The 92,902-nt window shown below is 59.7% G+C and carries 90 protein-coding genes and 1 pseudogene (1 of these 91 running past the window's edge); 21 read left to right on the forward strand and 70 right to left on the reverse strand.

Annotated elements, in window-relative coordinates:
- The 3 genes in view from sufD to HMPREF2734_RS08050 are tightly spaced (each overlapping or abutting the next) and all read right to left on the reverse strand, a layout consistent with a single transcriptional unit that may run on beyond the window.
- Positions 1 to 129 carry the 5' portion of a Fe-S cluster assembly protein SufD gene (sufD, locus tag HMPREF2734_RS08040; protein ID WP_070570360.1) on the reverse strand. Its footprint begins 1,035 nt before the window's first position, so only the first 129 of its 1,164 coding nucleotides appear in the window; it begins with the start codon at positions 127 to 129; the stop codon falls past the left edge of the window.
- Positions 130 to 1,575, reverse strand: coding sequence for a Fe-S cluster assembly protein SufB (gene sufB, locus HMPREF2734_RS08045; protein ID WP_070570362.1), 1,446 nt, complete (start codon positions 1,573 to 1,575; stop codon positions 130 to 132).
- Positions 1,568 to 2,272 (reverse strand): helix-turn-helix transcriptional regulator, encoded by a 705-nt coding sequence (locus HMPREF2734_RS08050; protein ID WP_070423137.1) that lies wholly within the window; start codon positions 2,270 to 2,272, stop codon positions 1,568 to 1,570. Before HMPREF2734_RS08050 ends, sufB begins: the two co-directional genes overlap by 8 nt.
- Positions 2,273 to 2,466: 194 nt before the next feature.
- Between HMPREF2734_RS08050 and mptB the strand changes: the two genes are divergently transcribed.
- The 5 genes from mptB to HMPREF2734_RS08075 are packed head-to-tail and all read left to right on the forward strand — an operon-like array spanning position 2,467 to position 7,775.
- Complete coding sequence (mptB, locus tag HMPREF2734_RS08055) at positions 2,467 to 4,071, forward strand: polyprenol phosphomannose-dependent alpha 1,6 mannosyltransferase MptB (protein WP_070570364.1); 1,605 nt, start codon at positions 2,467 to 2,469, stop codon at positions 4,069 to 4,071.
- A 6-nt stretch (positions 4,072 to 4,077) separates the two neighbouring features.
- The gene (locus HMPREF2734_RS08060; RefSeq protein ID WP_070570366.1) at positions 4,078 to 5,004 is read left to right on the forward strand and encodes an ABC transporter ATP-binding protein; all 927 of its coding nucleotides are present in this window, start codon (positions 4,078 to 4,080) and stop codon (positions 5,002 to 5,004) included.
- Positions 5,005 to 5,008: 4 nt separating this feature from the next.
- Positions 5,009 to 5,797 (forward strand): ABC transporter permease, encoded by a 789-nt coding sequence (locus tag HMPREF2734_RS08065; protein ID WP_070570368.1) that lies wholly within the window; start codon positions 5,009 to 5,011, stop codon positions 5,795 to 5,797.
- A gap of 45 nt (positions 5,798 to 5,842) precedes the next feature.
- On the forward strand, positions 5,843 to 6,796 hold the full coding sequence (locus HMPREF2734_RS08070) for a COX15/CtaA family protein (RefSeq protein WP_070451424.1): 954 nt from the start codon (positions 5,843 to 5,845) through the stop codon (positions 6,794 to 6,796).
- 1 nt (position 6,797) lies between these two features.
- Complete coding sequence (locus HMPREF2734_RS08075; RefSeq protein ID WP_070423132.1) at positions 6,798 to 7,775, forward strand: quinone oxidoreductase family protein; 978 nt, start codon at positions 6,798 to 6,800, stop codon at positions 7,773 to 7,775.
- 10 nt (positions 7,776 to 7,785) lie between these two features.
- On the opposite strand, the gene HMPREF2734_RS08080 is transcribed toward HMPREF2734_RS08075, so the two are convergent.
- Complete coding sequence (locus tag HMPREF2734_RS08080; protein WP_305764338.1) at positions 7,786 to 8,703, reverse strand: heme o synthase; 918 nt, start codon at positions 8,701 to 8,703, stop codon at positions 7,786 to 7,788.
- A 182-nt stretch (positions 8,704 to 8,885) separates the two neighbouring features.
- Here HMPREF2734_RS08080 and tkt point away from each other — a divergent pair, with 182 nt between their 5' ends.
- The 5 genes from tkt to pgl are packed head-to-tail and all read left to right on the forward strand — an operon-like array spanning position 8,886 to position 15,285.
- On the forward strand, positions 8,886 to 11,030 hold the full coding sequence (gene tkt, locus HMPREF2734_RS08085; protein ID WP_083308131.1) for a transketolase: 2,145 nt from the start codon (positions 8,886 to 8,888) through the stop codon (positions 11,028 to 11,030).
- Positions 11,031 to 11,036: 6 nt separating this feature from the next.
- Positions 11,037 to 12,128, forward strand: a complete 1,092-nt coding sequence (gene tal, locus HMPREF2734_RS08090; RefSeq protein WP_070570370.1) for a transaldolase — start codon at positions 11,037 to 11,039, stop codon at positions 12,126 to 12,128.
- Position 12,129: 1 nt separating this feature from the next.
- Positions 12,130 to 13,647, forward strand: a complete 1,518-nt coding sequence (zwf, locus tag HMPREF2734_RS08095) for a glucose-6-phosphate dehydrogenase (RefSeq protein WP_070423129.1) — start codon at positions 12,130 to 12,132, stop codon at positions 13,645 to 13,647.
- 22 nt (positions 13,648 to 13,669) lie between these two features.
- Positions 13,670 to 14,590, forward strand: coding sequence for a glucose-6-phosphate dehydrogenase assembly protein OpcA (locus HMPREF2734_RS08100; RefSeq protein WP_070570372.1), 921 nt, complete (start codon positions 13,670 to 13,672; stop codon positions 14,588 to 14,590).
- On the forward strand, positions 14,587 to 15,285 hold the full coding sequence (pgl, locus tag HMPREF2734_RS08105) for a 6-phosphogluconolactonase (RefSeq protein WP_070570374.1): 699 nt from the start codon (positions 14,587 to 14,589) through the stop codon (positions 15,283 to 15,285). Before HMPREF2734_RS08100 ends, pgl begins: the two co-directional genes overlap by 4 nt.
- A gap of 7 nt (positions 15,286 to 15,292) precedes the next feature.
- On the opposite strand, the gene secG is transcribed toward pgl, so the two are convergent.
- From secG to HMPREF2734_RS08195, 18 genes are all read right to left on the reverse strand, one after another.
- Entirely contained in the window at positions 15,293 to 15,529 is a 237-nt protein-coding gene (gene secG, locus HMPREF2734_RS08110) for a preprotein translocase subunit SecG (RefSeq protein ID WP_070423126.1), read from the reverse strand.
- A gap of 67 nt (positions 15,530 to 15,596) precedes the next feature.
- Entirely contained in the window at positions 15,597 to 16,370 is a 774-nt protein-coding gene (gene tpiA / locus HMPREF2734_RS08115; protein ID WP_070484828.1) for a triose-phosphate isomerase, read from the reverse strand.
- Positions 16,371 to 16,382: 12 nt separating this feature from the next.
- Positions 16,383 to 17,594 (reverse strand): phosphoglycerate kinase, encoded by a 1,212-nt coding sequence (pgk, locus tag HMPREF2734_RS08120; RefSeq protein WP_070770984.1) that lies wholly within the window; start codon positions 17,592 to 17,594, stop codon positions 16,383 to 16,385.
- A gap of 93 nt (positions 17,595 to 17,687) precedes the next feature.
- A complete protein-coding gene (gene gap / locus HMPREF2734_RS08125; RefSeq protein WP_070570376.1) occupies positions 17,688 to 18,698 on the reverse strand; it encodes a type I glyceraldehyde-3-phosphate dehydrogenase in 1,011 nt (336 codons plus the stop codon).
- 260 nt (positions 18,699 to 18,958) lie between these two features.
- Positions 18,959 to 19,948 carry a DNA-binding protein WhiA gene (whiA, locus tag HMPREF2734_RS08130; protein WP_070570378.1) on the reverse strand — a complete coding sequence of 330 codons (990 nt, stop codon included), beginning with the start codon at positions 19,946 to 19,948 and terminating at the stop codon, positions 18,959 to 18,961.
- Positions 19,949 to 20,002: 54 nt separating this feature from the next.
- Complete coding sequence (gene yvcK / locus HMPREF2734_RS08135) at positions 20,003 to 20,983, reverse strand: gluconeogenesis factor YvcK family protein (protein WP_070451408.1); 981 nt, start codon at positions 20,981 to 20,983, stop codon at positions 20,003 to 20,005.
- Positions 20,983 to 21,891, reverse strand: coding sequence for an RNase adapter RapZ (gene rapZ / locus HMPREF2734_RS08140; RefSeq protein WP_070423120.1), 909 nt, complete (start codon positions 21,889 to 21,891; stop codon positions 20,983 to 20,985). Before rapZ ends, yvcK begins: the two co-directional genes overlap by 1 nt.
- A gap of 89 nt (positions 21,892 to 21,980) precedes the next feature.
- Positions 21,981 to 24,041, reverse strand: coding sequence for an excinuclease ABC subunit UvrC (gene uvrC / locus HMPREF2734_RS08145; protein WP_070423119.1), 2,061 nt, complete (start codon positions 24,039 to 24,041; stop codon positions 21,981 to 21,983).
- Positions 24,042 to 24,044: 3 nt separating this feature from the next.
- Entirely contained in the window at positions 24,045 to 24,578 is a 534-nt protein-coding gene (locus HMPREF2734_RS08150) for a PH domain-containing protein (RefSeq protein ID WP_246816805.1), read from the reverse strand.
- A gap of 72 nt (positions 24,579 to 24,650) precedes the next feature.
- Entirely contained in the window at positions 24,651 to 25,136 is a 486-nt protein-coding gene (ribH, locus tag HMPREF2734_RS08155; RefSeq protein ID WP_070423117.1) for a 6,7-dimethyl-8-ribityllumazine synthase, read from the reverse strand.
- A gap of 19 nt (positions 25,137 to 25,155) precedes the next feature.
- Positions 25,156 to 26,472 carry a bifunctional 3,4-dihydroxy-2-butanone-4-phosphate synthase/GTP cyclohydrolase II gene (locus HMPREF2734_RS08160; RefSeq protein ID WP_070423116.1) on the reverse strand — a complete coding sequence of 439 codons (1,317 nt, stop codon included), beginning with the start codon at positions 26,470 to 26,472 and terminating at the stop codon, positions 25,156 to 25,158.
- Between the two features lie 11 nt (positions 26,473 to 26,483).
- Entirely contained in the window at positions 26,484 to 27,071 is a 588-nt protein-coding gene (locus HMPREF2734_RS08165) for a riboflavin synthase (protein WP_070570380.1), read from the reverse strand.
- Between the two features lie 3 nt (positions 27,072 to 27,074).
- Entirely contained in the window at positions 27,075 to 28,070 is a 996-nt protein-coding gene (gene ribD, locus HMPREF2734_RS08170; protein ID WP_070570382.1) for a bifunctional diaminohydroxyphosphoribosylaminopyrimidine deaminase/5-amino-6-(5-phosphoribosylamino)uracil reductase RibD, read from the reverse strand.
- On the reverse strand, positions 28,067 to 28,729 hold the full coding sequence (gene rpe, locus HMPREF2734_RS08175) for a ribulose-phosphate 3-epimerase (RefSeq protein ID WP_070423113.1): 663 nt from the start codon (positions 28,727 to 28,729) through the stop codon (positions 28,067 to 28,069). The genes ribD and rpe overlap by 4 nt, the downstream gene beginning before the upstream one ends.
- Before the next feature lie 9 nt (positions 28,730 to 28,738).
- On the reverse strand, positions 28,739 to 30,217 hold the full coding sequence (locus HMPREF2734_RS08180) for an RsmB/NOP family class I SAM-dependent RNA methyltransferase (RefSeq protein WP_070570384.1): 1,479 nt from the start codon (positions 30,215 to 30,217) through the stop codon (positions 28,739 to 28,741).
- Positions 30,214 to 31,140, reverse strand: coding sequence for a methionyl-tRNA formyltransferase (gene fmt, locus HMPREF2734_RS08185; RefSeq protein WP_070423111.1), 927 nt, complete (start codon positions 31,138 to 31,140; stop codon positions 30,214 to 30,216). The genes HMPREF2734_RS08180 and fmt overlap by 4 nt, the downstream gene beginning before the upstream one ends.
- A gap of 2 nt (positions 31,141 to 31,142) precedes the next feature.
- A complete protein-coding gene (gene def / locus HMPREF2734_RS08190; RefSeq protein WP_070423242.1) occupies positions 31,143 to 31,643 on the reverse strand; it encodes a peptide deformylase in 501 nt (166 codons plus the stop codon).
- Between the two features lie 39 nt (positions 31,644 to 31,682).
- Positions 31,683 to 33,692 (reverse strand): primosomal protein N', encoded by a 2,010-nt coding sequence (locus HMPREF2734_RS08195; RefSeq protein ID WP_070570385.1) that lies wholly within the window; start codon positions 33,690 to 33,692, stop codon positions 31,683 to 31,685.
- 187 nt (positions 33,693 to 33,879) lie between these two features.
- Here HMPREF2734_RS08195 and HMPREF2734_RS08200 point away from each other — a divergent pair, with 187 nt between their 5' ends.
- The 3 genes from HMPREF2734_RS08200 to HMPREF2734_RS08210 are packed head-to-tail and all read left to right on the forward strand — an operon-like array spanning position 33,880 to position 36,084.
- Complete coding sequence (locus tag HMPREF2734_RS08200; protein ID WP_070570387.1) at positions 33,880 to 34,809, forward strand: polysaccharide deacetylase family protein; 930 nt, start codon at positions 33,880 to 33,882, stop codon at positions 34,807 to 34,809.
- Between the two features lie 18 nt (positions 34,810 to 34,827).
- Positions 34,828 to 35,232 (forward strand): hypothetical protein, encoded by a 405-nt coding sequence (locus HMPREF2734_RS08205; RefSeq protein WP_070570389.1) that lies wholly within the window; start codon positions 34,828 to 34,830, stop codon positions 35,230 to 35,232.
- 3 nt (positions 35,233 to 35,235) lie between these two features.
- Positions 35,236 to 36,084, forward strand: coding sequence for a hypothetical protein (locus HMPREF2734_RS08210; RefSeq protein ID WP_070451389.1), 849 nt, complete (start codon positions 35,236 to 35,238; stop codon positions 36,082 to 36,084).
- Here the strand turns inward: HMPREF2734_RS08210 and metK are convergent.
- The 11 genes from metK to pyrR all read right to left on the reverse strand — a co-directional run bounded on the left by metK (position 36,081) and on the right by pyrR (position 47,607).
- Complete coding sequence (gene metK, locus HMPREF2734_RS08215; RefSeq protein ID WP_070423106.1) at positions 36,081 to 37,298, reverse strand: methionine adenosyltransferase; 1,218 nt, start codon at positions 37,296 to 37,298, stop codon at positions 36,081 to 36,083. The genes HMPREF2734_RS08210 and metK overlap by 4 nt on opposite strands.
- A 72-nt stretch (positions 37,299 to 37,370) precedes the next feature.
- Positions 37,371 to 38,600: a bifunctional phosphopantothenoylcysteine decarboxylase/phosphopantothenate--cysteine ligase CoaBC gene (coaBC, locus tag HMPREF2734_RS08220; RefSeq protein WP_141750457.1), complete on the reverse strand. Its 1,230-nt coding sequence runs from the start codon at positions 38,598 to 38,600 to the stop codon at positions 37,371 to 37,373.
- Between the two features lie 73 nt (positions 38,601 to 38,673).
- Positions 38,674 to 38,988 (reverse strand): DNA-directed RNA polymerase subunit omega, encoded by a 315-nt coding sequence (gene rpoZ / locus HMPREF2734_RS08225; RefSeq protein WP_371325710.1) that lies wholly within the window; start codon positions 38,986 to 38,988, stop codon positions 38,674 to 38,676.
- Positions 38,989 to 39,001: 13 nt separating this feature from the next.
- On the reverse strand, positions 39,002 to 39,589 hold the full coding sequence (gmk, locus tag HMPREF2734_RS08230) for a guanylate kinase (RefSeq protein ID WP_070423104.1): 588 nt from the start codon (positions 39,587 to 39,589) through the stop codon (positions 39,002 to 39,004).
- Positions 39,590 to 39,591: 2 nt separating this feature from the next.
- Positions 39,592 to 39,915, reverse strand: coding sequence for an integration host factor, actinobacterial type (gene mihF / locus HMPREF2734_RS08235; protein WP_070423240.1), 324 nt, complete (start codon positions 39,913 to 39,915; stop codon positions 39,592 to 39,594).
- 231 nt (positions 39,916 to 40,146) lie between these two features.
- The gene (pyrF, locus tag HMPREF2734_RS08240; RefSeq protein ID WP_070570393.1) at positions 40,147 to 40,965 is read right to left on the reverse strand and encodes an orotidine-5'-phosphate decarboxylase; all 819 of its coding nucleotides are present in this window, start codon (positions 40,963 to 40,965) and stop codon (positions 40,147 to 40,149) included.
- The gene (gene carB, locus HMPREF2734_RS08245; RefSeq protein WP_224212669.1) at positions 40,965 to 44,339 is read right to left on the reverse strand and encodes a carbamoyl-phosphate synthase large subunit; all 3,375 of its coding nucleotides are present in this window, start codon (positions 44,337 to 44,339) and stop codon (positions 40,965 to 40,967) included. The genes pyrF and carB overlap by 1 nt, the downstream gene beginning before the upstream one ends.
- A gap of 22 nt (positions 44,340 to 44,361) precedes the next feature.
- Positions 44,362 to 44,823: a carbamoyl-phosphate synthase domain-containing protein gene (locus HMPREF2734_RS08250; protein ID WP_070451382.1), complete on the reverse strand. Its 462-nt coding sequence runs from the start codon at positions 44,821 to 44,823 to the stop codon at positions 44,362 to 44,364.
- A 4-nt stretch (positions 44,824 to 44,827) separates the two neighbouring features.
- The gene (locus tag HMPREF2734_RS08255) at positions 44,828 to 46,111 is read right to left on the reverse strand and encodes a dihydroorotase (protein WP_070570397.1); all 1,284 of its coding nucleotides are present in this window, start codon (positions 46,109 to 46,111) and stop codon (positions 44,828 to 44,830) included.
- A complete protein-coding gene (locus HMPREF2734_RS08260; RefSeq protein ID WP_070570399.1) occupies positions 46,108 to 47,046 on the reverse strand; it encodes an aspartate carbamoyltransferase catalytic subunit in 939 nt (312 codons plus the stop codon). The genes HMPREF2734_RS08255 and HMPREF2734_RS08260 overlap by 4 nt, the downstream gene beginning before the upstream one ends.
- Complete coding sequence (gene pyrR / locus HMPREF2734_RS08265) at positions 47,047 to 47,607, reverse strand: bifunctional pyr operon transcriptional regulator/uracil phosphoribosyltransferase PyrR (RefSeq protein ID WP_070570401.1); 561 nt, start codon at positions 47,605 to 47,607, stop codon at positions 47,047 to 47,049.
- A gap of 157 nt (positions 47,608 to 47,764) precedes the next feature.
- Between pyrR and HMPREF2734_RS08270 the strand changes: the two genes are divergently transcribed.
- The gene (locus tag HMPREF2734_RS08270; protein WP_224212667.1) at positions 47,765 to 48,247 is read left to right on the forward strand and encodes a YbjN domain-containing protein; all 483 of its coding nucleotides are present in this window, start codon (positions 47,765 to 47,767) and stop codon (positions 48,245 to 48,247) included.
- Entirely contained in the window at positions 48,244 to 48,723 is a 480-nt protein-coding gene (locus HMPREF2734_RS08275; protein WP_070570403.1) for a YbjN domain-containing protein, read from the forward strand. Before HMPREF2734_RS08270 ends, HMPREF2734_RS08275 begins: the two co-directional genes overlap by 4 nt.
- Here the strand turns inward: HMPREF2734_RS08275 and HMPREF2734_RS08280 are convergent.
- From HMPREF2734_RS08280 to aspS, 16 genes are all read right to left on the reverse strand, one after another.
- The gene (locus HMPREF2734_RS08280; protein WP_070570405.1) at positions 48,720 to 49,562 is read right to left on the reverse strand and encodes a PPK2 family polyphosphate kinase; all 843 of its coding nucleotides are present in this window, start codon (positions 49,560 to 49,562) and stop codon (positions 48,720 to 48,722) included. The genes HMPREF2734_RS08275 and HMPREF2734_RS08280 overlap by 4 nt on opposite strands.
- 129 nt (positions 49,563 to 49,691) lie before the next feature.
- Entirely contained in the window at positions 49,692 to 50,225 is a 534-nt protein-coding gene (gene nusB / locus HMPREF2734_RS08285) for a transcription antitermination factor NusB (protein WP_070570407.1), read from the reverse strand.
- Positions 50,225 to 50,788 carry an elongation factor P gene (gene efp, locus HMPREF2734_RS08290; RefSeq protein ID WP_070451369.1) on the reverse strand — a complete coding sequence of 188 codons (564 nt, stop codon included), beginning with the start codon at positions 50,786 to 50,788 and terminating at the stop codon, positions 50,225 to 50,227. The genes nusB and efp overlap by 1 nt, the downstream gene beginning before the upstream one ends.
- A gap of 51 nt (positions 50,789 to 50,839) precedes the next feature.
- On the reverse strand, positions 50,840 to 51,931 hold the full coding sequence (locus HMPREF2734_RS08295) for an aminopeptidase P family protein (RefSeq protein WP_070451367.1): 1,092 nt from the start codon (positions 51,929 to 51,931) through the stop codon (positions 50,840 to 50,842).
- Positions 51,931 to 52,365: a type II 3-dehydroquinate dehydratase gene (gene aroQ / locus HMPREF2734_RS08300; protein WP_070423092.1), complete on the reverse strand. Its 435-nt coding sequence runs from the start codon at positions 52,363 to 52,365 to the stop codon at positions 51,931 to 51,933. The genes HMPREF2734_RS08295 and aroQ overlap by 1 nt, the downstream gene beginning before the upstream one ends.
- 3 nt (positions 52,366 to 52,368) lie before the next feature.
- Positions 52,369 to 53,421 carry a 3-dehydroquinate synthase gene (gene aroB / locus HMPREF2734_RS08305; RefSeq protein ID WP_070451365.1) on the reverse strand — a complete coding sequence of 351 codons (1,053 nt, stop codon included), beginning with the start codon at positions 53,419 to 53,421 and terminating at the stop codon, positions 52,369 to 52,371.
- A gap of 41 nt (positions 53,422 to 53,462) precedes the next feature.
- Positions 53,463 to 54,047: a shikimate kinase gene (locus tag HMPREF2734_RS08310; RefSeq protein ID WP_083284804.1), complete on the reverse strand. Its 585-nt coding sequence runs from the start codon at positions 54,045 to 54,047 to the stop codon at positions 53,463 to 53,465.
- On the reverse strand, positions 54,040 to 55,266 hold the full coding sequence (aroC, locus tag HMPREF2734_RS08315; RefSeq protein ID WP_070570409.1) for a chorismate synthase: 1,227 nt from the start codon (positions 55,264 to 55,266) through the stop codon (positions 54,040 to 54,042). The genes HMPREF2734_RS08310 and aroC overlap by 8 nt, the downstream gene beginning before the upstream one ends.
- Positions 55,267 to 55,303: 37 nt before the next feature.
- Complete coding sequence (locus HMPREF2734_RS08320; protein WP_070451359.1) at positions 55,304 to 55,723, reverse strand: prepilin peptidase; 420 nt, start codon at positions 55,721 to 55,723, stop codon at positions 55,304 to 55,306.
- Between the two features lie 56 nt (positions 55,724 to 55,779).
- Positions 55,780 to 56,619: a shikimate dehydrogenase gene (locus tag HMPREF2734_RS08325; RefSeq protein WP_070570467.1), complete on the reverse strand. Its 840-nt coding sequence runs from the start codon at positions 56,617 to 56,619 to the stop codon at positions 55,780 to 55,782.
- A gap of 20 nt (positions 56,620 to 56,639) precedes the next feature.
- Entirely contained in the window at positions 56,640 to 57,791 is a 1,152-nt protein-coding gene (gene mltG / locus HMPREF2734_RS08330; protein ID WP_070570411.1) for an endolytic transglycosylase MltG, read from the reverse strand.
- A 2-nt stretch (positions 57,792 to 57,793) separates the two neighbouring features.
- Positions 57,794 to 58,282 carry a Holliday junction resolvase RuvX gene (ruvX, locus tag HMPREF2734_RS08335; RefSeq protein ID WP_070423088.1) on the reverse strand — a complete coding sequence of 163 codons (489 nt, stop codon included), beginning with the start codon at positions 58,280 to 58,282 and terminating at the stop codon, positions 57,794 to 57,796.
- Positions 58,283 to 58,393: 111 nt separating this feature from the next.
- A complete protein-coding gene (alaS, locus tag HMPREF2734_RS08340) occupies positions 58,394 to 61,063 on the reverse strand; it encodes an alanine--tRNA ligase (protein ID WP_070570412.1) in 2,670 nt (889 codons plus the stop codon).
- A gap of 71 nt (positions 61,064 to 61,134) precedes the next feature.
- The gene (locus HMPREF2734_RS08345) at positions 61,135 to 62,499 is read right to left on the reverse strand and encodes a replication-associated recombination protein A (protein WP_070570414.1); all 1,365 of its coding nucleotides are present in this window, start codon (positions 62,497 to 62,499) and stop codon (positions 61,135 to 61,137) included.
- A gap of 4 nt (positions 62,500 to 62,503) precedes the next feature.
- Positions 62,504 to 63,844, reverse strand: a complete 1,341-nt coding sequence (locus HMPREF2734_RS08350) for a phosphotransferase (protein WP_070423085.1) — start codon at positions 63,842 to 63,844, stop codon at positions 62,504 to 62,506.
- 8 nt (positions 63,845 to 63,852) lie between these two features.
- A complete protein-coding gene (gene aspS / locus HMPREF2734_RS08355) occupies positions 63,853 to 65,664 on the reverse strand; it encodes an aspartate--tRNA ligase (RefSeq protein ID WP_070570469.1) in 1,812 nt (603 codons plus the stop codon).
- Between the two features lie 169 nt (positions 65,665 to 65,833).
- Here aspS and HMPREF2734_RS08360 point away from each other — a divergent pair, with 169 nt between their 5' ends.
- From HMPREF2734_RS08360 to HMPREF2734_RS08370, 3 genes are read left to right on the forward strand one after another with little or no spacing between them, the layout of a single operon-like run.
- On the forward strand, positions 65,834 to 66,754 hold the full coding sequence (locus tag HMPREF2734_RS08360; RefSeq protein WP_070451349.1) for a KPN_02809 family neutral zinc metallopeptidase: 921 nt from the start codon (positions 65,834 to 65,836) through the stop codon (positions 66,752 to 66,754).
- Positions 66,755 to 66,770: 16 nt separating this feature from the next.
- Positions 66,771 to 67,493 (forward strand): CBS domain-containing protein, encoded by a 723-nt coding sequence (locus HMPREF2734_RS08365; protein WP_070570416.1) that lies wholly within the window; start codon positions 66,771 to 66,773, stop codon positions 67,491 to 67,493.
- A gap of 53 nt (positions 67,494 to 67,546) precedes the next feature.
- Entirely contained in the window at positions 67,547 to 68,941 is a 1,395-nt protein-coding gene (locus HMPREF2734_RS08370) for an L-serine ammonia-lyase (RefSeq protein WP_070484848.1), read from the forward strand.
- Here HMPREF2734_RS08370 and hisS read toward each other — a convergent pair.
- Positions 68,928 to 70,214 carry a histidine--tRNA ligase gene (gene hisS, locus HMPREF2734_RS08375; protein ID WP_070570418.1) on the reverse strand — a complete coding sequence of 429 codons (1,287 nt, stop codon included), beginning with the start codon at positions 70,212 to 70,214 and terminating at the stop codon, positions 68,928 to 68,930. The genes HMPREF2734_RS08370 and hisS overlap by 14 nt on opposite strands.
- A gap of 169 nt (positions 70,215 to 70,383) precedes the next feature.
- Here hisS and HMPREF2734_RS08380 point away from each other — a divergent pair, with 169 nt between their 5' ends.
- Positions 70,384 to 71,334, forward strand: coding sequence for a peptidylprolyl isomerase (locus tag HMPREF2734_RS08380; protein ID WP_070570420.1), 951 nt, complete (start codon positions 70,384 to 70,386; stop codon positions 71,332 to 71,334).
- Positions 71,335 to 71,424: 90 nt separating this feature from the next.
- The gene (locus tag HMPREF2734_RS08385) at positions 71,425 to 71,688 is read left to right on the forward strand and encodes a hypothetical protein (RefSeq protein WP_070570422.1); all 264 of its coding nucleotides are present in this window, start codon (positions 71,425 to 71,427) and stop codon (positions 71,686 to 71,688) included.
- 60 nt (positions 71,689 to 71,748) lie between these two features.
- On the opposite strand, the gene HMPREF2734_RS08390 is transcribed toward HMPREF2734_RS08385, so the two are convergent.
- From HMPREF2734_RS08390 to HMPREF2734_RS08485, 20 genes are all read right to left on the reverse strand, one after another.
- Positions 71,749 to 72,639: a serine hydrolase domain-containing protein gene (locus HMPREF2734_RS08390; RefSeq protein WP_168163611.1), complete on the reverse strand. Its 891-nt coding sequence runs from the start codon at positions 72,637 to 72,639 to the stop codon at positions 71,749 to 71,751.
- A 128-nt stretch (positions 72,640 to 72,767) separates the two neighbouring features.
- Entirely contained in the window at positions 72,768 to 75,044 is a 2,277-nt protein-coding gene (locus tag HMPREF2734_RS08395; protein ID WP_070570426.1) for a RelA/SpoT family protein, read from the reverse strand.
- Positions 75,045 to 75,094: 50 nt separating this feature from the next.
- Positions 75,095 to 75,673, reverse strand: coding sequence for an adenine phosphoribosyltransferase (locus tag HMPREF2734_RS08400; RefSeq protein ID WP_070423077.1), 579 nt, complete (start codon positions 75,671 to 75,673; stop codon positions 75,095 to 75,097).
- Positions 75,674 to 75,733: 60 nt separating this feature from the next.
- Complete coding sequence (locus tag HMPREF2734_RS08405) at positions 75,734 to 77,329, reverse strand: ABC transporter substrate-binding protein (protein ID WP_246816806.1); 1,596 nt, start codon at positions 77,327 to 77,329, stop codon at positions 75,734 to 75,736.
- A 33-nt stretch (positions 77,330 to 77,362) separates the two neighbouring features.
- The gene (gene secF / locus HMPREF2734_RS08410) at positions 77,363 to 78,526 is read right to left on the reverse strand and encodes a protein translocase subunit SecF (RefSeq protein ID WP_371325716.1); all 1,164 of its coding nucleotides are present in this window, start codon (positions 78,524 to 78,526) and stop codon (positions 77,363 to 77,365) included.
- Positions 78,526 to 80,469, reverse strand: coding sequence for a protein translocase subunit SecD (gene secD, locus HMPREF2734_RS08415; protein WP_070570428.1), 1,944 nt, complete (start codon positions 80,467 to 80,469; stop codon positions 78,526 to 78,528). Before secD ends, secF begins: the two co-directional genes overlap by 1 nt.
- 155 nt (positions 80,470 to 80,624) lie before the next feature.
- On the reverse strand, positions 80,625 to 80,915 hold the full coding sequence (yajC, locus tag HMPREF2734_RS08420) for a preprotein translocase subunit YajC (RefSeq protein WP_070451334.1): 291 nt from the start codon (positions 80,913 to 80,915) through the stop codon (positions 80,625 to 80,627).
- Between the two features lie 33 nt (positions 80,916 to 80,948).
- Entirely contained in the window at positions 80,949 to 82,025 is a 1,077-nt protein-coding gene (gene ruvB / locus HMPREF2734_RS08425; RefSeq protein WP_070423072.1) for a Holliday junction branch migration DNA helicase RuvB, read from the reverse strand.
- 11 nt (positions 82,026 to 82,036) lie between these two features.
- Positions 82,037 to 82,651: a Holliday junction branch migration protein RuvA gene (ruvA, locus tag HMPREF2734_RS08430; RefSeq protein WP_070570430.1), complete on the reverse strand. Its 615-nt coding sequence runs from the start codon at positions 82,649 to 82,651 to the stop codon at positions 82,037 to 82,039.
- Complete coding sequence (ruvC, locus tag HMPREF2734_RS08435; protein WP_070820288.1) at positions 82,648 to 83,199, reverse strand: crossover junction endodeoxyribonuclease RuvC; 552 nt, start codon at positions 83,197 to 83,199, stop codon at positions 82,648 to 82,650. The genes ruvA and ruvC overlap by 4 nt, the downstream gene beginning before the upstream one ends.
- 94 nt (positions 83,200 to 83,293) lie before the next feature.
- Positions 83,294 to 84,046, reverse strand: a complete 753-nt coding sequence (locus HMPREF2734_RS08440) for a YebC/PmpR family DNA-binding transcriptional regulator (protein ID WP_070423069.1) — start codon at positions 84,044 to 84,046, stop codon at positions 83,294 to 83,296.
- A 70-nt stretch (positions 84,047 to 84,116) separates the two neighbouring features.
- Entirely contained in the window at positions 84,117 to 84,584 is a 468-nt protein-coding gene (locus HMPREF2734_RS08445) for a LemA family protein (RefSeq protein WP_224212653.1), read from the reverse strand.
- On the reverse strand, positions 84,581 to 85,660 hold the full coding sequence (locus HMPREF2734_RS08450; RefSeq protein ID WP_070570434.1) for a glycosyltransferase family 4 protein: 1,080 nt from the start codon (positions 85,658 to 85,660) through the stop codon (positions 84,581 to 84,583). The genes HMPREF2734_RS08445 and HMPREF2734_RS08450 overlap by 4 nt, the downstream gene beginning before the upstream one ends.
- A gap of 3 nt (positions 85,661 to 85,663) precedes the next feature.
- Complete coding sequence (locus tag HMPREF2734_RS11820) at positions 85,664 to 86,602, reverse strand: phosphatidylinositol mannoside acyltransferase (RefSeq protein ID WP_070570437.1); 939 nt, start codon at positions 86,600 to 86,602, stop codon at positions 85,664 to 85,666.
- Positions 86,603 to 87,238 (reverse strand): phosphatidylinositol phosphate synthase, encoded by a 636-nt coding sequence (gene pgsA, locus HMPREF2734_RS11825; protein ID WP_070570439.1) that lies wholly within the window; start codon positions 87,236 to 87,238, stop codon positions 86,603 to 86,605.
- Positions 87,231 to 87,830: an ATP adenylyltransferase gene (locus HMPREF2734_RS08465; RefSeq protein ID WP_246816807.1), complete on the reverse strand. Its 600-nt coding sequence runs from the start codon at positions 87,828 to 87,830 to the stop codon at positions 87,231 to 87,233. The genes pgsA and HMPREF2734_RS08465 overlap by 8 nt, the downstream gene beginning before the upstream one ends.
- Positions 87,799 to 89,856: a threonine--tRNA ligase gene (gene thrS, locus HMPREF2734_RS08470; protein WP_070570441.1), complete on the reverse strand. Its 2,058-nt coding sequence runs from the start codon at positions 89,854 to 89,856 to the stop codon at positions 87,799 to 87,801. The genes HMPREF2734_RS08465 and thrS overlap by 32 nt, the downstream gene beginning before the upstream one ends.
- Positions 89,857 to 89,966: 110 nt before the next feature.
- Positions 89,967 to 91,202 (reverse strand): Dyp-type peroxidase, encoded by a 1,236-nt coding sequence (locus tag HMPREF2734_RS08475; RefSeq protein WP_070484858.1) that lies wholly within the window; start codon positions 91,200 to 91,202, stop codon positions 89,967 to 89,969.
- A gap of 14 nt (positions 91,203 to 91,216) precedes the next feature.
- On the reverse strand, positions 91,217 to 91,873 hold the full coding sequence (locus HMPREF2734_RS08480; protein ID WP_070484859.1) for a copper chaperone PCu(A)C: 657 nt from the start codon (positions 91,871 to 91,873) through the stop codon (positions 91,217 to 91,219).
- Between the two features lie 9 nt (positions 91,874 to 91,882).
- On the reverse strand, positions 91,883 to 92,482 hold the full coding sequence (locus tag HMPREF2734_RS08485) for a copper resistance CopC family protein (RefSeq protein ID WP_070570443.1): 600 nt from the start codon (positions 92,480 to 92,482) through the stop codon (positions 91,883 to 91,885).
- Positions 92,483 to 92,771: 289 nt separating this feature from the next.
- On the opposite strand from HMPREF2734_RS08485, the pseudogene HMPREF2734_RS11830 reads away from it, so the two are divergent.
- Positions 92,772 to 92,902, forward strand: a pseudogene (locus tag HMPREF2734_RS11830) (IS256 family transposase); the annotation flags it as partial.

The raw sequence follows: 92,902 nt of genomic DNA on the forward strand, positions 1-92,902 counted from the left end.
GCGACGTAGGGAGACGAAGCGCCAGACCTCGTCGCGGCCGCCGGGGATGTCGAAATCTTCAACGTTGAAGGAGGAGTACAGGTCGCCCTTGTTGTTGTGTGTGGTGGCGTTCTTGACGGTTTCAGCCATTTAGCCCACCGATCCTTCCATTTGCAGCTCAATGAGACGGTTCAGCTCGAGGGCGTACTCCATTGGCAGCTCCTTGGCGATCGGTTCGACGAAGCCGCGCACGATCATTGCCATCGCCTCTTCCTCGGCAATGCCGCGGGACATGAGGTAGAACAGCTGGTCCTCGGAAACCTTGGACACCTTCGCCTCGTGGCCGAGCGTGACGCGGTCGTTGCGGATGTCGTTGTATGGGTACGTGTCCGAGCGGGAAATGTTGTCGACCAGAAGCGCGTCGCATTCAACGTTGGATGCGGAGTCGTTCGCATTGGCATTGACCTGAACCAAGCCACGGTATGCGGCACGGCCACCGCCGCGGGCGACGGACTTGGACACGATCGACGACGACGTGTGCGGAGCCATGTGCGTCATCTTCGCACCGGTGTCCTGGAACTGGCCCTCACCTGCGAAGGCGACGGAGAGCACCTCGCCACGGGCGTGCTCACCGGTCATCCAGACGGCCGGGTACTTCATGGTCACCTTGGAGCCAATGTTGCCATCGACCCACTCCATGGTCGCGCCCTCTTCAGCCTTGGCACGCTTGGTGACCAGGTTGTAGACGTTGTTCGACCAGTTCTGAATGGTGGTGTAGCGGCAGCGGCCGCCCTTCTTCACGATGATTTCCACCACCGCGGAGTGCAGGGAGTCCGACTTGTAGATCGGGGCGGTGCAGCCCTCGACGTAGTGCACGTACGCGTCCTCGTCGACAATGATCAATGTGCGCTCGAACTGGCCCATGTTCTCGGTGTTGATGCGGAAGTAGGCCTGCAGCGGGATGTCCACGTGGACCCCCGGCGGGACGTAGATGAAGGAGCCACCAGACCACACTGCGGTGTTCAGCGCGGAGAACTTGTTGTCGCCGGCCGGAATGACGGAGCCGAAGTACTCCTTGAATAGGTCCTCGTGCTCACGCAGCGCGGTGTCAGTATCGACGAAGATGACGCCCTTTTCCTCCAGGTCCTCGCGGATCTGGTGGTAGACAACCTCGGACTCGTACTGTGCTGCAACGCCTGCAACGAGGCGCTGCTTCTCTGCCTCGGGGATGCCCAGCTTGTCGTAGGTGTTCTTGATGTCCTCCGGCAGATCTTCCCAGGAGGTCGCCTGCTTCTCGGTGGAGCGGACGTAGTACTTGATGTTGTCAAAGTCGATGCCGGAGAGGTCTGCGCCCCAGGTCGGCATCGGCTTCTTTTCAAAGATCTCGAGCGCCTTGAGACGCTGGTTCAGCATCCATTCCGGCTCTTCCTTGATGCCGGAAATGTCGCGGACAACGTCCTCGTTGAGGCCGCGTCGCGCGGATGCGCCGGCAACATCGGAGTCGTGCCAGCCGTAGTTGTAAGCGCCGATGGACTCGATGATCTCGTCGTCGTTCATCGGCTTCTCAAGACCTGGCGTTGGCTTCGCTTCAGTCATTGTCAGCCGCTCCTTTCGTTTCGTTTCCCGCCTTTGGGGCGAGAGGGATGTTAGTCGTGCAGATGCCGTGTCCGTCCACAATAAGGGCGAGCGGTTGCACATGCGTATCGACGATGCGCGCAATGGCCTCGTGTTCCGCCTCGCACAATTCTGGATGCTCAGCCGCTACCGCGGAGACTGGACAGTGGTGTTGGCACAGTTGGATACCTGCTGGCGTACGCCTGACGGTGGGCTCGTATCCGTGGGCTTCGAGCGCGGCAGCAACAGCTTGCACTGCTGCTTCCGGGTCGTCACTGTCAGCACCAGTCTGGACATCTGCGAAGATGCGTTCGGCCCTCCTGCGAGCGAATTCACGCACCGCTTCCTCGCCGCCGATAGATTCGATCACATCAACGGCCTCAAGCGCGATGGTGTCGTAGCTCGTACCGAACTCTTCCCTGCCCTTGACGGTGAGCTGGAAGTGTTTTGCGGGACGGCCGCGGGATGCCTGATCCCCTGCTACCGCACGCGGCGGGCAGGTTTCTGCCATCCCTTCTTCAACGAGTTTGTCCAGATGGCGTCGTACGCCGGCGGGCGAAAGTCCAAGCTCGGTGCCGATTTCGGCCGCCGCAACGGGCCCTTGTTTGAGCAGGATAGACATCACCTGCGAACGGGTTGTTCCGTTCGCGCGGTATGCAGTGTCTTTCTCTGCCACCATGCAACCCCTTTCCTTGGCTCTCTGCTCGCCTTTACACAACACTAGTGTGTCGTAATTATTCCCGCCGAAGCGGGTCTCCTTGGCGTGGCGTGCACCAAGTAAGCTCTAGCGACGTGACTGCCCAGCCTCCCCGCTCGCCGAGATTGCCGCGTCTGCGGCGCCCTGGTCGTGCGGTCCTTGCGGAGTTTCCCCACATGGGGCGGCCCGGTTCGCGTTCCTCGGAACTGCACAATCCGTCGCCCGGGTTTGATGGTGGTTCGTCCATTCCACAACCGTCTTACCGGGAGCGGGACCGGTTTTTCATTTTGCGCTGGCTCGGAGCCCTGGGCGCGTGTCTCATCGCGCTAGGTGGTTTAGGTGGCGGGGCGCTCCCAGTCGTCGATAATCCGTGGTTCGCCTTCCCCTTTGGGGCCACCATGAGCCGAATGATGCTGGCTTCTAACGCCATCGTGCTCATCGGCGTGGGCATGCTTGTCGCGTCATGGCTGATTATGGCGCCGTTTGTCGGTGCAGGTGGGCACGCACCACGCATCGGAGCACCGGCGCTGCAGCGCACGTTCGTCGCATGGGTGCTGCCATTAATGTTGACCGCGCCCCTGTTCACTCAGGACATTTATTCTTATTTGGCTAACGGCGCGATTGTGCGCATGGGCCTTGACCCGTACGCCGCCGGGCCAGTAGAGATCCTCGGCGTCGACCACCCACTGGCCAGGTCCGTGCCGTTCATTTGGGCGCACTCTCCAAGCCCGTACGGGCCGGTTGCACTCGGCATCGCGGCGTTAATTTCCATTGTTACCGCCGATGCAGTGTTTTGGGGGGTCTTCCTGCACCGTGTGCTTTCTGTCGCGGGATTGCTCGCAGCATCGTGGGGGTTGCGTGCCCTTGCGCAACGGTGTGGCGTCAACGCCTCGGCTGCGCTGTGGCTCGGCCTGCTCAACCCACTGACCATCCTGCACCTGGTCGGAGGTATTCACAACGAGGCGTTACTGGTCGGCTTCGTCCTCGTCGGCCTCGAGCTCGGGCTCAGAGCAGTCGATCCGATCCGAACTGGCGATGCAACCTTCCGTACTTGGATCATCCTGATAGCATCGGGCGCCCTCCTCTCCTGTGCGGGGTTGGTGAAGGTGACCGGGTTCATCCCGCTGGGGTTTATTGGCATGGCGCTCGCGCGCAGTTTTCACCTCAGGGGAGTCTCTACGGTGCGCTCCATTGCGCGGGCAGTCGCCGTGCAAACGCTTATTTTCTTAGCGACGATCACACTCGTCTCCCTCGGTACCGGCATCGGGTTCGGGTGGGTGACGGGACAGGGCGGTGCTGCGTCGATACGCAGTTGGCTCTCGCTGACCACCGACATCGGCGTCATCAGTGGATTCATTGGGATGCTGCTGGGACTCGGCGATCAGACCGAGGCGATACTCGTCGTTACGCGTGGCGCAGGGCTCGCCGTCGCGGCGGCGTTCGCGGTGCGAATGTTGTGGGCAACGTTTAAAGGCACGATCCACCCCGTTGGCGGGCTCGGCGTATCCATGCTGGTGCTCGTGATCCTGTTCCCGGTGGTGCACCCCTGGTATCCGCTCTGGGCGATCTTGCCGCTAGCGGCCTGGGCGAACCGGTTCTTTTTCCGGGTGATTGTGGCGTCTTATAGCGCGGTTTTTAGCTTCCTCGTGCTCCCGCGCGGGCTGGCACTGCCGCCGTTTGCTGTGGTGACAATCTACGGGTCAGCCGCTGTTGCGTTCACTGCGTTAGTGCTTGTTGCCTGGTTGGGTTTCCGGTACTGGCGGGGCCGCGGGCTAGACTGATCGGCCATGAGTGATCTTGCTCTTGAAGTCGACAATGTCGTCAAGGAGTACGGCGAAAAGCGGGCTGTCGACGGACTGACGTTTACCGCGCGACGTGGTCAACTTTTGGCACTGCTCGGCCCGAATGGTGCCGGCAAAACGACGACGATTGAGATGTGCGAGGGGTTTACCACACCAACCTCCGGGTCTATCCGGGTGCTTGGCATCGACCCTGTTACGCAACCGCAGAAGGTCCGTGACCGCATCGGCATCATGCTGCAAGGGGGCGGATCCTATGCGTCGTTGAAGGTTCGCGAGATCCTGCAGCTCGCTGCGCGGTACAACACCAATCCTCACGACCCGGACTGGCTTATAGAGCTGCTCGGGCTTGAAGGCGTAGCGAAGACCACGTACCGCCGCCTGTCGGGCGGCCAACAGCAGCGACTGTCGCTCGCGCTCGCGATGATTGGTCGCCCAGAACTAATCTTCCTCGACGAACCCACTGCAGGCATGGATGCCCAGTCGCGCCTCGCAGTATGGGACATCATCCAGGCGATGAAGCGTGACGGCACCACTGTGCTCCTTACCACCCACTTGATGGACGAAGCGGAAACGCTCGCCGACGACGTTGCGATCATTGACCATGGCAAACTCGTCGCCCAAGGCTCCCCAGCGGAGTTGACCAGTCATGAGGAGTACCCGGTTGTTGCTGTCCGCACGGACCGTAAGCTCGATGTGCACCTGCTTAACGACGAACTCCGAGCGCTCGACATTACCGCCGAGGCAGTCAGCCCTCAGCGCTACCGAATTCTTGGCGCCGGTTCCCCGGCCGTCATCGAAGCGCTTGCGCGAAGTGCTGCCCAGCAAAACGTGCTGATCCGGGATTTGTCGATGTCGCACCGCGACCTTGAGGACGTCTTTTTGGATATCACCGGACGAGAGTTGAGGAGCTAACGCAATGACCACGCAAGCCCAGACCACCGACCGAGCTCTTACCCCTGGTATTTTCACGCCGAACCCGCAACGTGCATCACTTGCACAGATGGCACTGGCACAAGGCCGCGTTGAAGCAAGGCTGATGCTGCGCCACGGCGAACAGCTCCTCGTCAACCTCATCATCCCTGCTGCGGTGCTCATCGCAGCCACGCACATACCGATGTTTGGCGACGACACCGACTTCAACGCACTCGTTCCGATGGTGTTTGCTGTTGCTGCTACCTCGGCTGGCTTCACGGGCCAGGCGATTGCCCTTGCGTTTGATCGTCGATACGGAGCGCTCAAGCGCGTGGGCGCCTCGGGCGTGCCACCATGGACCATTGTCGCCGGGAAAATCTTCGGTGTTCTCGCCACCGTTTTGGTACAGATCGTCGTCCTCGGCGCGATTGCCCTATACCTGGGCTGGCGAGTTTCGGTCGCAGGCGCTGGATTCGGCCTGATTACCCTGCTGTTCGGCGTGGCGGCGTTTACCGCCATGGGACTACTGATGGGCGGCACGTTGCGCTCCGAGCTAGTCCTTGCGCTGGCAAACCTGATCTGGATTGCGTTCATGGGCATCGTTGGATGGGTGGTCTATTCCGGGGACCTTTCTAGTGCCGGTGTATGGAATGCTGTGCCCACGGTCGCGCTAGCCGGTGCTTTGGAAGATGCTGTTGACCTGCGTTTTAACGTGTCGGCTTGGGTCTCGCTCGCAGTATGGACTGTCCTAGCGATCATCGGGGCGGTGCGCCTGTTCCGCTTTGACGACTAACCGCGATACACTCAAGCCGTTATTCATCCGAAAGTTGGAGAAGTTTTGTCGACCGCCACTGCCCAACCAAAGTCCCAAAGCCGGTTCAAAGAGGCCTGGGAAGATCCCTCGCTTCACCTGCAGCGTGTTCTCAGCATGGTGCTGCTCATCTGCCAAGGTGGCATTACGGTCACCGGCTCGCTTGTCCGCGTGACCGGTTCCGGTCTCGGTTGCGACACCTGGCCGCTGTGCCACGAGGGCTCACTCGTGCCGGTTGCGGGCGCTGCACCTTGGATTCACCAGACAATCGAGTTTGGTAACCGCCTGCTCGCCTTCGTCGTCGCTGCTGCCGCAGTCCTTGTCCTAATTGCGGTATACAAAGCGAAGCGCAGCGACGCAATCAAGACGATGGCTTGGGTTTCCTTCCTCGGCGTTGTTGTCCAGGCCATCATCGGCGGCATTTCAGTACGCCTCGACCTGCAATGGTGGTCCGTCGCGGTGCACTTCCTGCCGTCGATGCTGCTCGTGTGGGTTGCGGCAGTGCTCTACATGCGCATCGCAGAAACCGATGCGGCCGAGCTGACGCGCCGCTTCCCCGCACATGCTCAGACCTGGACCGTCATCGCCGCCGTCGCGCTCTGCTTTGTCCTCGTTACCGGCACTATGGTTACCGGCTCGGGTCCACACTCGGGTGATTCCGGTGTTGGCATGGAAGGTCGTCTCGACCTCGACACCCGGATGCTCGCCTATGTCCACGCCATCTGCATGTACGTCTACCTCATCGCAACCTTCGTCGTCGCTTTCATCTTGCGCCGCTCTGATGCCCCCGCAGACGCAAAACGAACCGTCTGGGTGCTCATTGCATTGATTTTTGTGCAGTGGGCCATCGGCGTCATCCAGTTCAGGATGGGTGTTCCACGCTGGACAATCCCAGTCCACATCGGCATGTCATCAACGGTCGTGGCATTTAGTGCATTCCTTTTCGCACACGGAAAGCGTCGTTTGCCTACGCTAGTGTGACATGAAGGCAATTCTTGTTACCAAACATGGCGGCCCGGAGGTACTCGAATACACCGAGATCGCGGATCCCGTTCCAGGCGAGGGGCAATTGCTTGTCGACGTCGACTATGCCGGCGTCAACTACATAGACACGTACTTCCGCTCCGGAACGTACGCCTCTGAGCCTCCCTACATCCCCGGCACCGAAGGTTGCGGCCGAGTGGTCGACGACCCATTGGGGGAAATCGCGCCGGGTACGCTCGTCGCTTGGCACGACGCTCCAGGGTCCTACGCAGAGAAGGTTGCCGTCGACCGCAACCGTCTCGTCGCAGTGCCGGAAGGCGTGCAGCCCGAGGTTGCGGCATCCATGCTTCTACAGGGGATGACCTCGCACTACCTTCTCCACGGTGTTCGAGATACCAGGCCGGGAGACACCATGGTCATCACTGCTGGCGCCGGTGGCGTCGGCCTTATCCTGACCCAGATGGCTGCGGCGCTCGAAACCACGGTTTATTCGATTGTTTCTAGTGACGAGAAAGAGGATCTCGCGTACAAAGCCGGAGCGACCAAGGTGTTCCGATACGGAGACAAGGGCTCCGCTCTCGCAGAGGAAATCAAGGAAGCCAACGGTGGCAAGGGCGTCAACGTGGTCTACGACGGCGTTGGCAGGGACACTTTCCAGTTTGCCCTTGAGGTCACAGGTCCGCGTGGCCTCGTGTGCTCCTTCGGTTCCGCGTCGGGCGACGTGGAACCGTTCAAGATTCAAGAGTTGAACCAGCACGGAGCACTGTTCCTCACCCGCCCCTCGCTGAAGCACTACGTTGCCACAGACGAGGAGTTCCTCATGCGCGCACAGGCAGTTGTCCGTGCGATCGAGGACGGCACCGTCAGGATGCGCGTCCACCCGCCGTATGAGCTCAAGAACGCCCGCAAAGCCCATGAGGATCTGCAGGCGCGTAAGACCACAGGTTCTGTGGTGCTCAAGATCGAGCGGGATTAATCGAGCGGGATTAGAAGAGCAGTTCTCCTATAGTCTCCCAGCCAAGCACGGCGTCAAAGGACAGACCGAGGAACAGGGCCGCGAGGTAGTTGTTCGACAAGATGAACAGCTTTAGCGGCTTGACCTTCTCGCCACGGACGATGCCGTTGTGCAGCTTGGTCGCCATGACGAGGAATGCGACACCGGATACCACGGCAATCACGAGGTAAATCCACGACGCAGCCGGCACGAGGCCAAACGAGACAATGACGGTCAGCCAGGAGTACAGCACGATCTGACGGCTGGTTTCTTCTGGCGAGGCCACCACCGGCAGCATCGGCACATTCGCACGCGCGTAGTCTTCCCTGTACTTCATTGCTAGCGCCCAGGTGTGCGGTGGCGTCCAGAAGAAGATGATCAGGAACATCACGATGGCCTGCCACCAGTGGTCTGGCGTTCCGTCGGTGACGTTGTCGCGGATCACGGCCCAACCGACGAGCACCGGCATGCAGCCAGCCGCGCCGCCCCAAATCACGTTTTGCCACGTGCGGCGCTTGAGCCACTTCGTGTAGACGAAGATGTAGAACGCGTTGGTCAAGATGATGAAGAACGCCGCCAACCAGGACTTACAGAGCAAACCAAGCCACAGCACACTGATGATCAGCAGTGCCCATGCAAAGACGGCGGCCTTTTGCTTGGTGATCTTGTGACGGACCAGCGGGCGGGCGCGCGTACGCCCCATCTTCTGGTCGATGTCGTAGTCGGCCACCATGTTGAACGTGTTTGCGGCGCCGGCACCCATCCAGCCTCCGAGGAGAGTTGCGAAGACGAGCCAAACGTGAACTTCGCCGCGGTCAGCCTGGAGCATCGCCGGGATTGCGGCGACCAGGAGTAGTTCAATGACCCTCGGCTTCGTCAACGCGAAATATGCCTTAATGGTCTCCAACAACTCTCTCCTTTTTATTCTTCAGGTGGCGCAGGGCACTCATACCTTTGGACGATGGTAGCCGTTCCCCCACTGTAGGCACGAATCGAACACGCCATAAGGGTCACGCAGTATGCTCTTGGGAGACCTCATCAGACTCAACTTAAGCGAGGAATGAAGTGACGCTGCCCCCCGAGCTGCAAGCCATGACTGTCCGCAACTACCCGTCGGATTGGACCGATACTGACACTCGTGCAGTTGATACTGCCCGCGTGCTGGCGGCCGACGCGGTGGAAAACTGCGGGTCCGGACACCCGGGTACGGCGATGTCCCTGGCGCCGCTCGCCTACACCCTGTTCCAGCGTGTGATGAATGTTGACCCGTCCGACAAGGATTGGGTTGGCCGCGACCGTTTCGTGCTATCCAACGGCCACTCGTCGTTGACCCAGTACGTGCAGCTTTATCTCGGCGGTTTCGGCCTCGAGCTGCAGGACTTGAAGGATCTGCGCACCTGGGGTGCAAAGACGCCGGGGCACCCGGAGTACAACCACACGGACCATGTGGAGATCACTACGGGTCCACTCGGCCAGGGCCTTGCCTCCGCTGTGGGCATGGCAATGGCTTCTCGACGAGAGCGCGGCCTCTTCGACCCTGAGACGCCTGCTGGCGAGTCCCCGTTCGATCACTACATCTATGTCATCGCCGGCGACGGCTGCCTCCAAGAAGGCGTTACCGCAGAGGCATCTTCGCTTGCAGGTACCCAGCAGCTGGGCAACCTCATCTTGTTCTGGGACGACAACCGGATCTCCATTGAGGACGACACCCAAATCGCGTTCACCGAAGACGTGATGAAGCGTTACGAGGCCTACGGTTGGCAGACGCTGACCGTCGAGTCCGGCGAGGATGTCGTGGCAATCGAAGCAGCCGTCGCAGAGGCGAAGGCCGACACCACGAAGCCGACCATTATCCGTGTGAAGACCGTCATCGGCTACCCGGCCCCGAACCTGATGAACACTGGTGCTATCCACGGCGCAGCTCTCGGCGCGGACGAGGTAGCTGCGGTGAAGGCTGAACTCGGCTTCGATACCGACGTTCACTTCCCTGAGGAAGCCGACGTGATCAACCACACCCGCAAGCTGCGTGAGCGCGCAGCCGAAAAGCGTGCCCAGTGGGATGAGAAGTTCAACGCCTGGGTTGCGGCAAACCCGGAACGCAAGGCGCTGCTGGATCGCCTCACTGCCCGTGAGCTGCCTGCGGATTGGAAGAAGGACTTCCCCACTTGGGAACCGGATGCCAAGGGCCTAGCTACCCGAAAGGCTTCTGAAGCTGCGATCCAGGCTGCGGCCGCTATGCTGCCTGAGCTCTGGGGCGGTTCTGCGGATCTTGCTGGTTCAAACAACACCCTCATTAAGGGCGAGCCGTCGTTCGGTCCTGAGTCGATCTCTACGGAGATGTTCACGGCGAACCCGTACGGCCGCAACCTCCACTTCGGTATTCGTGAGCACGCGATGGGCGCTGTCATGAACGGCATTGCCTTGCACGGTGGCACTCGCGTCTACGGCGGCACCTTCCTCATCTTCTCTGAATACCTCTACCCCGCCATCCGCGTTGCCGCACTGTCCGGCATCGATGGCTACTACGTGTTTACGCACGACTCGATCGGCCTCGGCGAGGACGGCCCAACTCACCAGCCGGTGGAGACTCTGGCTGCGCTGCGCGCTATCCCGGACGTTGCAGTGATTCGTCCGGCAGATGCGAACGAGACTTCTGCTGCGTGGATCGCGGCACTCGAGGCGAAGGAACAGCCGAAGGCCCTGGCTCTGTCGCGCCAGAACCTGCCGGTGCTCGAGGGCACCAAGGAGAAGGCGTTCGACGGTGTCGCCCGCGGCGCTTACGTCCTGGTTGAGGGTTCGAAGGAGACTCCGGACCTGATCATCATGGCGACCGGCTCCGAGGTGCAGTACGCGGTGGAGGCCGCCAAGGTGCTCGAGGAAGATGGCACCGCAACGCGTGTGGTTTCCGTGCCGTCCATTGATTGGTTCATGGAACAGGACGACGACTACATCGACGCTGTTTTGCCTCGCGAGGTCAAGGCCCGTGTGTCTGTCGAGGCAGCAACCTCAATGCCGTGGTTCCGCTTCCTCGGCGAGTTCGGCCGCGCTGTGTCGCTGGAGCACTTCGGTGCTTCTGCCCCGGGCTCGGAGCTGTTCGAGCGCTTCGGTTTCGCCACCGACAATGTTGTCCGCGTCGCCCGCGAGACTCTTGCATGCGTGCGAGATAACCGCAGCGTGCCAACGAGCCAGCGTGTTGGCGACACCGAGTCCGAACCAACCCGCGGCGACGGAAAGTAGGAGTGCATGACTGCTATCGACGATCTGTACAACGTAGGCACGTCAACGTGGCTGGATGACCTGTCGCGTGAACGCATTGCTACCGGCAACCTCGCTGAAGTGAAGGCATCGAAATCGATTGTCGGCGTAACCACTAACCCGGCGATCTTCGCTGCGGCGATGAGCTCGGGCACACACTACGACGAGCAACTCGCCGAGTTGAAGGCTGCTGGATCTGCTGCTGATGCAGCGGTTTACGCAATGAGCGTCAAGGATGTCCAAGACGCCTGTGACCTGTTCCGCGATACGTTCGAGGCAACGGGTGGCAAGGACGGTCGCGTGTCCATTGAAGTAGATCCTCGCTACGCGGCTGACGAAGCAAAGACCATCGAACAGGCAAAGGAGCTCTGGAACCAGGTCGACCGGGAGAACTTGATGATCAAGATTCCCGCGACCGACGAGTCGCTTCCGGCCGTCACCGCCGCCCTCGCTGAAGGCATTTCGGTCAATGTGACGCTGATCTTCTCGGTAGAGCGCTACCAGCAGGTCATCGACGCGTACAAGGAAGGCATCCGTCAGGCTGCCGCGAACGGCCACGATGTCAGCGCTATCCATTCGGTGGCATCGTTCTTCGTATCCCGTATGGATAGCGAGGTGGACAAGCGCCTCGAGGTCATCGGCACCGACGAGGCTCTCGCGCTTCGTGGCAAGGCAGGCATTGCGAACGCCCGCTTGGCGTATGCACTGTTCCAAAAGGAGTTCGAGGCGGAGCTCATCGACGAACTGCCTAACGGCGCGAACAAGCAGCGTCCGCTCTGGGCGTCAACGGGTGTGAAGAACCCTGAGTACCCTGCGACGATGTACGTCACGGAGCTGGCCGGACCGGATACTGTAAACACGATGCCGGAGAAGACTCTTGACGCGGCGCTCGCGGATGACGGTGTGCACGGCGACACGCTCACCGGCACCGAAGCTGTCTCCCGCGAGGTGTTTGCGGCGCTGCGTGAGGTTGGCATTGACGTTGAGGATGTCGTCGCCACGCTAGAGCGCGAAGGCGTAGAGAAGTTTGTGGACGCGTGGCAGGAGCTGCTCGATTCGATGACAGCTAAACTCGCCTAATGTGACTAACCCACTCCGTTCCCCTGAGGACAAGCGGCTGCCCAAGATCGCCGGACCTTCCGGCATGGTTATCTTCGGTGTGACCGGCGATCTGGCCCGCAAAAAGCTTCTTCCCGCGATCTATGATCTAGCGAATCGTGGCCTCCTCCCCGGCGGGTTCACGCTCGTCGGCTACGGGCGGAGGGACTGGACACAGGCTGATTTTCAGGCCTATGTCCGTGAAGCAATCGATGCGGGCGCGCGCACTAGCTTTCACGAGAATGTGTGGCAGCGCCTCGCTGAAGGTCTTCAGTTTGTCAAGGGCAACTTTGATGACGACGACGCCTTCGACGCCCTTGCGGCCACGTTGAAACGCAGCGACGCGGAACGCGGCACTGCTGGCAACTGGGCGTACTACCTGTCGGTACCTCCCGATTTTTTCGCGGATGTGATCCACCAACTTGATCGCAGTGGTATGGCCCACGCAGGTGAAGGCGAGTGGCGGCGCGTGATCATCGAGAAGCCATTTGGGCACAACGCGCAGTCAGCACACCAGCTCAACGAGGTGGTAGGCGCCGTGTTCGACGAGCGCTCCGTGTTCCGCATCGACCATTATCTGGGCAAAGAAACCGTCCAAAATATTTTGGCCCTGCGCTTTTCTAACCAGCTCTTCGAGCCCGTGTGGAACTCGCACTACATCGACCATGTGCAGATCACCATGGCCGAGGACATCGGCCTCGGTGGTCGGGCGAGCTACTACGACGGCATCGGCGCAGCGCGCGATGTTATCCAGAACCACCTGATTCAGCTGCTCGCGTTGGTTGCCATGGAGGAGCCGACATCGTTCTCGCCACGGCAGCTGCGCGCGGAGAAGCTTAAGGTGCTTCGAGCCACCACCGCTGTCGGTCCGTTCTCTGAGACGACGGCACGTGGCCAGTACACCGCGGGTTGGCAGGGCTCTGAACGCGTCGTAGGGCTGCGGGAGGAAGACGGATTCGATCCGAATTCGACAACTGAGACGTACGCAGCATGCACGCTAGAAATCGCGTCGCGACGTTGGGCTGGTGTGCCGTTTTATCTGCGCACCGGCAAGCGCCTAGGCCGACGGGTGACCGAAATCGCGCTTGTCTTCAAACAACCCCCGTACCAGCCGTTTACAGAAGGCCAGACGGATTTGCTGACCAACAACGCAGTGGTCATCCGCGTCCAGCCCGACGAAGGTGTTCTCATGCGCTTCGGTTCGAAGGTCCCTGGTGCGGGTATGGAGCTTCGGGACGTGAACATGGATTTCCACTACTCGGAGGCGTTCACGGAACAGTCCCCAGAGGCGTACGAGCGTCTCATCCTTGATGCGCTGCTTGACGAGTCCAGCCTGTTCCCCACCAACGCCGAGGTGGAGCGCAGTTGGCAGATTCTGGATCCGGTGTTGGACTACTGGGCGGAACATGGCGCCCCTGAAGACTATGAGGCAGGCACCTGGGGTCCTGCGTCCGCTGATGAGATGCTTGCCCGCGAGGGCCGGGCGTGGCGTCGTCCGTAACGGAGCAGAAAGGGTTCGACGTATGATCATCGATCTTCCTAACACCACCACGAAACTGATTGAGACGTCACTCGCACGCGTGCGCGAGAGCCATTCGCTAGCTACCGGTCGCGTCCTGACGCTTTTGGTTGCGGTAGATGAAGGCAGCGAGCTTCTCGACGACACCTTGTCCACCCTCCGGGACGCCTCTTTCGAGCACCCAGCACGTGTACTCGTGCTGGTCTCCGGCGACCCGGCTAAGGAATCGCGTCTCGACGCCCAAGTGATGGTTGCGTCTAACGCAGGCGCCTCCGAGGTCGTCGTCATGCATCTGCGCGGGGAATTGACGCAGCACCTCGGTGCCGTGGTGACACCCCTTCTGCTTCCCGACACCCCCGTCGTCTCATATTGGCCAGGCGCTGCTCCAAAACGGCCCGCCGAAGATCAATTGGGACACATTGCGCAACGTCGCATTACCAACATTCGTGGTGCGAGCCGCGATGGATCGCTCGCGGAGTTGGCGGCAGGCTATACGCCCGGCGATTCCGATATGTTGTGGTCTCAAATCACTCCCTGGAGGGGAATTCTCGCTTCGGCGCTTGACCGGTTCCCTGAGCACACAATCACGGGTGCAGAGGTCGCCGGTGCTCCTGGAGACCCCAGCGTGGATCTTGCGGCCGGCTGGCTCGCTGACAGCCTCGATGTGGAGGTAACACGTTGCGACGAGCATATCTCCGGCTTCCCCATCGCCCACACCATCATCCACACTGACGGCGGCGATGTTGAAGTCGTTGCTGAGGGTGAGTACACGGTACGCATTTCGGTACCAGACATGGCTGACTCGCGCGTCGCAATGGGTGAGCGCACTGACGCCGAATGTCTCGCCGAAGAACTTCGCCACCTCGGTCCCGATGCCATCTACGGCAACGCTTTGAACGGCTTAGGAAAGGTACGACACGCATGATTTACCCGAATCTCGAGGCTCTTATCGACGACACCGCCGCCGACGTTGCGGCCGTCATCCGCGACGCTCAGCGCTCAGGCGACGGCCGCGCTCGAGTGGTACTGACCGGCGGAACTGCGGGCATCGCTCTCCTGCGACGTCTGCGCACCGAAGCGATCGACTGGGCAAACGTAGACGTGTTTTTCGGCGATGAACGCAACGTACCGGTAGACCACCCCGAGTCCAACGAGGGCCAGGCCCGGGAGGCGTTGCTTGACCATGTCGACATACCCGAAGCGAACATCCACGGCTACGGGTTGGACGGTGGGCCCATGGATGCCGCGGTAGCGCGTTATGAAGCAGCCTTAGCGGAGTTTGCGCCGGATGGCTTCGACCTCCACTTGCTCGGTATGGGCGGCGAGGGTCACATCAACTCGCTGTTCCCTCACACCAGCGCCGTGCGCGAACATGATGCCATGGTCGTCACGGTTACTGACTCCCCCAAGCCACCAGCCGAGCGGGCAACCCTGACCCTGCCTGCGGTCCAGTCAGCCGACCGTGTGTGGTTGCTCGTTTCCGGCGCAGAGAAAGCCGAGGCTGCCTCCCACGCAGGTGACGGTGTTACGGCAGCTCAGGATTGGCCGGTCGCCGGCGCAGTTGGGCGTAAAGAAACGGTCCTGCGCATCACCGAGGAAGCAGCAGGACCGTTGAACTAATTCGCTGTTAGGACGCGAACGTCTGGATCAGATTCAGACCGATGATGCAGGCGATCCAGATGATCGCCATCAGCACGGTCACGCGGTCCAGGTTGCGCTCCACGGTGGTGGAGCCGGACAGGTTCGCCTGAACACCGCCACCGAAGAGGCTGGACAGACCGCCGCCCTTGCCTTTGTGCAGCAAGACGAACACGGTCATGAGGATCGCCGAAATCACCAGCACGATCTCGAGAGCAAGAGCCATCTGCGATACCTTTCCAAATCACATTGGTGCAAACTCTGTTGAGCCTACACCACTTTCTGGTGGGACCTTACATCGACGCGTTCGCGGCAGCGGCGGCAAGCTTCGCAAACTCCTGGCCATCCAGGGAGGCACCGCCGACGAGTCCACCGTCGACATCGGGCTGGCCCACGATCTCTGCGACGGTGTCCGTTTTCACCGAACCGCCGTAGAGGATGCGGACCTGATCGGCTGCGTCGTCGCCCGCAAGCTCACGGACAAGTTCACGGATGCCGTGGCAGACCTCTTGGGCGTCCGCGGCGGAGGCTACCTTGCCAGTACCGATTGCCCAGACGGGCTCGTAGGCGATGACGACCTTGGACGCATCCACACCAGCTAACGACTCACGCGTTTGCTTGACCACGAAGTCGAGGTGGTCGCCCGCCTCGCGGACCTCGAGTGGCTCGCCGACGCAGACGATTGGCGTGATGCCGTGTTCAAGGGCCTTCTTCGCCTTGGCAGCGACCTGCTCATTGGTTTCGCCGTGGTACTCGCGACGCTCCGAGTGGCCGACGACCACCCAGGTGCAGCCGAGCTTCTCCAGCATCGCGGCAGAAATGTCGCCGGTGTACGCGCCGTTGTCGTGCTCAGACACGTCCTGCGCGCCGTAGGTGATCTGGAGCTTGTCGCCTTCCACCAACGTCTGGATTGAACGAAGGTCTGTGAACGGGACAGTCAGGGCGATATCGACTACCTCGTAACCATCCTTCGGGAACGCGAAGACAAGCTTCTGCGCGCTCTGGATCGCTTCAAGGTGATCGTGGTTCATCTTCCAGTTGCCCGCGATGAGTGGTGTACGTGCCATGGATAGACCTCCTTACTGCAGAACAGAAACGCCAGGCAGGTCCTTACCCTCAATCAATTCGAGGGAAGCGCCACCGCCGGTCGAAATGTGGGAGAAGCCCTCTTCGTCGAGGCCCAGAGTGCGCACGGATGCCGCCGAGTCGCCGCCGCCGACAACCGTGAAGGAACCGTTGTCCTTCGTCGCTGCGATCATTGCCTCAGCCACTGCCTTGGTGCCGTCGGCGAAGTTCGGGAACTCAAACACACCCATGGGGCCGTTCCAGAACACCGTCTTGGAGCCCTTAATTGCCTCGGCGTAGTTCTTTGCGGTCTCCGGTCCGATATCCAGGCCCATCCAGCCCTCCGGAATCTCATCCAGACCGACGACCTTCTTCTCGGTGTCCTTGTCAAAGCCAGCACCCGCAGCGACATCAACCGGCAGAAGCAGCTTCTCGCCGAAACGTGCGATGAGCTCCTTGCAGGTATCGATCATGTCGTCCTGCAGCAGCGACTTCTGCACGTTGTGGCCCTGGGCCGCAAGGAAGGTAAAGCACATGCCACCACCGATGATGATCTTGTCTGCCTTCTCTGCAAGCGCCTCGATCACACCGAGCTTGTCGGACACCTTCGAGCCACCGAGCACCACAATGTAGGGGTTCTCCGGCTTGTCCTTGACCGCAGACAGGATCTCTACTTCCTTATCGACGAGGAAGCCTGCGTACGCCGGCAGCTTCTTCGCAACGTCGTACACGGACGCCTGGGCACGGTGCACAACGCCGAAACCGTCAGAGACGAACGCGCCGTTGTCAGCCGCCAACGCAGCGAGCTCAGCTGCGAACTCCGCGCGCTCCGCCTCGTCCTTTGAAGTCTCGCGCGGATCGAAACGAACGTTCTCCAGGAGCAGAATCTCGCCCTCGGTCAGGCCGTTGGCACGCTCGTGGGCGTCCTCGCCACTGACGTCACCTGCCAGCGGGACAAACTGCCCGAGACGTTCCGACAGTGCCTCTGCAACCGGTGCGAGAGAAAACTTCGGGTTCACCTCGCCCTTCGGGCGGCCGAGGTGTGCCATAACGATGACCTTCGCGCCGCCGTCGAGAAGCGCCTTCAGCGTAGGCAGCGACGCGTCAATGCGACCGGCATCGGTGATGTTGCCGTTCTCGTCGAGCGGAACGTTGAAGTCGGAACGAACGAGGACGTGGCGGCCGTCGACGCCTTCGTCGAGAAGCTGCTGCAAGTTCTTAGTCAAGGGGTCTCTCCTTTTAGTTCGGTGAACGCATCCCATCGTATGAAAAACGGGTCCGCCGCGCTGGAAGCGCCACGGACCCGGGGGTGCCATAACTTAGAGCTTGTCCGCGACCAGCTTGGTCAGACGGATGTACTGGGCGGTGTAAGACCACTCGTTGTCGTACCACGAGATGATCTTGACTAGGTTGCCGTCGATGACGCGAGTCATGCCAGCGTCGAAGATAGCGCCGTGCGGGTCACCGATGATGTCGGAAGAGACGATCGGGTCCTCGGTGTACTTCAGCGCCTGGCCGAACTCGCTGTCCTCCACAGCCTTCTTCACTGCCGCATTGACCTCCTCGACAGTGACATCCTTGCCCAGGGTCACGGTGAGGTCGGTGGCGGAACCGGTGATGGTCGGCACACGCATTGCGAAGCCATCGAGCTTGCCCTCAAGGCTCGGGAGCACGAGCGCCACAGCCTTAGCTGCACCGGTGGTCGTCGGAACGATGTTCTGCGCTGCCGCGCGGGCGCGACGCAGGTCCTTGTGCGGAGCATCCTGGATCCGCTGGTCACCTGTGTAAGCGTGGATGGTGGTCATCAGGCCACACTCGATACCGAACGCCTCGTCGAGGACCTTCGCAACCGGCGCGAGCGAGTTCGTGGTGCACGATGCCGCGGAGATGATGTTCTCCTTGCCCGTGTAGTCGGCGTGGTTCACGCCCCACACGTAGGTGCCATCAACTTCCTTGCCCGGTGCGGAGATGATGACCTTCTTCGCGCCGGCATCGATGTGCGCCTGAGCCTCCGGCCCCTTGCGGAATACGCCGGTGCACTCCAGCACAATGTCAACATCCAGGTCACCCCAGGCGAGGTTTGCCGGGTCCTTCTCAGCGGAGACCTCAATACGGCGGCCATCGATAGAGATCGAGTGGTCGTCGTACTCGATGTCGTGCTTGAACTGGCCGTAGGCCGTGTCGTACTTCAGCAAGTGTGCGAGAGTCTCATTGTTCGTCAAGTCATTGATCTTGACGACCTCGAGCTCGCCCTTGTACTCGTCCTCGATGATGCGGAGCGCGGAACGTCCGATACGACCGAAACCGTTAATGCCAATGCGCGTAGTCACTGTATTTTCTCCTCGATGGTTGTAGAAAACCTCGTACGCAAGCCAGTGTATCTGCGCCTCTCACAGCCTGCAGGGCGCAAATTCGCCCCAAGGCCCCCTCCCCACAACCAGGGGGAACATTCCCCCGCCGTGCCGATTCCGAATGTGGTTTCCCACACCACGACACCTCAGCACCCCCACTCCCCCTGGGGAAAATACCGCCCGCTCAGGGCACCTCATGTACCCCGCAGGCAACTGTGATTCCGAACACGTTCTGGGCGTTAATCTGAATTCACAGGATTCGGAGCCGTTTCCACTCCGTGTGTGTCCGGGATCCCCATCTCGGCTGCTCGACGATCAGCGAGCGACAGCAGCCGTCGAATACGTCCTGCAACGGCGTCCTTGGTCATCTGCGGGTCAGCCAAACGACCAAGTTCCTCGAGTGAAGCATGGCGGTGTTCCACGCGGAGGTAGCCCGCTTCCGCAAGGTGCTCAGGAACATCGTCGCCAAGAATGTCCATCGCACGCTCCACCCGAGCTGCAGCAGCTGCTGCAGCCTGCGCCGAACGGCGCGTATTGGCGTCATCGAAGGTAGCCAAGCGATTGTTTACCTTCGCTGTCACAGCCTTCGCCGCGCGCTTGCGGTCCCACTCCAGGCGGGTCAGTGGTGCCCCCATACGACTCAGCAGGATTCCGATGGTCTCGCCGTCGCGGATAGTCACTCGCTCCACACCTCGAGTTTCACGAGTCTTCGCGGTCACCGACAGACGACGAGCCAACCCAACGAGTGCGAGCGCAGCTTCCTGGCCCGGGCACGCCACTTCAAGGGTCGCGGTACGGCCAGGCTCCATCAGCTTTCCTCGCGCGAGAAACGCGCCACGCCAAGCTGCCTCAACGCCGGCCATTGATCCTGAAATCACCTGTCGCGGCATACCAACCACCGGGTGACCAGACGCTGTCACAAGCCTCAGCCGGCGGATGACATCAGCCACGTCACGTTCCACCCGAACGACATACGTGGTGTCTTTACTGCCTTGGACAGGGGGTACGGTCTCGATGGCAGGCTGGACTGCGCAGAGTTCTTGAATGGATTCCGCGAGCCTCACCGCCACCGGCTTCTCGCCGAATTCTGCGACGATGGCCAGACCGTTATCGGAAGGCTGGATCGAGCCGGCGAAACGAATAAGCGCGGTGGCTTCCGCCGCCCGAGCCTCGGTGGTACCACAAGATACGGCGAGTAGCTCTTCTTTCACCTTGCCCGTAAGCGCCAATGTTTCCGTCCTTTCATCGCCCCCTTTAACCCGGAGCAGTCTAGCTTGCAGCTGTTAGCTGCTCGTCGAGAGGTCCTTGAGCGCCGCGGCAAGCTTCAACGGATCATGAAGGTTGCGCTTCACACCATCGTCGCCTTCGACGCGTAAGGAGCGGTACTCGACGTCCGCGCCGAGCCGTTCCGCCGCACGGCGGACGTTTTCACGTTCACCGTGCGTAGTCACCATGTCACTGTCCGCCAGGAAGCAATCAACCCGCAGGTTGGGGGCGTGTTGCGCAAAGACATGAATATGACGCTCGGTGGTAAAACCATGGGTCTCCCCTGCTTCTGGGGAGAGGTTGAGTACCACAACCACCTTCGCTTCGGTCTCGTTCAACGCATCGCGCACTTGAGGCACCAACAGGTGCGGGATCACAGAGGAAAACCACGAACCAGGCCCAATGGTGACCAGATCCGCGTCCATGATCGCCTGGATGGCGTCCCGGCTCGCTGGCGGTTCGGACGGAGTCAGCCGCACACGGCGCACAGTGCCCGGTGTCGTCGCAACGGCGACTTGGCCGTGTACAGAGCGCAGCACCCGTGGGTCGTCGTCAAGCCCTGCAACATCAGCTTCAATGTCGAGGGGTTGTGGGCTCACTGGAATGACTCGTCCCTGGGAGCCGGTCCATTTGCCAACCTGGTCCAGCGCCGCTTGTGTGTCACCAAGGCGCTCCGCAAGTCCGGCGATGATCAAGTTTCCCAAAGCGTGTCCAGCCATTGCGCCATGCCCACCGAAGCGGTGCTGGAGCGTGTCGCGCCACATTGCGCCGTCCCCGCTGTCGTCGGTAAGCGCTGCCAGCGCCATGCGGAGATCTCCCGGAGGAACAATCTCCATCTCGCGACGCAGGCGGCCCGACGAGCCGCCGTCATCGGCAACTGTCACCACAGCGTTAATACGAGCTGCGCCGGCAACGCGCGCGGCCGTGAGCGTCTGGTAGAGCCCATGCCCTCCCCCGAGGCATGTGTACGTCATCGCCGCGGGATCAGTCGCGCGCATTAGTGCTTCTCCAAATCACGGTGGATGACATTGACATCAACTTGGCCCTGCTGTCGCAGTCGCCTCCCGATCGCTTCTGCGACCGCAACCGAGCGGTGGTGCCCACCTGTGCAGCCAACGCCCACAGTGATGAAGTCCTTACCTTCGTGGCGGTAGCCCTTCAACGTGCTCGACAACAGATCAACGAAATGATCCACGTATTCCTTCGCACCATCCTGCGACAGGACATAGTCTGCTACAGGTGCGTCGATACCGCGGAAGTCGCGCAGCTCCTCAACCCAGTATGGGTTGGGTAGGAATCGCACATCAATGATCAGATCAGCGTCACGTGGCGAACCATGCTTGAATCCGAAAGACTCAATAGTGACGTGTTGACGCTCCACCGGCAGCTCGCCGACCGATGCCTCAACAGCGCGGCGTAGGTCGTGCACAGACAAATTGGACGTGTCGATGATGACATCTGCGGCCGAACGGATGCCTTCCATTTCCTCGCGTTCGCGATCGATGCCGTCCTGCAAGGTACCATCGCCCTGCAGCGGGTGCGTGCGCCGCACGGAGTCGAATCGGCGGATCAGCACATCGTCACGCGCCTCAAGAAACAGCACGAACGGTGAGTAACCACGTCGACGGAGCCCCTCAAGGGTGTCGGCCAATGAACCGTTGAACCGGTCTGCGCGCACGTCCGACACGACCGCCAGCCGTTCCACTGGGGAATCGTCCGCTGCTGCAAGGTCCACAAGCTCCAGAATTAACTGGGGTGGCAGATTCTGTGAAACGAAGAAACCTTTGTCCTCGAATACTTTCGCTGCGGTGGACAATCCGCCACCGGACAAGCCGGTGATGATCACCGGACGCCAACTGGCGGAACGCAAATCGTGTGGCAATGCTTGAGCAGAAGCTGTGGACATGGCGCTCATCCTAACGAAGCGCAGCGAGCCGCGTCGCGGTTCCGCAAAAGCTGCCGCAAAACCTGCCTCATAACCAGCCTCAAAACCAGCTACGTATGAAGGTGCTCGTAGATCGTCGCGGCGAGTTTCGGACCGACGCCTTTAACCTCCTGGATCTCCTCGATAGAAGCCTCTTTGATCTTCTTCACCGAGCCAAAGTGCTTCACCAAATCGGTTCTCCGCGCGGGGCCTAGTCCCGGGACTGCGTCGAGGGCGGACGCTCGCATGCGCTTCGAGCGTTGCTGGCGGTGGTAGGTGATGGCGAACCGGTGGGCCTCATCACGCACCTGCTGGAGCAGATACATGCCTTCGGAGTTTCGCGGCAGGATCACCGGCTCGTCGTCGTCTGGCACCCACACTTCCTCGAGGCGTTTGGCCAATCCGATGAGTTGTACATCGACGATGCCGAGGTCGTCGAACACAGCCTGTGCGGCATTAACCTGGGGTTTGCCGCCGTCGACGATGAACAACTGGGGAGGGTAAGCGAAGCGTTTCGCACCGGTCGATTCGTCGGCCTCGTCCTCGAAGGTCTGCGCCTCAGCGACCTCATCAGGGTTGGCGAGTTTGTCCTCGTTGTAGCGCTTGAAGCGCCGGCGTGTGACCTCGGCGATGGACCCGACGTCGTTGGATCGACCATCGCCGGCTGCTTCCTTGATGCGGTATCGACGGTAGTCGTTCTTTTTGGGCAAACCGTCCTCGAACACCACGAGGGAGGCTACAACGTCGGTGCCTTGGATGTGGGAAATATCGGTGCATTCAATACGCAGCGGCGCTTCGTCCATCCCGAGCGCGTCCTGGATATCTTGCAGGGCCTGCGATCGTGCGGTCAGGTCACCGACCCGCTTCAACTTGTGCTGGTGGAGCGCTTCGGCGGCGTTTTTGTGCACTGTTTCCATCAGTGCACGTTTATCACCGCGCTGCGGCACGCGAAGGTCCACAGGCCCGCCACGTAGTTCTTCGAGAAGTTGGGTCACTTCCGGCAGTTCCGCGGGCAGCGTCTCGACGAGAATCTCACGCGGCACCGGCATCGGTGCCGCCGCTTGCGCACGTGACTCCTGATCTACGCCTCGGCGGCGAACCTTCTGCGCTTCGATCTTGCGATCCTCTTCACGCTCCTGCTTCACTCGCTCGACCGCATCCGAGTAGTACTGGACCAGGAAGTTCTGCATCAACGTTGGCAACGTTGGGTCGGTCTGGCCTTCCTCCAGACGTTCTGCGGCTCCGGGCTCATCGCCCGTTTTTTCGACAACCCAGCCCCGCTGTGCGCGGATGCGCCCATCGCGGACGTTGAAAATCTGCACCGCCGCTTCAAGCTCGTCGGTATCAAAGGCGATGATATCCGCGTCGGTGTCCTGGCTGAGGACGACCGTCTGGCGCTCCATTACCTTTTCGACGGCGCCGAGGTCGTCGCGAAGCCGCGCCGCCTTTTCAAACTCGAGGTTCTCCGCGGCCTCCTCCATCTGTGCGGTGATGCCACGGACAAGCTTCTCGGAGCGACCTGCCATGAAGCCAAGGAAGCCCTGGACGATCTCGTCGTACTCGGCTTCGTCGACACGACCGACGCAGGGTGCCGCACACTTGTCGATGTACCCAAGCAAGCAAGGGCGTCCAAGGGATTCGTGACGGTTAAACACACCGTTGGAACACGTCCGAATCGGGAACACGCGCGTGAGCAGATCGAGGGTCTCGCGCACCGCCCACGCATGCGAGTACGGGCCGAAATAGCGTACGCCCTTACGCTTGGGGCCGCGGTAGAAGAACGCGCGCGGGTAGCGTTCGCGCACGCTGACGGCAAGCATTGGGTAGGTCTTGTCGTCGCGGTACATGACGTTAAACCACGGGTCGAAGCGCTTGATCCATGTGTATTCGAGCTGGAGCGCCTCTACCTCGGATGCGACAACGGTCCATTCGACTGAAGCGCCGGTGTAGACCATCTGCCGGGTCCGCGGGTGCAGAGTCTCCGGTGGCTGAAAGTAGTTGCTCAGGCGCGCACGAAGATTTTTGGCTTTGCCAACGTAGATGACACGCCCGTCGCGGTCCCGGAACTTATACACGCCCGGATCGGTTGGGATCGTTCCGGGCGCTGGGCGGTAAGACTGGGGGTCAGCCAAGGGTTAATCCTTAGGCATGTATTTGGCTTCGAGCTTGCGGAATTGCTCGACAGCCTGAATCGCGCGCTCTTTATCGCCTGATTGGATCGCCCACAGGGTGACGTACTCGAATTCCGGAAGTTCGAGTCGCGCCATGCGGGAGCCCTTGGGGAAGCTCAAACCGTAAATGACGGTCCAGGGGTAGAAACGGGTGCCGATGATGTTGGCTACCTGGACGCCGTCTTCGTTGACGCGCACCCGAGGGCGAGTCAGTGCGATCCAGGACAGGACGGAAATAATCAGGCCAACGCCCACGAACGCAAACTTATCCACGCTGGTAATTGCGATGCCCGAGAACTGCGCGTCCACGGCCCACGCCATGAAGAAATGCACGGCCATGACAAGGATGATCCAGCCGATCGCCACGGTTCGCAGGTACTTCGACGAAATCTCAAGCTCCCACGGCTTCGTCGAGGTGTTGGCGTGCGGATCAAGCGCAGTCAGGTAAGCAGCTTCCTGCTCGTTCGTTATGTGTGTGCCTGCTGGTTGATCAGTCACTTCCGCACTCCTTGTCAACTTGAAAACGCTCTTGCTTCTCGACGACTCCGTGCCGCGCTAGCTCCGGCTACTTTAACCCTTTAGCGGCAAAGCGCGAACTTTCTGCAGTTCAACTAAGGCTCCAGCGGCCGCACGCATCGCTTCGGCGCCTTTGTCTTCTTTCGCGTCTTCCCCACCGGCACGCTCGTAAGCCTGGTCTTCTTCTTCAACCGTGAGCACGCCGTTGCCTACCGGCGTTTCCTCATCCAATGCAATACGGGTGAGGCCAGCGGTGACAGAGTCGCAAACGTAATCAAAGTGGGCAGTTTCGCCACGGATGACGCAGCCGAGGGCCACTACCGCGTCGTAGCGCTTTGCGCATGCCTGCACCACAACTGGCAACTCCAACGCGCCTGCTACCGCATATTCATCGACTTTAACGCCCAGTTCTCGGGCCTCATCTCGTGCGCCAGCGCGCAGCATCTCGACGATCTTTTCATTCCAGCGGGTGTAAACGACGGCGACGGTAAGCCCCTCCGCTTGCAGGGAATAGTCCTCGGGTGCTCCAGTAGCTGCCACTGGTGGGTCTCCTTGATACCTAGTTGGTGTGGTGTTGTGGGTGTTGTGTGTTGTGTTCTTCAGCCCAACCGAGAATGCCGGGCAGGTCGTGTCCCATCCTGTCGCGCTTCGTCCGCAAATAGGCGATGTTGTCGTGGTTAGGAACCACTTCGATCCTACTGCGGTGAGCAACCTTGGGGATCAGACCGGCAAAGGCATCGACTTTTTGGGGATTGTTGGTCATCAGATCGACCGAACCGATACCCAGGTCTGCAAGGATGTCGCTTGCTGCGGAATAGTCGCGTGCGTCGACTGGCAGGCCTTGTTCAAGGTTTGCATCAACGGTGTCGAGCCCGTCGTCCTGTAAACGGTAGGCGCGCAGCTTGGCGAGTAACCCGATTCCGCGTCCCTCATGTCCACGCAAGTAGACGATAACGCCGCGGCCTTCCTGCTGAATGCGGCGCATTGATTCCTGAAGCTGCGGACCACAGTCGCAACGGCGGGAGCCAAACACATCGCCGGTGAGACATTCCGAATGCACGCGGACGAGAACGTCCTCGGCGTCGCGCAGTGCATCAAGTTCCCCCGCGATCAGCGCAACATGCTCGGTCTCAGTCAACGTATCCAGGTAGCCAACCGCAGTGAATTCACCGAACTCCGTTGGTAAACGAGTAGCAGTGCTGCGTTCGACAAATCGTTCATGCTGGCGACGGTACGCAGCGAGCTGCTCGATCGAAATCATCGGAAGCCCGTGCGTATTCGCGAACCTGCGGAGCTCGTCGAATCGAGCCATGTCTGCCGGGTCATCTTCAGAAACGATCTCGCACAGGGCACCGACAGGGGCCTTACCCGCAAGCGTTGCAAGGTCTACCGCTGCCTCCGTGTGTCCGTCCCGGACAAGTACTCCCCCGTCACGCGCTCGCAGGGGCACAACGTGTCCGGGCCTCGTAAACGACTCTGGGGTCGCGGAATCGTCGGCAAGTAATGCGATCGTCGTGGCGCGCGAACGTGCGGAAATACCGGTGGTGCCGGTTGCTGCATCAACGGTCACGGCGTAGGCAGTGCCGTGCAGGTCCTGGTTTTGCGCAACCATCGGGGGCAGATCGAGGGCCGTGGCCCGTTCGTCCGACATGGACACGCAAATGTAGCCAGAGGTGTACCTCACCATAAACGCCACCAACTCCGGCGTGGCGTCTTGTGCGGCGAAGATGAGATCGCCCTCGTTTTCGCGATCCTCACTGTCCACGACGACGACTGCTTTGCCCTCGCGGATGGCGGCAATCGCCTCCTCCACAGTGTTCAACTCGGTGTCCAAGTCGGTGGTGTGATTACCGGCGCTACCGGCGGATGCTGTCATACCGTTCAACCCTAGCCCTGCACCATTTTCTCAACGTACTTGGCCACGATATCCACCTCAAGGTTCACCGGATCACCGACCGTAAGGTCACCAGCAGTGGTATCGCGCAGCGTGGTGGGGATCAGCGACACCTCGAAAAAATCGTCTCCAACCGCGGAAACCGTCAGCGACGTTCCGTTGACCGTAATGGATCCTTTCTCCACCACATACCGACCAAGATTCGCGGGCAGAGTGAAGCGCACTACCTCCCAGTGCTTCGAAGGCGTGCGAGAGACAACCTCGGCGACACCATCGACGTGGCCCTGCACGATATGTCCGCCCATGCGCTGACCAGCAGCCAACGCGCGCTCTAGGTTGACCTTGCTCCCCTCGCTATAGGTGCCGAGACGCGAGCGATCCAGCGTTTCGCGCATCACGTCAGCGGTGAATACGCCAGCAACGTTGTCAACCACCGTCAGACACACGCCGTCGACCGCGATGGAGTCCCCCGGTGATGCATCCTCGGTGACCTTCGGCGCACGCACCGCGATCCGGACGGCATCCTCGAGCTGCTCAAGCGTGTCGACGACACCAATCTCCTCAACGAGTCCCGTAAACACAGTTCAGTCCTTCTCCATTTCTATAAGCACATCGTTGCCGATCCGGCGCACATCAGTGGTGCGGAAACGTTTAGCGTCGCCAATCGTTCCCGCGATTTCGCGGTCGAGCACTCCCCGTCCGGACCCCAGCAGTGCAGGGGCAATGTAGGCCTGCACCGCGTCTACCAGGTCGAGTTCCAGGAAACTCGCCGCCAATGTTGCCCCGCCTTCTACAAGCACATCTCTCGCGCCGCTATCCCACAGCGCTGTCAGCGCGGCCTGTGGAGTGTCGTATTGCTCAAACCCGAGCTCGGTCAGGTTGCCGCTGGGAACAGCCCGCTTACCGACGACCACACGTCGCGGCTGGTGCTCATACAGAGCGCCATCGCTGTGGCGGGCGGTCAACGATGGGTTGTCAGCAAGCGCGGTCCCCGTGCCAATGACAATCGCGTCACGTTTCGTGCGATCTGCGTGCACAGCGGCGCGGGCTTCGTCGCAAGTGATCCACTTGCTCGTCTTATCGGCCGCTGCCGTAAACCCGTCCAGCGTCGACGCAAACTTCAGCGTCACACTCGGGCGGTTGTTGCGCACCGAGCGAAGCCAGGGCTGCAGTGCCTCCACACGGGTGTGAAGTAGGGCCACATCCAATCCATGTGTTCGCAGCCAATCCGCGCCGCCGGATGCAGGCTCAAACGGATCAGCGGTCAGATACACCACCCTCGCAATTCCGGCATCCACCAACGCTTGGGTGCACGGACCTGTCCTGCCAGTGTGGTTGCACGGTTCCAAAGTGACAACGGCTGTCGCGCCCTTCGTCCGTGGTCCCGCTTCACGCAGGGCGTTGACCTCAGCATGGGGCCCGCCCGCGGGAGAGGTCCCGCCAGTCGCGATAACTTCCCCGGATGCGGTCACGATTGCGCAGCCCACCGGCGGGTTCGGCGAGGTCGTCCCGCGCACTGCGTCACCCGCCGCTATGGCCGCAGAAACCGCGTTGGCTAACGCGGGATTATCACGTGTCACGCCTGCGCAGCCTCAGTTGCCAACTCGCGGAGGCGCTCTACCGCCTGGGCTGGGTCATCAGCGCCGAATACGGCGGAACCAGCAACGAATGCGTCCACACCGGCCGCTGCCGCTTGTGCGATAGTGCTGTTGGCAATGCCACCGTCGATACCAATGATTGTGTCCAGGCCCGCTTCCGCAATGCGATCGCGAAGCGTCATCACCTTGCCCAGGACCTCGGGCATGAACTTCTGGCCGCCAAATCCTGGCTCGACACTCATGACCATGACCTGATCAAAATGCTCGAGGTCATCGAGGTACGGCTCGATTGCGGTCCCTGGCTTGATGGCGAAGCCGGACTGTACACCGAGTTCGCGGCACTGCTTCGCAGCAGCTACATGGTCGTCGGTCGCTTCGACATGGAACACGAGGCGGTCGCCGCCGGCCTTGACGTAGGTTTCAAACCACCGCTCCGGCTCCTCGATCATCAAATGCATATCCAGGAATTGGTCCGTCACGCCGTCAACCGCCTTGGTCACGTCGGGACCAAAGGACAAGTTGGGCACAAAGTGGCCGTCCATGATGTCAACGTGGATCAGGTCTGCGTTGGGGACCTTGCGGACGTCGTCGCCAAGCGCTGCATAATTAGCGGCAAGAATTGATGGTGCGATGTAAATCATGAGGTGTCCTTAAACTTCGGTGGTCGGCTCGGGTCCGAGTTTTCGCAGTACAGCGAAAAACATAGCGTCTGTTCCGTGTCGGTGCGGCCACATCTGGACGCTTGGCAAGTCGCCAACGTCATCCATGCCCGCTGCGTACTGGCTCGCATCGAGCTCCTCGACCTTGCCATCAGCGAGGATCGTGTCGACGATTCCCCTGGTTTCTCGCACATCGGGTGAGCACGTGGAGTAGACGACAATACCGCCGGACTTAACTAGCTCGATTGCAGCCGAGAGCAATTCGCGCTGAAGCACGTTGAGTTCCGCGATGTCTTCCTCACGCTTGGTCCAACGCGCCTCTGGGCGGCGGCGAAGCGCTCCGAGACCGGAACAGGGTGCGTCGACGAGAGCACGGTCGTAGCCCGGCTCAAGGCCAGAACGACGACCATCGGCAGTATGGACGCGCACAGGAAGATCACGCACGGTTTTCCGAATGAGTTCAGCACGGTGCGGACTCACTTCGACGGCATCAACTACTGCGCCATCGATAGCAGCCAGCGCCCCCATGAGCGCCGCCTTACCTCCCGGCCCAGCGCACAAGTCGAGCCATCGGCCTTGGTCGTCTTCGACCGGCACGTCCACTACTGCACGCGCAATCACCTGCGAGCCCTCGTCCTGAACTGCGGCGAGCCCCTCGCGTACCGGCTGCAACTGTCCTGGATCACCTTCAGGGAGGTAGACGGCGTACGGTGAGTAGCGCCCCTCTTCTCCGCCAGTGACCAGCGCTAACTCCTCCGCACTCATCTCGCCTGGTCGAGCAACAAGATGTACGACCGGGCGGGCTGAATCAGCCTCAAGCGCAGCCTCAAGCTCGTCGTCTCTCGAGCCCAGTGCAGCACGGATCGATTCCGCGATCCACACCGGGTGCGCATGGCGGAACGCCACCGCAGCAAGCGGGTCCTCCGGTTCAAGCTTGCGGAGCCACTCCTCCGCTGGAGTCCGCGTAATCGAGCGCAACACGCCGTTGACAAAGCCCTTGGCCTTGAATTGACCGGCCGCTTCAACCAAACGTACGGAGGTGTCGACGGCCGCATGGTCCTCCACTCGCGTGTACAGCAACTGGTAGGTGCCGAGCCGCAACGAAGTCAGCACTTCAACAGCCATTCGGTCCAGGCCGCGGGATGCGTTGTCTGCAATCACAGCGTCAAGAACACCAAGGCTGCGCAGCGTGCCGTAAGTCAGCTCGGTTGCAAACGCAGCGTCACGACCGGTGATCTTTCGCTCACGCAAGACCGTCGGCAGGGTGAGGTTTGCAAACGCCGCGTCGCGCTCGACGCGTACCAACACCTCAAATGCCGCCTCGCGCGCCGGGTCACCGATGCGTGCGGTTGCGTTCACAGGTGCTGCTTCTTTGCGACGCCTCGGCGCCTGCCGCGTGTTTGCTCGCCCGTTTCGCTTCGGCTGGTGTTCACGGCGCCCTGCTGCGCGTGACCGGAATCCACCACTCATTCGAACGTCATCCCTTCCGCCCGGACATCGTTGGCCAAGCCTCGAGCCCAATCAGCTGCGTTCATCATTTTCTTGCCGGGTGCCTGAATCGTGCTGAGCACGACGTCACGAGTTCCGGTTCCCACTCGCACCTCGTTCTTGCCAAATGCAACCTGGCCCGGGGCGAGCTCGGTTGAATCGACAGACGTTACTGGCCCGAGCTTGAATCGCTCCTCGCCTCGCATAGTCCATGCACCAGGCGCTGGAGTATGCGCACGAATTGCCCGATCGATGACCGTGGAATCGGCGGCCCAGTCAACGCGCGCATCTGCAGTGAGAATCTTTGGCGCATAGGTTCCCTCTTCAGGCTGTGCTTTCGGCGTCAGTGTGCCGGATTCAAGACCATCCATGGTGCGAACGAGCAGGTCTGCGCCGGAGTACGCCAAACGCTCGAGAAGAACACCGGCGGTGTCGTCGTCGGAAATTGTGTCTGTGAGCGTGTCCAAAATGTCGCCGGTGTCCAACCCTTCGTTGATCCGGAACGTCGTCGCACCGGTGGAGGCATCGCCCTCGCGGATCGCGGCCTGTACCGGCGCAGCACCGCGCCACTGCGGCAGCAGCGAGAAGTGCAAGTTCACCCAACCGTGCGTCGGAATATCGAGCATGCCAGCAGGAATCAGGTTGCCGTACGCAACGACCGGGATCGCGTCTGGGGCGATGTCGCGCAGTCGGGCCGCGGTGTCGTCGTCAAGTTTCTCGGGTGTGAGCACTTCAATGCCATGCTCGAGTGCAACTGCCTTCACCGGCGACGGATGCAACGTGCGCCCCCTGCCTTTGCGTGCATCGGGTCGCGTCAGCACGGCCACTACCTCATGTTCCGATGCCAGCAGCCGCTCCAGTGCCACTGCCGCCGGCTCAGGGGTACCTGCAAATACAAGTCTCACAGTTAGTTCTCCTTATTCCACTCCGCCGCGGCAATCGCATCGAGTGCCGCTTTGCGGTCAGCTGGCGACATTCGGGCCGTAAACATCACGCCGTCGAGATGGTCTGCTTCGTGCTGAATGCAGCGTGCGAGCAATCCGCTGCCGCGTAGTGTCAGCGGGCGCCCACACATGTCGGCGCCATGGGCAACCACGGTGTTGTGCCGCTCAACAGTCCCGCGAACATCAGGCACCGAAAGACATCCCTCCACACCAATTTGGGTATCTTCGCCCAACGGCGTCCACACCGGGTTCACGATGTGTCCCCGAAGGCCCTGACAATCGAACACAAACACTCGCTGTGCGACACCGACCTGGTTTGCCGCTAGGCCAACACCCCCAGCCGCATCCATCGTCTCAAGCATGTCACCCACGAGCCTGTGCAGGCGTTCGTCGAACACATCCACCTCCTCCGCTGCCGTGTTGAGCACCGGATCCCCGAATAGACGAATGTCGCGTATGGCCATGAACGCCAAGTGTACTGACCTGGACAAGCGAAATTTCGCTTACCCGATATCCACCGGATTGACCTGGATACGCAGTGGCAGCTCCTGCTTCGACGTCGTCCACGCGACTGCCCCTGCCCGCAGCGCCTTGCCCAGCGCAGACCGCCCAGTTAACGGCGCGCGCACCAGCATGCGCTGCGCCGGACCGTACTCACGCTGATCCCACTCGCCGGGCAAACGCACACCCGGGGGCAAATCCACAGGCCCCAGGATCTCCGCGTAGTCCGGCAGGTCGGTGCGCTCAAAGAACGGCTCCAGCGCGTCTCGGGGCGCGTCAACCACGGCAACGTGGACCGCCGGCGGAAATCTCGCCTCGCGGCGCAAAGCCAGCTCTGCAGCTGCAAATCCCGGCGCGTCCCAGCGAATGAGATGCTGCACGACCGGCATGCTCGGCTCCGCTACCACTACGACTTCTCCGCCATCGGCATGCGGTTGGACAAGCGTGGCAGCAGCCATCCATTTCGACAGCGTGTCCTCCACTGCCCTTAAGTCAGGGCGTTGCACGAGCGCCCACGCGTCAAGCAGCACAGCAGCACCGTATCCGCCTGGTACTCGAGGCTCCGCACCTGGCGTGGCGACGACAATCGCAGGCCCCGCGTCAATCGTGCGCGAAATACGATCGCCCCCGGACGTTTTGACCCTATATTTCGCAAACGCACGGCCAAGCTCTTCTGCGGTGCGTTCGGTGCCCAGTACGACAGCCCGCACACGCCGGGAACCGCATGCCGGACACACATGTGCAGGGTCCATTCGGCCACACCACCGGCATGTCGGTGCCGCTGCTTCACCACCGGACGGCAACCCCAGCGGTCCGTTGCACCAACGGCAACGCGACGGTGTACGACACTGCCCACAGGCGAGTGATTGGATATACCCGGTGCGCGGAACCTGGAACAACACAGGAGTGCCTCGCTCAAGGGCTTTCGTCGCAGCCGCAAATGCTGACGAAGGAAGACGGGCTTGTTTCGCCCTTGGATCCCGTTCGAGCTCAAAGTCAGAATCGCCCGCGGCGTGAATGTAAGGCGAACGTGTACGAAGCGTTTGGCGGGGTGCAACCAGTTCGTGCATCCAGCCAGATTCCACCAACAGTTGCGCCTCTGCTGTGCGTGAGAATCCGCCAATGACCAAACATGCGCGCTCAAGGCTCGAGCGCGTCGTGAGCACCTCCCTGGCGTGAACGTAGGGCGCGCGGGGATCCACGAGGTTGTCATCGCCGTCGAACATCACGACCATCAACCGCAAGTTCTGCACCGGCGCGAACGCGGCGGAGCGGGTCCCTACCACGATGCGCCCTTGGCCGTGCAGAACGGACAGGTAGCGGGAATACCGTGCTTGGGGTCCCTGGGAGGCGGTCAAAGTCGTCACTTGTTTTGCCGCAACGAGCTCGCGTAGCGCTTCCTCGCAACGGTCAACAGCATCTTGGTCCGGAACCACGATGAGCGCGCCACCGCCGTCCTTTGCCACCTTGACAGCGAGTGCGGCAAGCGCGGCAGGCCAATCCTCGCCCGGCACCAACTGCCACGCGGCACGAGCCAGCTTTCCCTCTACTACGGCATCGACGAAGGACTCACCGTGTGTGTACGTCGTCCATGCGGAAAGGTCCGGCTCGGCGATCTCCCCGAGCTCCACCCATGGTGTGGAGGTATCCGTTTCTTCCGCTTTCGCATGTCGTGCGGGTATTGCAGAGCGATAAATGTCGGATCGGATGCCTGCGTACCGGTCCGCGAGTGCGTCGATAAGCATGCGCGTGTGCTCCGGGGCCACGACCTCGGGTGAGATAACGCGTTCGATGAAGCGCAGTGAGCCTTCATGGCTTGTCGACGACACCCGCTCCAGCACGATCGCATCCACGAGCCTGCCTGCAAACCGAACCCGCACGCGGACGCCTGGCTGTGCGGCTTCGGCATCCTGCTCGTCGACAAGATAATCGAAGGCCCGATCAAGGTGCGCGAGCCCCAACATAGGCAGCACGCGGGCCACAGGCAGGTTGGCAGCTCGCGTGTTGGACATGGTGCAGCATTCTAAACCACGCCACGACACGACACTCCGGACCTAAGGCTCAGCTGTGCGAAACAGTGCGGTAGTAATAGATGCATCACAAATCAATCGCGCCGATGAGGGACCCGCTTCCGCCATGAAACGTCTGCTTCCCGCAGTCTTATCCGTCTGTATATCCACTGCAGTTGCCGCAGGAGCCATGACTGCTCCCCAAGCACATGCGGTTGACGTCACAAATCTTTCGCTAGGAAGCAAGCAGACACAACTGCTTTTTGCAGGCTCCTCCCTTGGCCCGATACTTAGTCCAGGTAACGGCTCGCCGATCGACAACGTATCCGCCTACATCCACGGCTCGTCGCAAGGCGCACAGCAAGCCGTACAGGACAACTGGCGCAAGGCATACAACCAACTCCCCCAACAAGTTCGAGATAGCGTGCCACCTCACCTGCGCCCTGCACCGCAGGAAGAAGAGACTGTGCCGGTAACCGTGGTCCCGGCAGCGGAGCCAACGTTGTCTCCTAACGCGGCCAACTGCAGCAATTGCGTAGCAATTACGTACGACGACGGACCGGTTCCCGGTACGGAGCGCCTGCTCGACATCTTCAAGCGCAAGAATGCGCATGCGACGTTTTTCGTCGTCGGTAACAACGTCAATGCAAACCCGAAGATCCTGCGCCGCATCCGCGCCGAGGGCCACACGATTGGCAACCACTCGTATTCACACCCGGACCTGGCGCGCCAGTCCGACGCGACGATCGGGTCACAGCTCAGCGACACGAGTGCTGCCATTGAGAAGCAATCGGGAGTGAAGGTGCACTGGGTGCGCCCGCCCTACGGTTCTTACGACGGCCGTGTGATCAACTCGTCCAAAGCGCGGGGGCTTTCTTTAGCAATTTGGGATGTTGACACGATGGATTGGAGCCACCGTGACACCGCACGTACCTGCTCCATAGCGGTCAATCAGGCGCAAGCGGGATCGATTGTGCTCATGCACGACATCCACGAGCCGACCATCAACGCAGCGGAATGCATCATCGATGGTCTGCGCGCCAAGGGGCTGCGTCCGGTAAGCCTCGACGAGATGATTAAGGACCCCGTCCCGGGGCGTGTGTACACCCACGCGAATTAGCCGTTAGACTTCATCGCCATGACTGATCCAGGCGAGCATGGCGAGCATACAGACGAGCAATCGGAAGACACTGCAGACCGCGAAGGTTGGCTCAAGGCATTTCCCTATGCCGTTTTTGCACTGTATGTGATCGCACCTGCGCTCCTCATTCCCGTCGCTGGCACGCCATGGCTCCTCGTTGGTTTCATCTTTGCTGTCGCCGCCATCGCAGGGCTTGTCGACGGCACCTGCTTCCGTCCCTCTTGGACATTGCCACTATCCGCCGCTGGCGGTTTCTGGGTGGCGAAGATCCTTTACTTCAATGACGGCACCTTCATCTATGCACTCGGCGTGGCTGTCGTGTCGGCGCTTTGCGCGTGGCTGATGTCTTTGGTGCGCAAACAGCCGGCCCCGATGTCGTCGACAAGCAGTGCGCAGGTGTAGCCGATGGAAACCTGGAGCCTCAACCACCCGAAGTATGGGCTTATCGAACTGCGTGTGGGATTCGACCGCGACTTCGCGGCAGAGGACCCTGAGTGGCCCGGAGATGAGACTGACAAGGAAGGTACGCTAGCCACAGACGAGCACACCCTGCGCGAACGCATCGAACTCTGGGCAAAGAATCCGAGTGAGCGCATGGAAGTGTGTGTCGACGGCACCGTGCAGCACCGCTACAACGACGTGAACAGCGGGCGACTCCCCCTTTTTGGAAACGGCGGGGCAAAACTCGAGACTCCAATGGGGATCGGCGTTGACCGCCAAAAGCCTCACCTTAAACTGCGTGCAAGTGGCTTCGACGAACTGCTCAGTGTCGAGTTTCGGGAGGGCGACACCATCGTCGAGTTCGACCCTCCAGAAGGCTCACGCGGTGCGAAACGGCGTCGGACAATGGAATCGAGTTCGCTCAAGCGCACACTCATCCCTATGGCCGAAGGCTTGGGCAAAGGTGGCTGGGCGCTGGCGGTGATTGTCCTCGGTCCGATCGTAAGCCGAATCATCGACCGGCTTCTGCGATACCTTCCGGACTGGGAACTTCCCGACATCACCTTGCCGCACATGGATCTTCCGGTCCCGCACCTTCCCCAGATGGATCTTCCGCTCCCCCAGATCAACTGGCCTGAATTCGACCTCCCGGACTTGCCCGAGTGGGTTCTTGTTGCGCTCGAATACTCCAAGATCTGGCTGCCAATCCTCATTGGCGTGGTTGTCGGAATCGTGGCCTTGCGCAACCACAAGAAGTCTGAACAGCAAAAAGCCGCCTGGGACAAACCCCAAGCGGCTTCGAAGGAAACTTAAACGCCTGCGGCTGCGCGCAAGTCGTCCACCTTATCGGTGTGCTCCCAAGGCACATCGATGTCTGTGCGACCAAAGTGGCCGTAGGCAGCGGTTTGGCTGTAGATCGGGCGCTTCAAATCCAAATCACGGATGATCGCATCCGGTCGCAGATCGAAGACCTTCTCCACTGCCTGCTGGATCGACTCGTTGGTCTGCCCCTCAGCGGCGGTACCGAACGTCTCCACGTACAGGCCAACCGGGGTTGCACGACCAATTGCGTACGCAACCTGAACCTCAACACGGTCTGCGAGGCCCGCAGCGACAATGTTCTTCGCCACCCAACGTGTCGCATACGCGCCGGAGCGGTCCACCTTTGAGGGATCCTTGCCAGAGAACGCGCCACCGCCATGGCGTGCCATACCGCCGTAGGTATCCACAATGATCTTGCGTCCGGTCAGGCCTGCGTCCGCCATCGGACCACCGGAGATAAACGAGCCAGACGGATTGATCAGGACCTTGGTGTCCTCGCGGTAGAACTTCTCCAGACCGGCATCTTCCATGACCCAAGCGATAACGTGCTCTCGCAGCGCCTTCTCAAGTGCCTCACCAGTGAAGTGTGGGTCGTGCTGCGTGGAGATCACGATCGTGTCGATAAACGCCGGGGTATCACCGTCGTACGCAAACGTGACCTGAGTCTTGCCGTCTGGGCGAAGGCCGTCGACGATGCCCTCGTGGCGCACTTGGGACAGTCGGCGTGAAAGGCGGTGCGCAGTCGCAATCGGCAACGGCATGTACTCAGGGGTCTCGTTGGAGGCGTACCCAAACATTAGCCCCTGGTCACCCGCACCAGACTGGTCAGTCTCTTCAGTGGAGGCCTGTTCGCGCACCTCCTGGGAGGTGGTCACGCCATCCGCAATCTCCTGCGACTGATCACCGATTGCGATGTTGACGCCACAGCTGTTGCCGTCGAAACCAACCTCGGAGGAGGTGAACCCGATTTCCACCAATTTGTCGCGCACGATCTTCGCAATATTGGAGTACGCAGACGTGCGCACCTCTCCAACAACGTGAACCTGTCCAGTGGTAACGAGCGTTTCCACTGCAACGCGGGACTGTGGGTCCTGCGCGAGCATGTCGTCCAAAATCGCGTCCGAGATCGCATCGCAGATTTTGTCTGGGTGCCCTTCAGTGACGGACTCACTGGTGAACAGTCGGTAGTAAGTGTCGAGTGACAACGGATCTTTCCTTTACGTGGCCTTGAGGCTGATTCTCCAACACACTAGACCAAGCGGTCTAAGTACGCAAAGCTAAGCGCGAAGCTTTTCAATCGCATTCCAGATCCGAGCGGCTACCTCGTGTTTCGTTCCGTCCTCAATTTCCACTTCTTCGCCGGACGCACTCAGCAACCAGCCGCGGTTAGTTGACTGGCCAAACACATTGCCACCAGCAACCGAGTTCAGCATGAGCAAATCCGCGCCCTTACGCTTGAGTTTCGCGCGACCATTCTCAAGTTCGTTGTCCGTCTCAGCTGCAAACCCGACGATCGTGGCATGAGTCTCGCCAGCATCTCGCTTTTCGACGAGACCTTTAAGGATGTCCGGGTTCTCGGTCAAGCGAACAACGGAGAGCGCGTCATCGCTCTTGCCCTTCTTCAGTTTCGTCGTAGCTTCCGATTCTGGACGGTAATCGGCCACGGCGGCCGCCATCACGATGATGTCTGCGTCTGCGGCACGCTCATCCATCGCGTCTTTCATCTCACGTGTGGATTGCACACGCACCACCTCCGCCCCTGAGGGCACAGATAGTTCCGCGGTTGCTCCAGCCACGATCGTGACCTGTGCTCCCCGCTGCGCTGCGATGTCCCCGAGCGCAAACCCCTGCTTGCCAGAGGATCGGTTACCAATGAAACGCACAGGATCAATATTTTCTTGCGTTCCTCCCGCGCTAATAAGTACGCGGGTTCCTGCGAGCGTCTGCTTCATTGGACCGGTTGCCAACACCGTACGGGCTAGCTGCGCAATCGCCTCAGGGTCCGGCAAACGACCCGGACCCGTGTCCTTTCCCGTCAGGCGCCCATGCGCCGGCTCAAGAACCGTAATCCCACGCGAACGAAGCACCTCTACATTGTGTTGCGTAGCTGGGTTATTCCACATTTCGGTGTGCATTGCAGGCGCAAGCACGACGGGGCATGTGGCCACAAGAATGGTTGCAGCCAACAGGTCATCTGCTCGGCCTGCTGCGACACGAGCCATGAGATCAGCGGTTGCAGGTGCGACAACGATGAGATCGGCCTCTTGACCGAGACGGACGTGCTGGACTTCGTCGACACGTTTGAATACCCCAGTATCAACTGGGTTTCCGCTCAGCGCCTCAAATGTTGCTGCGCCCACGAACGACAACGCGCTTTCCGTAGGGATAACGCGCACATTATCGCCATGTTCTTTAAAGTCGCGAACCAAGTGGCATGCCTTATACGCAGCAATTCCACCGGAGACACCGATCACAACGTTCTTGGGGGCAGACGTGGCTTCGTTCATGTGGGCCAAGCATACAAAAACGCCGTTGTGCGAGCCCCAATGGCTCGCACAACGGCGTCATTAGCAGAAGCGCTTACTGGCCTTCCTCATGTTCGAGGAGACCTGCCTCGATCTCACGCAGCGCGATCGACAGCGGCTTCTCACCAGGCTCTGGCGTTACCAGCGGGCCGATGAACTCGAAAACACCATCTTCGGAGTTCTGGTAGAAGCTGTTGATCTGACGTGCACGCTTGGCTGCAAAGATCACCAGAGCGTACTTCGACGAGACCTTCGTCAGCAGTTCATCGATCGGGGGCGCGGTAATGCCGTCCGGGGTGTCGTAGACACGTTCCTGCTGAGTCTCCTCAACAGCGGTGTCCTGCGACAGGTCATTGGTTGATTCAGTCACTAAAACCCACTCGCTAATTGTTGTCGGATGTTGCGCCTAGAAGGATGCGCGCAATGTGTGCAACGGCATCGTCGACATCGTCATTCACAACAACGGTGTCGAACTCCCCTTGCGCATCGAGCTCCTCGCGCGCGGTGGTGAGCCTGCGCTCAATCACAGCTTCCGTCTCGGTCCCACGACCCGTGAGACGTTCAACGAGGACTTCCCACGACGGGGGTGCAAGGAACACTGTACGCGCTTCAGGCATGAGCTGCTTGATGTTGCGAGCACCTGCGAGGTCCACCTCTACGAGTACCGGGCGCCCGTCTGCAAGAGCTTCACGGACCGGACCCGCAGGCGTGCCCGAGCGCTGAAGGCCTCCGTGAATGTCAGCCCATTCCAGCATCTCACCAGCATCGATGCGCTGTTGAAAATCATTCGAGGAGACGAAGTAGTAATCCCTACCATCGACTTCGCCCGGGCGTGGAGCTCGAGTTGTCATCGAGACAGAAAAGTAGAGGTCCGGCACCTCGCCGCGCAGGCGGCTAACCACCGTTGACTTACCTACGGCAGACGGTCCGGCCAAAACGACCAGCTGCCCGCGGGGCGCCACCTCAGCCATGTTTAGTTCTCTTCGAAGCCGAAGCGCTCGAGCAGAGCACGACGCTGACGCTCACCCAGGCCACGCAGGCGACGGGTCTGAGCGATCTCCAGCTCCTCCATGATCTCGCGAGCCTTGACCTTGCCAACCTTCGGCATGGCCTCGAGCAAAGCGGAAACCTTGGTCTTGCCGATGATCTCGTCGGTGTCAGCCTTCTCCAGCACGTCCTTGAGCGTGGTCTCGCCGCGCTTCAGGGAGGCCTTCAGCTCAGCGCGCTTCTTGCGAGCCTCAGCCGCCTTCTCGAGGGCTGCCTTGCGCTGTTCATCGGTCAACTGTGGAAGTGCCACGGGTTCCTCCATGTAGGTAGTTCATTCAATATGTTCAGGCCGACTCGTGCCGGCGCGGGGCCTCCTCCACACTCTGCGTTTCAGAAGGCGCACCGCATCCGACACAGTCTAACACTGCATCTGGTTGGCACCGGGAAAATGGAGCGCATTCTTGCTGCATTTCTCCATGTCACCGTTGCGACGCACCTAAACTACCAGGGTTTTTCTCAGCCGATGAAATGGACCCGCTAGTTATGGCTGTTTTACCAGTTCAGCGACACGTTTCCGCAGTTCAGTAACGTCCGGTCCAGCAGACAAGACGGAACGGGAAACATTCGGGAACACCAGGTGTGCGTTTGCACCTGCAATCTGCGCCGCGTCTTCCATCGTCGCTCCCTGCGCTCCGACCCCAGGCATAAGCACTGGAGCATTGAGCGCGTCGAGCACCGGCGGCTTCGCCACAGTTGCACCGACAACGACACCAACGTGGCCTACTGCAGCGCCCTGGTTGTACGTGGCGCATTCATCGACCATCCACTGCGACACCATGCGCCCATCGATTTCACTCGTCTGGAACGCTTCAGCTTCAGGGTTGGAGTTCGCAGACATCACGAACACGCCCTTACCGTGCGCTGCAGCAAGTGAGATGGCAGGCTCCAGCGACCCGACACCCAGATACGGTGTCAGCGTGAGCGCGTCCGCTTCCAACGGTGAGCCTGGTTGCAGCCACGCGGCGGCGTATCCAGCCATCGTGGAGCCGATATCGCCGCGCTTGGCGTCCGCGACGACGAGCGTCCCGCTCTCACGGAGTGCGGCGAGGGTCTCCTCGAGCACCGCGAAACCCGCAGAGCCGAACCGCTCGTAGAAGGCAACCTGTGGCTTGACCAACGCAACTGATCCTGCAAAGGCCTCAACACAAGCCGAGGAAAACCGTTGCAGACCATCAATGGTGTCCGGAAGACCCCACTTGTCTAGCAGCGCCGCGTGCGGGTCGATGCCTACACACAGTCGGCCATATTCGTTACCAGCGGCAACGAGACGCTCCCCGAAGGAGGCATGGGGCTGTACCACTACTGGCCACCCTCTGCGTTCTTGGAGACGCTGTGCTCGAGCTCCTGGAGGCTGGTCACATCAATGGAGTTGCTGCGCACTGCTTCGATGCCTTGGACTGTGGCGGTAACACCCTGCACATCGGTCATGATCGGTACATCCGCGATCACGGCTGCGGCACGGATGTCGTAGCCATCGTGGCGCGCGGTTGTCGAGCCCGCCGGAGTGTTCAGGATGAGATCAATCTCGCCGTCCAAGATCCGCTCCACGATGGAACGGCCCTTCGCACCTTCGCGGACTTCGGAGCCCTTGAGTGCTACTTCGCATTCGATGCCGTTGCGGCGCAGCATTTGCGCTGTACCTGCCGTCGCGATCACCTTGAACCCCATGGTGGACAAACGCTGGATCGGGAAGATCAGGGTGCGCTTGTCGTGGTTAGCCAGGGAGACAAAGACCGTGCCCTCCGTTGGCAGTTCGCCGTAAGCAGCGGCCTGGGTCTTAGCAAATGCCACACCGAACGACGGGGCAAGCCCCATGACCTCACCGGTGGACTTCATTTCCGGGCCGAGGATGGTGTCCAGAATCGACCCGTCTGGGCGGCGGAAGCGGCTAAACGGCAGTACCGCTTCCTTCACAGCGATCGGGTGGTTCAGCGGCAAGGATCCGCCATCGTAGTCGGACGGGATGAGGCCCTCGTCGCGAAGTTCAGCGATCGTCGCGCCGAGCATGACGCGTGCTGCAGCCTTCGCAAGGTGGACGCCGGTCGCCTTGGAGACGAACGGCACCGTACGCGACGCGCGCGGGTTTGCCTCGATGACGTAGAGGATGTCGTCCTTCAATGCGAACTGGACGTTCATCAGCCCCTTCACCCCGATACCGTGAGCGAGTGCCTCAGCGGAGCGACGGACCTTTTCAATGTCGTCGGGGCCGAGCGTCATCGGCGGAAGCGCACAGGCGGAGTCGCCAGAGTGAATGCCGGCTTCCTCGATGTGTTCCATCAGACCACCGAGGTAGACCTCGTTGCCGTCAGACAACACATCGACGTCAATTTCGATGGCGTTGTCAAGGAAGCGGTCCACAAGCACTGGGTGGTCCGGGCTGAGCTCGGTTGCGCGCTCGATGTAGTTGCGCAGGGAGTCTTCGTCATAAACGATCTCCATGCCACGGCCTCCGAGCACGTAAGACGGGCGCACGAGGACGGGGTAACCAACCTTGTTGGCCACTTCGCGAGCCTCTTCGAAGGAGGTTGCGGTGCCAAATGCGGGAGCTGGAAGCTTGGCTGCTTCGAGCACCTTGCCAAACTCGCCACGGTCCTCCGCCAGATCGATTGCCTCGGGGCTCGTACCGACGACCGGCACGCCCGCATCCGCGAGACGCTGCGCGAGGCCCAGCGGGGTCTGACCGCCGAGCTGCACAATAACGCCAGCAACCTCACCGGTAGCGGCTTCCGCACGGTAGATCTCCATCACGTCTTCGAACGTCAACGGTTCGAAGTAGAGACGGTCCGCGGTGTCGTAGTCGGTAGAAACGGTCTCCGGGTTGCAGTTGACCATCACGGTCTCGTAGCCGACGCGGGATAGTTCCAGGGCGGCGTGGACACAGGAGTAGTCGAACTCGATGCCCTGACCAATGCGGTTCGGACCAGAGCCCAGGATGATGACCTTGCCCTTGCTGTTTTCCTTTGCACCGGTGAACTGGTCAACCTCAGACTCGGCAGCCGGGTCGAGTTCGTACGCCGAGTACAGGTACGGAACCTTCGCCTCGTACTGGCCCGAGCAGGTGTCCACGGTCTTGAAGGTCGGGTGGATACCCAGCGTCCATCGCAGTTGACGCACGCCGTCTTCGCCCGCGAGTTCTGGGCGCAGCGTAGCAATCTGGGCGTCGGACAAGCCTTGAGCCTTTGCCTCACGCAGAAGATCTGCGTCGAGCACAGGGGCGTCGATAAGCACCTGGCGGAATTCGACCAGCCCAGCGACTTCCTCGAGGAACCACGGATCGATACCGGAGGCTGCGTAGACCTCATCAACGCTCGCGCCGAGGCGAAGCGCAAGCTCGACATCGTAGAGACGCTTGTCGGTCGGCACCTTAAGGTCTTCGAGTACCGCTGCGACGTCATTTGCACGCTCTCCTGCGACGTACTCGTCGGAACGAGTCCAGAAGCCGTTTGGCTTGTCTTCCATCGAGCGCATGACCTTGTTCAGGCCCTGGATGTAGTTGCGGCCAATACCCATGGCCTCGCCAACCGCCTTCATGGAGGTGCCCAGAGTCTCGTCCGAGCCCGGGAACTTCTCAAAGGTAAAGCGTGGCATCTTGACGATGACGTAGTCGAGGGACGGCTCCTCAAGCGCAGTGGTCGCGCCACCGGTCATGTCGTTGGCAATCTCGTCGAGCGTGTAGCCAATAGCTAGTCGGGTTGCCACCTTTGCAATCGGGTAGCCGGTCGCCTTCGACGCAAGTGCAGACGAACGCGACACGCGCGGGTTCATCTCGATCGTGATCATGCGGCCGTCTTTGGGATTGATGGCGAACTGGATATTGCAGCCACCGGTCCTGACACCGACTTCACGGATGATGGCCTTGCCCTGTTCGATCATCTTGGTGACCTCGGGCTCGGTCATCGTCAACACCGGCGCCACCGTGACAGAGTCGCCCGTGTGGACACCCATGGCATCCACGTTCTCAATCGTCGCAACCGTAATGCAGTTGTCATCCGAGTCACGAATGAGCTCGAGCTCGATTTCTTTCCAACCGAGGATGGATTCTTCAATGAGCACGTTCGCTTCTGGCGATGCGGTCAAGCCGTCGCCGGCGATGCGGTGCAAGTCATCCATGTCATAGGCAAGGCCGGAACCGAGACCACCCATGGTGAACGACGGGCGCACGACGACTGGGAAGCCGAGCTCCGCAACGGTTTCTTCCACTTCTTCCATGGTGTAGCAGACACGGGAACGGGCGGACTCGCCGCCGATCTTTTCAACAATGTCCTTGAACTTTTGGCGGTCTTCGCCGCGCTCAATCGCGTCGATGTCTGCACCGATGAGTTCAACGCCGTGCTTTTCCAGAATGCCAAGGCGGTCGAGTTTGATGGCTGTGTTCAGCGCAGTCTGCCCACCAAGCGTCGGCAGAATCGCATCAACCGGGTGGCCTTGCTCAGCCTCGCGGGCGAGGATGCGGTCGATGTACTCCGGCTGGATCGGCTCTACGTACGTGTGGTCGGCGAACTCAGGGTCGGTCATGATCGTCGCCGGGTTCGAGTTCACCAGGGTGACGCGCAGGCCTTCTTCTTTGAGCACGCGGCACGCCTGGGTGCCGGAATAGTCAAACTCGCACGCCTGTCCGATGACGATCGGCCCGGAGCCGATGACCAGGACGTGGTTGAGATCTTCTCGCTTCATAATGTTTCTCCTGGTCTTTCTTTTAAGCTTCTTGCTTTTCGACGATTACCTGCACGCGCACCGACTTACCCTCGTGCTGCGCCTGAGAGACGTGGCGAACCAGCCTGCGGGTGTCTACACCCCAGATGCCGGTAATGCCCTGCGCCTTCATTTCTTCTTCCAGGCTGTGCTTTGCTTCCTGGTTCGATGCGATGCGAGCGAGATCGCGGATCACCACGGCTTTTGCCGTGATTGCCGTACGTCCCTCCCCTGCTCCTTCACCTGTCCAGCCAACATTGCCGATGTGCGGTGTAGCGAACACCAGGATCTTGCCGTCGTTATCGGCAGAGCACATTTCGCGCTCGTAACCGAACATATCGATGATGCTCTTGAGATCGCCTTCAATGTCACCTTCCGGTGCTGCGCCGAAGACGAAGCCGGTGAATTTCTCGCCTGTGTCGAGGACGAGTTGTGCGCGGGTGCGCTGCTGCTGTGTTTGTGTCATGGGTTTAGGCCTTCTTTGCAGAGTAGGTTTGGGTGCCGCGCAGCCAGGTGCCAACTACGCGTGCGTTAAATTCGATGCCTTCGTAGGGAGTGTTCGACGCCTTCGACGCCATATCCTTGCCCTTTGCGGTCCAGGTGTCCTGCGGATCAATCAAGGTCAGGTTTGCTGGCTCGCCAACCGCGATCGGACGGCCCTGGTCCTCAAGCCGCAGAATTTCGGCAGGGCGCTCGCTCATGACCTTGGCCACGAAGCGCCAGTCAGCAAGACCCGATTCGACGAAGACTCGGTGCACGATCGCCATGGACGTTTCTAGGCCGAGCATGCCTGGCTTGGCGTGCTCGAACTCCACGCACTTGTCTTCAGATCCGTGAGGAGCGTGGTCGGTGGCGATGACGTCCACGGTGCCGTCGAGAAGCGCTTGCTTGAGCGCTTCAGCGTCGCGCTTTTCGCGCAGTGGAGGGTTGACGCGGAAGAGACCGTCGTAGGTGGACAGCATTTCGTCGGTAAGCAGCAGGTGGTGCGGGGTGACCTCTGCCGTAACGTTGATGCCCTGTGCTTTGGCGAAGCGAAGCAGCTCGACCGTGCCTTCGGTCGACGCGTGGCAGAGGTGGTAACGACCACCGTAGTCACGAGTCATGATGGCGTCGCGTGCGACGATGGATTCCTCCGCGACACGCGGCCAACCGCGAAGCCCCAGGCGCGCTGCCTGCTCGCCTTCGTGGGCTACAGCGCCCTCGGTCATGCGGTGGTCTTCCGCATGCTGGGCAAGAATCACGTCGTGTGCCTTGGCGTATTCGATAGCGCGGCGCATGAGCTGCGGGTCGTTGACGCACTTGCCATCGTCGGAAAACATGCGCACACCGCTGCGGGCCATCAGACCGATCTCGGTGAGCGACTTGCCTTCCAGCCCCTTAGTGATGGAGCCAACTGGGTAGACATCGCACTTGCCGTAGGTCTGCCCCTTCTCCCACACCGCCTCGGCGAGGAACGGCTGGTCGATCACTGGGTTGGTATTCGCCATGGTGAATACAGCGGTGAAGCCTCCCTTGGCGGCAGCATCCGAGCCGGTAGCGATGGTTTCGGTGTCCTCGCGGCCCGGCTCACGCAGGTGCACGTGCATATCGACGAGACCAGGAAGCAACACGTTGCCACCACAGTCGATGGTTTCATCAGCATCGTCAAACGGGTTGTCCCCAATGGAGTCGATGACACCGTCTTCCACGTCAATGAGAATGCTGGTCACGTCCTCGCCATATGGACGAACGTTGTTGAGTGCAAGCTTGGTCACTTGATCGCTCCTTCTTCGCCGCCAGTGCCGGCGAGCAGTGTGAACAACACGGCCATGCGGGTGTACACGCCGTTAGAGACCTGGCCAAGGACGACAGCATTGTCGCGATCAGCCACGTCGTAGTTAATTTCCATGCCGCGCAGCATCGGACCCGGGTGCATGATCAACGCCGAATCCTTCATGCGGTCGGCTCGATCAACGCTCAAGCCGTACAAGGTGGCGTATTCGCGGTGCGACGGGAAGAACCCGCCGTTCATGCGCTCGGCCTGCACGCGCAGCATCATCACGACATCTGCGTGCTCAATCTCGGCATCGAAGTCATACGAGACACGTGCCGGCCAGAACTCCACACCGGTAGGCAGCAGCGTCGGCGGCGCAACCAACACAACCTCTGCGCCCAAGATGTGCAGCAGGTCCACGTTCGAGCGAGCAACACGGGAGTGCAAAATATCGCCGACGATCAGGACGCGCTTTCCAGCGACATCGCCAATGTGCTGGCGCATGGTCACCGCATCCAGCAAAGCCTGTGTCGGGTGCTGGTGCTGGCCGTCACCTGCGTTCACGATGCTTGTATTCGGCAACCACTTGGCCAGAAGCTGTGCCGCACCCGAAGCAGGGTGGCGCATGATGATCGCGTCTGCACCGATTGCCTCCAAGGTTGCAGCGGTGTCTTTGAGCGATTCACCCTTCTTCACCGAAGATGAAGACGCAGACAGATTGATCACATCGGCGCTCATCCACTTGCCCGCTGTCTCAAACGACGAGCGGGTACGCGTCGAGTTCTCGTAGAACAACGTCATCACAGTGCGGCCGCGCAGGGTCGGAAGCTTCTTGATCTCACGACCATCCAGAGCTTCCCGGAAGCGGTCCGCTTCATCCATTAGCTCGATGATCTCGTCGCGGCTGAGATCTGCAATATCGATGAGGTGCTTCATTTACGCCTCCCGTTCCAGGGTCACGCGATCTTCGCCGTCGAGCTGGGCGATCGCGACAGTGACATCTTCGTCCTTCGATGTGGGGATGTTCTTGCCTACGTAATCCGCGCGGATTGGCAGTTCCCGGTGGCCACGATCGACCAGCACTGCGAGCTGGATCGCGGCTGGCCTACCGATGTCGCGCAGCGAATCAAGGGCGGCGCGAATGGTTCGGCCGGAGTACAAGACATCGTCGATAAGCACGACAATTGCCCCGTCGATGTCGACCGGAATGTGGGTTGGGCGCAGTGCCCGATGTGGCTTGTCGCGGAGATCGTCGCGGTACAAAGTGACGTCGAGACTGCCTACTGGCACGCTCACGCCTGAAAATTCTTCAACCGCTTCCGCAATACGCTGCGCTAACGGAACACCACCGGACGGGATCCCCAGCAGAATGACCTGCGGTCCGTCTCTGTCGTCCAGCGTTGTCTTCTCGATGATCTGGTGCGCGATGCGTGCAACAGTGCGACCGACGTCCTGAGCGTTCAGCAGCTCAACCGTCGACCGTTCGTTTCCACTCATCGAACCTCCTTCCCCGCCTCTCTGTGCGGCATTTAAAGGAAATATCGACGCGGTCCCGCCTATCGGGGCCGTGTGAAGTCTCGGAGACTGCGCTTCACATTAGCACCAGCACCGCGCCATCGCGAGGAGTTTCACCCAGATGGGTATTCTCGCAAGTGTGACTACAGAAGAGACTGAAGCCATCCAGCCCAACGAGCACCCAGAACGCAACGTTCCGGAACCGGTGACTACCGAAGCAATCGCCGCGATTTTTGAGGAAGAAAACCTTGAATACCGCGTCGAAGATCAAGCCGTGCGCTCTGGTTTTATCAACGCAGCAATCGTCATTGCCCTCGACGGCGATCACCTCATCTTCGAGGCCCTGTGGCGTGGCGAGTTTCCCCGCGATAGCGCATCGCAGGTGCTGTTTGCCTGCAACGAGCACAACCAGACGCATTTTGCACCGACCCTGCGTTTCTTCGAACGCGGTGAGGACAACCTGGCTGTGAGCGCCATTCGCTCGATGAACATCGCCGATGGAGCCTCATTCAACCAGCTCGGCTCTTTCATTGTGACGTCTATCGACGCCACGCTTCAGGCATTCGACTACCTCAAAACCACTTTCCCGACCGTCGTGAACTGGGAGGAACCGCAGCAGTGAGCACCGCAACTCAAGTAACCATCGACCGCGTCATCGAAACGATGGCGAAGCAGGGCATCGAAGTTTCCGACGACCCGTCTGGCCGCGCAGGCCACGCCCATTACAAGGGATTCAACCTGCTGTTTGTCCTGTTGGACTCAGTGTTGATCCTGCGTGCGGACTCGGTTACCGACACCCCGTCCGACACGCCCGATGCCACCTTGTACCTGGCCGCAAACCAGGTCAACAGCTCGTACCTCGACGCGCGTGCGCTCGTGGTCAACCGCACCGAGACGATCGTTGTGCGCACCGAATCGGAAATCGCGATCGGCGCAGGGCTAAGCGACGAGCAACTCGCGTCCTCGCTCAAGGCCGCTGTTGCTGGTGTGTTGGAAACCCAAGATGCCATGCAGGTGCTGGTGGGCGAGATCAAGCGCACCGCTGAGGAAGCAAGCGCAGCGCAGTCTAAATCTGCGCCTGCCCCCGACGAGGACTAGGAGTTCTCCAATCGCTCAAGCTCGACTTCAGCGTCGAAGTCGGGCTCGGGCCACGTCGGGTTGAGCGACTCTAAAGCGTCGTAAAGCAACGCTTTCACCACACTGCGGCAGTACTTCTTATCGTCCGAAGGAATGCAATACCACGGCGCAGATTCCGTCGACGTGCGCGTCATTGCGATCTGATACGCCGCCATGTACTGGCTCCAGAGCCGACGATCATCGATATCACCCGGGTTGTACTTCCAGTGCTTGTCTTCCCGCAGAATGCGCTTCTTCAGGTTCTCTGCCTGAAACTCCCGTGAGATGTGTGGCATAACCTTGATGATCTTGGTGCCACGGGCGGCAATCTCCTGTTCAAACTCAACGATTGCTCCGTAGCGGCGCTCAATCTCCTCCGGTGAAGCCATCTGTTTCACGCGCTGCACAAGTACATCTTCGTAATGGGAACGGTCGAAGACACTGATCTGCCCAGGTTTTGGGAGGTGGTCGTAGAACCGCCAGAGGAAATCATGAGATGCCTCCTCCTCCGTTGGACGCCCGAACGCCTGGACGTGTACGCCTTGAAGGTCCATGGTCGCACCGACGACGTGGCGGACGATCCCGCCTTTGCCTGACGTATCCATCCCCTGCAGCACCAACAGCACCGAGCCCGCATCCTCGTTGCCTACGCGACCGTTGGCGTACAGCCGCCTTTGCAGGTCATCGAGTTCATCGTCGTAGTCATTAAACACCTCAGCGGCATCCTTCACCCCGGGTGTCGCTGTTGGATCTACATCCGCAAGTTGAAAGTCGGGACCGACCCGAAATTGCTTCGCTTCTTCAACAGTGAGTTTCGACATGGCATCCTTTCTTGAAGATCGTTCGCATAACAAAAGCCGCTACTGATGTCTGCCTCTTCCGCACAAAATACGGCAAGTGCGAACAACAATCAGTAACGGCTCCAATGCGCTTCGCAAATACTGAGGAAGCTACTCCTCGTCGCTCTCGGTGTCGCCGAGGCCGTCAGGTTGACCCTCCTCCTCGTCGGCATGTTCACCATCAGGTACAACGAAAAACGGAGAATTCGGATCAACGGACGAGGCAATCCGATCCAACACCGCGTTGATGTAGGGCGCAGCCTTGGCACCTGAGTACTCAGACGCCATCTCGACCGCTTCCTTGATCGAGATCGGCGCATCGACCTCGTCGTTAAACAAGATCTCCCAGGCGGCCACGCGCAGGATCTGACGGTCGACGGCTGGCAGACGAAACAGCTCCCAGTCCTCGCTGAGTGAGCGCTCAATCGCATCGTCCAAGTCGTCGAGCTTCTCCGCAGCGCCTGCGACAATCTCGCGAGTGTAGTCAGCAACCGGCGCAACTGCGTTCAACGGATTCCGCGAAAGCTCAGTGCGGTCCTCAACGATGGCAACCGGATCGATATCCCGTGTCTCCGCCTCGAACAGCATGTCTACCGCACGACGGCGCGCCCGGTAACGGGCGCCATGACGTTTGTAGTCGAGCATTAGTTGTTCACGCGAGAGAGGTACTCGCCAGTACGCGTGTCAACCTTGACCACGTTGCCGGTTTCCAGGAACAGCGGAACCTGGATCTCAGCACCAGTCTCCAGCGTTGCCGGCTTGGTACCACCGGTGGAACGGTCGCCCTGCAGACCCGGCTCGGTGTGCTCGATCTTGAGGTCCACAGAGATCGGAAGCTCAGCGAAAAGTGCTTCACCCTCGTGGAAAGAAACCTGAACATGCATGTTCTCCAGCAGGAAGCGTGCTGCATCGCCGAACTTGTCGGCCGGCAGCTCGAACTGCTCGAAGGTCTTGTCGTCCATGACAACGTAGCTCGTGCCGTCGTTGTACAGGTAGGTCATATCGCGACGATCAACCGTCGCGGTCTCCACCTTCACACCTGCGTTCCACGTCTTCTCAACGGTCTTTCCGGAGACGACATCCTTAAGCTTGGTGCGCACGAATGCCGGTCCCTTACCGGGCTTGACATGCTGGAACTCAACGATCTGCTGCAGTTTGCCATCGACCTTCAGCACAAGACCGTTCTTAAAATCGGCGGTAGTTGCCATGGGTGGTACCTTCCTCGTAATTGTTTCGGAACGTGTACAAACACAGCAATGCTACAGCACCGTCAATTCCTTCGGGTACTTGGTGATAATCCGTGGCTTCCCTGATGTGATGATCAACGTGTCCTCGATACGCACACCGGTCTTGCCCGGAATGTAGATCCCCGGCTCAATGGTCAGGGTCATACCTTCCTTTAGGTCTCCCTTGCCGGTCTGTGCGGCAGACGGGGCTTCATGCACGTCCAGGCCGACACCGTGGCCAGTGGAGTGAACGAAGTACTCGCCGAAGCCTGCCTCTTCAATAACGTCGCGGCAGGCCTTGTCTACATCCACAAGTGCCGTTCCCGCCGTGGCTGCCTTCACGCCAGCAAGCTGGGATGCAAGCGTCACTTCGTAAATCTCGCGCTCCAACTGACCGATTTCCCCGATAGCAAACGTACGGGTCATATCGGAGTTGAACCCGAGGCGGTGCATACCGTAATCAATGGTCACCAAATCGCCTTCGGCGATAAGACGGTCGCCGGCCTGATGGTGTGGCTTCGAGGCGTTCGGGCCGGAGGCGACAATCGTGTCAAAACTTGGGCGTTCTGCACCAAGTCGACGCATGCGGTACTCAAGGTCAGCGGCAATGTCACGCTCAGAACGGCCTGCTCGCAATTCTCCTGCGGCGACGAGTTCCTCCAACGCCTGTGTGGCCAGCTCGGCAGCCTCAGTCAGACGGGTGAGTTCAAGGTTGTCCTTAAACAAGCGGATCCCTTCAATCACGCCAGAAACCGGCACAAGGGTTACGCCCTCCGGGCATGCATCCTCGAGGCGCTTGAGCTCCGCAACGGAAACGAAATCGGCCTCATAGCCCACACGGTGGCCTTCGGTAACCTGCGACAACAACTCGGTTGCTGTCGCGCGAGCAATCGTCGCCTTGATATCCGGGACCTCTTCAGCAATCTGAGTGGTGTAACGACCGTCGGTTGCGATCTTCGCAGTACGGTCTTTCGACACCAGAAGCGCGCCGTTCGAGCCGGAGAAACCAGACAGGTAACGCACGTGGGTCAAATGGGTGACCAGCATGTCGTCGATACGCTGTGCCGCAAGTTGCGACGAGAGTTTCCTCCGACGAGTTTCAAAACGAGTATCGGCCAATGCCATCATTTCCTCCTTGCGAAGTAGTCCAACGCGAGCCGGTAGCCTTCCGTACCCAACCCCGCGATCACGCCTACGGCGATTGGCGAGAGGTACGAATGGTGCCTGAACGACTCGCGCGCGTGCACGTTCGAAATATGCACCTCAATAAAACCTTGGTGATCATTTAGTTCTACCAGTGCATCACGAAGCGCAACCGAGGTATGGGTAAAACCACCCGGGTTAATGATCACCGGCCAAGTGTTATCGGCTGCTTCATGCACCCAGTCAATGAGTTGGCCCTCGTAGTTGGACTGGCGGCACTCCACTTCAACCCCAAGATCGGCTGCGTGATCGTGCAATTGCTTTTCGACGTCCGCCAGCGTGACCGTCCCATACACCTCCGGTTGGCGTTTGCCGAGTCGATTGAGGTTCGGACCATTGAGTACCAAGATTTTCATGTTCTACTCCGAAATCTTTGCGTACGCCGCGCGCATCTCTTCCACAGTTGCGTCCTCCAGGCGAGTGCAGGACCCAAGGCCGTCCAGGACGACAAATCGGATCTTGCCGTCGCGGTTCTTCTTGTCCAGAAGCATCGCCTCATGCAACTCTTCAAACGCACCGGCCTCGTAGCGCGTGGGAAGTCCCGCACCACTGATGACGGTCTCGTGGAGGGCGACCAGGTCATCGTCGATAAGCCCGCGCGCATGAGCAAGGTGTGCCACAAACATCATGCCCACCCCGACGGCATTGCCGTGGCGCCACATGTAATGCTCGCGACGTTCGATCGCATGGCCCAGAGTGTGGCCATAGTTAAGAATCTCGCGCAGCCCAGCTTCCTTGAGGTCCTCCCCCACGACCTTGGCTTTTACGCTGACAGAGCGCTCGACAAGCTCCGCCCAGTGATGCTCTGGGCCCTCCTGATAGAGCTCCAAAATCCGCGGGTCCGCAATAAAGCCCGTCTTTACCAACTCAGCAGAACCTGAAACAACCTCTTGCTCAGGCAGCGTTGCAATACGAGCGAGATCAATAAACACCGCATTCGGCTCGTGGAACGCACCGACGAGATTTTTACCTGCGGTCGTGTTGATGCCAGTCTTGCCGCCGACTGCCGCATCAACCATGGCGAGCAATGTCGTCGGCACATGCACAACCTTGATGCCGCGCATCCACGTGGCCGCGGCGAAACCGGCAAGATCTGTCACAGCGCCGCCACCCAAACCGACAACGGCGTCCTGGCGCGAGAACCCGTGCTCCCCCAACACGTCCCACAAGTGGGAAAGCACCGGAAGATCCTTTCCAGCCTCCGCATCGGGAACACATGCCAAGACCGGCGCCAGGCCCGCTTGCTCAAGCATGTGCTCAAGGTCCTCAGCAACGGCACGCAACGGTTCCTGGTGGACCACCAGCACACGGCGTGCGCCGGAATCCGCAAGGTGACCTGCTACGGCGTCAAGGTTATTGCTGCCAATATGAATGTCGTACGGACTTGGGCCCGTGACGGATACCACTGCCATTGTTTGCTCCTTCGCTTGACAGAACTGAAGCCTGACGGAAACTACTCGCCGTCGATGAAACCCAAAATCTCTGCGACAACACGCTGCGGTGGCCGCGCGTCCGTGCGGACGCGGAACGTGGCCACTTCGCGGTACAGCGGTTCACGTTGATCCATGAGGTCGCGGTAACGCTGCTCGCGATCATCACTGTCAAGCACTGGTCGAGTGGAATCCTGTGCTGTGCGGCGAATACCCTCTTCCGCGCTGACATCGATCCAAACAACAGTGTGGCGCTGCAGCAGCTGTCGCACTTCCTCGGTCACGATCGCACCGCCGCCGAGGCTGACTACCCCACCGGTGGCCAGAGCACGTGCCACAAACCCGACTTCGAGCTCACGGAAGGCATCCTCACCCAACTCGGCGTACACCTCGCCACACGCTTTGCCTTCAGCCTGTTCGATGAGCAGATCCGAATCCATGATCGGCAGGTTCAGCGCGCTAGCTATTCGACGACCAATCGTTGACTTACCTGACCCCGGCATACCGACGAGCACCACGCGAGGAGCCGTATGAACCGTCGCCGGACTTGTATTTGTTGACTCCTCGTTGCATGCCTCTACTGCCTGCAAATCAGTGAGCTCAGTCATCGGCATCCCTAACTTGATCAAACGCAAGACGTTGTGCGACGTACTCCTTGTACGACTCTACGTTGCGCTTCACCTCCTCAATCGTGTCTCCCCCGAATTTCTCAGAGACAGCCTGTGCCAGAACAAGCGCAACCATTGCCTCTGCAACGACACCACCAGCGGGCACGGCACAGACATCGGAGCGTTGGTGAATCCCCGTGGCAGCGTCGCCGGTGCTCATATCAACCGTCTTCAAGGCACGAGGGACAGTCGAGATGGGCTTCATCGCAGCGCGAACGCGCAACTGCTCCCCATTCGTCATGCCACCTTCGATACCGCCTGCACGGTTGGTCAGCCTCCGCACACCATCTTCGGTACGCTCGATTTCGTCGTGTGCCTGCGATCCACGGCGACGCGCCTCCTCGAAACCGTCGCCGATTTCGACGCCTTTCACCGACTGGATACCCATCAGCGCGCCTGCCAACTGCGCATCCAAGCGTCGTTCGCCAGAAATGTGGGAGCCAAGGCCGATCGGCAGCCCATCCACAATGACCTCAACGATCCCGCCGAGCGTGTCGCCCGACTTCTTCGCAGCCTCAATGCACGCGACCATGTCCGCCTCGGCGTCCTTGTTAAACGCACGAACAGGGGAAGCATCAATTGCCTCAATATCGGCGAAGCTTGGCGATTCTCCTGCGTACGGCACCGACTCCCCAATCGACACCACATGGGAAAACACCTCAACCCCGAGAACCTCACGCAGGTAGCTACGGGCAACCGTACCGGCTGCTACGCGGGCAGCAGTCTCTCGTGCAGAGGAACGCTCAAGCACAGGACGTGCAGAACCGAAACCGTATTTGATCATGCCGGCGAAATCGGCGTGCCCCGGACGCGGACGGGTCAACGACGCACCGCGACCAGAGCTCAACTCTTTTGCCACCTCAGGGTCAGAGGCATCAACCGGCTCAGCAGACATGATCGTGGTCCACTTCGGCCACTCGGTGTTGCCAATCTGGATAGCCACCGGGCTACCGATAGATGAGCCGTGCACGACGCCCGTCAGCAAAGTGAGCTCATCTGCCTCAAACTTCATTCGCGCGCCACGGCCATAACCGAGACGGCGACGAGCGAGCTGATGAGCAATTTCTTCTTTCAATACCGGCACCCCAGAAGGCATGCCCTCAACGAGGGCTACGAGGGCCTGGCCGTGCGATTCACCGGCTGTAGTCCAACGAAGCATGGCGACATTCTCGCACAAGCAGCTGCGATAGATGTGCTTATACCCCGAAATACATTACGACGAGCCACGTTGTGGCAAGCATCGATGGACCATGTGCGACGGTTCGGCTGCGACTTAACCACGCCATTAAGACTGTGAGCAGGCCGGACACACCAATCGCAACGAGTACCGCCGGCAGTTTTCCGGAGATCACACACACCATCGCCAGCGGCAGCGCCAACTTAACGTCCCCACCACCGACCCCCTGAGGCGAAAACAGATACAGCCCCGGCCACAGCAGTGCCCACAGCAACGTCGCCTCACCAAGAAATGGCGCGAGAAGGCAAGCAATCAGCGCCACAATGGCCGGCGGCACTGTCAGCGCATTCGGCAGACGCCGAAACGCAACATCAAACACCATCAGGGCCGCTGTCCAGCAGGCAGCAACAGTGGCCCCCAAAACTCCCCCGAATTCCATATGGACAGCGTACCGAAGTTGAGTACTTCGAACCGCTCTGGCAAGCGAGCTGCTTCTTACGAGTTCGCGTGCCGCATCAGCGCGTCGCGCATCGCCTGTCGCGGTGCGTCCACACCGGTGAATTGCTCGAACTGAGCGTACGCCTGTCCGGCAAGCATCGACAGTCCACCAACGGTGCGGTAGCCGTTCGCTGCAGCCTCTACGGCGAGCCGCGTGGGCCACGGGTCGTAGATCACGTCAAACACCGGGGCGTGTGCAAGATCGGATGCCACGTAGTCAGCTGCCCCGGCGGGGACAGTCGAAATGACGAGGTCCGATGCGGACGTAATGTCCGCTAGAGGTGCCTCGAAATCCACGAAGTTAAGCACCATCTCCGCAGCAAGGTCTGTGTACTCCCCGCTGCGGTCAGTGCGGTTGACCACGGTTACCTCACGGACTCCAATATGCCGCAAGGCCCACATGACTGCGCGCGCTGTACCGCCCGCGCCAACGATAACGGCGTGAACCGGGGAATCGGGACCAAGTAGCTCCCCAATGGCAGCAATCACGCCCTCGCAGTCAGTGTTGTCGGCGCGCCAACGGTTGTCGTCGATACGCGTCAGTGTGTTTGCGGAGCCGATCTCACGTGCCCTGTCAGTGACTTCATCCGCCACCGCGAGAGCGGCAAACTTGCACGGCATGGTTACAGAAAAGCCCCGGAAACTCGGATCGGCGTTGCGGACGAGATCAGCCAAATCATCTGCAACACACTGTTGGCGCGAGTAATGCCACCCAGTGAGGCCCGCCGCCTCGTAACCCGCATTGTGAAGAACCGGCGATAAGGAGTGCTCGATCGGTGAACCGAGGACCGCTGCCCGATTCGTCACAGTCCCCGACACAGGTTTGGCTGAGTTCATGCTGCGCGACGACTCCATAACTAACGCTGCGAGTCCAGGATGCCTGAATCGATCGCGCGCTGCGTGTCATTGAGGTGCTGCTCGAACGTGTCGTTGAAGATGGTTGTGCCGTCCTTGTCCACGGTGACGAAGAACAGCCAGTTGCCGTCAGCTGGGTGCTCTACTGCATCGATCGCCTCAATGGACGGAGATGCAATCGGTGTTTGCGGCAGGCCATCCATTGCGTACGTGTTCCACGGAGTAACCCGCTTGCGGTCTTCATCTGTGGTTGCAACCTCAACGCTCGGCAGCCCGTAGTTCACCGTGGAGTCGAATTCCAGTCGCATCGGCTCATCGAGACGGTTCAAGATGACGCGAGCGACCTTGTCAAACTCTCCGGCCGGCGCCTCACGCTCAACCAAGGACGCAGCGACAAGCAACTCGTACGGGCTCAAGCCAATCACTTGCGCGCGGTTGACAATGTCGGTTGCGTCATACTGCTTCGCAGAGCGCGTCACCAGATCCGAAAGAATATCCTCGGCGCTCGCGTGCGGGTCGATGATGTACTCACCAGGGGCAATGAGGCCCTCCAAACGCTTCGCGTCGCCAGCACGGGCAGCAACCGTTTCACGAGCCCACTCCGGCACACCGAGCTTCTCAGGATCACTGTTCGCCGCAGCGTTGTTCAGCTTCTCCACGTTGACACAATCCGGTGTTACCTCCTCGCCACAGGTAGCCGACTGGATCATCGAGAAAATACCGAACCGAGTCTGGCCGCCAACGACGTTGATATCCATCAACGTCGCACCTCCGTAAACCTGCAGAGGGGTGATGCGCTGCGCGGGATCAAGGAGTGCCTCAACCGCTGACTTCGCGCTCATTTTGCCCTGCAATCTGTAGAAGCCGGGCTGAATGTTTCCCGCATCAGGGTTATTCGCTGCCGCTGTTTGGAAAGCACCGTCGCTGGCAACAATGCCGCGCTCTTCAAGCTCGGGGCCGAGCGCTGACAGGCTCGATCCCTCCTTGATTTGAACGACCTGTTCCTCACCGTTGCCTGCACCCTCAAAGTCTGCCGAACCCGAAAGGTTGCGCAAGACGGCAATCCAAGCGACAAGGCCAATGATGAGCAAAATGGATGCGACTAGCACCGCGGTGCCTCGGGTACGCCGGCGTGCGGCTTCACGGGTAGACACGGTTAGTTCTCCTTGAGGTAGTTCAGTCGGCCGTCAAGCCACGATTGCAAAATCTCTACAGCAGCTGCTTGATCAATGACCGCACGGCCTGCTTTCTCATTCACACCAGACATCCGCAATGAATGCGTCGCAGCAACTGTGGTGAGACGCTCATCCGCCATCCGCACCGGCACATCGCTACGCCGGCGAATACGGAATGCGATTTCCTTCGCATGTTTCACGCTTTTTGATCCATTGCCTTGCAGATCACGAGGAAGCCCCACAATGACTTCGACTGCTTCATTCTCAGCGATGAGTTCCAATATCCGCTCGATATCTTGCCCATCGCGGTCCTTGAAGCCGGTCACTCTGTCAATCGTTTCGACCGGTGTTGCCAGGCGGGCATCCCGGTCGGAGCGGGCAACGCCAATGCGCACAGTGCCGACATCAATGCCAAGTCGGCGTCCCGCACCGGGGTCGTCGACCCCAGGGCGATCTGGCTCCACCTTCATCGCTGCTCCTTTCCGTGTCTGCTGGCCTGGTCTCAACCTAGCCGTTAGCTGTGCGTCTCGTCGGACGCGCATTCGGCGTGTCAGCGTCGAGTTTGTCCGCGAACGCGAGGCTTAGTCCCGGCGAAGCCAGTCACGCACAGCGGACAAAGCAGCAGGAATGCCTTCGGGCTTCGCACCAGAGCCCTGCGCAAGGTCAGGCTTTCCGCCACCCTTGCCATCGACGTACTCGCCAAGCACCTTGACCACATCGCCCGACTTGATGCCGTCTTCCACTGCAGCCTTTGTTGCTGCAACCGCCAGAGAAACCTTGTCGCCAACCTTCGAGGTCAGCACGATCAGCGCATCCTCGGACTGCAACTTGCCACGCAGGTCAGAAACAATCGTGCGCAGATCACCCGTGTTGATCCCGTCGGGCAGCTGCTTTGCGACGAGGCGACGCGCGCCGATGGTCTCTGCTTCCTCCGCAAGGCTTGCAGTGGAAGCCAACAGCTGCTGACGGTGCAGGTTTTCGATTTCCTTTTCAGCCGCACGCAGTCGCTCAGCAAGCTGGGCAATACGGTCCGGAAGATCTTCCGTCGGCGTCTTGAACTCCGCAGCCAGGCCAGAAGCCAGCGCTGCCTCCTTCGACAGGTACTTGAAGGAATCCATACCGGAGTACGCCTCGATACGGCGGGCTCCGGAACCGACCGAGGACTCGCCAAGCACGGCGACAGGGCCGATCTGAGAGGCGTGCTCCACGTGGGTACCGCCACAAAGCTCGACGGAGAACGGTCCGCCGATCTCGACGACGCGGACAACGTCGCCGTAGCTTTCGCCGAACAGCGCCATCGCACCCATGGCCTTCGCCTTGTCCAGCGTGGTCTCAATGGTGTTGACAGCAAAGTCTGCGTCGACAGCCTGGTTCGTGATCGTCGCAATCTCCTGCAGTTGTGCCTCGGTCAGCGCCTCGGTGTAGTTGAAGTCGAAGCGCAGGTAACCCGGCTTGTTCAAGGAACCAGCCTGGACTGCTGTGGGGCCGAGCACCTCACGCAGCGCAGCGTGAATGAGGTGCGTTGCGGAGTGCGCCTGGCGGGCACCGTGGCGCCACGCACCGTCAACCTCAGCCGTGACCGTCGAGCCGAGATCCAGTCCACCGTTTTGGACCGTCGCCTTGTGCAGCCACAGTTTCTTGCCCACGCGCTGCACGTCGTTGACGTTGAGGATCGTGTCCCCCATGATCAAGCGGCCACGGTCGGCCATCTGACCACCAGATTCGGCATACATCGGGGTGACGTCGAGGATGACCTCGACCTCGTCGCCCTGGGAAACCTCGCCAACTTTCTCACCGTCGCGCACGAGGCCAATGACCGTGCCGTCGTGGACCAACTGCTCGTAGCCGACGAATTCCGTCGGGTTGTTGTCAACCCATTCGCGGTACAGCGACTCGTCAACGTTGCGGTGCTTCTTCGCCTTGTTGTCGGCCTTCGCGCGCTCTCGCTGTTCCTGCATCGCAGCGTTAAAGGCATCCATATCGACGTCCAGGCCGGCCTCGCGCGCCATCTCGACCGTCAGGTCGATCGGGAAGCCGTAGGTGTCATGCAGCTCAAAGGCCTGATCACCCGGCAGGACAGCAGCACCCGAAGCCTTCACTGCGGTTGCGGCTTCGTCGAAACGCGACGTGCCGGACTCCAGTGTCTTGGAGAACGCCCTTTCTTCCGCAACAGCAACACGCAAAATGCGCTCGCGGTTGTCCGCGATCTCCGGGAAGGACGGCGTCATGGTGTCCATGATCGTGTTCATGAACGTCTCCATAACCGGCTTCGTCGCGCCCAACAGACGCGCGGAGCGGATGATGCGGCGAAGCAGACGGCGCAGGATGTAGCCGCGGCCCTCATTCGACGGGGTAACACCGTCGAGGATGATCATCATGCCGGTACGGGCATGGTCAGCGATCACGCGGAAGCGGACATCGTCTTCCTTGTTGCCGTCGTCGTACTTCGAACCGGTGAGCTCCACGGCTGCATCGATGACCGGACGCAGAAGGTCCGTCTCGTAGACGTTGTCTACTTCCTGCAGGATGCAGGCCACACGCTCAATGCCAAGACCGGTATCGATGTTCTTCTGTGGCAGCTCGCCGACAATCTCGAAGTTGCCCTTCTTATCACCTTCGCCGCGAATGGACTCCATGAACACGAGGTTCCAGATCTCCATGTAACGGTTGTCGTCGGCGATTGGGCCGCCTTCCTTGCCGTACTCCGGGCCCCGGTCGTAGTAGATCTCAGAACAAGGGCCACACGGACCGGGGATACCCATGGACCAGAAGTTATCCTCCATGCCCATGCGCTGAATACGCTCTTCCGGAACGCCAATCTTGTCGCGCCAGATTGCGGCCGCCTCGTCGTCGTCAAGGAAGACCGTAACCCAGAGACGCTCCGGATCAAGGCCATAGCCACCGTCAGCAACAGCACCCGTCAACAGGTTCCACGCGTGAGTAATGGCGCCTTCCTTGAAGTACTGACCAAACGAAAAGTTGCCAGCCATCTGGAAGAACGTGTTGTGGCGGGTGGTGATACCCACTTCCTCGATATCGAGGGTACGCACGCACTTCTGAATCGATGTCGCCGTGCCATTGGCAAAGTCTGGGGTCTGATCGCCCAAGAAGTACGGCTTGAACGGCACCATTCCTGCGTTGACGAACAGCAGCGTCGGATCGTCGAGAATCAGCGAGGCGCTCGGTACCGGGGTGTGCCCGGCCTCAACGAAATGGTTGGTAAACCGCTCTCGGATCTCATGGGTTTGCACGCTTCGGTGTCCTTTCAACTGCTCCGGAGTTTTTCCGCGCTTACTTTACCCGCGACTCCTCTACAGTTGGGCTACCGCCCGCGAACAAGTCGGCGTAACCGACCAATAAACTCGCTAATTCGGCGCTCCGCGCCGTGTTCCGTCGGCTCGTAATACACCGCTTCTTCCAGCCCATCCGGGATATATTGCTGCTCGACCACTCCCCGCGGGTCGTCATGCGGGTAGACATATCCAACCGCATTGCCCATCTGTTTTGCGCCCTCATAGTGGCCATCGCGCAAATGGGCCGGCACTGGAGGCACATGCCCCTCACGCACGTCCGCTAAAGCACGATCGATGGCCTTAATGACGGCAGGCGACTTCGGCGCCGTAGCCAGGTGAATTGTCGCCTGTGCTAGCGCAAGACGCCCTTCTGGCAGGCCGACAAACTGCACTGCATTCGCCGCAGCGGTAGCAGTCTGCAACGCAGTCGGATCTGCCATACCAATATCTTCCGAAGCGTGAATGACCAGACGTCGTGCGATAAACCTGGGGTCCTCCCCGGCCTCGATCATTCGCGCCAGATAATGCAGCGCTGCATCGACATCAGACCCGCGGATCGACTTGATAAAGGCGCTGACCACGTCGTAATGCTGATCGCCATCGCGGTCGTAGCGAACAATCGCACGATTGACGTTTTCACGCACAATCTCCAGCGTGATCGTGCCACCGCCAGAAACAGCTTCAGCGGCAGCATCGAGGTACGTCAGCGCCCGACGCGCATCGCCTCCAGCGAGCAGAATGAGTTGTGCGCGGGCTTCGTCGTCAAGCAAAACCTGCCCCTGCAACCCCCGCTCATCTGCCAATGCGCGGTCGATGACTCCGCCAAGGTCTTCGTCGCTAAGCGACTCGAGCTTGAGCAGCAGCGAGCGCGACAACAACGGAGCAACAACGCTAAAACTCGGGTTCTCCGTCGTGGCGGCAACCAGCAACACTGTGCGATTTTCGACGGCCGCAAGCAGCGCATCCTGCTGCGTTTTAGAAAACCTGTGGACCTCGTCGATAAAGAGCACGGTTTTCTCACCGCGGATGAGGTCACGCCGCGCCTCGTCGATAACCGCGCGGACTTCTTTCACGCCGGAAGACAGCGCGGACAACGCCACAAAGTTCTGCCCCATCGTTTTTGCGATTAACGATGCAATCGTGGTCTTACCTGTCCCAGGCGGACCATACAAAATCACCGATGCTGCACCAGAGCCTTCGATGAGCCGACGCAGCGGCTTTCCCTCGCTGAGCAAATGCTTCTGCCCCGCTACCTCATCTAGGGACTGGGGGCGCATCCGTGCGGCCAGCGGTGCTGTCGAGCCAGCTTCAAAAAATGAGGTACCCCTATTCCCCGATGCTGCACCGGGAACGTCGTTGCTAGAAGCAGCCGCGAAAAGTTCTTCTTGGCCCATTGCCTTAACGCAACCGCCTTGCGACCTCGGACGCGAACTCAGCAACGACAACGTATGCGGGGTCTTTACCGCTACCCGCATAAGCTGCCAACGACTCGAACGTCTCGCGCAAATCACGTCGCACGAGAAGCTCATCTTCGGTCAATGGTTCTCCACCTCGCGGTCGAAGCACAACGCCAGCATTCTCTTCGGCGTCGTCGCCAATGGCTTCGGCTACCCCATCTACAAGATCAAAATCCTGAATATCACCTGCCGAAAGACCAGCAGCTTCAAGCTCTTTCTCAAATGTCGGATCATCCTGCAACAACGCGGCCATAGGCTTCGGTTCCAACATGGCGACGCTACTAAGCGCCCACCCCACCAGTGCACCCGTGATGCGCGCCTGCAACGTATCCGGATGCTGCACTCCTGGCCAAAGGTCAGAGACCTGTATCCGCCACGCATCGACGAACGCCTTGGTCGCTTCCTCGTTAAACGGCTGCGAAGCCAAATACACCGGGAACCGCGCAACTACGTAGGCAACATCGAATGAAACATCCCGAAAGCCCGCTGATTCATAATCAAGAAAGTGAAACGAGTTCCCAGACCGAATGACGTTATCTGGTGCCAGGTCAAACGGCGTAAAAGCACGCATACCGCCACGCAGCAGCCGGCGCTCGATGTTACGAGCCGTGAGAACCACCTCTTGAGGAATCTCAATTCCGGCCTCACGCATGATCCGCAAGCCAACTCTGATCCGATGGGACAGCAACCGGTCCCTCAAACGTTGCAGCGGTGCAGCGTTGGGCCGCGAACGCGTCATCCGATGCAGTAAGACGTTAAACGCTTCCTCTTCATCGGCAGTACCTGCATGCATTCGGCCAAGTGCTGTGCCCAGGCTGCGCAACAGTGCGATGTGGTCCTCTTCGCTTGCAGTCTCAAGCGCTTCTGCGAGAGTTTCCCCATCACCGGAGTCGGTGATGATAATGATGCGTTGCTGCGTGTCGTAGCCCAACAACGCAGGGCCAGGCCTGGTCTTTTCACTTAAGGAAGTGGCGAATTGGTACGCGACAACCTCTCGAAGGTACGCCGCCTCTTCGAAGACAGACTCCGTTGGCGGCGCCTGCTTAATGATGACTGAGCGCTGCTGGAAAAACGGGTTCGTTTTAACACGAGCCCTCAACACGATCGAGGGACCGGAGCCATTAAGGCGTTCAACCTCAAACAACGACTGCTCACCGCCGTAACGGCGAGTGAGAATGTCTGTAGCGCTTGCAACGACTTGCTCGTCACTTACTTGCTCGGGCTGCATCCGGTCCCCTTTGTCGTGCGCCACCGCAGGAGCAGGTTCCTGCGGTGGCTGCATTCAATCGGCTACTTCGTGTCCGTTTCGCCGTCTGCCTTGTCTTCAACCTTCTTCGGCTTGAAGTCCACTCCAGTTTCCTTGCGCTGCTCAGCCGGAATTGGAGCAGGCGCGTCGGTAAGCGGGTCGACACCGCCGCCGGACTTCGGGAAAGCGATCACATCGCGGATCGATTCAAACCCACCGAGCAACGACACGATGCGGTCCCAGCCAAAGGCAATACCACCGTGCGGAGGAGCACCGAACTTGAACGCGTCGAGCAGGAAGCCGAACTTCTCTTCGGCCTCTTCATCGGTGATGCCCATGACCTCGAACACGCGCTTCTGTACATCGTGCTCATGGATACGGATGGAGCCGCCACCGATCTCGTTACCGTTGCACACAATGTCGTATGCGTAGGCGAGAGCCTCGCCCGGGTTCTGCTCGAAGTTGTCCAGGAACTCCGGCTTCGGAGAGGTAAACGCGTGGTGGACTGCGGTCCACTTGGAGTGGCCCAACGCGACATCACCGGATGCGGTTGCGTCTGCAGCAGGCTCAAACAGCGGTGCATCCACAACCCACGTGAACGCCCAATCGCCTTCCTTGATCAGGTCAAGCTTGCGCGCAATCTCACCGCGGGCTGCGCCAAGCAGTGCACGAGATGCCTTGGTTTCGCCTGCTGCGAAGAAGATGCAGTCACCCGGCTTCGCGCCGACGTGCGCAGCGATGCCAGCCTTTTCCTCGTCAGTGATGTTCTTCGCCACCGGACCGGTGAGCTCGCCGTCTTCCTGAATGAGAATGTAGGCCAGGCCCTTCGCACCGCGCTGCTTTGCCCACTCCTGCCATGCGTCAAGCTGACGACGAGGCTGGGATGCGCCACCTTCCATCACAACAGCACCCACGTACTCGGCCTTGAATACGCGGAAGGTGGTGTCCTTGAAGAAGTCGGTGCACTCGACCAATGGAATGTCGAAGCGCAGGTCCGGCTTGTCGGAGCCGTACTTCTCCATCGCTTCCTTGTAGGTCATGCGCGGAATCGGCGTCTGAATGTCGTAGCCGATCAGCTTCCAAAGCTCGACGAGGATTTCCTCGGCCAGCTCGATGATGTCGTCCTGATCAACGAAGGATGCCTCGACATCGAGCTGGGTGAACTCAGGCTGGCGGTCTGCGCGGAAGTCTTCATCGCGGTAGCAGCGTGCCAACTGGTAGTAGCGTTCCATGCCCGCGACCATCAGCAGCTGCTTAAAGAGCTGCGGCGACTGCGGCAGCGCATACCAAGAACCTGGCTTCAAACGAGCAGGAACAAGGAAGTCACGTGCACCTTCCGGGGTCGAACGCGTCAGCGTAGGCGTTTCGATCTCGGTGAAGTCGTGGTTGTCCAAGACGCGACGGGCGGCTTGATTGGCCTTAGCGCGGAGGCGAATTGCCTTAGCCTGGCGCTCGCGGCGCAGGTCCAGGTAGCGGTACTTCAGACGTGCTTCCTCGCCAACTTCATTGGAGGATGCATCCTCGATCTGGAATGGCAGGGCTGCAGCCTTGTTCAGCACCTTCAGGTCAGTGACGTTGACCTCGATTTCACCGGATGCAAGGTTCGGGTTCGCAGAGCCTTCCGGGCGTGGCTCAACCACACCGGTGACCTGGATGACGAACTCGCTGCGCAGGTCGTGTGCAGCCTCCGCTACTTCGGACTCACGGAATACAACCTGAGCGAGACCAGAGCGGTCCCGCAGATCGATAAAGATGACCCCGCCATGGTCACGGCGGCGGGCCACCCAACCTGTGAGCGTGACGGTCTGACCGTCGAGTTCTTTGTTCAAGTTCCCCGCAAGGTGAGTGCGCAGCACGGTTTCTTCCACGTCCTTCCACGTGATGGCGAATCTAACCTGACAAAGTCTACCTACCCCGGCTGAGTGGTGCCTCGGCGAGGTCCGCCCCACACCACCCCAGTCGCTCGAGACACGATGTTTTGGCCCAACCGCGACACTCGGTAGGGATCTTTGGCACAATTCAGCCATGACATTTCGTGGTGATTACGCGCAGGGTCAGGGCGGCAACGTCAGGACAAGCTCCGGCTCCGGTCGCGGAGGCGGCGGGGTCAGCCCCGGCGCAATGGCAATTCTTCCGATGCTGCTTCGCGGCGGTGGCGGAGGGACTGTCATCTTGATATTGCTCGCGGTGCTGTACTTCAGCGGTGCGTTAGATGGACTCCTTGGCGGCGGGAGCAATTCTCAATCCCAGTCTGAGTCGCAGGGTGACTACTCACTCGAGCATTGCAACGAACAAGGATCCTCGAACACCTACGACGATTGCCGCGCGGCGGCAACCTTCGGGTCTGCCCAACAGATTTGGAGCGAAGTACTCCCCGCGCAGGCGAATGTCGAGTTTGAGCCGGCAGATATGGTGCTTTTCCGCAACGATGTCACCACTGGCTGCGGCTACGCTACCTCCGATACCGGCCCGTTCTACTGCCCTCGCGATACCACCGCTTACCTTGACGTGAGCTTCTTTGAGCAGCTGGGCCAACTCGGCGGCGCGAACGGTCCGCTTACTCAGGAGTACGTAACTGCCCACGAGTACGGCCACCACATCCAGCATCTGGAAGGAACGTTGGGGCTGAGCGACTACAAGAACCCGGGCCAGGATTCTGCGGCTGTCGCAATTGAGCTGCAGGCAGACTGCTACGCCGGTATCTGGGCAAAACATGCTGCCGAACAGGGCGTTTTGGAACCGATTACCGACGAACAGCTCGAGCAGGCACTGCAAACCGCCCGTTCGATTGGCGACGACAACATCCAACGACGCTCCGGCGGTGACGTCGACCCGGATGCGTGGACTCACGGCTCCTCTGAGCAGCGTATGGAAGCGTTTAATTCCGGATACAACTCTGGACAGATGGCCGCCTGTGACACGCTCAACCGCGGCGTCTACAACTAAAAGGCACCTTCTGCTGATGACTGATCCTGCACCAAACCGCGCTATCCCGTTTCTTGCCGCGTTCAATTCGATCGAGTCTCATTTGCGCAGCGAATTGGATGCCAAACGATCCGATTCGTTTATGTGGATGGTGGGCCTCGCCGCAAAGAAAGGGATTCTTGCTCGCGACCAGGCCGAGACCTTGCGTGAGTTTGCGGATCTGCGCAACGCGATTAGCCATGGGGAGTACGACAATCTCCGCCCGATTGCAGAGCCGCTCCCCGAGACGGTTCAAACAATCGAGCATTTGCGCGACGCGATACTCTCCCCACCTTTGGCCCTTGAGGTGGTCCCACACCAGAAGGTGGTGACGTTTACGCCGGAGACGGACATTCATGAGCCATTGAAGACAATCGCGACACAGGGACTAACGCAATTCCCGATCTACGACGAAGGCAAGTGCGTCGGGCTGCTCACCACGAATGCAATCGCGCGCTGGGTGGCGGCGGAACTGACAGATGATGACCGCATTCCCGCTACCACCGTTCGCGATGTGCTCACCCACAGTGGCAAACTCGACCACCCGGTGTTTCTTCCACGGACCGTAACCGCCGCACGTGCTGTTGATGCGTTGAGTACTCCATTGGAAACCGGCGCGGTGCCTCGCCTGGCCATCATTACCGAGCACGGCAAGGCAAACCAGCGGCCGATCTCGGTTTTGGGGGCAACCGACATCCCTGCACTATCTCAAGCGCAGTAGCGCATCCCGCTTATCGACGAGCCACAACCGGTTTCTGCGGTAGGATTCGCCGCATGTCAGCAAACTTTGTCAGTGTTGTCGACCTGTTCAGTATCGGCATCGGTCCATCCTCATCTCACACCGTTGGCCCGATGCGGGCCGCAATGACGTTTGTGGAGAAACTCGGGAAGGTACCGGCGAAGGTTGTCGTAGAGTTGCGTGGTTCCCTCGCCGCCACGGGAGTCGGCCACGGCACCGACCGTGCTGCGTTGCTCGGGCTGGTTGGGTACACCCCCACCACCACTTCTGCAGACATTGCTCCAAAACCTGGCGAGCCGATCCCTTCCACAGGCGTGATCGAAGGCCCGACAGGGCGCGTGGAGTACGAGCTTCGCTTCGACCCGGCACCGGTGGCCGAGCACCCGAACTGTCTCATCTTCGATGCGTGGGACACAGACGGCACCATGATCGCCGAACGCGAGGACTATTACTCTGTCGGCGGCGGCTTCATTCTGGATCGCTGGGAGATGGAAGCGCACCGACAAGAATCCGGTGTTGCATCCGCTCGTGAAATTGCGACGGTCCCCTACCCGTTTAACAATGGCGCAGAACTCATGGAGCAGTGCCGAACACATGGGATGACAATCGCAGAGATCATGCGTGCGAACGAGGAGTCGATCCACGGGGCGCAGCGACTCAACTCCCATTTGGATGCGGTGTGGGACGTCATGCAGGAATGCGTTGCGCATGGCCTGAAGACAGAGGGAATCCTTCCCGGCGGCTTGAACGTAAGGCGTCGCGCGAACCGTCTTCACCGTCTACTGACTGCAGAGTACGAAGCATCCACTGCCCGTGGGCTTGACGCTATGGAATGGGTGAACCTGTACGCGCTTGCCGTGAACGAAGAAAACGCTGCTCACGGCCAGGTGGTTACCGCGCCAACGAACGGCGCAGCCGGCATTATCCCTGCAGTTATGCATTACTGCCGCGACTTCACCGACGACTTCACTGCTGAGCGCGCCCGCGAATTTCTGCTTACGGCTGGTGCGATCGGGTCGATCATCAAGACCAACGCCTCGATTTCAGGCGCAGAAGTCGGCTGTCAGGGCGAGGTCGGTTCGGCTTCTTCGATGGCCGCTGCTGGCATGTGCGCAATCCTGGGCGGCACCCCTGAGCAGGTTGAAAACGCAGCTGAGATCGCGCTCGAGCACAACCTTGGCCTGACCTGCGATCCTGTGGGCGGTCTGGTCCAGGTTCCGTGCATCGAGCGCAACGCAATTGGTGGCGTAAAGGCCATCAACGCGGCACGGTTGGCAAAGCTTGGAGATGGCACCAACATCGTCACCCTCGACGACGTGGTGGAGACCATGGCAGCCACCGGCCGCGACATGATGACTCAGTACAAGGAAACGTCCATGGGTGGCCTCGCAGTCCAGCTCGGCCTGCCCGTGAACATTACTGAGTGCTGATTGCCTGCGCGACCGCTTCAGCGGAAAGCGCAACGGCCTCCTGTGAGTGCTCGGCGAGGTTCTTGACTGCAACCTCGCCTGCCTCCAGCTCACGCTCGCCGAGCACCAGCGCGAAGCGTGCGCCCGCGCGGTCAGCACCCTTCATTGAGCCCTTGAGCCCGCGGTGGCCGTATGCCATGTCGGCGCTGATACCGGCCGCGCGGAGTTCGTCGACAAGCTTGCTCATCTTCACTCGTGCTTCGTCGCCAATCGCGATACCGAACACATCGACACGGTGGGCTGCTGCTTCAAGCTCGACGCGTTCAGCTTCGAGGGCGAGTACCGCGCGATCAACGCCGAGACCGTAGCCGATGCCGGAGAGGTCCGGGCCGCCAATCTGGGCCATCAGGCCGTCGTATCGTCCACCGCCACCGATGCCGGACTGTGCGCCGAGGCCATCGTGGACGAACTCGAAGGTGGTCTTGGTGTAGTAGTCCAAACCACGAACCATGCGTGGGTTAATGACGTACGGCACGCCGAAGTCATCCAGCGCTGCGGTGACGGCCTCGAAGTGGGCACGGCATTCGTCGCAAAGGTGATCCAGCATCAACGGCGCATCGGCGGTCATCTCTCGGACCGCCTCACGCTTGTCGTCGAGCACTCGAAGTGGGTTGATCTCAGCACGGTGGCGAGTTTCCTCGTCGAGTGGGAGATCAAACAGGAACTTCTGCAGCTTCTCGCGGTAGGCCGGGCGGCAATTCTTGTCGCCGAGGCTGGTGATCTCCAGACGGAAACCGCTCAGGCCGATCGCACGGTAGCTGCGGTCTGCCAAGGCGATCACCTCGGCGTCGAGCAGCGGATCGTCGACACCAATGGCTTCCACGCCCACCTGCTGCAGCTGACGGTAGCGTCCGGCCTGCGGGCGCTCATAGCGGAAGAACGGTCCGTAGTAGTTGAGCTTCACGGGCAGGTAACCGCGGTCCATGTTGTGCTCGATGAAGGAGCGCATGACGCCGGCGGTGCCCTCGGGACGCAGCGTTACCGAACGGCCACCGCGGTCCTCGAAGGTGTACATCTCCTTGCTCACTACGTCAGTAGATTCACCGACGCCGCGGGCAAACAAGGTGGTGTCTTCGAACACCGGCAGCTCAATGTGTAGGTAGCCAGCGATCCGTGCCTGGCGCGCGAACTCGTCGCGGACATGGATGAACGCACTCGAGGCGGGCGGCACATAATCGGGCACGCCTTTCGGTGCGGAAAGTTTTTGGAACTGCTCGGCTTGATTCTCACTCACGAGGCCTTAGTCTAACCAACCTCTCCCCTGTGCGGGCGCACTTGTCGCTGTGGTCTTTCCACCGCTGTTGCGATTAGCCCTGCTAGGCTTTTGCACCGTTCAATGCGCGCGTGCTTTTCGACGACATCACGCACGCGCTTTCCCCGATACTCGAAGAGGTGCATCGCCAGTGGCTAGCAACGAACAGCGTGGCAAAGAGGCCCTGTCCAATCTGGAACGGGAACTCGATTCCCGCGACCGCAAGGAAAAGTCCCGCCCGTGGTCTGTCGCAGCGCTTTCCGCCGTTGCCATCGCGCTGATTGGTGGCGGAATCTACGTCGCAGCCAACCAGGGCGACGAGGACAACCTTGCAGCCGATGACACCTCCGCAACTACGGATGCTGACAACGCAGAACAGGAAGAATTCGACGCTTCCACCTTCGCGCCGATTGCTACGAAGCGCGAGAAGGCCTTGCCGGCTACCGTCTCGTGCACCTATGAAGACGAGGACGGCGCCGAGCTGCGCGCTGGCACCCCGCCGACCGAGAACGTGTCCACCGAAGGCACCGTCACCGTCGAGCTCGAGACCAACCAGGGTCCGATCGGCATGACGCTCGATCGCGCAGCTTCCCCATGCACGGTCAACGCCATCGAGTACCTGACCTCCGAGGGATACTTCAACGACACGGTCTGCCACCGTCTGACCACTGCCGACGGGCTGAAGGTGCTGCAGTGTGGCGACCCGGATGGCACAGGTGCGGGTGGCCCTGGCTTCCAGTTCGCCAACGAGCTTCCCACTGACGAGGCACTCGACGGCATCGACACCGAAGGTCTCGACCTACCAGCCGATATGGATGAGGCAACCAAAAACCAAACCCTGCAGATGATGCTGCAAAACGAGCCTAAGCGCTATGACCGTGGCACGATCGCCATGGCTAACGCCGGCGCGGACACCAACGGCTCCCAGTTCTTCCTAAACTACGGCGACTCGGTCCTGCCGCCGCTGTACACCTACTTCGGCACGATTGACGACGAGGGCCTTGCCACCCTGGACAAGATCGCCGAAAAGGGCGTTGAAGGCGGCGGGACTGACGGCGCACCGGCCGAGGAAGTGCGTATCACCGCAGCAAGCGTGAAGTAGCACCACATACATATCGCTATTGCACGCAACCCTCGCAGGCGATAGCATCCTGCAGAGATTCCGTTTCAAACCTTTTCAGTGAGGACCCTCATGAAGACTCGCACCAGCCTTGTTGCAGCCGCTACCGTCACCGCAGTCGCTTTCACCGGTGCAGGTGTGGCTGAGGCTGCGCCGACCGTCGTCGGCGATGACACCACCAACACCACTAACGACAATGGATCTTCGTCCAACGAAGAGGGCTCGTCCATCCGCGACATGAGCCCGTCCGAGATCCAGGATTGGCTCGCAGTTGTCACCGCGATCATCGGCATCCTGAGCCAGGTGGCTACGGTTGCCATGAAGTTCATGCGCTAAAACGCGTCACTGCGAAAAGCGTCTCCGGTTTCTCGCCGGAGACGCTTTTCTGTTTCGTGGTCATTTCTCTCGCGCTGGGTCATGCAGGCCTATGAGTTCAAACGCAATCCATTCAATGTCTGCATACGAATCCGTCGTGACAAACGATGCACGCTGAGTGCTTAAGTCCAGCAGCAGCATCGAGGAGAATCCCCGCGTTGCACCGTTATGCCAGTACAGTTCCGTGCCCTTAGTGTTCGCCCACGTAAATCGCGTACTGCGACGCTCAAGGATATGCATGGCGTACTTCGCCATGTCCGAGGTGGTCGAACGCAGGCCGCCGGATGGAGCTGTGCCGTCCATCTCCCAAGCTTGAACAGGTAGACCGAGTGCGGAGACTCCCCTGGGTCTATCCGGTCCGACTGTTCCAGGCAAAGCGACGTAAGTCTCCGTCATCCCCAACGGGTCGAGCACCCACTCTTTGATCAACGTCGGGTAGGTCGTGGTGGAAACCCTGGCCAGTAGAAACCCGAGCAAGTCGTGGCCGAGGTTAGAATATTCCTCCACGCCACGCTCTCGCAGTGTCGCTGACAGTGCCTGCTCGATGACATCCTCGGATGTGACTCCTACGTCAGGATTCAAGCCGAGTAGTGCTCGTGCAATGTTTCGCAGTCGTTGCTTGCCGGTTCGTGGCAAGCCCGAGGTGTGGTTCGCCAATTCAGCCAGCGTCACATCTGCTAATGCGTTACCTCGCACACGCTGCCCAAGCACATCTCCGACCGTTGTATCGGTGTCAACCAACCCCTTGGTAATGGCTTGCTCGAGCAGCTCGGCATTGAACGTCTTGGTTATTGAGGCAATCTCGAACTCGGTGTGCTCATCCGCCCCGAGCCCAGCAAAGTTGGCCTTTCCGTCTTCAACAACGCAAGCTGCAACATTACGAAGCGGATACGTATCCGCACTCGCTCGCATTGCCAATGAGGAAAGCAGTCGCACAAGAGACGCATCCCCTGTCAACTTTTGTGCAAGGGTGACCCGTTTGAACCGCATCGCAACCTTCCTATCAACGCAACGTTGAACAGGTCTCGAACGAGCTTAGGTTACGCAGTCACTCTGTAGACGTCGAACACACCTTCAATGTTGCGAATCTGGTTCATGATCGAGCCGAGTTGTTTGATGTCTGACACCTCAATGGTCAGTCGGATCGTCGCCACTCGGTCCTCCCCTGCTTGAGACGACATCGCGAGGATTGGGAGTTTCGCCTCGGAGAGCACCCCGGTGGTCTCGGTAAGCAGACCATTGCGGTCGAGTGCTTCCAGCTGAATCGTCGCGCGTGACGCACTCTTGGTGCCACCGGGGGCGGACCATGACACGTCGACGAGACGCTCTGGCTCGTCGTTAAGTTTGGTCGCGTTCGTGCAGTCAGTCCGGTGCACGGAAACTCCCCCACCACGGGTGACAAACCCGAAGATGGCATCGCCGGGGACGGGTTGGCAGCATTTCGCCAACTTCGCCATCACATCCGGGCTGCCCTCAACCAGGATCGCAGGGCCGTCGCCGGTTGTTTGCGGGCGAACAAGTGCAGAAACAGGGGTACGCGCTGTGAGGGCGTCTACGGCGTCATCGTCGCCGCCGAACATGTCCATGAGCAAGTGCGCGACGTGCGCTGCAGACACTGTTCCCGCGCCGATAGCCGTATACAGCGCATCAACGTCCTGGTAGTGCAAACGCGTTGCTACCTGGCGCATCGACTCGTTGGTAAACAGCCTGTGCAACGGCAGCCCGCCACGCTGCACCTCAGCAGCCAGGGCATCGCGACCCGCGTCGAGCTGCTCCTCGCGACGTTCCTTGGCAAACCACTGTCGAATCTTCGCCTTCGCGCGCGGGGAGACAACAAAGTCCTGCCAATCGCGCGTTGGCCCAGCGTTTTGATCCTTTGAAGTGAAAATCTCTACCCTGTCGCCGGACTTCAGCTCGGTTTCTAGGGTGACCAACTTGCCGTTAACCTTCGCACCAATGCAGCGGTGGCCAACTTCAGTGTGCACGGCGTAGGCGAAATCGACCGGAGTAGAGCCTGCCGGCAAATCCACTACATCGCCCTTCGGAGTGAACGCGAAAATCTGCTGGCTTGTCAGGTCGTAACGCAACGAGTCCAAAAACTCATTCGGGTCCGCGGCTTCCTTCTGCCAGTCAAGCAATTGACGCATCCACGCCATCTGGTCGACCTCGGCCTGATCGCCCTTGTGGGAGCCCTTCGTCTCTTTGTAACGCCAGTGGGCAGCCACACCGTATTCGGCGTTGTAGTGCATCTCGTGTGTACGCACCTGCACTTCAAGGGGGCGACCGGTCGTCGTCATCACCGTCGTATGCAGCGACTGGTAGACACCGAAACGCGGGTTGGAAATGTAGTCCTTGAACCTGCCCGGCATCGGCGAATACAGCGAGTGGACCACACCAACAGCGGCGTAGCAGTCATACACCGTATCCACCAGAACACGGATACCGACCAGATCGAAGATCTCCGCGAAGTCGTGACCGCGCACAGCCATCTTCTGATAGATCGACCAGTAGTGCTTCGGACGGCCCATGACCTCAGCCTGGATGCCATTCGTGCTCAGCTCGCGCTGCAGATCGGTAGTGATCTCGCGCAGGGCACGGTCGCGTGACGGAGCGTGATCCGCCACAAGACGCACAATTTCCTCGTACTTCTTCGGCTGCAAAATAGCGAACGCGAGATCTTCTAGCTCCCACTTCACCGTCGCCATACCCAAGCGGTGCGCCAACGGTGCGATGACGTCGAGCGTCTCCTGCGCCTTCTTCGCCTGCTTCTCCGGCGGCAAGAAACGCATTGTGCGCATGTTGTGCAATCGGTCCGCGACCTTAATCACCAGTACGCGAGGATCCTCGGACATAGCAACGATCATTTTGCGGATCGTTTCCGCTTCTGCGGCGGCGCCGAGCGCGACCTTGTCCAGTTTGGTCACGCCATTGACAAGTTTGGCCACTTCAGGGCCAAAATCACGGGTGAGCTCATCAAGTGAGTAGTCGGTGTCCTCTACCGTGTCATGGAGCAGAGCCGCCACCAGCGTGGTGGTATCCATACCAATCTCGGCACAAATCGTTGCGACGGCGAGCGGGTGGGTGATGTAGGGATCACCTGACTTGCGGAACACACCCTCGTGCAACCGCTCTGCCGTTTCGTATGCAAATCCAAGTTGCTCTACGTCAGCCTTCGGGTGATACTTGTGGTGAATCGACAACAGCGGATCGAGCACTGGGTTCGTTCGCGGACGCCCACCTCCCGTAAGAGAGCGGGCCAACCTGGCGGAGACACTGCGCACGGTCGGGCCCGACCGTTTGACTGGTTTATCTGTCATGTCAGGACTCCTCCACTGTCAGCAGGTACTAAGTCTGTGATACTACCCGGCTAGTTTTCTTCTTTCCCCAAAACCACAAGCGGAGCGCCGTCGAGTCGCTCGCGCCCTCCAAGTCCCGGGACTTCCAAGACGACGACGTAGCCGGCAACTCGCCCGCCGGCGCGCTCAATCAAGTCGCGCGCCGCGATCAACGTCCCGCCGGTAGCCAGGACGTCGTCGACAAGCACAATGCTCTTGCCAGAGATATCCACCCCATTAGCGGGGATCTCCAGCGCAGCGGAGCTGTACTCCGTGGTGTACTCCTGGGTAATCACCGGTGGCGGCAACTTGCCCTTCTTGCGAATCGCAAGAATGCCGGTGCCCATCTCGTACGCCACAGCGGAGCCGAGCAAAAACCCTCGGGCATCAAGACCGCCGACGAGATCGGCGCCGAGCTCCTTGCTCGCCTCGGCCATCTCTGCAATGACCACGTTGAGCGCGGCTGGGTCGGCAAGCACCGGAGTCAGGTCCTCGAACAGCACTCCCGGCTCCGGAAAATCCGGAACGCGGCGAATCTTGTCCTGCAGTGCCTCAAGAGCGGAAGCGTAAGGCTGACCGCCATGCGGGCTGATCGACGGGGTGGGCGACATGATTTCGGATCGTCTCCTGGTCAGGTTTATCGGGTTTTTAGGGTCGGGAATTAAGTTTGGTCAGTTGAACCATCGGTCCATGTTCCAGCCAATGCCGGAAAGTCCTGTATACGGCACCACGTTGCGCACTGCATTATCGACGACAAAGGTTCGGGGTTGTGCGGCCAGCGGAATCGATGGCAGCGTCTTCCACAGATGCCCCTCCTGGGCACGCAACGCCCCCAGATCCTGGGCGCGATTGTTGGCCGCTGGGTACTCGCTCATCGGGTCAACGACTCGCAAGATAGCGTCGGCTTCGCCGTCATGCACGGATTCGTTGCGCCACTCGTCGTACTCCACGTGAGGCAGGTCAGCGAGCGTCTTCCCCTCGCCTGTGACGTCGGTGATCGTAATTCCTGCTGGCTCGCAGGTGCGGCGCATCGATTCCACCATCGCGGCCCAACGCTCGTCCGGATACACGTAACCGATACGCAACGTGGAACCCCGAAGTGCGGAAGCTTCCTGGATATTCACGTCCAAAAGCGGAGCAGCGATATCTGCCATACGCTGAGCCAACGGGTCGGTGTGCTGAATGACATGCAACGGTGCAACTGGCACTTCAACCCCCGCCTTCTCACTTGAAGCGGCGGCAACAGCGCGAGGATCGATGCAACGTGCAAGTGCCTTCCGGTTCTCCGGATCCGCCCAAAAACCAACCTCCGGCAGGGTCAACATCTCGGTGAGCTCACCGATGGTCGTTTTCACATCCAGTCGATTGCCTTCTGCGTCCTCGTCGTACCACTGTGGTTGCAACTGCCGCAGGTCGCCGATCTTCATCGCCTTGGATGCTGCCAGCTCCGCAGAATCTACGGAACCAGGCCACACCACCATTGCTGCTGTCTGCGGAGCGTCCCCGTAGTAATGCTCATTAGCGACGAGCCGAACCTGGCCCTTCTCTCCTACCTCCGCAACCTTGAACGGGCCAAACGAGACTTGGAGTTCAGGATCGAACTCTTTGAGGTCAAACCCGTGGCGCCACACCTGCGCGATTGGTTTGAGTCGCTCCAGATCATCCGAGAGTAGATCAGCGACGAGGTCCTCGACAGATCGATTGGTCTTTGCAGCAACAGCATGTGCGGGAAGGACCGTGCCTGGTTCAAAAAGACCACGCCAGCGTGCACCACGGCCTTCCTTGAAGGTCACAGTGAACTCTTTGGATCCAGGTGTGCACGACAGCGAATCCGTGTCGCCGAACAAAGGCATATTCGAACCGAACGTCGCCGGGTATTGTCCGGCAGCAAACGTCAAAAGATAGTCAGCGCAGGTGACGGGAGTGCCGTCCGAAAACACTGCCGCTTCCGACAAGGTGTAAATCACCTTGCGCTGATCCCCCGGAAGCACCTGGGTTTTTACAAGGTCAGTGTTGGGGATCAACTGTCCACTTGGACCAGGAACATACACCCCGGGGTACAGGCGACCGGACAACGATTGCGCTAAGTCTGTCGATCCTTCGAGAGACCCAGCGTTTGTAGTGCGCAGATTGCTTGTTACCTGGTAACCGAAAAGTTTCGTGGACTCATCATCGTCGTTGTCTGAAGATGCGCACCCGGAAAGCACCAGCGCCGTTGCGGCCAACACAGCCGCAACCTTGCTGCCAATCACCATTTTCGGTCTCATGAGTCCACGCACCACTAGGTTTCAGCCGCTTTCTTACGCGTTCGGACGCCAGGTGCTTGTCGAAGATGCACCGGTGTCTTCCACAGGTCGAATCGGAGTAGCCACGTGGCGCTTCTTCTCTTCGACCGGTTCCTCTTCAACTTCTTCGACCTGGCCACGGCTTCGGAATGCCTCAACCGCAGCATTGTGGTCCTTGTGCTCCTGACGGCGGTTTACCAGGCTGACCAACATCGGGGTGGCCAAGAACAACGAGGAGATTACGCCTTGAATGACGCCAATGAGCTGGATGAGCGCAAGGTCCTTCAAAGTACCCACACCCAGCATCCATACCGCGACAATCATCAGTGCGATGATCGGCAGCGCAGAAATAACCGAGGTGGAAATCGAACGCATTACGGTCTGGTTGACCGCGAGGTTGGCCTCTTCCGCGTAGGTGGATCGTCGAGAATCAAGCACTCCCGACGTGTTCTCCTTGACCTTGTCAAACACAATCACCGTGTCGTAAAGCGAGAACGTCAACACAGTCAGGAAACCGATGATCATCGCTGGGGTGATCTCAAGGGCGAACAATGCGTAGATACCCATGATGAGGATGGCATCAACCAACAGCGCCCCCATGGCAGCCAGCGCCATCGCGCGCTGCAAACGCACCGCGACATACACGGACGCTGCCAAAAGGAACACGACCATAGCCAGGAGCATGCGGTTCGTAATCGTGGAACCCCACGACTCCGACACGGTGGAGTCACCGATAGCGTCAGCGCTCGGCTCACCGTTGTGATCCTGTGGGTGGTAGGTATCGAAAATAGCCTGACGCGCGGCATCGATCTGCTCCTGCGAGAGGTGGGCAGAGTTGATCTCCAGCGTGCGGGCGTCTCCAGCGCCAACGATCTGTGTGAGCTCAGGTGTCACACCAGTGGCCTCGACGAAGGTTTCCTCGACCTCGGTCGCGACCAAATCGCCGGCAGGCATCGTCAGTTTGGTGCCGCCCTCGAAGTCGATACCCATGTTGAAGCCACGAATGAACATCGCCAGGATCGCGACCACAATAAGTCCGAGGGTGATGCTGTACCAGGTCTTGCGGTGCCCAACGAAGTCGAGGCCGCCGGAGCCGTCATACAGCGATTCACGGTCGCGACGTGCAAAGCCGCGCTTCGTCGTGGGGGTTTCGGTCGTAGCTACAGTGCTCGACATGATTAGGCCTCCTCATTCGCGGCGGATGCTTCCACGGAAGCTTGTTGCTTGACGACGACGCCGTCGCCCTCCTCAAGATCACCTGCAGCGCGGCGTTCTTCTGCGGTGCGGAATGCGGCACCCATACCGTTGACAGACGGCTTCGACCAGAAATTGCTGCGAGATGCGAGCACCAGGAGCGGCGCAGTGACCAGGAAGGTGACCAACAGGTCGAAGATGGTTGTCAGACCCATGGTGAAGGCGAAGCCCTTGACATCGCCAACTGCCAGGAAGTAGATGATGACCGCACCAATCAGAGTCACCATGTTGCCTGTGATGACCGTCTCCTTGGCCCGTTCCCAACCGGACGCGGTCGCCGAACGGAATGTCTTGCCGTGGCGTACCTGGTCCTTGATGCGCTCATAAATCACGATGAACGAGTCTGCGGTCGTACCGATACCGATGACCAGACCAGCGATGCCCGACAGGTCGAGCGAGTATCCAATCCAGCGACCGAGCAACACGAGCATGCCGTAGACAAGCAAACCTGCTGCTGCCAGGGTGACCAACGAGATGAAGCCGAAGAGGCGGTAGTAGGCGAAAACGAAGATCGCCACCATGGCAAGACCCACCAGCCCCGCATACAGGCCAGCCTTCAAGGAGGCCTGACCGAGTGAAGGGGGAACCGTCATCGCAGTTCCGCCTGGCTCACCGTTTTCACCGGCGAACGACAGCGGCAGTGCTCCGTAGCGCAGGTTGTTTGCGAGCCCCTCAGCTTCCTCTTGAGTGAACTGACCCGTGATCGAGGTTGCGGAGCCGACTGGGGTTGCGCCCTGGATAACTGGCGCGGAGATCACCTGGGAGTCAAGTGTGATTGCAATCTGCTTCTGCAGCATCTCACTGGTGAGTTTCGCCCAGGTAGCGGAACCGTTGACATCACCAGCCTGGCTGAAGGCGAAGCTGATCTCCATCTGTCCCGACTGCGGGTTGTATCCGCCGGTAATCGCGCGGCTGGTATCAATCTGCTCGCCGGTCAGGCGGGGCCCTTCCGGATCTGTTACACCGCTGAGCAGCGGGACCTCGTCAAGCAACATCGCCTGACCGGTCGACGGGTCACAAGCGACTAGCGGAAGATCTTGCTTATCCGAGCCAGCGAGCGGGTCGGTTGCCTGGCCGAAGCAGCGTGCGGACATCAACGTCAACGCAGCGTACTGCTGAGTCGGGTCAGTCGACTGGCGGGTCTTCCGCAGCATTTCGGTTGTTTCCTGGCGGCGCTCAGCGGCCTCAACCGGACCGTTCGGTTCCGGCAGTGGTTCAGCGGAAATCTGTGGGACGTTCTTCGGCTCTGCTGGCGCTTCTTCCTCGCTTGGCGCGACGTCCTTGCCAACCTCTGGGTTGTTTGCATCGCCTGACTCAGCAGCTTTGGCCTGCTCCTCGGCTTGTTTCTCAGCCTGCTCCTTGCGAGCCGCGAACTGTTTCAGCAGTGACTGGCCCTCTTCGGGCGTGAAGATCCCGTACTTTACCCACTCGTTCGCCATATCCAAGATGGCTTTATCTGCTTCAGCTGGGTTTGCAGCCGGAGGGTCAAGCACAGGTCGGAAGAACAGCTGGGAGGTCTGTCCGATGTTACGGATCTCCGAGGTATCGTCACCAGCTGCTTCGATCACGATGGTGTTGCCATCGACGACGACCGATGCGCCCGAGACGCCCATGCCGTTGACACGGTTCTCCAGAATCCGACGAGCATCCTGGAGCTGTTCTGACGTAGGCTCTTCACCCTGCGGCACCAGTGTCACACGAGTACCGCCCTGCAAGTCAATACCTAGCTTCGGGGTAGCACTCTTCGTGCCGGTAAAAAATACAAGGGCGTAGACGCCGATGACGATGAGAGCGAATAGGGCAAGCGCCTTCGCGGGCCACTGCCGCTTCGACTTCGCCTCGCCGGATCGCCGAGTGCGTGTAGACACTGAGCAGACTCCTCTTTGTTCAGGCTCGGGTTTTCCGCCTTACACCGGCGCACACGCCGATCCAGCAGCATCTTTCAAGGTGCGGTGGACACAAACAATCGCGCGAGCCGGTGATGGCACAACGCAAATATGCTACGCCATCAGACCAGAAAAACTTAGTTGGGTACCTCATTTGTGTCGACAGGTGCCACAGGCTCAATCTTGCGCATCACACCAGCCGTATCCATCGTCACGGCTACACCCGGGGCAAGCTCCACAAGCATGGTCTCGCCATTGTGCTCCACGACCGTGGCGTGGAAGCCTGCAACGTTGACAATCTGGTCGCCAGGCTGAATCGACTGACGCAGTTGTTCAATCTGAGCCTGACGCTTCTTCTGGCCACGCATCATGAGGATGGAAGGCAGCAAGAACAAGGCCAGAATGACAATGAGCAAAATTGGTTCCATGAGAAACCATCATTGCACAACACAATCGTGGGCTTAGTAGAGCGGCATCTGCCCAGGCGCTTCGGGAGGTGCCTGCAAACCCAAGTGCTCCCACGCGGCGGCGGTAGCAACCCTCCCCCGGCCCGTTCGCGACATCAGTCCCGCGCGCACCAGATAAGGCTCACAGACCTCTTCGATGGTGCCGGATTCCTCGCCAACCGCGATCGCAAGGGTCCCTACACCTACCGGTCCACCGCCATGCCCCCTGATCAAGGCGCCAAGCACAGCACGGTCGAGGCGATCTAGCCCTAGCTCGTCGACATCGAACACTTCGAGCGCACTTCGTGCGGCATCCAGGTTTACCCTGCCATCGCCATGCACCTCAGCCCAGTCGCGCACACGACGCAGGAGGCGATTCGCAATTCGCGGGGTTCCACGCGAACGCGAGGCGATCTCAACCGCAGCATCAGTATCAATCTGCACCCCGAGGATGTTCGCTGCGCGGCTGACAACCTTGGTGAGGTCGTCGACATCGTAAAACTCCATTTGAGCTGTAAACCCAAAGCGGTCACGCAACGGGCCGGTGAGCATACCTGCCCTCGTGGTTGCCCCGACGAGGGTAAACGGAGGAATCTCTAGCGGAATCGATGTCGCGCCCGGGCCCTTGCCAACAATGACGTCGATACGGAAATCCTCCATGGCCATATAGAGCATTTCTTCAGCCGGCCGTGCGATGCGGTGAATCTCGTCGATGAAGAGCACATCGCCCTCCATCAAGTTAGACAACATCGCCGCCAAGTCGCCTGCCCGTTCAAGAGCAGGCCCTGAGGTCATGCGCAACGACGTGCCTAATTCCTGTGCGACGATCATTGCCATTGTGGTCTTGCCCAGTCCAGGCGGACCAGACAGCAAGATATGATCCGGCGTCACACCACGATTTCGTGCGCCCGTAAGCACAAGACTGAGTTGTTCTCGTACCTTGGGTTGGCCGATGAATTCCTGAATGGACTTCGGACGCAACGAACGCTCAATATCGTGTTCGTCGGCCTGTACGTTGGCGTCGACAGGCGACGGTGCTTTCGCTGAAAAACCTTCAGGGAGCTGGAACTCGGTCTTTTCCACATCAGACATTGCGCTTTAGCCTACTTCTTGCCCAAATGCGTCAGCGCTTGACGCAACAACGCAGAAGCGTCGAGATCCGGCTGGTCTGTTGTCAGCTGATCTACGACCGACTGTGCCGTACGCTCTGGGAATCCGAGTCCGACCAGCGCTTCCACAACCTGTTCCGAGGCGTAAGTGGTGGCTGGCTTTGCTGCTGTACCAGCCGCCGCACCGTTTGGTGACTGCGCCGGCAACATCGCTTCGACTTTGTCCTTGAGCTCGAGGATCATGCGCTCGGCCATTTTCTTGCCCACGCCGGGGATCGTTTGAACCTTCTTCGCGTCACCGTTTGCAATATGCGTCGAAAGCTCGCCAGGCTCAAAAACAGACAACGCGGCAATAGCCAACTTCGGCCCCAAGCCAGTCACGGTCTGCAACTTATGGAACATCTCGCGCGATTCATTGTCGCCAAAGCCATACAAGGTGACGCCGTCGTCTTTGACCACCATCGAGGTCATCACTCGACGCGTTTCACCACGCACAAGACCGCCAAGCGTTTGCGGTGTAGCAAGAAACCTATACCCCACCCCAGAACACTCAATGACCGCATGGTCGAGACCAATAGCGAGCACCTCACCGTTGAGAGAATCAATCATTGCACTGCCGCCTTCGTATTGGAGTATTGAAGTTGTTGGAGATGTTGCGTTCGAGCGATAAGTGGCGCGCGCCAGCAGTGACAGACTGCAATGGCCAGCGCATCAGCAGCATCTGCTGGTTTCGGCGCCTCACTCAAACCAAGAATGCGCGTGACCATAGTGGTCATTTGCTTCTTGTCCGCACGTCCATTGCCAGATATTGCTTTCTTTACCTCTGAAGGGGTGTACATGTGCACCGGGATGTCACGCTCCGCAGCGGCTAAGACCATGACACCGACAGCGTGCGCTGTGTGCATCACCGTGGAGACGTTGCCACGTTCAAAGATACGTTCCATAGCAACAACATCGGGCTGGTAATCATCCATCCACTCGCCCACCGCCCGAGAGATTCTGAGCAGGCGCTCCGCAAGCTCCGCGGTTGAGGGAGTTCGCACGACGCCAACTGCCACGGGGATGATCTGGCGGCCACGACCTGCCTGCACAACAGACAAGCCACAACGCGTCAGACCGGGATCAATGCCCATCACCCGTAGTCCTTCGAGGTTCACGCAACCACTCCTTCGCTCATGACACATATGTTCTACCACAACGTGCGAAAAAGGCGCGCCTCTCAAAGAGGGCGCGCCGGTTCACGACGAAGTGTTATGCGTCGAGCTGCGCTGCAACCTCGTCCGAGATCGTCATATTGGTGTAGACATTCTGGACGTCGTCGGAATCTTCCAACGCGTCGATCAGGCGCATCATCTTCTGTGCGCCCTCGAGATCCAGATCGACCTGAACGTCAGCACGGAATTCCTGGCCAGCATCTTCAATCTCGATGCTTTCACCGATCAGCGCCTCACGCACTGCAGGCAGGTCAGTCGGCTTGCAGGTAATTTCGAACTCTTCACCGAGGTCGTTGACTTCCTCAGCGCCAGCGTCGAGCACTGCCATCAGCACGTCATCTTCGGAGAGGTCACCCTTCTTGATCGTGACCACACCGGTGCGCTCAAACATGTAACCGACAGAGCCGGACTCGCCCAGGTTGCCACCGTTCTTGGTCATGGCGGTACGTACCTCGGTTGCGGCACGGTTGCGGTTGTCGGTCAAGCACTCAATCAACACAGCAACACCGTTGTTGCCGTAGCCCTCGTACATGACAGTTTCCCAGTCGGATCCGCCGGCTTCCTCGCCGGAGCCACGCTTGCGAGCGCGCTCGATGTTGTCGTTGGGGACCGAGGCCTTCTTCGCCTTGCGGATCATGTCATCGAGGGTCGGGTTAGCAGCGGGGTCACCGCCGCCTGTGCGGGCGGCGACCTCGATATCCTTGATCATCTTCGCCCAGAGCTTGGAACGCTTTGCATCGTTCGCCGCTTTTTTGTGCTTGGTCGTTGCCCACTTTGAATGGCCTGCCATCGAGCACCCCTTCATTCCTCTGTTGACGGTTAACAGAGCGCAAGTATACGCCAGCTGCACAAATACGCTGTTACTGGCCGTCGGTGGCAAACTGCGGCACTACCGCAGTACCGCCAAGACGGAAAAACCGCACCATAGGTCGCAACTGCAGCGCCAACGTATCCGCAACCGCATCGTTATAGAACCGCCGGGCGAGTTCTACTCGGGTATGTGCATCACGGAGTTCAGCCGGTACGTCGCCACCGCTTTGCGACGACTCCCTGACCACCTGCATCAGATCCCCCTCAGCGCCAAGACGCAGCCGAAGATCCTTCGAGCTGAACCGAAGCGCCTCCGTTTCGTGAGCCTGCTTCGCGAGCTCCGGAAACAGCGCCGCAACTACAGCGCAGCGGCGGTCAAGAGCAGCCTGCAGCGCATCACGGGACCTATCCAAACGAATATGCAATCGGTGAAGTCGCTGCGCAGTGTGAAACGCCCAGGCAGCCACAATGACAACGCAGATCAGCGCGACGACGAGAAGCACGACACCAAATGTCACCGCTCAATCCTCACCTTCTCGTTGTAGGAAACAGCCTCATACACAGCGCAAATACGGTTCGCCACCACTGACCAGTCGAATCCCCTGGCCCGACGTGCGCCTCGGTTAATCAAGTCATTGCGGTAAGTGGCGTCGTCGATAAGCAGCTGCAACTGCTGCGCCAAAGCATCCGCATCCCCCGGCGGGAAGAAGGCCACAGCGTCAGAGCCAACGGCCGCAAAAGCAGGGATATCGCTGGCAACTACGGCACACCCCGCCGCCATTGCTTCGACCAGAATGATGCCAAACGACTCGCCACCGAGGTTCGGGGCAACAAAAATGTCGGCGCGGCCGAGAATCTCGACCTTTTCATCCTCCGTAACCTTCCCAGCGAAACGCACCCCGTCCATTTCGCGTGCAGCACCTCCGCCCATCACCGTCACCTGAGGAAGGCGCGGAAGACGCTCCAGGGCAGCCAAGAACACATCGAGGCCTTTACGTGGCTCGTCGAGTCGCCCAAGGAACACAACCTCCACGTCTGAAGAGTCATTGCGCACACCACGAGCCCGCGCGAAGCGTCGCGTGTCAACTCCGTTCGGAATGATCACAGGGTCAGTGCCAATCTGCTCTGCCTGCCACTGCCATGCCAACTCGCTCACTGCGATTCCGGCACGAATCTTATCCAAGTTCGCACGCAACGCAGGCAGCGCTACTTTCAGCGCGTAGGAGCTCTCCGCAGAGGTGTGATAGGTAGCCACGATCGGACCCGCGGCTATTCGGTTCGCAACCATGGCGTAGCCCGGCGAATTTGGCTCGTGGATATGCAGCACATCGAAATCGCCGAGTTCGATGAATCGCTTAGTCGTCCTCACTACTCGCGGGCCAAACGACAAGCGCGCAACAGAACCGTTGTAAGGAATCGGAACCGCTGGCCCGCCACGAGTTACCCACTCGGGCAACGGGGTATCGGCAGATGCAGGGCCAAGGACTTCACTGTGATGTCCCATTTCCCGCAACCGCTCCGCCAAGTCAAGGACATGCGCTTGAACCCCACCAGGTTCATCAAAAGAATAGGAGCAGACTAGCCCAACCCGCATCGGCTAGGTCTCCCTTGAGATGACTGAACGATTGTCGAGCGCCCAGCGCCTCCCGCGAACCGGGACATCGACAGGCCACAACGGCTGCAGCATGTGCCAATCCTGCGGGTGGTGGGCAATCGCGACAGCGAACTCGTCTGCAATTGCCTGCACCGTTCGCTCAAGCGTGGTTACTTTCAGCGCAGGTGCAACGCTCATCCCCCAGCCAGGATCCGTCTGCGAACCTGCAAACCACGTATGCACCGTGTGAAGGCCCGCGCCTGTCTCCAATGCCAACTTTGCTGGCCCTGCAGGAAAAGTCGTATCCTCGCCGAAAAATGTCACTGGCACACCTCGACGCCCAAGGTCGCGCTCTCCCATCAAACACACGATGCCCCCGCCTTGGAGGACCTCTTTGAGCCTTGCATAGGGAGGAGTTTTCTCCCCGGTGAGGGCAAGTACTTCGAAACCCAGACTTTCGCGATACTCCACGAACGAATCAAACAGCTTCTCAGGCCTGAGCCGCTCAGCAACAGTTGTAAACGTTCCATAGTGCTTTGCAAGCCACATTCCCGCCATATCCCAATTCCCGGAATGCGGCAGAGTCAGTACGACCCCGTTGCCAGCATCGATCGACTCCTGCAAATACTCCCTACCAACCAGACCTGCAGTGAGTCGCTCATCCAAGTTTGGATCATCCGCAATGCGAGGCAGTTGGAAAGCTTCGAGCCAATATCTTGCGTAGGAACGCATGCTGTCACGCACCAGCTCCTTGGTGACGTTTTCTGCACCGACGACGCGTGTGAGATTGCGGCGCAGCATGTCCATTCCGGCGCCGTCGTTTGATACCCAATCCGCACCAGCAGCAGCTAACGGACGCGTGAGGCACTCCGGAAGCGCCCCGACGATCTTCCACCCGGCGATGTAACCCGCCGAAGACACACGCTTTCCAATGCCGCTCATCTACGCCCCTGCTGGTGGCGCCATCTTCGCGTTCGCCTGATCGTCTCGCGCGGCGAAGACCAGCCGCTGCACCACGGTAAACAACGACCCTGCTAACAGAATCCAAATTGACACCACGACAGCGTTGGGCACCCCAAACCCCTCGAGCGCTAGCCCGCCCAAAGCAAGGATCAAACGCTCTGGCCGTTCAATGAGGCCGCCGACGACGCTGATGCCGCCGGCTTCAGCGCGCGCCTTGATGTAGCTGATCGCCTGCGAGAGGACCAACACAGCTAGGCAGGCTGCAACATGGGCCGCAGACAAGTCCGCAACGTAGACCATCCACATAGCGATCGACCCAAACAGGGCGCCGTCCGTGAGACGGTCACAACTGGCGTCTAGTGTTGCGCCGAAAGCCGTCCCACCACCACGTAATCGCGCCATGGTGCCGTCCACCATGTCACACGCTGCAAAAATCGTGCTCAACACCGCTGCCCACACGAGATGATCCGTCGGGATGAGAACCATCATCGCCAGCATCGTGGCAATCGTGCCGGCAAGAGTGATCATGTTCGGCGTGACGCCGGCTTTCAACAAGCCCTTCGCCACCGGTTCCACGACAACAGCTGCCGGTTTACGCCCATGCACACTAAGCATCGTGGCTTCTCCCCTCGCCCTGTTCGACCTTGCGCCACCCCTTCGCCAGCAGCTCGCGAGTCTCTCGCAGGAGCTGCGGCAGAACCTTGGTTCCGGAAAGCACAGTCATAAAATTCGAGTCGCCGGACCAGCGCGGAACCACATGCAGATGCAGGTGATCTCCAACCGACCCTCCGGACGCTTTGCCCAGGTTCAAACCGACGTTAATCGCCTCTGGGTTCGACACATGCTTCAGCGTCTTTACCGCATGCTTGGCAAATGCCATCAGTTCGGTTGTTTCTTCGTCGTCAAGCGCTTCAAGCTCCGCGACCTTGCGATACGGCACAACCATGAGATGTCCGGCGTTGTACGGATACAGGTTCAACACCGCGTATACACGCGTGCCACGGGCAATAATCAATCCGTCTTCGTCGCTGAGTTTCGGTATCTCTAGAAACGGGTCATTGCTTTTCGACGATCTCGGCGCCGACGCAATGTAACTCGACCGGTAGGGCGCCCACAGACGTACAAGACGGTCAGGAGCCCCTACACCGGTATCGATGTAGGGGTCCTCGCCATGATTACTGCCGCTGGGCTGCAACGTTTGCCTCACTCGGCTGATCGTTACGTTTCGCCGCGATCCAGTCCGCGATGATCTCCACTGCCTCATCGACATTCACGCCGTTGATCTGCGTGCCATCAAGGAAGCGGAAGCTCACAGCGTTGGCATCAACGTCACGCTCACCCGCAAGCAGCATGAACGGGATCTTGTTCGTGGTGTGCGTACGGATCTTCTTCTGCATGCGGTCGTCCGAGTGGTCAACCTCTGCACGAATACCGCGCTCGCGCAGCTTTGCGACGACCCCATCAAGGTGGTCGGCAAACGCATCAGCAACCGGAATACCCACAACCTGGTGTGGCGCCAGCCATGCCGGGAACGCACCCGCGTAGTGCTCGAGCAGCACGCCGAAGAAACGCTCGATCGAGCCGAAGAGTGCACGGTGGATCATCACCGGACGCTTCTTCGAACCGTCAGAGGCGGTGTAGGTCAGGTCAAAGCGCTCAGGAAGGTTGAAGTCCAACTGGACGGTCGACATCTGCCAGGTGCGACCGATGGCGTCGCGTGCCTGCACCGAAATCTTCGGGCCATAGAAAGCGGCGCCGGCAGGGTCCGGAACCAGCTCAAGGCCAGACTTCTTCGCCACCGACTCGAGAATGCTCGTGGAACGCTCCCAGATGTCGTCGTCGCCAATGTATTTCTTCGGGTCCTTCGTGGACAGTTCGAGGTAGAAGTCATCCAGACCGTAGTCCTGCAGCAGCGAGATGATGAACTCCAGAACGCTGGTGAGCTCTTCTTCCAGCTGCTCCTCAGTGCAGTAGATGTGAGCATCATCCTGGGTAAAGCCACGAGCACGAGTCAGACCGTGCACCACACCAGACTTTTCGTAGCGGTACACCGTGCCGAACTCGAACAAACGCAGCGGAAGTTCGCGGTAGGAACGACCACGAGAGTCGAAGATCAGGTTGTGCATCGGGCAGTTCATCGGCTTGGCGTAGTAGTCCACCGGCTGCTTAGTCACGTTGCCGTCAGCGTCAACCTCACCGTCGAGCTTCATCGGCGGGAACATGCCGTCGGCGTACCAATCCAGGTGACCAGACTTCTTGAAAAGGTCACCCTTGGTCACGTGCGGGGTGTTGACGAAGGAGTAGCCGGCTGCCACGTGACGCTCACGCGAGTGCTGCTCCATGGTCATACGCACGATGCCACCGTCCGGGTGGAATACCGGAAGACCAGAACCGACCTCGTCTGGGAAGGAGAACAAATCCAGCTCATTGCCAAGACGGCGGTGATCGCGCTTCTCAGCCTCCTCGAGCATGGTCATGTACTCGTCGAGCTTTTCCTTCGACTCCCACGCCGTGCCGTAGACACGCTGCAGACCAGCGTTGTCCTGGTCGCCTCGCCAGTAGGCAGCGGACGAACGGGTCAGTGCGAATGCCGGGATGTACTTCGTCGTTGGCACGTGCGGGCCACGGCACAGGTCATGCCACTCCACCTCGCCCGTGCGGGGATTGACGTTGTCGTAGTGGGTCAGCTCGCCTGCACCGATTTCAGTAGCTTCGTCAGAATCTGGGTCGACGTTGCCCTTGTCGTTGATCAGTTCGAGCTTGTACGGCTCATCCTTGAGATCCTCGGCTGCTTCCTCCACGGATGCGTAGACACCGCGGACAAACTTCTGGCCTTGTTTGATGATCTTCTTCATACGCCGTTCAAGCGTTTTCAGATCTTCAGGCGTAAACGGCTCGGCGACATCAAAGTCGTAGTAAAAGCCATCTTCAATCGCAGGGCCAATGCCCAGCTTGGTTCCCGGGAACTCCGCCTGAACAGCCTGTGCAAGTACGTGCGCACAGGAGTGGCGGATAACCGAGCGACCAAGCTCAGTGTTTGCCGGGACAGGAGTGAACGTGGCGGTTTGCTCCGGCACGTGGGAAAGATCTTTGAGTTCGCCCTCTGCATCCAAGACGCAAACGACGGCGTCGTCGCCCTTGTTTGGCAAGTTCAACTCCCGCATCGCTGCACCCACGGCGGTGCCTGCGGGGACCTCGAACGTTGCAAACTCGACTACTGCTTCGTTTGACATAGGTGTCGTGCGCTCCTTTGCGCGTCATTGGGCTGCGTCATACCTGGACGCAACCCCATCGTGCTGTTCACTGTCCCGACGGCGCAGACGCACGCCGGTCGATAGGGATTCTACCCCCGAGTGCCGGAAAGTACGGCTTCGCCCCAGTACGTATCACCGGAGTTACCACTACCCGGCTCCACAGTGCCCGGTGGCACCCAGTACACCGCGGAACCAATGTGAGTCGTCCATTCGTTAAGGCGATCCATCTCCAGCAGGCGGCGAAGCACCGGCGTGAACTGGATATCCGGGTCCTTCTGGAAAGTCAGAAAGACCAAGCCTGCATTTGAGAGACCTTTCGAGTTCGGATCCGGCGGAAGGTTGTAGTTGTACGGTCTGCGTAAGAAACGCTGCTCCGGATGGTCCTTCGGCGGCATTGCTCGCGCCATGTGCGAGTTCCTGTCAATGACGGGCAGACCGTATTCATCAATTGCATCGAGATCTGGTTTGTCGAATTCGCTGTCGCCAGTGAGCGGGGCACCGTCGCTCAACCTGCGGCCGACAGACTCCTCGCGTGAAGCCCGGTCGAGCCGCTCCCAATCGTCGAGATCCATCGCGATCCGGCGCACTACCAGTGAGGAAGAGCCATCCTCGTGAAACACCTGCTCCGCGAATTCATCGTCCGAATGTGGGTTGACGGTTCCATCGACTTGACCGAAGAGGTTGCGCGGGGTTTGGCCTTTCGGAATATTGCCGTAGGCGTTCATGAACCCTTGCTGCACCCACGCAGTTTTTACGTAGTCCATCCCTGCGCGGGTCATGTGGCGCATTACCCATGCACACACCATCGGGTCATCCGAGCAGATCTGGAGAACGATATCGGTTTGTCCCCACTCTGGAACGAGTTTCTCCCGTGGCATCGACTCAATGTCGTGCAGCCACGCCGGCTTACTTTCGGGGGCGGCGACGTCAAAGATTCGCTCGCCTAGCCCGCATGTGATTGTAAGGTTTGCCGGCTTGTCTACCATTTCTGGCTCAAGGCTTGACAAAGGGTTGCGGCCGGAGACGAGCTCTCGCGCATCTTCCGTCCACAACCGCATAAGACGGCGAAGACCATCAACCTTCACGCCGTCCTTGAGGTTGAACCCAACGAGGTTGAGATTCGCTTGTGTCGTCGTTTGGATGCCTGCCTGATGAGCGCCATCGAATGCGATAGTTGATTCGGTGAGTGCCCGTGATGCAGTTTCGCGATCATCCTCACCGCTACACGCAACGAGCGCCATGCTTGATGACGCAACCCCCGCCACCCCAGCCGCACCGGCCAGAAACACCCGGCGGGAAACTCCGCCACGCTGTGGCTCAACCATTGAATTCGCTCCTCCTAGTGCTTGTGCTCAGCGGTTTCGCTGTGCTCGGCGTGTTCGCCATGCGCTGCATCGTCGCCGTGCTTGTGCTGGCTGTGGTCCATGACCTGGCCATCCTCGCCGTAGTCCTCATCGCCCGGCAGCATGGTACGGACGGCTACTTCCGGAATATCAATGGTGGTGCCACCCTCAGTCAGCAGCGTGACATCAACGGTGTCTCCAGCAGGAATCTCGTCCGGGTAGCCCATCACCATGAAGTGGTCACCGCCCGGCTTCAGCTCGTAAGTGCCACCGGCCGGAATGACGATGCCCCCCTCCTTCTCCTGCATGACGCCATCCACAACCTCGTGGATTTCGTACATGGCTTCACCCAGCGAGGTAGTGAAGCCAATCACGTGGATGTCTTCATCCGTGCCATTTTTCAAGGTGCCAAAGATCGCCGTCATATCACTGCCATTTTCTGCGTCCTTGGCAGCCTTTGCACGCACAGTGCCATCGACGAGTTCAACGTCCGAGGTGGCGGCAGCATCCGTGGCAGTCTCACTTGCCGACGTTGCAGCGGACGAGGTAGCTGTGTCGGTTGCCGCCTCATTGGAGTCGCTGGAGCAGGCGGTCAGCGCCGGGGTCAAAGCGAAAGCAGCGACAACTGCCGTGGCCATCAAACGATTCTTCATCATGTTTCCTTACTGCGCGCCTTTGCGCACGTCATCAGTTATGGTCTTGCTCTTCTTCGAACGATTCGTCACGGCCAACACCGCGATGACCGCAAGCACGATGGTGCCAAGAGCAAGCAGCCAGAGAGCAGAAACGCTTGAGTTTTCATTCGTTTCTGCAGCGTTAGTAGCGGTCGAATCCTGTTGCGATTGCGAGCCAGCGCCATCTGGCTGATAGCTAAACGAGGTCATACCCTTAGTTGCGTGTCCATCGGACGAGACGATTTGGAAGCCAACTTTGTAGTCCCCGGCCACCGGCTGAAGATCTGACGGAAGATCGAGTGTGACGTTTCGGCCCTCAATTACCGGTTCGCCGGTGAACAGCACATCCGTGCTTCCATCCTCCGTACGTGAGATGGCGACGGTATTGAAACCTTCCTTGGGCTCGCCAGAAAACTCCAGCTCGATCCGCTCAGGAAAGTCCTGCACCACAGACTTGTTTTCGGGATTGGATCCGATAACAACGTCATGCGCAACCGCGGGAGCCGAGGTAACCAGAGCAGTTGCCAACGCCGCGGCAGCAATACCACCCACTCGTGCAACTTGCCTGCAATGTGCAGGTTTGGGCATTTCGTCTCCTTGTTCAAACTATTGAGTGCGTAATTTTCACACTCGAAATGAGTAGTCGCCTAAAACGGCCGAATAGTTCCCACACTGGCACAAAACCCCCAATATTGGCAGCTAGGAATCGCAGGCCCGGGTTAAGGCTCAAAAAGTGTGTCTGGTTGGGCTGATTTTCGGCAGTTGATCTGGGTTAATGCTGAAAGTATAAGCGCTGCGGGTATATATCTGGCAGTTTCGCTCTCAATCCACGGTGTGGCTGCCTTGGTGTGCTACGGGGCGGTGGTTCGGTTGCCCAATGCCAAAGAACCGACCACGCTGCCATTGTGGCGGCGATATGAAACGAAACGGCACCACCAGCAAAGGCGCCACCCGATGGCGATGCAAGGCTTGCAGTGCGTCCAGCGTGAAACGCCGTGACGATCTAGC

This window comes from Corynebacterium sp. HMSC055D05 (assembly GCF_001810365.1).
Lineage (GTDB): Bacteria > Actinomycetota > Actinomycetes > Mycobacteriales > Mycobacteriaceae > Corynebacterium > Corynebacterium coyleae.

What these genes read in the sequence shown, in the direction of transcription:
- HMPREF2734_RS08475 (WP_070484858.1), bottom strand. Translation starts at nt 91,202, where the DNA reads ATGGTTGAGCCACAGCGTGGCGGAGTTTCCCGCCGGGTGTTTCTGGCC.
- def (WP_070423242.1), bottom strand. Translation starts at nt 31,643, where the DNA reads ATGGCCATACGCGACATTCGTCTATTCGGGGATCCGGTGCTCAACACG.
- aroC (WP_070570409.1), bottom strand. Translation starts at nt 55,266, where the DNA reads ATGCTTCGTTGGACTACAGCCGGTGAATCGCACGGCCAGGCCCTCGTA.
- HMPREF2734_RS08365 (WP_070570416.1), top strand. Translation starts at nt 66,771, where the DNA reads ATGACTGATCCTGCACCAAACCGCGCTATCCCGTTTCTTGCCGCGTTC.
- coaBC (WP_141750457.1), bottom strand. Translation starts at nt 38,600, where the DNA reads ATGAACGAAGCCACGTCTGCCCCCAAGAACGTTGTGATCGGTGTCTCC.
- HMPREF2734_RS08370 (WP_070484848.1), top strand. Translation starts at nt 67,547, where the DNA reads ATGTCAGCAAACTTTGTCAGTGTTGTCGACCTGTTCAGTATCGGCATC.
- sufB (WP_070570362.1), bottom strand. Translation starts at nt 1,575, where the DNA reads ATGACTGAAGCGAAGCCAACGCCAGGTCTTGAGAAGCCGATGAACGAC.
- HMPREF2734_RS08360 (WP_070451349.1), top strand. Translation starts at nt 65,834, where the DNA reads ATGACATTTCGTGGTGATTACGCGCAGGGTCAGGGCGGCAACGTCAGG.
- HMPREF2734_RS08065 (WP_070570368.1), top strand. Translation starts at nt 5,009, where the DNA reads ATGACCACGCAAGCCCAGACCACCGACCGAGCTCTTACCCCTGGTATT.
- HMPREF2734_RS08405 (WP_246816806.1), bottom strand. Translation starts at nt 77,329, where the DNA reads ATGAGACCGAAAATGGTGATTGGCAGCAAGGTTGCGGCTGTGTTGGCC.
- pyrR (WP_070570401.1), bottom strand. Translation starts at nt 47,607, where the DNA reads ATGAGTGGAAACGAACGGTCGACGGTTGAGCTGCTGAACGCTCAGGAC.
- tkt (WP_083308131.1), top strand. Translation starts at nt 8,886, where the DNA reads ATGACTGTCCGCAACTACCCGTCGGATTGGACCGATACTGACACTCGT.
- HMPREF2734_RS08295 (WP_070451367.1), bottom strand. Translation starts at nt 51,931, where the DNA reads ATGGCATTGGCCGATACTCGTTTTGAAACTCGTCGGAGGAAACTCTCG.
- HMPREF2734_RS08400 (WP_070423077.1), bottom strand. Translation starts at nt 75,673, where the DNA reads ATGTCGCCCACCCCGTCGATCAGCCCGCATGGCGGTCAGCCTTACGCT.
- HMPREF2734_RS08395 (WP_070570426.1), bottom strand. Translation starts at nt 75,044, where the DNA reads ATGACAGATAAACCAGTCAAACGGTCGGGCCCGACCGTGCGCAGTGTC.
- HMPREF2734_RS08100 (WP_070570372.1), top strand. Translation starts at nt 13,670, where the DNA reads ATGATCATCGATCTTCCTAACACCACCACGAAACTGATTGAGACGTCA.
- rpe (WP_070423113.1), bottom strand. Translation starts at nt 28,729, where the DNA reads ATGATTTACATCGCACCATCAATTCTTGCCGCTAATTATGCAGCGCTT.
- HMPREF2734_RS08260 (WP_070570399.1), bottom strand. Translation starts at nt 47,046, where the DNA reads ATGAAGCACCTCATCGATATTGCAGATCTCAGCCGCGACGAGATCATC.
- HMPREF2734_RS08205 (WP_070570389.1), top strand. Translation starts at nt 34,828, where the DNA reads ATGACTGATCCAGGCGAGCATGGCGAGCATACAGACGAGCAATCGGAA.
- efp (WP_070451369.1), bottom strand. Translation starts at nt 50,788, where the DNA reads ATGGCAACTACCGCCGATTTTAAGAACGGTCTTGTGCTGAAGGTCGAT.
- tpiA (WP_070484828.1), bottom strand. Translation starts at nt 16,370, where the DNA reads ATGGCACGTACACCACTCATCGCGGGCAACTGGAAGATGAACCACGAT.
- pgl (WP_070570374.1), top strand. Translation starts at nt 14,587, where the DNA reads ATGATTTACCCGAATCTCGAGGCTCTTATCGACGACACCGCCGCCGAC.
- tal (WP_070570370.1), top strand. Translation starts at nt 11,037, where the DNA reads ATGACTGCTATCGACGATCTGTACAACGTAGGCACGTCAACGTGGCTG.
- aroB (WP_070451365.1), bottom strand. Translation starts at nt 53,421, where the DNA reads ATGGCAGTGGTATCCGTCACGGGCCCAAGTCCGTACGACATTCATATT.
- HMPREF2734_RS08200 (WP_070570387.1), top strand. Translation starts at nt 33,880, where the DNA reads ATGACTGCTCCCCAAGCACATGCGGTTGACGTCACAAATCTTTCGCTA.
- HMPREF2734_RS08450 (WP_070570434.1), bottom strand. Translation starts at nt 85,660, where the DNA reads ATGCGGGTTGGGCTAGTCTGCTCCTATTCTTTTGATGAACCTGGTGGG.
- aroQ (WP_070423092.1), bottom strand. Translation starts at nt 52,365, where the DNA reads ATGAAAATCTTGGTACTCAATGGTCCGAACCTCAATCGACTCGGCAAA.
- HMPREF2734_RS08345 (WP_070570414.1), bottom strand. Translation starts at nt 62,499, where the DNA reads ATGGGCCAAGAAGAACTTTTCGCGGCTGCTTCTAGCAACGACGTTCCC.
- HMPREF2734_RS08210 (WP_070451389.1), top strand. Translation starts at nt 35,236, where the DNA reads ATGGAAACCTGGAGCCTCAACCACCCGAAGTATGGGCTTATCGAACTG.
- ruvB (WP_070423072.1), bottom strand. Translation starts at nt 82,025, where the DNA reads ATGTCTGATGTGGAAAAGACCGAGTTCCAGCTCCCTGAAGGTTTTTCA.
- HMPREF2734_RS08385 (WP_070570422.1), top strand. Translation starts at nt 71,425, where the DNA reads ATGAAGACTCGCACCAGCCTTGTTGCAGCCGCTACCGTCACCGCAGTC.
- HMPREF2734_RS08050 (WP_070423137.1), bottom strand. Translation starts at nt 2,272, where the DNA reads ATGGTGGCAGAGAAAGACACTGCATACCGCGCGAACGGAACAACCCGT.
- pgsA (WP_070570439.1), bottom strand. Translation starts at nt 87,238, where the DNA reads ATGCTTAGTGTGCATGGGCGTAAACCGGCAGCTGTTGTCGTGGAACCG.
- gmk (WP_070423104.1), bottom strand. Translation starts at nt 39,589, where the DNA reads ATGGCTGAGGTGGCGCCCCGCGGGCAGCTGGTCGTTTTGGCCGGACCG.
- HMPREF2734_RS08195 (WP_070570385.1), bottom strand. Translation starts at nt 33,692, where the DNA reads ATGTCCAACACGCGAGCTGCCAACCTGCCTGTGGCCCGCGTGCTGCCT.
- HMPREF2734_RS08390 (WP_168163611.1), bottom strand. Translation starts at nt 72,639, where the DNA reads ATGCGAGCGAGTGCGGATACGTATCCGCTTCGTAATGTTGCAGCTTGC.
- HMPREF2734_RS08250 (WP_070451382.1), bottom strand. Translation starts at nt 44,823, where the DNA reads ATGACACAAACACAGCAGCAGCGCACCCGCGCACAACTCGTCCTCGAC.
- nusB (WP_070570407.1), bottom strand. Translation starts at nt 50,225, where the DNA reads ATGCTCGACTACAAACGTCATGGCGCCCGTTACCGGGCGCGCCGTCGT.
- HMPREF2734_RS08480 (WP_070484859.1), bottom strand. Translation starts at nt 91,873, where the DNA reads ATGAAGAATCGTTTGATGGCCACGGCAGTTGTCGCTGCTTTCGCTTTG.
- secG (WP_070423126.1), bottom strand. Translation starts at nt 15,529, where the DNA reads ATGGCTCTTGCTCTCGAGATCGTGCTGGTGATTTCGGCGATCCTCATG.
- ruvA (WP_070570430.1), bottom strand. Translation starts at nt 82,651, where the DNA reads ATGATTGATTCTCTCAACGGTGAGGTGCTCGCTATTGGTCTCGACCAT.
- HMPREF2734_RS08280 (WP_070570405.1), bottom strand. Translation starts at nt 49,562, where the DNA reads ATGTCGAAACTCACTGTTGAAGAAGCGAAGCAATTTCGGGTCGGTCCC.
- HMPREF2734_RS08325 (WP_070570467.1), bottom strand. Translation starts at nt 56,619, where the DNA reads ATGAACTCAGCCAAACCTGTGTCGGGGACTGTGACGAATCGGGCAGCG.
- thrS (WP_070570441.1), bottom strand. Translation starts at nt 89,856, where the DNA reads ATGTCAAACGAAGCAGTAGTCGAGTTTGCAACGTTCGAGGTCCCCGCA.
- carB (WP_224212669.1), bottom strand. Translation starts at nt 44,339, where the DNA reads ATGAAGCGAGAAGATCTCAACCACGTCCTGGTCATCGGCTCCGGGCCG.
- rapZ (WP_070423120.1), bottom strand. Translation starts at nt 21,891, where the DNA reads ATGTCCACAGCTTCTGCTCAAGCATTGCCACACGATTTGCGTTCCGCC.
- yajC (WP_070451334.1), bottom strand. Translation starts at nt 80,915, where the DNA reads ATGGAACCAATTTTGCTCATTGTCATTCTGGCCTTGTTCTTGCTGCCT.
- yvcK (WP_070451408.1), bottom strand. Translation starts at nt 20,983, where the DNA reads ATGCGCGCGACTGATCCCGCGGCGATGACGTACACATGCCTCGGGGGA.
- HMPREF2734_RS08320 (WP_070451359.1), bottom strand. Translation starts at nt 55,723, where the DNA reads ATGGAATTCGGGGGAGTTTTGGGGGCCACTGTTGCTGCCTGCTGGACA.
- HMPREF2734_RS08180 (WP_070570384.1), bottom strand. Translation starts at nt 30,217, where the DNA reads ATGAGTGGTGGATTCCGGTCACGCGCAGCAGGGCGCCGTGAACACCAG.
- HMPREF2734_RS08075 (WP_070423132.1), top strand. Translation starts at nt 6,798, where the DNA reads ATGAAGGCAATTCTTGTTACCAAACATGGCGGCCCGGAGGTACTCGAA.
- HMPREF2734_RS08310 (WP_083284804.1), bottom strand. Translation starts at nt 54,047, where the DNA reads ATGACTGAGCTCACTGATTTGCAGGCAGTAGAGGCATGCAACGAGGAG.
- mptB (WP_070570364.1), top strand. Translation starts at nt 2,467, where the DNA reads ATGGGGCGGCCCGGTTCGCGTTCCTCGGAACTGCACAATCCGTCGCCC.
- HMPREF2734_RS08350 (WP_070423085.1), bottom strand. Translation starts at nt 63,844, where the DNA reads ATGCAGCCACCGCAGGAACCTGCTCCTGCGGTGGCGCACGACAAAGGG.
- HMPREF2734_RS08060 (WP_070570366.1), top strand. Translation starts at nt 4,078, where the DNA reads ATGAGTGATCTTGCTCTTGAAGTCGACAATGTCGTCAAGGAGTACGGC.
- HMPREF2734_RS08440 (WP_070423069.1), bottom strand. Translation starts at nt 84,046, where the DNA reads ATGGCAGGCCATTCAAAGTGGGCAACGACCAAGCACAAAAAAGCGGCG.
- ruvX (WP_070423088.1), bottom strand. Translation starts at nt 58,282, where the DNA reads ATGAAGGTGGAGCCAGATCGCCCTGGGGTCGACGACCCCGGTGCGGGA.
- HMPREF2734_RS08485 (WP_070570443.1), bottom strand. Translation starts at nt 92,482, where the DNA reads ATGCCCAAACCTGCACATTGCAGGCAAGTTGCACGAGTGGGTGGTATT.
- HMPREF2734_RS11820 (WP_070570437.1), bottom strand. Translation starts at nt 86,602, where the DNA reads ATGAGCGGCATTGGAAAGCGTGTGTCTTCGGCGGGTTACATCGCCGGG.
- HMPREF2734_RS08160 (WP_070423116.1), bottom strand. Translation starts at nt 26,472, where the DNA reads ATGACAGCATCCGCCGGTAGCGCCGGTAATCACACCACCGACTTGGAC.